General features: G+C 34.8%; 114 protein-coding genes and 1 tRNA gene (1 of these 115 running past the window's edge). 43 read left to right on the top strand and 72 right to left on the bottom strand.

Annotated elements, in window-relative coordinates; all coding sequences use genetic code 11:
- Window positions 1-384, top strand: the end of a protein-coding gene (locus ACFSJT_RS13520) for a TonB-dependent receptor plug domain-containing protein (protein ID WP_378320818.1). 2,136 nt of this gene lie to the left of the window's left edge; only the last 384 of its 2,520 coding nucleotides appear in the window; the start codon falls outside the window, past its left edge; it ends in the stop codon at window positions 382-384.
- Here the strand turns inward: ACFSJT_RS13520 and ACFSJT_RS13515 are convergent.
- Entirely contained in the window at window positions 381-848 is a 468-nt protein-coding gene (locus ACFSJT_RS13515; RefSeq protein WP_378320816.1) for a GNAT family N-acetyltransferase, read from the bottom strand. The genes ACFSJT_RS13520 and ACFSJT_RS13515 overlap by 4 nt on opposite strands.
- A 151-nt stretch (window positions 849-999) precedes the next feature.
- Complete coding sequence (gene argS / locus ACFSJT_RS13510) at window positions 1,000-2,778, bottom strand: arginine--tRNA ligase (RefSeq protein ID WP_378320815.1); 1,779 nt, start codon at window positions 2,776-2,778, stop codon at window positions 1,000-1,002.
- A gap of 191 nt (window positions 2,779-2,969) precedes the next feature.
- On the opposite strand from argS, the gene ACFSJT_RS13505 reads away from it, so the two are divergent.
- From ACFSJT_RS13505 to ACFSJT_RS13495, 3 genes are all read left to right on the top strand, one after another.
- Window positions 2,970-3,401 (top strand): hypothetical protein, encoded by a 432-nt coding sequence (locus tag ACFSJT_RS13505; protein ID WP_378320814.1) that lies wholly within the window; start codon window positions 2,970-2,972, stop codon window positions 3,399-3,401.
- Between the two features lie 59 nt (window positions 3,402-3,460).
- The gene (locus tag ACFSJT_RS13500; RefSeq protein WP_378320813.1) at window positions 3,461-4,882 is read left to right on the top strand and encodes an SDR family oxidoreductase; all 1,422 of its coding nucleotides are present in this window, start codon (window positions 3,461-3,463) and stop codon (window positions 4,880-4,882) included.
- Window positions 4,883-5,026: 144 nt separating this feature from the next.
- On the top strand, window positions 5,027-5,602 hold the full coding sequence (locus tag ACFSJT_RS13495) for a chromophore lyase CpcT/CpeT (protein WP_378320812.1): 576 nt from the start codon (window positions 5,027-5,029) through the stop codon (window positions 5,600-5,602).
- Here the strand turns inward: ACFSJT_RS13495 and ACFSJT_RS13490 are convergent.
- From ACFSJT_RS13490 to rpsL, 38 genes are all read right to left on the bottom strand, one after another.
- A complete protein-coding gene (locus tag ACFSJT_RS13490) occupies window positions 5,592-6,002 on the bottom strand; it encodes an RrF2 family transcriptional regulator (RefSeq protein ID WP_378320811.1) in 411 nt (136 codons plus the stop codon). The two genes, ACFSJT_RS13495 and ACFSJT_RS13490, sit on opposite strands and share 11 nt — an antisense overlap.
- Before the next feature lie 7 nt (window positions 6,003-6,009).
- Entirely contained in the window at window positions 6,010-6,936 is a 927-nt protein-coding gene (gene ctlX / locus ACFSJT_RS13485; protein ID WP_378320810.1) for a citrulline utilization hydrolase CtlX, read from the bottom strand.
- Between the two features lie 3 nt (window positions 6,937-6,939).
- Entirely contained in the window at window positions 6,940-7,854 is a 915-nt protein-coding gene (locus ACFSJT_RS13480; RefSeq protein WP_378320809.1) for a dimethylarginine dimethylaminohydrolase family protein, read from the bottom strand.
- A 210-nt stretch (window positions 7,855-8,064) separates the two neighbouring features.
- A complete protein-coding gene (locus tag ACFSJT_RS13475) occupies window positions 8,065-9,351 on the bottom strand; it encodes a citrate synthase (RefSeq protein ID WP_378320808.1) in 1,287 nt (428 codons plus the stop codon).
- A gap of 173 nt (window positions 9,352-9,524) precedes the next feature.
- Complete coding sequence (gene eno / locus ACFSJT_RS13470; RefSeq protein WP_378320807.1) at window positions 9,525-10,814, bottom strand: phosphopyruvate hydratase; 1,290 nt, start codon at window positions 10,812-10,814, stop codon at window positions 9,525-9,527.
- Between the two features lie 185 nt (window positions 10,815-10,999).
- Window positions 11,000-12,115, bottom strand: a complete 1,116-nt coding sequence (gene carA, locus ACFSJT_RS13465; RefSeq protein WP_378321138.1) for a glutamine-hydrolyzing carbamoyl-phosphate synthase small subunit — start codon at window positions 12,113-12,115, stop codon at window positions 11,000-11,002.
- Between the two features lie 131 nt (window positions 12,116-12,246).
- Window positions 12,247-12,726, bottom strand: coding sequence for a 50S ribosomal protein L17 (rplQ, locus tag ACFSJT_RS13460; RefSeq protein WP_378320806.1), 480 nt, complete (start codon window positions 12,724-12,726; stop codon window positions 12,247-12,249).
- A 63-nt stretch (window positions 12,727-12,789) separates the two neighbouring features.
- Entirely contained in the window at window positions 12,790-13,782 is a 993-nt protein-coding gene (locus ACFSJT_RS13455) for a DNA-directed RNA polymerase subunit alpha (RefSeq protein ID WP_378320805.1), read from the bottom strand.
- A gap of 23 nt (window positions 13,783-13,805) precedes the next feature.
- Entirely contained in the window at window positions 13,806-14,411 is a 606-nt protein-coding gene (gene rpsD / locus ACFSJT_RS13450) for a 30S ribosomal protein S4 (protein WP_378320804.1), read from the bottom strand.
- A gap of 149 nt (window positions 14,412-14,560) precedes the next feature.
- Window positions 14,561-14,944, bottom strand: coding sequence for a 30S ribosomal protein S11 (rpsK, locus tag ACFSJT_RS13445; RefSeq protein ID WP_073316875.1), 384 nt, complete (start codon window positions 14,942-14,944; stop codon window positions 14,561-14,563).
- Between the two features lie 8 nt (window positions 14,945-14,952).
- Window positions 14,953-15,327, bottom strand: a complete 375-nt coding sequence (gene rpsM, locus ACFSJT_RS13440) for a 30S ribosomal protein S13 (protein ID WP_378320803.1) — start codon at window positions 15,325-15,327, stop codon at window positions 14,953-14,955.
- Window positions 15,328-15,329: 2 nt separating this feature from the next.
- Window positions 15,330-15,446 (bottom strand): type B 50S ribosomal protein L36, encoded by a 117-nt coding sequence (ykgO, locus tag ACFSJT_RS13435; RefSeq protein ID WP_073370549.1) that lies wholly within the window; start codon window positions 15,444-15,446, stop codon window positions 15,330-15,332.
- A 177-nt stretch (window positions 15,447-15,623) separates the two neighbouring features.
- Window positions 15,624-15,839, bottom strand: a complete 216-nt coding sequence (gene infA / locus ACFSJT_RS13430; RefSeq protein WP_010181908.1) for a translation initiation factor IF-1 — start codon at window positions 15,837-15,839, stop codon at window positions 15,624-15,626.
- Window positions 15,839-17,176 (bottom strand): preprotein translocase subunit SecY, encoded by a 1,338-nt coding sequence (gene secY / locus ACFSJT_RS13425; protein WP_378320802.1) that lies wholly within the window; start codon window positions 17,174-17,176, stop codon window positions 15,839-15,841. Before secY ends, infA begins: the two co-directional genes overlap by 1 nt.
- 10 nt (window positions 17,177-17,186) lie before the next feature.
- Window positions 17,187-17,639, bottom strand: coding sequence for a 50S ribosomal protein L15 (rplO, locus tag ACFSJT_RS13420; protein WP_378320801.1), 453 nt, complete (start codon window positions 17,637-17,639; stop codon window positions 17,187-17,189).
- Window positions 17,640-17,648: 9 nt separating this feature from the next.
- Complete coding sequence (gene rpmD, locus ACFSJT_RS13415; RefSeq protein WP_103070990.1) at window positions 17,649-17,828, bottom strand: 50S ribosomal protein L30; 180 nt, start codon at window positions 17,826-17,828, stop codon at window positions 17,649-17,651.
- An 11-nt stretch (window positions 17,829-17,839) separates the two neighbouring features.
- On the bottom strand, window positions 17,840-18,364 hold the full coding sequence (gene rpsE / locus ACFSJT_RS13410) for a 30S ribosomal protein S5 (protein ID WP_378320800.1): 525 nt from the start codon (window positions 18,362-18,364) through the stop codon (window positions 17,840-17,842).
- Between the two features lie 6 nt (window positions 18,365-18,370).
- Entirely contained in the window at window positions 18,371-18,727 is a 357-nt protein-coding gene (gene rplR / locus ACFSJT_RS13405; RefSeq protein WP_378320799.1) for a 50S ribosomal protein L18, read from the bottom strand.
- An 11-nt stretch (window positions 18,728-18,738) separates the two neighbouring features.
- On the bottom strand, window positions 18,739-19,281 hold the full coding sequence (gene rplF / locus ACFSJT_RS13400; protein WP_378320798.1) for a 50S ribosomal protein L6: 543 nt from the start codon (window positions 19,279-19,281) through the stop codon (window positions 18,739-18,741).
- Window positions 19,282-19,301: 20 nt separating this feature from the next.
- Window positions 19,302-19,700 carry a 30S ribosomal protein S8 gene (gene rpsH, locus ACFSJT_RS13395; RefSeq protein ID WP_378320797.1) on the bottom strand — a complete coding sequence of 133 codons (399 nt, stop codon included), beginning with the start codon at window positions 19,698-19,700 and terminating at the stop codon, window positions 19,302-19,304.
- A 69-nt stretch (window positions 19,701-19,769) separates the two neighbouring features.
- Entirely contained in the window at window positions 19,770-20,039 is a 270-nt protein-coding gene (rpsN, locus tag ACFSJT_RS13390) for a 30S ribosomal protein S14 (RefSeq protein ID WP_210195893.1), read from the bottom strand.
- 2 nt (window positions 20,040-20,041) lie between these two features.
- Entirely contained in the window at window positions 20,042-20,593 is a 552-nt protein-coding gene (gene rplE / locus ACFSJT_RS13385) for a 50S ribosomal protein L5 (RefSeq protein WP_378320796.1), read from the bottom strand.
- Window positions 20,594-20,595: 2 nt separating this feature from the next.
- Window positions 20,596-20,907 (bottom strand): 50S ribosomal protein L24, encoded by a 312-nt coding sequence (gene rplX, locus ACFSJT_RS13380; RefSeq protein WP_378320795.1) that lies wholly within the window; start codon window positions 20,905-20,907, stop codon window positions 20,596-20,598.
- 13 nt (window positions 20,908-20,920) lie between these two features.
- Window positions 20,921-21,289, bottom strand: a complete 369-nt coding sequence (gene rplN, locus ACFSJT_RS13375) for a 50S ribosomal protein L14 (protein ID WP_027392543.1) — start codon at window positions 21,287-21,289, stop codon at window positions 20,921-20,923.
- Between the two features lie 2 nt (window positions 21,290-21,291).
- A complete protein-coding gene (gene rpsQ / locus ACFSJT_RS13370) occupies window positions 21,292-21,549 on the bottom strand; it encodes a 30S ribosomal protein S17 (protein WP_034243856.1) in 258 nt (85 codons plus the stop codon).
- A gap of 12 nt (window positions 21,550-21,561) precedes the next feature.
- Complete coding sequence (gene rpmC, locus ACFSJT_RS13365) at window positions 21,562-21,756, bottom strand: 50S ribosomal protein L29 (RefSeq protein ID WP_378320794.1); 195 nt, start codon at window positions 21,754-21,756, stop codon at window positions 21,562-21,564.
- Between the two features lie 11 nt (window positions 21,757-21,767).
- On the bottom strand, window positions 21,768-22,187 hold the full coding sequence (gene rplP, locus ACFSJT_RS13360) for a 50S ribosomal protein L16 (RefSeq protein ID WP_210195897.1): 420 nt from the start codon (window positions 22,185-22,187) through the stop codon (window positions 21,768-21,770).
- Window positions 22,188-22,207: 20 nt separating this feature from the next.
- A complete protein-coding gene (gene rpsC, locus ACFSJT_RS13355) occupies window positions 22,208-22,933 on the bottom strand; it encodes a 30S ribosomal protein S3 (RefSeq protein WP_201922868.1) in 726 nt (241 codons plus the stop codon).
- 8 nt (window positions 22,934-22,941) lie between these two features.
- Window positions 22,942-23,349: a 50S ribosomal protein L22 gene (gene rplV / locus ACFSJT_RS13350; RefSeq protein WP_378320793.1), complete on the bottom strand. Its 408-nt coding sequence runs from the start codon at window positions 23,347-23,349 to the stop codon at window positions 22,942-22,944.
- 8 nt (window positions 23,350-23,357) lie between these two features.
- A complete protein-coding gene (gene rpsS / locus ACFSJT_RS13345; protein WP_024770876.1) occupies window positions 23,358-23,636 on the bottom strand; it encodes a 30S ribosomal protein S19 in 279 nt (92 codons plus the stop codon).
- A 6-nt stretch (window positions 23,637-23,642) separates the two neighbouring features.
- Complete coding sequence (gene rplB / locus ACFSJT_RS13340; RefSeq protein WP_378320792.1) at window positions 23,643-24,467, bottom strand: 50S ribosomal protein L2; 825 nt, start codon at window positions 24,465-24,467, stop codon at window positions 23,643-23,645.
- Window positions 24,468-24,476: 9 nt separating this feature from the next.
- On the bottom strand, window positions 24,477-24,767 hold the full coding sequence (gene rplW, locus ACFSJT_RS13335) for a 50S ribosomal protein L23 (RefSeq protein WP_378320791.1): 291 nt from the start codon (window positions 24,765-24,767) through the stop codon (window positions 24,477-24,479).
- Between the two features lie 5 nt (window positions 24,768-24,772).
- On the bottom strand, window positions 24,773-25,402 hold the full coding sequence (rplD, locus tag ACFSJT_RS13330; protein WP_378320790.1) for a 50S ribosomal protein L4: 630 nt from the start codon (window positions 25,400-25,402) through the stop codon (window positions 24,773-24,775).
- Window positions 25,402-26,019, bottom strand: a complete 618-nt coding sequence (gene rplC, locus ACFSJT_RS13325; protein WP_378320789.1) for a 50S ribosomal protein L3 — start codon at window positions 26,017-26,019, stop codon at window positions 25,402-25,404. Before rplC ends, rplD begins: the two co-directional genes overlap by 1 nt.
- A gap of 230 nt (window positions 26,020-26,249) precedes the next feature.
- Entirely contained in the window at window positions 26,250-26,555 is a 306-nt protein-coding gene (gene rpsJ, locus ACFSJT_RS13320) for a 30S ribosomal protein S10 (RefSeq protein ID WP_010181931.1), read from the bottom strand.
- Window positions 26,556-26,566: 11 nt separating this feature from the next.
- Window positions 26,567-28,693, bottom strand: a complete 2,127-nt coding sequence (fusA, locus tag ACFSJT_RS13315) for an elongation factor G (RefSeq protein ID WP_378320788.1) — start codon at window positions 28,691-28,693, stop codon at window positions 26,567-26,569.
- 10 nt (window positions 28,694-28,703) lie between these two features.
- Entirely contained in the window at window positions 28,704-29,180 is a 477-nt protein-coding gene (gene rpsG / locus ACFSJT_RS13310; RefSeq protein ID WP_378320787.1) for a 30S ribosomal protein S7, read from the bottom strand.
- A gap of 23 nt (window positions 29,181-29,203) precedes the next feature.
- Complete coding sequence (gene rpsL / locus ACFSJT_RS13305; RefSeq protein ID WP_024770883.1) at window positions 29,204-29,578, bottom strand: 30S ribosomal protein S12; 375 nt, start codon at window positions 29,576-29,578, stop codon at window positions 29,204-29,206.
- A 692-nt stretch (window positions 29,579-30,270) separates the two neighbouring features.
- Here rpsL and ACFSJT_RS13300 point away from each other — a divergent pair.
- From ACFSJT_RS13300 to rlmB, 7 genes are all read left to right on the top strand, one after another.
- Entirely contained in the window at window positions 30,271-33,501 is a 3,231-nt protein-coding gene (locus ACFSJT_RS13300; RefSeq protein WP_378320786.1) for a SusC/RagA family TonB-linked outer membrane protein, read from the top strand.
- A 26-nt stretch (window positions 33,502-33,527) separates the two neighbouring features.
- Window positions 33,528-35,258: a SusD/RagB family nutrient-binding outer membrane lipoprotein gene (locus ACFSJT_RS13295; protein WP_378320785.1), complete on the top strand. Its 1,731-nt coding sequence runs from the start codon at window positions 33,528-33,530 to the stop codon at window positions 35,256-35,258.
- Window positions 35,259-35,275: 17 nt separating this feature from the next.
- A complete protein-coding gene (locus ACFSJT_RS13290) occupies window positions 35,276-36,187 on the top strand; it encodes a hypothetical protein (protein WP_378320784.1) in 912 nt (303 codons plus the stop codon).
- A gap of 330 nt (window positions 36,188-36,517) precedes the next feature.
- On the top strand, window positions 36,518-37,267 hold the full coding sequence (locus ACFSJT_RS13285) for a hypothetical protein (RefSeq protein WP_378320783.1): 750 nt from the start codon (window positions 36,518-36,520) through the stop codon (window positions 37,265-37,267).
- Between the two features lie 586 nt (window positions 37,268-37,853).
- Window positions 37,854-40,922: a SusC/RagA family TonB-linked outer membrane protein gene (locus ACFSJT_RS13280; protein WP_378320782.1), complete on the top strand. Its 3,069-nt coding sequence runs from the start codon at window positions 37,854-37,856 to the stop codon at window positions 40,920-40,922.
- 18 nt (window positions 40,923-40,940) lie between these two features.
- Window positions 40,941-42,401 carry a RagB/SusD family nutrient uptake outer membrane protein gene (locus ACFSJT_RS13275; RefSeq protein WP_378320781.1) on the top strand — a complete coding sequence of 487 codons (1,461 nt, stop codon included), beginning with the start codon at window positions 40,941-40,943 and terminating at the stop codon, window positions 42,399-42,401.
- A gap of 1,295 nt (window positions 42,402-43,696) precedes the next feature.
- Window positions 43,697-44,431, top strand: coding sequence for a 23S rRNA (guanosine(2251)-2'-O)-methyltransferase RlmB (rlmB, locus tag ACFSJT_RS13270; protein ID WP_378320779.1), 735 nt, complete (start codon window positions 43,697-43,699; stop codon window positions 44,429-44,431).
- 4 nt (window positions 44,432-44,435) lie between these two features.
- Here the strand turns inward: rlmB and ACFSJT_RS13265 are convergent, their stop codons facing one another.
- Window positions 44,436-45,188 carry a rhomboid family intramembrane serine protease gene (locus ACFSJT_RS13265; RefSeq protein WP_378320778.1) on the bottom strand — a complete coding sequence of 251 codons (753 nt, stop codon included), beginning with the start codon at window positions 45,186-45,188 and terminating at the stop codon, window positions 44,436-44,438.
- 144 nt (window positions 45,189-45,332) lie between these two features.
- Between ACFSJT_RS13265 and ACFSJT_RS13260 the strand changes: the two genes are divergently transcribed.
- Window positions 45,333-46,616 (top strand): replication-associated recombination protein A, encoded by a 1,284-nt coding sequence (locus tag ACFSJT_RS13260; protein ID WP_378320777.1) that lies wholly within the window; start codon window positions 45,333-45,335, stop codon window positions 46,614-46,616.
- 11 nt (window positions 46,617-46,627) lie between these two features.
- On the opposite strand, the gene ACFSJT_RS13255 is transcribed toward ACFSJT_RS13260, so the two are convergent.
- The 4 genes from ACFSJT_RS13255 to radC form a co-directional block, all read right to left on the bottom strand.
- On the bottom strand, window positions 46,628-47,455 hold the full coding sequence (locus tag ACFSJT_RS13255) for a hypothetical protein (protein ID WP_378320776.1): 828 nt from the start codon (window positions 47,453-47,455) through the stop codon (window positions 46,628-46,630).
- Between the two features lie 159 nt (window positions 47,456-47,614).
- Window positions 47,615-48,301 carry a YjjG family noncanonical pyrimidine nucleotidase gene (locus tag ACFSJT_RS13250; RefSeq protein ID WP_378320775.1) on the bottom strand — a complete coding sequence of 229 codons (687 nt, stop codon included), beginning with the start codon at window positions 48,299-48,301 and terminating at the stop codon, window positions 47,615-47,617.
- Window positions 48,294-49,598, bottom strand: a complete 1,305-nt coding sequence (locus ACFSJT_RS13245; protein ID WP_378320774.1) for a polysaccharide deacetylase family protein — start codon at window positions 49,596-49,598, stop codon at window positions 48,294-48,296. Before ACFSJT_RS13245 ends, ACFSJT_RS13250 begins: the two co-directional genes overlap by 8 nt.
- A 12-nt stretch (window positions 49,599-49,610) precedes the next feature.
- The gene (gene radC, locus ACFSJT_RS13240) at window positions 49,611-50,309 is read right to left on the bottom strand and encodes a RadC family protein (protein ID WP_378320773.1); all 699 of its coding nucleotides are present in this window, start codon (window positions 50,307-50,309) and stop codon (window positions 49,611-49,613) included.
- Between the two features lie 229 nt (window positions 50,310-50,538).
- Here radC and ACFSJT_RS13235 point away from each other — a divergent pair, with 229 nt between their 5' ends.
- The 3 genes from ACFSJT_RS13235 (at window position 50,539) to ACFSJT_RS13225 (ending at window position 52,142) form a co-directional block, all read left to right on the top strand.
- Entirely contained in the window at window positions 50,539-50,982 is a 444-nt protein-coding gene (locus ACFSJT_RS13235) for a hypothetical protein (RefSeq protein ID WP_378320771.1), read from the top strand.
- Window positions 50,983-51,095: 113 nt separating this feature from the next.
- Entirely contained in the window at window positions 51,096-51,539 is a 444-nt protein-coding gene (locus ACFSJT_RS13230) for a DUF1569 domain-containing protein (protein WP_378320770.1), read from the top strand.
- Window positions 51,540-51,542: 3 nt separating this feature from the next.
- Complete coding sequence (locus ACFSJT_RS13225; protein WP_378320769.1) at window positions 51,543-52,142, top strand: FMN-binding negative transcriptional regulator; 600 nt, start codon at window positions 51,543-51,545, stop codon at window positions 52,140-52,142.
- Window positions 52,143-52,157: 15 nt separating this feature from the next.
- On the opposite strand, the gene ACFSJT_RS13220 is transcribed toward ACFSJT_RS13225, so the two are convergent.
- The gene (locus tag ACFSJT_RS13220; RefSeq protein ID WP_378320768.1) at window positions 52,158-53,510 is read right to left on the bottom strand and encodes a UDP-N-acetylmuramate--L-alanine ligase; all 1,353 of its coding nucleotides are present in this window, start codon (window positions 53,508-53,510) and stop codon (window positions 52,158-52,160) included.
- Window positions 53,511-53,857: 347 nt separating this feature from the next.
- Between ACFSJT_RS13220 and ACFSJT_RS13215 the strand changes: the two genes are divergently transcribed.
- Both ACFSJT_RS13215 and ACFSJT_RS13210 read left to right on the top strand, forming a co-directional pair.
- Window positions 53,858-59,932: an alpha-2-macroglobulin family protein gene (locus ACFSJT_RS13215; protein ID WP_465252809.1), complete on the top strand. Its 6,075-nt coding sequence runs from the start codon at window positions 53,858-53,860 to the stop codon at window positions 59,930-59,932.
- Between the two features lie 49 nt (window positions 59,933-59,981).
- The gene (locus ACFSJT_RS13210) at window positions 59,982-60,632 is read left to right on the top strand and encodes a TIGR02117 family protein (protein WP_378320766.1); all 651 of its coding nucleotides are present in this window, start codon (window positions 59,982-59,984) and stop codon (window positions 60,630-60,632) included.
- Window positions 60,633-60,695: 63 nt separating this feature from the next.
- Here ACFSJT_RS13210 and ACFSJT_RS13205 read toward each other — a convergent pair whose 3' ends face one another.
- Entirely contained in the window at window positions 60,696-61,298 is a 603-nt protein-coding gene (locus ACFSJT_RS13205) for a fasciclin domain-containing protein (RefSeq protein WP_378320765.1), read from the bottom strand.
- Window positions 61,299-61,619: 321 nt separating this feature from the next.
- On the opposite strand from ACFSJT_RS13205, the gene ACFSJT_RS13200 reads away from it, so the two are divergent.
- From ACFSJT_RS13200 to ACFSJT_RS13185, 4 genes are all read left to right on the top strand, one after another.
- Window positions 61,620-62,666, top strand: coding sequence for an SMP-30/gluconolactonase/LRE family protein (locus tag ACFSJT_RS13200; RefSeq protein WP_378320764.1), 1,047 nt, complete (start codon window positions 61,620-61,622; stop codon window positions 62,664-62,666).
- Between the two features lie 39 nt (window positions 62,667-62,705).
- On the top strand, window positions 62,706-63,281 hold the full coding sequence (locus ACFSJT_RS13195; protein ID WP_378320763.1) for a Crp/Fnr family transcriptional regulator: 576 nt from the start codon (window positions 62,706-62,708) through the stop codon (window positions 63,279-63,281).
- A 76-nt stretch (window positions 63,282-63,357) separates the two neighbouring features.
- On the top strand, window positions 63,358-63,810 hold the full coding sequence (locus tag ACFSJT_RS13190) for a carboxymuconolactone decarboxylase family protein (protein WP_378320762.1): 453 nt from the start codon (window positions 63,358-63,360) through the stop codon (window positions 63,808-63,810).
- Window positions 63,811-64,371: 561 nt separating this feature from the next.
- Window positions 64,372-64,692 (top strand): GNAT family N-acetyltransferase, encoded by a 321-nt coding sequence (locus ACFSJT_RS13185; RefSeq protein WP_378320761.1) that lies wholly within the window; start codon window positions 64,372-64,374, stop codon window positions 64,690-64,692.
- Window position 64,693: 1 nt separating this feature from the next.
- Here ACFSJT_RS13185 and obgE read toward each other — a convergent pair whose 3' ends face one another.
- Window positions 64,694-65,692: a GTPase ObgE gene (gene obgE / locus ACFSJT_RS13180; protein ID WP_378320760.1), complete on the bottom strand. Its 999-nt coding sequence runs from the start codon at window positions 65,690-65,692 to the stop codon at window positions 64,694-64,696.
- Window positions 65,693-65,782: 90 nt separating this feature from the next.
- Entirely contained in the window at window positions 65,783-66,889 is a 1,107-nt protein-coding gene (locus ACFSJT_RS13175) for an adenylate kinase (RefSeq protein ID WP_378320759.1), read from the bottom strand.
- Window positions 66,890-67,045: 156 nt separating this feature from the next.
- Between ACFSJT_RS13175 and ACFSJT_RS13170 the strand changes: the two genes are divergently transcribed.
- The 3 genes from ACFSJT_RS13170 (at window position 67,046) to ACFSJT_RS13160 (ending at window position 71,358) form a co-directional block, all read left to right on the top strand.
- A complete protein-coding gene (locus ACFSJT_RS13170; protein ID WP_378320758.1) occupies window positions 67,046-68,203 on the top strand; it encodes a 5-(carboxyamino)imidazole ribonucleotide synthase in 1,158 nt (385 codons plus the stop codon).
- A 47-nt stretch (window positions 68,204-68,250) separates the two neighbouring features.
- On the top strand, window positions 68,251-68,736 hold the full coding sequence (gene purE / locus ACFSJT_RS13165) for a 5-(carboxyamino)imidazole ribonucleotide mutase (RefSeq protein WP_378320757.1): 486 nt from the start codon (window positions 68,251-68,253) through the stop codon (window positions 68,734-68,736).
- Between the two features lie 600 nt (window positions 68,737-69,336).
- A complete protein-coding gene (locus tag ACFSJT_RS13160) occupies window positions 69,337-71,358 on the top strand; it encodes a M3 family metallopeptidase (protein ID WP_378320756.1) in 2,022 nt (673 codons plus the stop codon).
- 79 nt (window positions 71,359-71,437) lie between these two features.
- Here ACFSJT_RS13160 and ACFSJT_RS13155 read toward each other — a convergent pair whose 3' ends face one another.
- Window positions 71,438-73,972 carry a M20/M25/M40 family metallo-hydrolase gene (locus ACFSJT_RS13155; protein ID WP_378320755.1) on the bottom strand — a complete coding sequence of 845 codons (2,535 nt, stop codon included), beginning with the start codon at window positions 73,970-73,972 and terminating at the stop codon, window positions 71,438-71,440.
- A 169-nt stretch (window positions 73,973-74,141) separates the two neighbouring features.
- Here ACFSJT_RS13155 and ACFSJT_RS13150 point away from each other — a divergent pair, with 169 nt between their 5' ends.
- The 7 genes from ACFSJT_RS13150 to ACFSJT_RS13120 all read left to right on the top strand — a co-directional run bounded on the left by ACFSJT_RS13150 (window position 74,142) and on the right by ACFSJT_RS13120 (window position 78,386).
- Complete coding sequence (locus ACFSJT_RS13150; protein ID WP_378320754.1) at window positions 74,142-74,645, top strand: GbsR/MarR family transcriptional regulator; 504 nt, start codon at window positions 74,142-74,144, stop codon at window positions 74,643-74,645.
- Between the two features lie 86 nt (window positions 74,646-74,731).
- Entirely contained in the window at window positions 74,732-75,175 is a 444-nt protein-coding gene (locus tag ACFSJT_RS13145) for a hypothetical protein (RefSeq protein WP_378320753.1), read from the top strand.
- Between the two features lie 7 nt (window positions 75,176-75,182).
- The gene (locus tag ACFSJT_RS13140) at window positions 75,183-76,064 is read left to right on the top strand and encodes a methyltransferase domain-containing protein (protein WP_378320752.1); all 882 of its coding nucleotides are present in this window, start codon (window positions 75,183-75,185) and stop codon (window positions 76,062-76,064) included.
- Complete coding sequence (locus tag ACFSJT_RS13135) at window positions 76,061-76,969, top strand: TIGR01777 family oxidoreductase (protein ID WP_378320751.1); 909 nt, start codon at window positions 76,061-76,063, stop codon at window positions 76,967-76,969. Before ACFSJT_RS13140 ends, ACFSJT_RS13135 begins: the two co-directional genes overlap by 4 nt.
- A 6-nt stretch (window positions 76,970-76,975) precedes the next feature.
- Window positions 76,976-77,434 (top strand): SRPBCC family protein, encoded by a 459-nt coding sequence (locus ACFSJT_RS13130; RefSeq protein WP_378320750.1) that lies wholly within the window; start codon window positions 76,976-76,978, stop codon window positions 77,432-77,434.
- 127 nt (window positions 77,435-77,561) lie between these two features.
- A complete protein-coding gene (locus ACFSJT_RS13125; RefSeq protein WP_378321137.1) occupies window positions 77,562-78,116 on the top strand; it encodes a sigma-70 family RNA polymerase sigma factor in 555 nt (184 codons plus the stop codon).
- 9 nt (window positions 78,117-78,125) lie between these two features.
- The gene (locus tag ACFSJT_RS13120) at window positions 78,126-78,386 is read left to right on the top strand and encodes a hypothetical protein (protein WP_378320749.1); all 261 of its coding nucleotides are present in this window, start codon (window positions 78,126-78,128) and stop codon (window positions 78,384-78,386) included.
- Window positions 78,387-78,689: 303 nt separating this feature from the next.
- Here the strand turns inward: ACFSJT_RS13120 and ACFSJT_RS13115 are convergent, their stop codons facing one another.
- Window positions 78,690-79,268, bottom strand: a complete 579-nt coding sequence (locus ACFSJT_RS13115) for a UbiA prenyltransferase family protein (protein ID WP_378320748.1) — start codon at window positions 79,266-79,268, stop codon at window positions 78,690-78,692.
- 384 nt (window positions 79,269-79,652) lie between these two features.
- Here ACFSJT_RS13115 and gcvP point away from each other — a divergent pair, with 384 nt between their 5' ends.
- The 6 genes from gcvP (at window position 79,653) to ACFSJT_RS13085 (ending at window position 86,293) form a co-directional block, all read left to right on the top strand.
- Window positions 79,653-82,508: an aminomethyl-transferring glycine dehydrogenase gene (gene gcvP, locus ACFSJT_RS13110; protein ID WP_378320747.1), complete on the top strand. Its 2,856-nt coding sequence runs from the start codon at window positions 79,653-79,655 to the stop codon at window positions 82,506-82,508.
- 75 nt (window positions 82,509-82,583) lie between these two features.
- Window positions 82,584-82,949, top strand: coding sequence for a group III truncated hemoglobin (locus ACFSJT_RS13105; protein WP_378320746.1), 366 nt, complete (start codon window positions 82,584-82,586; stop codon window positions 82,947-82,949).
- A 120-nt stretch (window positions 82,950-83,069) separates the two neighbouring features.
- Entirely contained in the window at window positions 83,070-84,128 is a 1,059-nt protein-coding gene (locus ACFSJT_RS13100) for a 3-oxoacyl-ACP synthase III family protein (protein ID WP_378320744.1), read from the top strand.
- Between the two features lie 249 nt (window positions 84,129-84,377).
- Window positions 84,378-84,902 carry a methyltransferase gene (locus ACFSJT_RS13095; RefSeq protein WP_378320743.1) on the top strand — a complete coding sequence of 175 codons (525 nt, stop codon included), beginning with the start codon at window positions 84,378-84,380 and terminating at the stop codon, window positions 84,900-84,902.
- Window positions 84,903-85,008: 106 nt separating this feature from the next.
- Window positions 85,009-85,383, top strand: a complete 375-nt coding sequence (locus ACFSJT_RS13090) for a four helix bundle protein (RefSeq protein ID WP_378320742.1) — start codon at window positions 85,009-85,011, stop codon at window positions 85,381-85,383.
- A gap of 61 nt (window positions 85,384-85,444) precedes the next feature.
- Entirely contained in the window at window positions 85,445-86,293 is an 849-nt protein-coding gene (locus ACFSJT_RS13085) for a glycosyltransferase family 2 protein (RefSeq protein ID WP_378320741.1), read from the top strand.
- Here ACFSJT_RS13085 and pafA read toward each other — a convergent pair.
- A complete protein-coding gene (pafA, locus tag ACFSJT_RS13080; RefSeq protein WP_378320740.1) occupies window positions 86,285-87,925 on the bottom strand; it encodes an alkaline phosphatase PafA in 1,641 nt (546 codons plus the stop codon). The two genes, ACFSJT_RS13085 and pafA, sit on opposite strands and share 9 nt — an antisense overlap.
- Window positions 87,926-88,038: 113 nt before the next feature.
- On the opposite strand from pafA, the gene ACFSJT_RS13075 reads away from it, so the two are divergent.
- Together ACFSJT_RS13075 and ACFSJT_RS13070 are read left to right on the top strand one after the other, a co-directional pair.
- Window positions 88,039-88,776, top strand: a complete 738-nt coding sequence (locus ACFSJT_RS13075) for an MlaE family ABC transporter permease (RefSeq protein WP_378320739.1) — start codon at window positions 88,039-88,041, stop codon at window positions 88,774-88,776.
- Window positions 88,776-89,540 (top strand): ABC transporter ATP-binding protein, encoded by a 765-nt coding sequence (locus tag ACFSJT_RS13070; protein WP_378320738.1) that lies wholly within the window; start codon window positions 88,776-88,778, stop codon window positions 89,538-89,540. The genes ACFSJT_RS13075 and ACFSJT_RS13070 overlap by 1 nt, the downstream gene beginning before the upstream one ends.
- Here ACFSJT_RS13070 and ACFSJT_RS13065 read toward each other — a convergent pair whose 3' ends face one another.
- The 5 genes from ACFSJT_RS13065 to ACFSJT_RS13045 all read right to left on the bottom strand — a co-directional run bounded on the left by ACFSJT_RS13065 (window position 89,541) and on the right by ACFSJT_RS13045 (window position 95,018).
- On the bottom strand, window positions 89,541-90,863 hold the full coding sequence (locus tag ACFSJT_RS13065) for a dicarboxylate/amino acid:cation symporter (protein WP_378320737.1): 1,323 nt from the start codon (window positions 90,861-90,863) through the stop codon (window positions 89,541-89,543). It lies immediately after the preceding gene.
- A gap of 364 nt (window positions 90,864-91,227) precedes the next feature.
- Window positions 91,228-91,824 carry a DinB family protein gene (locus ACFSJT_RS13060; RefSeq protein WP_378320736.1) on the bottom strand — a complete coding sequence of 199 codons (597 nt, stop codon included), beginning with the start codon at window positions 91,822-91,824 and terminating at the stop codon, window positions 91,228-91,230.
- Window positions 91,825-91,894: 70 nt separating this feature from the next.
- Window positions 91,895-93,337, bottom strand: coding sequence for a DUF389 domain-containing protein (locus ACFSJT_RS13055; RefSeq protein WP_378320734.1), 1,443 nt, complete (start codon window positions 93,335-93,337; stop codon window positions 91,895-91,897).
- A 5-nt stretch (window positions 93,338-93,342) separates the two neighbouring features.
- Window positions 93,343-94,419, bottom strand: coding sequence for a mannose-1-phosphate guanylyltransferase (locus ACFSJT_RS13050; RefSeq protein ID WP_378320733.1), 1,077 nt, complete (start codon window positions 94,417-94,419; stop codon window positions 93,343-93,345).
- A gap of 2 nt (window positions 94,420-94,421) precedes the next feature.
- On the bottom strand, window positions 94,422-95,018 hold the full coding sequence (locus ACFSJT_RS13045; RefSeq protein ID WP_378320732.1) for a SprT-like domain-containing protein: 597 nt from the start codon (window positions 95,016-95,018) through the stop codon (window positions 94,422-94,424).
- Window positions 95,019-95,362: 344 nt separating this feature from the next.
- On the opposite strand from ACFSJT_RS13045, the gene ACFSJT_RS13040 reads away from it, so the two are divergent.
- A complete protein-coding gene (locus ACFSJT_RS13040; protein ID WP_378320731.1) occupies window positions 95,363-95,722 on the top strand; it encodes a hypothetical protein in 360 nt (119 codons plus the stop codon).
- 22 nt (window positions 95,723-95,744) lie between these two features.
- On the opposite strand, the gene ACFSJT_RS13035 is transcribed toward ACFSJT_RS13040, so the two are convergent.
- The 6 genes from ACFSJT_RS13035 to porV all read right to left on the bottom strand — a co-directional run bounded on the left by ACFSJT_RS13035 (window position 95,745) and on the right by porV (window position 102,138).
- Entirely contained in the window at window positions 95,745-96,425 is a 681-nt protein-coding gene (locus ACFSJT_RS13035) for an SDR family NAD(P)-dependent oxidoreductase (protein WP_378320730.1), read from the bottom strand.
- Between the two features lie 157 nt (window positions 96,426-96,582).
- Window positions 96,583-97,554 (bottom strand): M20/M25/M40 family metallo-hydrolase, encoded by a 972-nt coding sequence (locus tag ACFSJT_RS13030; RefSeq protein ID WP_378320729.1) that lies wholly within the window; start codon window positions 97,552-97,554, stop codon window positions 96,583-96,585.
- Between the two features lie 78 nt (window positions 97,555-97,632).
- Window positions 97,633-99,243, bottom strand: a complete 1,611-nt coding sequence (locus ACFSJT_RS13025; RefSeq protein ID WP_378320728.1) for a pyruvate dehydrogenase complex dihydrolipoamide acetyltransferase — start codon at window positions 99,241-99,243, stop codon at window positions 97,633-97,635.
- Window positions 99,244-99,246: 3 nt separating this feature from the next.
- Window positions 99,247-100,248, bottom strand: coding sequence for a pyruvate dehydrogenase (acetyl-transferring) E1 component subunit alpha (pdhA, locus tag ACFSJT_RS13020; protein ID WP_378320727.1), 1,002 nt, complete (start codon window positions 100,246-100,248; stop codon window positions 99,247-99,249).
- A gap of 149 nt (window positions 100,249-100,397) precedes the next feature.
- A complete protein-coding gene (locus tag ACFSJT_RS13015) occupies window positions 100,398-100,880 on the bottom strand; it encodes a cytidine deaminase (protein WP_378320726.1) in 483 nt (160 codons plus the stop codon).
- A 103-nt stretch (window positions 100,881-100,983) separates the two neighbouring features.
- Window positions 100,984-102,138, bottom strand: a complete 1,155-nt coding sequence (porV, locus tag ACFSJT_RS13010) for a type IX secretion system outer membrane channel protein PorV (RefSeq protein ID WP_378320725.1) — start codon at window positions 102,136-102,138, stop codon at window positions 100,984-100,986.
- Between the two features lie 445 nt (window positions 102,139-102,583).
- On the opposite strand from porV, the gene gldJ reads away from it, so the two are divergent.
- Together gldJ and ACFSJT_RS13000 are read left to right on the top strand one after the other, a co-directional pair.
- Window positions 102,584-104,263, top strand: a complete 1,680-nt coding sequence (gene gldJ / locus ACFSJT_RS13005) for a gliding motility lipoprotein GldJ (protein ID WP_378320724.1) — start codon at window positions 102,584-102,586, stop codon at window positions 104,261-104,263.
- Window positions 104,264-104,342: 79 nt separating this feature from the next.
- Entirely contained in the window at window positions 104,343-105,629 is a 1,287-nt protein-coding gene (locus ACFSJT_RS13000) for a UDP-N-acetylmuramoyl-tripeptide--D-alanyl-D-alanine ligase (protein ID WP_378320723.1), read from the top strand.
- On the opposite strand, the gene ACFSJT_RS12995 is transcribed toward ACFSJT_RS13000, so the two are convergent.
- The 8 genes from ACFSJT_RS12995 to ACFSJT_RS12960 all read right to left on the bottom strand — a co-directional run bounded on the left by ACFSJT_RS12995 (window position 105,626) and on the right by ACFSJT_RS12960 (window position 112,994).
- The gene (locus ACFSJT_RS12995; RefSeq protein WP_378320722.1) at window positions 105,626-106,711 is read right to left on the bottom strand and encodes a DUF2652 domain-containing protein; all 1,086 of its coding nucleotides are present in this window, start codon (window positions 106,709-106,711) and stop codon (window positions 105,626-105,628) included. The two genes, ACFSJT_RS13000 and ACFSJT_RS12995, sit on opposite strands and share 4 nt — an antisense overlap.
- A 70-nt stretch (window positions 106,712-106,781) precedes the next feature.
- Window positions 106,782-106,856: transfer RNA gene (locus tag ACFSJT_RS12990), tRNA-Val, on the bottom strand.
- Window positions 106,857-106,925: 69 nt separating this feature from the next.
- Window positions 106,926-108,143 (bottom strand): bifunctional folylpolyglutamate synthase/dihydrofolate synthase, encoded by a 1,218-nt coding sequence (locus tag ACFSJT_RS12985; protein WP_378320721.1) that lies wholly within the window; start codon window positions 108,141-108,143, stop codon window positions 106,926-106,928.
- 8 nt (window positions 108,144-108,151) lie between these two features.
- Complete coding sequence (locus ACFSJT_RS12980) at window positions 108,152-109,048, bottom strand: energy transducer TonB (protein ID WP_378320720.1); 897 nt, start codon at window positions 109,046-109,048, stop codon at window positions 108,152-108,154.
- A gap of 2 nt (window positions 109,049-109,050) precedes the next feature.
- Window positions 109,051-109,443 carry an ExbD/TolR family protein gene (locus ACFSJT_RS12975; protein WP_378320719.1) on the bottom strand — a complete coding sequence of 131 codons (393 nt, stop codon included), beginning with the start codon at window positions 109,441-109,443 and terminating at the stop codon, window positions 109,051-109,053.
- 1 nt (window position 109,444) lies between these two features.
- Window positions 109,445-110,143: a MotA/TolQ/ExbB proton channel family protein gene (locus ACFSJT_RS12970; RefSeq protein WP_378321136.1), complete on the bottom strand. Its 699-nt coding sequence runs from the start codon at window positions 110,141-110,143 to the stop codon at window positions 109,445-109,447.
- A 70-nt stretch (window positions 110,144-110,213) separates the two neighbouring features.
- Complete coding sequence (gene nhaB, locus ACFSJT_RS12965; protein ID WP_378320718.1) at window positions 110,214-111,740, bottom strand: sodium/proton antiporter NhaB; 1,527 nt, start codon at window positions 111,738-111,740, stop codon at window positions 110,214-110,216.
- Between the two features lie 27 nt (window positions 111,741-111,767).
- Window positions 111,768-112,994, bottom strand: a complete 1,227-nt coding sequence (locus tag ACFSJT_RS12960; RefSeq protein ID WP_378320717.1) for a Glu/Leu/Phe/Val dehydrogenase dimerization domain-containing protein — start codon at window positions 112,992-112,994, stop codon at window positions 111,768-111,770.
- Between the two features lie 458 nt (window positions 112,995-113,452).
- On the opposite strand from ACFSJT_RS12960, the gene ACFSJT_RS12955 reads away from it, so the two are divergent.
- Entirely contained in the window at window positions 113,453-114,595 is a 1,143-nt protein-coding gene (locus tag ACFSJT_RS12955; RefSeq protein WP_378320716.1) for an acyl-CoA dehydrogenase, read from the top strand.
- Window positions 114,596-114,680: 85 nt separating this feature from the next.
- Here the strand turns inward: ACFSJT_RS12955 and ACFSJT_RS12950 are convergent, their stop codons facing one another.
- Window positions 114,681-115,181, bottom strand: coding sequence for a TlpA family protein disulfide reductase (locus ACFSJT_RS12950; RefSeq protein ID WP_378320715.1), 501 nt, complete (start codon window positions 115,179-115,181; stop codon window positions 114,681-114,683).
- Window positions 115,182-115,343: the final 162 nt, after the last annotated feature.

Below are 115,343 nucleotides of genomic sequence, written 5' to 3'. Positions count from 1 at the left end.
ATAGACATTCGACACAATATTAATTTTGCACTTACCTATTCCTTAGGAAACTTAAAATTTTCTAGTGGAATAAACTGGCATAGCGGTAAACCTACAACTCGTCCTATTTCAGGTAACGAGATAGACACAAACGGAAATATCAATTATTTGCATCCTAATAGCGATACTTTGGAGGATTACTTGAGATGGGATGCCTCTGCCACCTACAACTTTAAGTTATCTGATAAAATTACCGGTATGGCAGGAGCATCTATTTGGAATATCCTAGGTCAGGAAAATACAGTAAATAATTACTATAGAATAGCACCTAATAGCGCTGTTGAAGAAGTTCAAGAATTTGGTCTTGGATTTACTCCTAATGTAGTTTTTAGGATTAGCTTCTAGAGTTTCTTAACACCACTATAACTAGTAACCTCGTCACCACCGACTACTTTTACAGCATTTTTCACAATTTTAAAACCATTTTTTTCAAAAAAAGCTCTCGTTGCCAGATGTATTTGAGTGGTAAGCGTGCTGATTTGTGATTCTATAGCTACTTCTTCCAGTACTTGGTAGAGCCCTTTGGCGATACCTCTACCTTGATAATGCATATGCACAAAAAAGTATTCTATTGTACCATTGGTATCCATAGAAAAAGAACCTACGATTTCCCCATTCATTTTAGCATTATAAACATAGTCCTTTTTAAACTTCTTTTGCCAATATATTTTATTTGTAGCCAATCGTGAATAAATTTTTATCTCGGCTTTGGTAAATAACAAGGAGCCATACGTAGTTACTGTTTGATAAAATAAACGCTGCATTAAGGGTAAATCATTATCTGTGGCTCTTGTAATTTTATAATCCATGCCTTAAAATAAAAAAACTATTACGTATATCACAAATTAACCTTAATTTTTCATTGATTTTTTTAGATAAAATGAAGGAAAAATCGATATCCAACACGTTTAGTCATTGTATTGAAAGAATTTGTTACACAAAAGTGAATAAAGGATTGAACTACATACGTTCAGGAACATTAATTCCCAATAGACTAAAGGCTGATTTAATAGTATTTCCTACCGAACCAGAGAGTTGTACTCTAAATTGTTTTTCTTCTTCAGAATCGGCTCCGAATATAGAGACATTCTGAAAAAATGAATTATAGTTTTTCACCAGATCATACGTATAATTTGCTATAAGAGCAGGGCTTAGCTCACTTGCCGCATTTTGAATAATTTCGGGATAAAGTTCTAAGTGTTTGATTAACTCTTTTTCTTTTTGATGTAACTTAACGCTACTGATTGGTTCGCTTTTACTGAAATCTGCTTTACGTAAAATAGCTTGAATTCTTGCATAAGTATACTGAATAAACGGCCCTGTATTTCCTTGAAAATCTACAGATTCTTCAGGGTTAAATAATATTCTCTTTTTGGGATCTACTTTTAGAATATAATATTTTAAGGCTCCAAGACCTATTTTATTATATACTCCTGCTTTTTCTTCTTTGGTATATCCTTCTAATTTGCCTAAGTCTTGGGATATTTCTTCGGCAGTCCTGGTCATTTCATCAATTAAATCATCAGCATCAACTACTGTACCTTCTCTACTTTTCATTTTACCGCTTGGCAGATCGACCATCCCATAACTGAGGTGATGTAGGTTCTTCGCCCATTCATATCCTAATTTCTTAAGAATCAAAAATAAAACTTTAAAATGATAATCCTGCTCATTACCAACAGTGTATATCATTCCGCCGATATCAGGATTATCTTTAACTCGTTGTATAGCAGTCCCTATATCCTGTGTCATGTACACCGCGGTACCATCACTACGTAACACTAATTTTTCATCAAGGCCATCCTCGGTTAAGTCGCACCAAATTGATCCATCTTCCTTCTTAAAAAAGACACCTCTAGACAACCCTTCTTCGATATTATCTTTCCCAAGAAGGTACGTATTACTTTCATAATAATAACTATCAAAATCTACACCAAGTGCGTTATAGGTTTTATCAAAACCATCATATACCCAACCATTCATCATTTTCCAGAGTTTGACAACTTCAGTATCTCCTGACTCCCATTTACGCAGCATTTCCTGTGCTTCGATTAGAATTGGCGCTTCTTTTTTAGCATCTTCTTCAGACAAACCATCTTCTATCAATCCTGCGATTTGCTCCTTATAAACCTGATCAAACTTTACATAATAATTTCCCACTAATTTATCGCCCTTGAGACCAGTTGATTCTGGTGTTTCTCCTTCACCAAATTTATTCCAGGCAACCATTGATTTACAGATATGGATTCCTCGATCGTTTATAATTTGAGTCTTATACACCTTTTTACCGCTGGCTTTAATAATTTCGGCGACAGAATACCCTAAAAGAATATTTCTGATGTGCCCCAGATGTAAAGGTTTGTTAGTATTAGGAGAAGAGTATTCGACCATTACAGCCTTATTATCCTTTAAAGAGTCTGCAAAACCAAACCGTTCATTATCTTTTATACTTGTAAAAAAATCGAGATAATAGGTATCAGAAATCACGAGGTTCAAGAACCCTTTTACCACATTATAATCTTCAACTTCTGTGATATTTTCTGACAGATATTTACCTACAGCTTCACCTATTTGTACTGGATTTCCTTTAACTACTCGAAGCATTGGAAATACCACTACGGTTATATCTCCTTCAAATTCTTTACGGGTTGCCTGCAATTCAACAGATTCCAGAGTAGCATCATACAAGGCGTGTATGGCTATTTTCACATTTTCTGAAATGGTTCGTTGTAAACTCATCTTTATAAATAAAAGGTCATTAAAATAAGATCCCGCTATTCAGCGGGATAAGTTTAACTTATCATTTTTGAATACTCGGTTTTAATGGATTTTCAAAAACGGTTTCACTTAATTAAGCTGCAAAGATAATAGAAATTATAGTCTGACACTATGTCTTCAGACATCATTTGACTATCTTGCTATAAAAAAGAATGCTCATAAATAACTCATATAAAAATCCTGAGTTAATACGAAAAATAAATAATGAGGTTGGCCCACCATTTACGCTAATAGAGCGTATTAAACTGGGAGGTATTGGATCACCAAAACTTCATATCACCGCAAGCAGTATTGAAATTCATAACCTTCTAATTCTTGATAATAAAATCAAAACATGTACTATAGAATTAAGGCCAAAAGGAATTTTGGTTGGTTTTGGAGTAGGGTTAGCAACATATGTATTGGTTATTCCTTTTTATAAATTAAATCTGTATAAAGGAAAAGCAGAGGAATACTCTATTTATAAAGATCAGTATTTTATAAAGTTTAAAGCAAACAAAACTGATACAGCAATCCACAAGTACATTAAAAAGTTGCTCGATTATAAAGTAGATCATAAACCGACAGATATTCAAGATCTTTAGAAAGATAGCATTACTATTCTTTTGTTAAAATTAATTTCTTTGTAACTTATACAAAAAAAATGCGAATTCTTCTTACGGGGACCAATGGGTATATCGGTATGAGATTATTACCCTTGTTATTAGAAGCTGGCCATGAAGTCATATGTTGTGTGAGAGATAAAAACAGGCTTTCAATAGATCAAGAAACTAAGGAAAGAGTTTCGATCATAGAAATTGATTTTTTGGACACTCCTGATCCTTCCAAAATACCAAAGAATATTGATGCTGCCTATTATCTGATTCATTCAATGAGCACATCAACAACAGATTTCGACAAAAAAGAAGAAGTATCTGCTCAAAACTTCAATACTTATGTAAAAGACACCAATGTAAAACAAGTAATCTATTTAAGTGGTATTGTAAATGAAAAAAACCTATCTAAACATTTATGGTCAAGAAAAAATGTAGAAGAAACCTTATATAAGGGAAACTACAACCTTACCGTGTTACGATCAGGAATTATCGTTGGATCGGGCAGTTCTTCTTTTGAAATCATTCGTGATTTATGTGAAAAATTGCCATTAATGATTACTCCAAAATGGGTAAATACTAAAACCCAACCGATAGCTATCAGGGATGTACTTAATTTTATGATTGGAGTGTTAGGCAATTCTGCTTGCTATAATGAATCTTATGATATTAGTGGTCCAGATATAATGACTTATAAGCAAATGCTTAAACAATATGCTAAAGCAAGGGGAATACGATTATTTATTATTACACTTCCTATCATGACCCCAAAATTATCATCATACTGGTTGTATTTTGTAACCTCAACATCGTATAAACTGGCTCTTAACCTAGTTGATAGTATGACTGTTCCAGTAATTGCCAATGACAACCGCTTGCAAGAGCTATTGAACATTACTCCTATGAATTATAAGAAAGCTTTGGAATTAGCATTTATAAAAATAGAACAAAATCAAGTAGTCTCTAGTTGGAAGGACTCTATGGTAAGCGGCAGATTTAAAATGAACCTTCAAAAGTATATTACAGTCCCTAAACACGGATGTTTTAAGGATCATAAAAAAATAAAATTGAAAGATTCTAAAAAGGCTTTGGAACGTATTTGGATGATAGGCGGAGAAACTGGTTGGTATTATGGAAATTGGCTGTGGAAAATTAGAGGATATTTTGACAAGATTTTTGGTGGAGTTGGTTTACGACGGGGAAGAACCAATCCCGATGTCATATTCTCTGGTGATGCCCTCGATTTTTGGAGGGTTTTGGTTGCCGACAAAAAAAACAAACGTTTATTATTATTTGCAGAAATGAAAGTGCCTGGAGAAGCCTGGTTAGAATTTGATATAGATGAAAATGGTATTTTACATCAGACAGCCACATTTAGACCAAAAGGAATATGGGGTCGCATTTATTGGTATATTATGGTTCCATTTCATTATTTTATTTTTGGTGGTATGATTCGGAAAATTGCATCATAAAATAAATTTAATTAGGATAAAACGCTTAGTTTTATCGATAAATTACACTTTTTTTTGTTTATTTTCATATATTTAGTAAAAAACCGAATGAGGCAAGTTTTATTCCTTCTCGTCCTATTTACGTTATTTTCGAGTTGTGGCTCTGTGAAGAAAAAAGATGTAGAATTGGATAATCTGATCACTCTATTAGAAGGTAAGTTTTCTAATGAAGAACAAGTGGAAAAGGATTCAGGTTTTGCTCATTTAAGTTTAATCAATGTTAGAATCTGGAAAGATCGACCAGGGTATTGGATATATTCTCAAGTATCGGATGCAAATAAGGATGAGTATATTTATAGTCAACGTATTTTAACTTACCAAAGATTGGATTCCTCTAAAATTATAAGTACTGGTTATAAAATACCCAATTCTAAAGATTACCGAAATGGTTGGGAAAATATAGAAATATTCGAAAATCTTACCCCCGAAAGTTTAGAGATTCGAAATGGGTGTCAAGTATACTTCAAAAAAAAAACATCGACAATATATTCTGGAAAGACCAAGAAAGGGTCATGTAAGAGTAGCATCAAGGAAATCGACTACATTACTAGCTCTTTTGTAGTTAGTAAAGACAAAATATCTATCTGGACCAGAGGATATAATAAAAAAGGTAATCAAGTATGGGGTAAAATAAAAGGCCCTTATAAATACAGAAGAATATCAAAAAAATCTAATCGGTAAAATCAGCCAGGGTTTTATTCTCTAAGACTTTCAAGGTACTATCTCGTACTTCAATCATTAAACTATGTACTGCGCAACTATCCTCATCTGGACAATCATCGCATTTTTCATAAAAATTGAGACTAACGCAGGGCAACATTGCAATTGGCCCTTCTAAAACTCTAATTATTGCAGCCATAACAATATCTTTTGGCTCTTTAATGAGATAGTAACCCCCTCCCTTACCTTTCTTAGAACCCAAAAAACCATTCTTTCGTAAAGTCAATAAAATACTTTCCAAGAATTTCTGAGAAATATTTTCACTTTCTGCAATCTCTGATATCTGAACGGGATGTTCGCATTTCTTTCTCGCAATATAGGTAAGTGCTTTTAGTCCATATTTTGTTTTCTTTGAAAGCATAGTCTAATTATTTACGCGGCAGAAATACTTCAGCCATCATACATCTTGCACTTCCTCCTCCTAAGGTTTCGATCGTAGTGAGGTCACTATGAAGAATTGCACAATGTTGTTCAATCTTGGTTACTTGATCTTTGGTTAAACTATGATAAGCTGCCGATGACATTACAAGATAACGCTTATCTCCCGAACCTACAACTTGCAGCATATTGCCCGCAAAACTATTTACTTGATCTTCAGAAATTGCAATAATTTCTTTACCATCATTTTTTAAATGAGTCACTAAATTCTTTCTTTCCTTTTTGTCGTCTATACAATCCATGCATACTACAGCAAATGTTTCACCTACTCCCATCATAACATTGGTATGATATATCGGTAACCTTTTATCTTCGACAGTTTGATACGCAGTAAAGATTATGGGGGTATATTCAAAATCTTCACAAAACTCTATGAGCAAATCTTCATCAGCCCTGGGCGAAAGTGCGCAGTATGCCTTTCTATTTACTCTATCTAAAACCAAACTACCCGTTCCTTCAAGAAAGACCTCTTCGTCTTCGGCATTTGTATAATCAATAATGTTTTTTATCTCAAAACCAGATGATTCTATAATATCCAGAACTTCTGGCCTACGTTCTCTCCTTCTATTTACCGCAAACATAGGATACAACGCTACATCTCCATTTTCGTGAAAGGAGACCCAATTGTTTGGGAAAATTGAATCCGGAGTATTATGATCAGGGTCATCATCTATTACAATTACATTTATCCCTACTTTTTTTAACACTTTTACGAATTCATCAAACTCCTTTTGCGCTTTTGCATTGGCATCAGCTATACTCGTATCTTCCTGATAATAATTATTTACTGCTGTCTCTTCGTTCATCCTAAATCGTACCGGACGAATCATTACGATTGTATTTGTTATCTGTTGCATTACTTAATCTCTTATTAACGGCATTGTTGAACAACGTAATAAACCTTCTTGTTTAGCGATTTCAGCATAGGGTACTTCTTCTACTGTAATATTGAGACTTCGAAGCCATGTGTTTAATCTTTTAAAATTTCTTTCTGAAATAACCACATCTTCAGCAATAGAAAAAATATTCGAATTCATATGGTACATTTCATCCTTATCAATATGGAAAAGATTTTCTTTTCCGAAGAAATTGACCAAATACTCATAATCTGATAGATTCTTGAAACCTTCTTTATGAATGATCGCCTTGTTTTTGCCTACAGTCTGAAAACAACAATCTAAATGCAAAGCATTATCTTTTGGGTCTTTCATCGATTTATTAAGATCGAATTCTTTAACTGTTTTATTTGGAAAAAGTGATCTTATATAGGCTACTCCTTTCATGTTAGTACGAGCCACAATACAATCAGGATAATCTTCACCTTTATATGTCCCTATAAAAATATGATCATTATGAATTATGATATCTCCACCTTCAAAATGAATATTATCAGAGGGAGCTTTGTACACCTTATCTGGATCTATTTCATCTATAACATGCTGGATAGCTTTAATCTCTTTTTCACGATGAGGAAGTATATTTGATTTTATAAATTTATCCTCGATTACTAAAGCAATATCCCTGGCAAAGATCTGATTATAATCTGTGATCACTTCTGGCCGATATACTTTTACATCATATTTTTCAAAAACTTTGGCTACAGCTTCCATTTCTGCAATCATATCCTCTTCTTTAGGATAGGTCCCAGCTTTAATATGCTCTATGGACTTTGGATCATAGGCATCTTCTATTTTCGGAACAGGACCATTACTTTTGGCTGTACCCAAAACAACTGCCCTTAACCTAGACGTCTCGTTTTGTATGTTTAAGTTCAAAAATTGAGTTTTTAAGTGTAACTAATAATCTGAGTAGTTACGCAAATATATAAATAGACAATATTACAATACTAACTTTCTTTAAAAAAGTGGCTAGAATATTATTGAAAACAAAAAAAATGATTGATTTAATCTTTACTAATTAAGAATTCATAAAAAAAGCGTTGAATTTTTCAACGCTTTCCTTTAATACATATCACAAATCTGATTTTAGCGCTCAGAGATTGGTTTAAATACTCTATAATTTTCACCAATATAAATTTGCCTAGGTCTTCCTATAGGTTCTTTACGAAGACGCATCTCTCTCCATTGAGCAATCCATCCAGGTAATCTACCCAACGCAAACATTACGGTAAACATATCTGTTGGAATCCCAAGAGCTCTATAAATTATACCTGAATAGAAATCTACATTAGGATACAATTTTCTTTGCACAAAATATTCATCTTTCAAGGCTACTTCTGCTAATCCTTTAGCAATGTCGAGAACAGGATCCTCTATTCCAAGATCACCAAGTACTTCTTCCGCAGATTTTTTAATAATCTTAGCCCTAGGATCAAAATTCTTGTATACCCTATGACCAAATCCCATTAAACGGAAAGGATCGTTTTTATCTTTTGCTTTGGCAATATATTTGGCCGTATCCCCCCCATCTTCTCTAATCGCTTCGAGCATTTCTATTACTGCCTGGTTAGCACCTCCATGAAGTGGCCCCCATAATGCAGAAATACCTGCAGAAAGGGATGCGAACAATCCCGCATGCGAAGAACCAACTATTCTTACGGTAGATGTAGAACAGTTTTGCTCGTGATCGGCATGAAGGATCAATAATTTATCGAGAGCATCATTTACAATTTTATTCGCCTCATAGGTTTGATTAGGCCTAGAAAACATCATTTTATGCAGGTTCTCAACATATCCAAGCGAATTGTCACCATAATCTAACGGAAGACTTTTCTTCTTTCTCATGGTCCAAGCAGCAAGTACAGGGAATTTTGCTAATATTTTTACGATCGCCCCATACATAGCTTCTTCAGAATCTACATCTACAGATCCCGGATTAAAAGCAATCAAAGCACTTGTAAGAGAAGATAGCACTCCCATTGGATGAGCACTTTTAGGAAAACCATCTAAGATTTTCTTCATATCCTCATCTACCTGAGATTCTTCTTTGATATCTTTATCGAATTTTTCTAATTGTTCTGCGGTAGGTAATTCTCCAAAAATCAACAAGTAACAAACCTCTAAAAAATCTGCTTTATCAGCTAGTTCTTCAATAGAATATCCACGATATCTAAGAATTCCCTTTTCTCCATCTAAAAAGGTAATAGCACTCTCACAGCTTCCGGTATTTTTATAACCAGGATCAATTGTGGTAACACCTCCTGTGACTGCTCTTAGCGTTTTAATATCAATTCCTAATTCATTTTCTGTTCCTTCTATAATGGGAAACTCATATTTATTACCGTCGATTTCTAACGTAGCTATTTTTGACATATGATTATTTAGAATTTTGCTGTTACATTAAGGGCTGCTAAAATACGAAATATAGTGTTAATATATTATTAATCATTATATCATTTTTAACCTTACGAAGCATTTTCAAAAAGATTCTCCAAAAAAATAGGCCATCCAAAAAGACAGCCTATTTTCCTAATAAAAATATGATGTTATTTAACTTTAAAAGCTTTTTCTTTTGGATAATATGCCACACTTCCTAATTCTTCCTCTATTCTCAACAACTGGTTGTATTTTGCCATTCTATCACTACGAGATGCAGATCCAGTCTTAATTTGCCCTGTATTTAAGGCTACTGCCAAATCAGCAATTGTGTTATCTTCGGTTTCTCCTGACCTGTGTGACATGACAGAAGTATACCCTGCGTTATGAGCCATGTTCACAGCTGCGATAGTTTCGGTAAGGGTTCCTATTTGGTTAACCTTAATTAAGATCGAATTCGCAATACCGTTCTCGATTCCTCTTGAAAGTCTCTCTACATTGGTCACATACAAATCATCTCCTACCAATTGAACTTTATCTCCAATTTTTTCGGTTAAATATTTCCAGCCTTCCCAATCATTTTCATCCATACCATCTTCTATAGAAATAATCGGATATTTTGAAGCCAGTTCTGCAAGATAATCTGCTTGTTCTTCACTGGTTCGCACTACTCCTTTATCACCTTCAAACTTGGTGTAGTCATATGCCCCGTTCACGAAAAATTCAGCGGCTGCACAATCTAAAGCTATCATTACTTCATCACCAAATTTATATCCTGCCTTTTCAACTGCTAATTTAATACTATCCAATGCATCTTCTGTTCCATCCAGCGTTGGTGCAAAACCTCCTTCATCTCCTACAGCTGTGCTTAAACCTCTATCATGCAAGACTTTCTTTAGGTTATGAAAAATTTCAGTTCCCATCTGCATTGCCTGTGTAAAGTTATCTGCCTTAACAGGCATTACCATAAATTCCTGAAATGCAATGGGTGCATCACTATGAGAACCGCCGTTAATGATATTCATCATAGGAACAGGAAGTGTATTTGCGCTTACTCCTCCCACATAACGATATAGTGGCATATTAAGTTCATTTGCCGCCGCTTTGGCTACTGCCAGAGAAACCCCCAATATGGCATTCGCTCCTAATTTTGATTTATTTGCAGTTCCGTCCAGATCAATCATTGTTTGATCTAATAGATTTTGATCAAATACAGAATATCCTAAAAGCTCTTCAGCAATTATTGTATTTACATTTTCGACAGCTTTAAGAACACCTTTACCCATGTAATTTTCTCCACCATCCCTTAGCTCTACTGCTTCGTGTTCTCCGGTTGAAGCTCCTGAAGGAACCGCTGCTCTTCCTAAAACACCATTTTCAGTAATTACATCTACTTCTACAGTTGGGTTACCACGTGAATCTAATATCTGTCTAGCGTGAATATTAATAATTACACTCATTTTTTTATTTATTTTGTTGGATAATTTTACTTCTTCGCAAGATACAAAACGGGGATATCTTAACACCTCTATAAAAGCCTTAATTTATTACGGAAACCTCAATAATACTCTTAAGTTATCAACTATAACGTTTTAGATTAATGTATTACCAAAACATGCTGATCTAAACAGCTAAAATTTCAATTTTATGCTGTGATTTTTACTTTTTTGATATTTTCTATAAACTGATCAAATAGATATGTAGAATCGTTCGGTCCTGGGCTGGCTTCGGGGTGATACTGTACAGAAAAACAGTTTTTGCTTTTTAGTCTAATTCCAGCTACAGTATTGTCATTAAGATGTAAATGCGTAATCTCTACATCTGCGTGCTTTTCGGTTTCTTCTTTATTTATTGCAAAGCCATGATTCTGCGAAGTAATCTCACCTTTTCCAGTAAGCAAGTTTTTAACAGGATGATTGATTCCTCTATGCCCATGATGCATCTTGTAAGTACTTATCCCGTTGGCCAATGCAATTACTTGATGACCAAGACAGATACCAAACAATGGTAAATCTCTTTTGAGAATTTCTTTTGCACTTTGTATTGCTTCAGTCAAAGGTTCTGGATCTCCTGGGCCATTTGATAAAAAGTACCCGTCTGGCCCCCATTCACTCATTTCTTTAAATGAGGTATTATAAGGGAAAACTTTAATATAGGCATCTCTATTAGCAAGGTTACGCAGTATATTTTTCTTTATTCCAATATCAAGTGCAGAGATCTTGTACGTTGCATTAGGGGCTCCAAAAAAATATGGCTTAGTAGTTGAAACCTTAGAAGCCAATTCCAGCCCATTCATATCGGGTACGGCTGCTAACTGTTCTTTTAGTTTTTCGATATCATCAACCTCGGTAGAGATAACAGCATTCATAGCTCCATTATCTCTTATATAACTTACCAAAGCACGTGTGTCCACATCTGAAATCGCCAAAAGATTATTTTTTTCTAAAAACTCCTGTAGTGAACTATGAGCACGATCTCTAGAATATTCGTAACTAAAATTCTTCACAATAAGACCGGCAATTTTAATTGAGTCTGATTCTACCTCTTCATCATTTGCACCATAATTACCGATATGTGCATTAGTAGCGACCATCAATTGACCATAGTAGGAAGGATCGGTAAAAATTTCTTGATAACCTGTCATTCCAGTATTAAAACATACTTCACCAAAAGCACTACCTTCTCTTCCCACCGCTTTTCCGTGAAAAATTGTACCATCAGCTAATAAAATAATTGCTTTTTTTCGAGATTGATATTTCATCATTTTCTATTTTGTCTTTTTAGATAACAACACCTCAATTTAGAGGAAAAACTTTTTAAAATTATTCAAAAAAAAAGGATAAACGCCAAACGTTTATCCTTTTATTATTATGTGTTATTCACACTTTTCATTTACTCTTCTTCAGATTTTGAAGTTTCAGGAGCTGGAGTGACCGGAGCAGCTGCAGCTTTCTTTCCTTTACCTCCTCTTCTTCTAGCTTTCTTCTTAGCAGGTTTACCAGCGTTGTATAGCTCATTATAATCTACTAATTCGATCATTGCCATGTCAGCGTTATCCCCAAGACGATTTCCAAGTTTGATAATTCTTGTATATCCTCCTGGTCTGTCACCCACTTTTGTAGCTACTTCTCTAAATAATTCAGTCACTGCATATTTGTTGCGCAATTTACTGAATACGATACGACGATTATGAGTTGTATCTTCCTTAGACTTGGTTACTAATGGCTCTACAAATTGCTTAAGTGCCTTAGCTTTGGCCACAGTGGTATTGATTCTTTTGTGTTCTATTAGGGAACAAGCCATGTTCGCAAGCATAGCTTTACGATGCGCCGTCTTTCTTCCTAAATGATTTACTTTTTTTCCGTGTCTCATGACATTTAATTTTAATCATCATCTTGCTCAATCTGCCTCATGCAGAGAGCAAAATATGACAGATTAGTCTTTGTCTAATTTATATTTTGAAAGATCCATTCCAAAGTTAAGCCCTTTTACATTTACAAGCTCTTCGAGCTCTGTTAAAGATTTCTTACCAAAGTTACGGAATTTCATTAAGTCATTTTTATTGTATGATACCAAGTCACCCAAGGTATCCACTTCTGCAGCTTTCAAACAGTTGAGTGCACGTACAGAAAGATCCATATCGATCAACTTAGTTTTTAATAACTGTCTCATGTGAAGAGATTCTTCATCATAAGTTTCTGTTTGTGCAATCTCATCAGCTTCTAATGTAATACGCTCATCAGAGAATAACATAAAGTGATGAATCAGTATTTTTGCTGCTTCCGTTAGCGCATCCTTAGGATGAATAGATCCATCGGTTACGATTTCGAAAACTAACTTTTCGTAATCGGTTTTTTGCTCTACACGATAGTTCTCAATGCTATACTTTACATTTTTGATTGGAGTGTAAATTGAATCTGTAAAAATGGTTCCAATAGGAGCGTTTGCCTTTTTGTTTTCTTCAGCAGGAACATAACCTCTACCTTTTTCGATAGTAATTTCTAGGTTTAGTGCTACTTTCTTATCCATATTACAGATTAACAAATCAGGATTTAGCACTTGAAATCCAGAGATAAATTTCTGAAAATCACCAGCTACTAACTGCTCCTGACCCGAGATAGAGATAGTAACAGACTCGTTATCTATATCTTCGATCTGACGCTTAAAACGCACTTGTTTAAGATTTAAGATAATTTCTGTAACATCCTCTACCACCCCAGAAATAGTTGAGAATTCGTGATCCACACCTTCTATTCTAAGAGAAGTAATAGCGAATCCCTCTAAAGAAGATAGCAAAACTCTTCGTAAAGCATTACCAACTGTTAATCCGTACCCTGGTTCTAATGGTCTAAATTCAAATTTACCATCGAACTCGGTGGAGTCGATCATGATAACTTTATCGGGCTTCTGAAAATTTAATATTGCCATGTTATTGTTTCTTCTTAGAGTTATTACTTAGAGTATAATTCGACGATGAATTGTTCATTAATGTTTTCCGGAATTTGGATTCTAGCCGGAACCGATACAAAAGTACCTTGCTTAGTATCATTATTAAAAGTAATCCATTCGTACACCTTGCTATTATTAGCTAAAGCATTTTGAATTACTTCTAATGATTTCGATTTTTCTCTTACCCCAACAACATCACCTGCCTTTAATTGGTAAGATGGAATGTTTACTTGCTGTCCGTTTACAGTTATATGTCTATGAGAAACCAATTGTCTTGCTCCTCTTCTAGAGTTCGCCAATCCCATTCTAAATACAACATTATCTAAACGAGACTCACATAATTGAAGTAGCACCTCACCGGTAATACCTTGTGCGCGTGTTGCTTTTTCGAACATGTTTCTGAACTGACGTTCTAACACCCCGTAAGTGTATTTAGCTTTTTGCTTTTCCATTAACTGGATTGCATATTCACTTTTTTTACCTCTTCTTCTGTTATTTCCGTGTTGCCCAGGAGGGTAATTTCTTCTTTCGAAAGACTTGTCGTCTCCGAAAATCGCTTCTCCAAACTTACGAGCGATTTTTGTTTTTGGACCAGTATATCTTGCCATTATTAATAATTTAGTTATTGAGGTGATTATGAATTAAGGTCTCTTTCCTTCGATAATCATTTTTTCCCCATTTCGATTTACTTACTATCTTAAAAAGATCCTGAAACAACACTTGGACTCAACTCAATGTGACAGTTCAGGATTCTAATTTATACTCTACGTCTTTTAGGAGGACGACATCCATTATGCGGCATTGGAGTTACATCGATAATCTCTGAAACCTCGATACCTGAATTATGAATAGATCGTATTGCAGATTCTCTACCATTACCTGGACCTTTAACGTATACCTTTACTTTTTTAAGTCCAGCCTCGATAGCTACTTTTGCAGCATCTTCTGCTGCTAACTGAGCAGCATAAGGCGTATTCTTTTTAGATCCTCTGAATCCCATCTTACCAGCAGAAGACCATGAAATAACGTCTCCTTTTTTATTGGTCAACGAAATAATAATATTGTTAAAAGAAGCAGTTACGTGTGCTTCTCCTACAGATTCAACTATTACTTTACGTTTTTTTGAAGTTGACTTTGCCATACTACTTATTATTTAGTTGCTTTTTTCTTGTTAGCAACTGTTTTTCTTCTTCCTTTACGTGTTCTAGAATTATTCTTAGTACGTTGTCCTCTTAGTGGTAAACCAGCTCTATGACGTATACCTCTATAACATCCTATATCCATAAGACGTTTAATATTTAACTGTACTTCAGATCTTAATTCTCCTTCGATGGTATAGGCACCTACAGCTTCACGGATACGACCAATTTGATCATCATCCCAATCAGAAACCTTTATGTTTTCATCTACTTTGGCAGTATCTAGAATTTCTTTAGCTCTACTTCTACCAATTCCGAAGATATAGGTTAATGCTATAACTCCTCGCTTTTGTTTGGGTATATCAACCCCTGCAATTCTTGCCATAATTACCCTTGTCTTTGTTTAAATCTAGGATTCTTTTTATTAATCACATAAAGTCGGCCTTTTCTACGCACAATCTTGCACTCGGCACTTCTCTTTTTTACTGATGCTCTAACTTTCATCTGTTCTTTGTTAAAAGTTTTTTACAAACCAACAAATCGTTTTAATTCTGCTGGTTTTGTCTTTTTATTTAATTTTTGAAAAACGGTATTCACGTTTTTCAAAAGCATATACTAACAGGATTTTTTCAGCGTGCAAAATTACGGAAAAAATCTTAATAAACTAATATTACTAAACTATTAATATCTATATGTAATACGAGCCTTTGATAAATCATAAGGACTCATCTCTAACTTCACTTTGTCCCCTGGTAACAATTTAATATAATGCATACGCATTTTACCAGAGATATGAGCCGTTACAACATGACCATTTTCAAGCTCTACACGAAACATCGCATTTGACAACGCTTCTATAATACTTCCATCTTGTTCTATTGCCGGTTGTTTTGCCATTATGCTACTGCTTTACGGTTTTTACCAGATTTCATTAACCCATCATAATGTCTATTCAACAAATATGAATTTACTTGTTGCATTGTATCAATCGCGACACCTACCATAATAAGTAAAGATGTTCCACCGAAAAACAATGCCCAACCCTGCTGTACATTAAGAAGTTTCACTGCTATAGCAGGAAATATTGCTATTAATGCTAAAAATATTGATCCTGGTAATGTTATTTGTGACATAATCTTATCTAAATATTCAGAAGTTTCGCTTCCCGGGCGTATACCAGGAATGAAGCCACCACTACGCTTTAAATCATCAGCCATCTTATTTGTTGGCACTGTAATTGCCGTATAGAAATAGGTAAATACAATAATTAATAAAGCAAATACTACATTGTACCAAAATCCAAAGATATCACTAAATGCCGCTGCCACTCCTTGTGAAGCCTCTGAGTCTGAAAGACCTGCTACCGCGGCAGGAACAAACATAATCGCCTGTGCAAAAATAATAGGCATAACCCCAGAAGCATTTAATTTCAAGGGAATATATTGGCGCGATCCGAAAACATTTTTCTCATATCCACCTCCAGCAGTTCTTCTAGCATATTGTACAGGAATTTGACGAACAGCCATTACCAACAACACCGATGCTAATATGATCACAAACCAGATTACCAATTCAATTAGTACCATAATCATTCCACCTCCATCTCCAGAAACTCTTGAAGAGAAGTTCTGCACAAATGATTGAGGTAAAGTTGCTATGATACCCACCATAATTAATAATGATATACCGTTTCCGATTCCTTTATCAGTTATTTTTTCACCTAACCACATTGCAAAAATACATCCCGTAGTAAGGATAATTACAGAAGATACAACAAAAACGGTTTGATTTGGAAGTACAAACGCTTCTCCGGGGAGTGTGGCAAACAAATTATAAATATAACCTGGTCCCTGTACTAAAGTAATAGCAATAGTTAACCAGCGTGTAATTTGATTGATTTTCTTTCTACCACTTTCACCTTCTTTTTGAAGTTTTTGTAAATAAGGTATTGCAATACCCATCAACTGAACTACAATAGAAGCCGAGATGTAAGGCATGATACCCAATGCGAACACAGACGCGTTAGCAAAAGCTCCACCTGTAAATGCATTAAGCAACCCAAGTAAACCATCCTGAGTCTGAGTTCCTAAGTTTGCCAATTCTGCTGCATCTACTCCTGGCAGTACAACTTGCGCTCCAAAACGATATACTAAAAGTAACCCTAAAGTAACTAGGATTCTATTTTTTAGCTCTTCGATTTTCCAAATGTTCTTTATTGTATCAATAAATTTCATGAATTGTCTATTATAAGGTTACTGCTTCACCACCGGCTGCTTCAATAGCTGCTTTTGCTGTGGCTGTAAATTTGTGAGCTGAGACTTTCAGTTTTGCCTTCAATTCACCTCTCCCCAGTATCTTAACCAAATCATTTTTTCCAGCAAGACGAGTAGCCAAGATCACATCAAGATCTACAGTATCTTTGATTTTTCCTTCATCAACTAATTTTTGAAGTGTATCTAGATTAATCCCTTGATATTCTTTCCTGTTGATATTTTTGAAGCCAAATTTAGGAACCCTTCTTTGAAGTGGCATTTGCCCTCCTTCAAAACCAATTTTCTTAGAATACCCAGAACGTGATTTTGCTCCTTTATGGCCACGAGTAGACGTTCCTCCCTTACCAGAGCCTTGTCCACGACCAACTCGCTTACCGTTACTTTTTACCGAACCTGCAGCAGGTTTTAAGTTACTTAAATCCATGTGCTATTATTATTTTGTTTCTACCGAAACTAAATGTTTAACTTTATTTACCATCCCAAGGATATTAGGAGTATCTTCATGCTCCACAACCTGACCGATCTTTTTAAGACCTAAAGCCTCTAGAGTTCTTTTTTGTCTCTGAGTGCGGTTAATTGCACTTTTTACTTTAGTAATTTTAATCTTTGCCATCGTTCTTCTATTTATCCTTTAAACACTTTTTCAAGTGAAACACCACGTTGTACTGCTACTTGCTGTGCACTTCGCATTTGCAATAACGCATCAAATGTAGCTTTCACCACGTTGTGTGGGTTAGACGATCCTTGATTCTTCGACAGTACATCATGTACTCCTACCGCTTCTAGTACCGCACGTATAGCTCCACCAGCGATTACTCCGGTACCCGTTGCGGCGGGCATTAATAATACTCTAGCCCCACCATACTTACCTTTTTGTTCATGAGGTAAAGTACCTTTATGCAAAGGAATACGAACTAAATTCTTTTTTGCATCTTCTACTGCTTTAGCAATAGCTTCAGCTACTTCTTTAGATTTACCTAAACCGTGACCTACTACTCCGTTTTCATCACCTACAACCACGATAGCAGAGAATCCGAATGCTCTACCTCCTTTAGTTACTTTAGTCACACGTTGAACACCAACTAAACGGTCTTTAAGCTCAAGCCCACTTGGTTTTACTAATTCTGCGTTTTTATATTTTTGATACATAATTTCTTAGAATTTAAGTCCTGCTTCTCTAGCTCCTTCTGCTAATGATTTTACTCTTCCGTGATACAAATATCCTCCTCTGTCGAAAGATACCGTTTCAACTCCAGCTTTCTTAGCTTTTTCAGCAAGTGCTTTTCCAACCAAGTTTGCTTTTTCAACTTTATTTCCAGATGCCGAAGCAATGTCTTTATCTCTTGAAGAAGCAGCACTGATAGTTTTACCAGTAACATCATCTATGATTTGACCATAGATTTCTTTGTTACTTCTATAAACAGATAACCTAGGACGTTGTTCTGTTCCGCTCATGTTTCCGCGGATTCGCTTTCTTATTTTTAATCTTCTTGATTCTTTTGAGAATGCCATAACACTAGTTATTATGCAGATTTACCTGCTTTTCTTCTTAATTGTTCTCCTACGAATTTAATTCCTTTTCCTTTATAAGGTTCTGGTTTACGGAAGCTTCTAATTTTAGCAGCTATTTGACCAACCAATTGCTTATCATGAGAAGTTAATTTTACAATAGGATTCTTACCTTTTTCCGAAATAGTTTCAACCTTAACTTCTGGTGCCAGGTCCAAAACTATGTTGTGAGAGAATCCTAAAGCCAAATCTAATTTTTGACCTTGATTAGAAGCTCTATAACCAACTCCTACCAACTCTAATTCTTTGGTAAAACCTTCAGAAACACCTACAACCATGTTATTGATTAAAGCTCTGTACAAACCGTGCTTTGCTTTATGATCTTTGGCCTCAGTTGGTCTTTCTAGAACCACTTGACCTTCTTCAACTTTCACATCGATACTATCTATCTCCTGAGAAAGCTCTCCTAATTTTCCTTTAACAGTAACAACATTACCTGTCACTTCTACAGTGACACCAGACGGAATAGTTACTGGATTTTTTCCTATTCTTGACATTTCTTTTGTCTTTTATACTGTTAATATACGTAACAAAGTAATTCACCCCCTACATTCTCCTGTCTTGCCTGTTTACCAGTCATTACGCCATGAGAAGTGGATACAATTGCAACACCTAACCCGTTAAGAATTCTAGGAATATCAGAAGATCCTGCATACTTACGTAAACCAGGCTTACTAATTCTCTGCAATTCTTTTATTACAGGTTCTTTGGTCATTTTATCGTATTTAAGGGCTATCTTGATAGTACCTTGAGTTGTATTATCTTCAAACTTATAACTTAAAATATATCCTTGATCGAATAATATTTTAGTGATCTCTTTTTTAACCTTTGATGCAGGAATCTCGACTACTCTATGTTGAGCACTATTTGCATTACGGATTCGGGTTAAATAATCTGCTATAGGATCTGTATTCATTATTTATTATTTATGGTATTGGTTTTCGATAATATCACCGAACCTAACACCAATTAATTTATTTTATTATTACCAACTCGCTTTTGTTACACCGGGTATTAATCCTTGATTTGCCATTTCTCTAAAAGTAACACGAGAAATTCCAAATTGACGCATATACCCTTTTGGTCTACCAGTTAGTTTACAACGATTATGTTGACGAACCGGTGAAGCATTTTTTGGTAACTTTTGTAATGCCTCATAATCTCCAGCCTCTTTTAAAGCTTTTCTTTTTTCAGCATATTTAGCTACAGTCTTAGCTCTTTTCACCTCACGGGCTTTCATTGATTCTTTAGCCATAATTAATTCTTTTTAAAAGGTAATCCTAGTTCGGTTAACAATGATTTTGCTTCCTTATCGGTCTTAGCCGAAGTCTCGAATGTAATATTCATCCCTGAAATTTTATTCACCTTATCGATATCAATTTCCGGGAAAATAATCTGTTCAGTAATACCTAAAGAGTAATTGCCTCTACCATCAAAACCTGTAACTTTAATTCCGTTAAAATCTCTAACACGTGGAAGTGCAGAAGTAATTAAACGATCTAAAAATTCGTACATCCTTTCTCCTCTTAACGTAACTTTTGCTCCAATTGGCATTCCTTTACGTAATTTGAAAGATGCAACATCCTTTTTAGAAATCGTGGGTATAGCTTTCTGACCAGTGATTGTTGTTAATTCATCTACTGCATAGTCAATTAACTTCTTATCGGCTACTGCTGCACCAACACCTCTACTTAGAACGATTTTTTTAAGTTTAGGTACCTGCATTACATTATCATAGCTGAATTCTTCTGTAAGAGCAGACACTACTCTGTCTTTATACTCTTGTTTTAATCTTGGGATATAAGCCATAACTATATTACTTCATTAGATTTTTTAGAAAATCTCACTTTCTTATCTCCTTCTATCCTGTATCCAACTCTTGTAGTTTCTCCTTTAGAGGTTAACAATGATAAGTTAGAAATATGAATAGGTGCTTCTTGCTTTACAATACCACCTTGTGGATTAGCAGCACTAGGCTTCTGGTGCTTAGAAACTAAATTTACACCTTCTACGATTGCCTTATTATTATCTTTTAATACTTTTTGCACTGTGCCTTCCTGACCTTTATTGTCTCCGGCAATAACACGTACCGTATCTCCTGCTTTAATTTTTAGCTTTGTCATCTTTACAAATGTTTTAAAGCACTTCTGGCGCTAGTGAAACAATCTTCATGAATTGCTTATCACGAAGCTCTCTTGCAACAGGGCCAAAAACACGTGTCCCTCTCATTTCTCCTGCAGGGTTCAACAAAACACATGCATTATCATCGAAACGAATATAAGAACCATCTGGCCTGCGCACTTCTTTCTTGGTACGAACTACAACTGCAGTTGAAACCGCTCCTTTTTTGATATTTCCATTTGGAGTTGCTTCTTTTACACTGACAACGATTTTGTCTCCTACAGAGGCGTATCTTCTTTTTGTACCACCTAAAACACGGATAACTAAAACTTCTTTACCCCCTGTGTTGTCTGCTACTTTTAATCTAGACTCTTGTTGTACCATAATTACTTAGCTCTTTCAATTACTTCTACTAATCTCCAGCATTTGGTTTTACTCATAGGTCTTGTTTCCATGATCTTTACAGTATCACCAATATTGCAGTCGTTTTTCTCGTCGTGCGCAACGTACTTTTTCGTTTTTAACACGAACTTTCCGTACATAGGATGTTTTACTTTTTTAACTTCAGAAACCACGATTGATTTCTGCATTTTGTTACTAGTAACAACTCCTATACGTTCTTTTCTTAAATTTCTTTTTTCCATCTTTCAGCAGAATTAACCGTTTAATTCTCTTTTTGTAAGCTCTGTAGCCATTCTTGCAATAGATCTTCTTACCTTACGTAATTGTAGAGGATTCTCTAATGGAGACATAGCATGAGCCATTCTTAAATCTGAATATGCTTTTTGCGATTTACTAAGTTCTTCTTGTAATTCAGCTGTAGATAATTCTTTAACTTCTGATTGCTTCATAATTCTCAATTTTAAGCTTGATAATCTCTAGCTACGATAAACTTAGTTCTTACAGGAAGCTTTTGTGCTGCCAAACGTAAAGCCTCTTTAGCTACGTCAAGTGGTACACCTCCTATTTCGAATAATATTCTTCCTGGTTTTACTACTGCCGCCCAATATTCTACAGCACCTTTACCTTTACCCATACGTACTTCAAGAGGCTTTTTAGTAATTGGCTTGTCTGGGAAAATTTTTATCCACATCGAACCCTCTCTTTTCATATAACGAGTTGCTGCGATACGTGCTGCTTCAATTTGTCTAGCTGTAACAAAACTTGAATCTAATGATTTAATTCCGAAAGTACCGTTTGAAAGGGTATGTCCTCTTTGAGAAAGACCCTTCATACGTCCTTTTTGTTGTTTACGGAATTTTGTTCTTTTAGGCTGTAACATTGTTAATTTACTTTAAAAAATTACTTTCTACGACGTGATTTGTTATTTCCACCACTTCGTCCACCTCTGTCACCTTTTCCTTGTTTTTTGGATAAACCAACTAAAGGAGAAAGCTCTCTTTTACCATATACTTCGCCTTTCATGATCCATACTTTCACACCCAATCTACCATAAGTAGTATGAGCTTCTACCAAAGCATAATCTATGTCAGCTCTAAATGTTGATAAAGGAATACGACCTTCTTTATAGGATTCTGAACGCGCCATTTCTGCACCGTTCAAACGTCCTGAAATCTGAATTTTGATACCTTCAGCATTCATTCTCATTGCAGCCGCAATAGCCATCTTGATAGCACGACGATACGAAATACGACTTTCGATTTGTCTTGCTACGCTGGATCCGACTAAAAATGCATCAAGTTCTGGTCTTTTAATTTCAAAAATATTGATCTGAACTTCCTTTTCGGTAATTTTCTTAAGCTCTTCTTTCAACTTGTCTACCTCTTGACCACCTTTACCGATAATAATACCAGGTCTGGCAGTAGTGATAGTAACGGTTACAAGTTTAAGCGTACGCTCAATAATCACCCTTGATACACTAGCTTTTGATAAACGTGCGTGTACATACTTTCTAATCTTATCGTCTTCGGCAAGTTTATCACCGTAGTCATTACCTCCGTACCAGTTGGATTCCCATCCTCTGATAATACCAAGGCGATTTCCGATTGGATTTGTTTTCTGTCCCATAGTTTATATTAGCTTTGTGTATTATTGTTTGCTGCAACCACGATCGTAACGTGATTAGAGCGTTTTCTTATTCTGTGTGCGCGACCCTGTGGAGCAGGACGTAGTCTTTTCAACATGCTTCCTCCATCTACACGAATCTCTTTTACAAAAAGATCTGCATCTTCGATGCTTGCGTCTTCATTTTTCGCCTGCCAATTTGCTATTGCAGAAAGCAATAATTTCTCTAAACGACGTGATGCTTCTTTAGGACTAAATCTAAGAATCTGAAGCGCCTTTTCAACTTTTTCACCACGAACCAAATCCGCCACTAAACGCATCTTGCGAGGTGATGTCGGGCAGTTATTAAGTTTAGCAAAAGCAAGTTGCTTTTTCTCTTCCTTAATTCTTTCTGCCATTTCTCTTTTACGAACTCCCATGACTTAAATTATTTTTTACCTTTATTTTTAGCACCAGCGTGTCCCCTAAATGAACGTGTTGGCGAAAATTCTCCTAATTTATGACCTACCATATTCTCTGTGATATACACAGGAACAAATTGTCGACCATTATGAACTGCAATTGTTTGCCCTACAAAGTCAGGAGTAATCATAGATGCTCTTGACCAAGTCTTAATAACAGACTTTTTATTAGCTTCTACATTTGCAGCTACTTTTTTCTCTAACTTATAGTGAACGTAAGGTCCTTTTTTTAATGAACGTGCCATATCTTATTATTTCTTTCTACGTTCTACAATATACTTATTACTCGCTTTCGTCTTAGAACGGGTTCTAAATCCTTTTGCAGGAAGACCTTTTCTAGAACGAGGATGCCCTCCAGAAGAACGCCCTTCACCACCACCCATTGGGTGATCAACAGGGTTCATTGCAACTGGTCTTGTACGCGGACGACGTCCTAACCATCTTGTTCTACCAGCTTTACCTCCAACAATTAATTGGTGATCACTATTTGAGATAGCACCAACTGTTGCCATACAATTAGCAAGGATCATTCTCACCTCACCAGAAGGTAATTTTACCGTGGCAAATTTACCATCTCTAGCCATAAGCTGAGCAAATGATCCTGCACTACGTGCCATAACAGCACCTTGACCAGGACGTAATTCTATACAAGAAATGATTGTACCTAATGGGATATCGTTTAATGGCATAGCGTTTCCAATCTCTGGAGCAACATTATTACCTGATACGATATTCTGACCAACTTGCAAACCGTTCTGTGCAATCACATAACGTTTTTCACCATCTTGGTAATTCACAAGAGCAATGAATGCAGTTCTGTTTGGATCATATTCTATTGTAGCAACGGTAGCGGGAACACCCTGCTTATCGCGTTTAAAATCAATAATACGATACCTTCTTTTATGACCACCACCCTTGTAGCGCATAGTCATTTTTCCTTGACTGTTTCTACCACCAGTTCTTTTTTTCGGAGCTAATAAACTTTTCTCCGGCTTATCAGTAGTAATTGCGTCAAATCCATTTACTACTCTAAAACGCTGACCTGGGGTAATTGGCTTTAATTTTCTTACTGACATTTTCTAGTCTTAAAGATTACTATATAAATCAATTACTTCACCTTCCGCCACCTGTACAATTGCCTTTTTATAAGCACCTGTTTTACCAGTGACCATTCCCGTTTTTGTATAACGAGTTTTACGATCTGGGCGAACATTTATTGTGCGAACTTTAGTAACAGAAACACCATAAGCAGACTCTACTGCTTTTTTGATCTCTACCTTATTCGCTTTCTTATCTACTACAAAACCATAGCGGTTAAACACCTCACTATCAGCAGTAGCCTTTTCCGTAATAATAGGTTTTATTAAGATACTCATGGCTTCTATTTACTTAAATTCATTTCAATTCCTTTCAAAGAACCTTCTAAAAGTATAACACTATTTGCATTAAGTATTTTATAAGTACTTAATTCTGAAGCAGTTACAACTTCTGAACCCTTCAAATTGCGTGACGACAAATATACATTTTTATTTGACTCATCCAACACAAACAAAGATTTTTTATTTTCAAGCCCTAAAGACTTCAAAATAGCCGTAAAATTCTTTGTTTTTGGCGCATCAAAACTAAAGTCTTCAATAACTTGTATTGCCTTATCATTTGCCTTGATACTTAACGCCGATTTACGTGCTAATCTCTTCAAGTTCTTGTTTAATTTAAAAGAGTAGTTACGTGGTCTTGGACCAAAAATTCTACCTCCACCTTTAAAAATAGGAGACTTAATACTACCTGCTCTGGCTGTACCAGTTCCTTTTTGCTTCTTTATTTTTCTTGTACTACCAACAATCTCAGCTCGCTCTTTCGCTTTGTGAGTACCTTGACGCTGATTAGCCAAATACTGTTTCACATCAAGATATACAGCGTGATTGTTTGGTTCAATACTATAAACAGCATCAGAAAGGTCTACCTTTCTTCCTGTTTCTTTTCCGTTAATATCAATTACCGCTACTTTCATTACTTCTGAATCGTTACATAAGCGTTTTTGTGTCCAGGAACACATCCTTTTACCACAAGTAAATTCTTTTCAGGAACTACTTTTAACACTCTTAAGTTTTGAACTTTAATTTGATCTCCACCCATTCTTCCTGCCATTTTCATTCCTTTGAATACTCTTGCAGGATAAGATGCAGCACCTATAGAACCAGGAGCTCTTAAACGGTTATGTTGACCATGAGTTGCTTGTCCAACACCGCCAAAGTTATGTCTCTTAACAACTCCTTGAAAACCTTTTCCTTTAGAAGTTGCAGAAACATCAACGAATTCACCTTCTACAAAATGCTCTACTGTGACAGTATCACCTAATTTGTACTCCTCCTCAAAACCTTTAAATTCGACAACTTTACGTTTAGCAACAGTTCCTGCTTTTTTAAAGTGACCTAAAGCCGCCTTAGTAGCATTTTTGTCTGCTTTGTCATCGAAACCTAGCTGAACAGCTTCATAACCATCAACCTCTTCGGTTCTGACTTGGGTAACCACGCATGGCCCAGCTTCGATCACAGTACATGGAATATTTTTTCCATTCTCATCGAAAATGCTGGTCATACCGATCTTTTTTCCTATTAACCCAGACATATTTAAATTATTTATTAATTACTTGTTTATTAATTGAAGATCGACCTTCAATATTTTCTTTTATCATTTTGCAAAAAAACAGGGTCAAAATACTTCAACCCTGAATGTATTTTTTTGCCGCTTTTCCCTTGCACTAAGCTTGGGACATGTCACTTTATGGATCCCGAAACAAGTTCGGGATGGATACTTCTAAACTTTCAATTCGTTTTACTCTTGAAAGCTAAGAATTATCACACCTTGATTTCAACCTCTACTCCGCTAGGTAATTCCAACTTCATCAACGCATCAATAGTTTTTGAAGAAGAGCTGTAAATATCCAATAGTCTTTTGTAAGAACTTAATTGAAACTGCTCTCTGGATTTTTTGTTTACGTGCGGAGAACGAAGCACTGTAAAAATCTTCTTATGTGTTGGTAAAGGAATTGGCCCAGTTACTACAGCTCCTGTGCTCTTTACCGTCTTTACGATTTTCTCAGCAGACTTATCTACTAAATTGTGATCGTAAGATTTTAGTTTTATTCTAATTTTTTGACTCATTTCTGTAATAATTAAGCGTTAACTCCTTTTGCAGCTGCAATTACTTCTTCTGAAATATTAGAAGGAGTCTCGGCATAGTGAGAAAATTCCATGGTTGACGTTGCTCTACCAGAAGATAATGTTCTTAATGTTGTTACATATCCAAACATTTCAGAAAGTGGCACGGTAGCTTTTACAGTTTTTGCACCTGCACGATCTCCCATATCACTTACCTGTCCTCTACGACGGTTAAGGTCACCTACGATATCACCCATGTTTTCTTCAGGAGTAATAACTTCTAGTTTCATAATTGGCTCCAGAATTACAGCTTTAGCAGCTTTAGCAGCAGCTTTAAAACCTAATTTGGCAGCTAATTCGAATGACAATTGATCAGAATCCACATCGTGGTAAGATCCATCAGTAAGTGTAACCTTCATTGCATCTACCTCGTATCCGGCCAAAGGACCATTTACCATAGCCATTTTAAATCCTTTCTCAACCGAAGGAACAAATTCTTTAGGAACGTTACCCCCTTTAATGGTAGATTCAAACTGAAGCCCAACCTGACCTTCGTCAGCAGGTTCAAGTGTAAATACAATATCAGCAAATTTACCACGACCACCAGATTGTTTCTTATACACTTCTCTGTGTTCAGCTCTTTGGGTAATAGCCTCTTTATACTCCACTTGAGGCTGACCTTGATTAACTTCTACTTTAAACTCTCGCCTTAAACGATCTACAATAATATCCAAGTGAAGTTCTCCCATTCCAGAAATTATAGTCTGTCCTGAAGCTTCATCCGTTCTTACAGTAAATGTTGGATCTTCTTCAGCTAACTTCGCTAAAGCCATACCTAATTTATCGACATCAGCCTTGGTTTTTGGCTCAACCGCAATACCAATTACCGGATCAGGGAAGTCCATTGACTCTAAAACAATAGGATGTTTTTCATCAGACATTGTATCTCCGGTCTTAATATCTTTAAAACCTACGGCAGCTCCAATATCTCCTGCTTCGATATAGTCAATAGCGTTTTGCTTATTGGAATGCATTTGATAGATACGTGAAATACGCTCTTTTTTACCCGAACGGTTGTTCAAGATATAAGAACCAGCATCCAAACGCCCAGAATATGCTCTAAAGAATGCTAAACGACCTACAAAAGGATCAGTAGCAATTTTAAATGCTAACGCTGAAAACGGCTCCTTAACATCTGGTTTACGCATTTCCTCTTTATCTGTATTAGGATTCACCCCTACAATACCTTCTTTATCAGTTGGAGAAGGCAAATAACGGCAAACAGCATCCAACAAGAACTGAACACCTTTATTTTTAAATGCAGATCCACAAATCATAGGAATGATAGACATATCCATCACAGCAGCTCTGAGTGCAGCATGCACTTCTTCTTCTGTGATTGAATCTTCATCCTCCATAAATTTCTCTAACAGATTTTCATCATAAGCAGCAACCTCTTCAATAAGCTTACCTCTTAATTCTGCAGCTTCAGCCTTCAACTCCTCAGGAATATCGACAACATCAAATGTAGAACCCTGTGTTTCATCATGCCATATAATCGCACGGTTTTTCACTAAGTCTACAATACCTTTAAAATCTGCTTCATCACCAATATTCATAACGATTGGCACCGCATTAGATCCTAACATATCTTTAACTTGCTGACATACCGCCATAAAGTTAGATCCTTGACGATCCATTTTGTTAACAAAACCTATGCGTGGCACTTTATAATTATCAGCAAGTCTCCAGTTAGTTTCTGATTGTGGCTCTACGCCATCAACTGCACTAAATAAGAACACTAACCCATCAAGGACACGCAAAGAACGATTTACCTCTACGGTAAAATCTACGTGACCTGGTGTATCAATAATATTGAAATGATATGCTTTTGTATCCGCTATTGGTTGTCCATTTTCTGTTGGGAATTTCCATTCACACGTCGTTGCAGCAGAAGTAATCGTGATACCACGTTCTTGCTCTTGCTCCATCCAGTCCATAGTAGCTGCACCATCATGCACCTCCCCAATTTTATGACTTACCCCCGTATAATAAAGGATACGCTCGGTAGTTGTAGTTTTTCCTGCGTCAATATGCGCAGCAATCCCTATATTTCTTGTATATTTTAAATCTCTAGCCATTTCTTAAGGATTAAAATCTAAAGTGTGAGAATGCTTTATTTGCTTCAGCCATTTTATGAGTATCTACTCTTTTCTTTACAGCGGCTCCTTCTTCTTTTTCTGCAGCTATAATCTCTGCAGCAAGTTTTTGAGCCATAGATTTCTCATTTCTTTTTCGCGAAAACTGTATCAACCACTTCATAGCAGTTGAAATCTTGCGATCTGGCCTGATTGGATTAGGGATCTGAAAAGTAGCTCCACCTACTCTACGGCTTCGTACTTCAACGTGAGGCATTACATTAGACAATGCATCTTTCCACATTTCTAGTGCTGTCTTCTCATCGTTTTGTTTTTTCTCATCTACGATATCAATTGCATCGTAAAAAATTCTAAAAGCAGTCGACTTCTTTCCGTCCCACATCATCATATTTACAAAACGTGTCACTAACTGATCGTTAAAACGTGGATCCGGGAGGATTGGTCTTTTTTTAGCCTTTCTTTTTCTCATGTCTTCTTCTTAAAGTTTTTTGATTACTTCTTAGGGCGTTTTGCACCGTACTTAGATCTACGTTGCGTTCTGCCTTCGACACCTGCGGTGTCTAAAGCTCCACGAACAATGTGATATCTAACTCCTGGTAAATCTTTTACCCTTCCACCTCTAACTAATACTATCGAGTGCTCTTGGAGGTTATGACCTTCACCACCGATGTATGCGTTTACCTCTTTACCATTAGTTAACCTAACACGAGCTACTTTACGCATAGCTGAATTTGGTTTTTTTGGTGTAGTAGTATAAACACGCGTACAAACACCGCGGCGTTGCGGGCACGAATCCAAAGCAGCCGATTTACTCTTCTTAGTTATTTTGGCTCTACCTTTTCTTACTAATTGTGAAATTGTTGGCATAATTTGCTTTACACTATTATTAAAATTTTTCTAATATCCCTTTTTAAAGGGCTGCAAAGGTAGAAATATTTTTCAGTAAATCAAATCCTACCATATTAATTTTTAAATATTTAAAAATTAACTATTTTGAGTCTTAAAAGAATAAGTGACCTCATCATAGAAACTTTATTTACCCTAAATTTGAGAAGAGATCGGATTTTTAAAAATAATGTGCTAAATTTCTATTAAATCGCCCATAAAAGAATTAAACAACCAGTAAGTGTTTATGCTATCAAAAAAATCATCTTTAATAAAAGGTTCAGAAACGACGGCAATATTATAACATTTTGGCACTGTCTTGAAAATCAAAGATAATTTAAACAAAACGTTTTTAACAAACAGAACAGATCAAAAAAAATGGTTTTGGCACAACAATATACCGATAGGGTTACTGAAAGAAATAAAGTAACATTCAGCCAAACATCAATACCTAGTGCATAAATGAATGACACTGACCCTAATAACAAATTAATCGCAAGGAAACAACAATTTTAAATTGCGTTATTAGCTGTTTTTTAGCTGAATACAATCTTAAACAAAGTGTGATATTTTTATTAAATTATATTAAATTAACAAATTATCTTCTCTTAAAGTTGTTTAAGTTAAATCTTTTATAGATTTTTGGAATTGGCTAATTCTAATAATTAAAATAAATGAAATCACCAACAAAGCAAATTCTAATGCTATTTCTAGCATTAGTTGTGCAAGTCTCATTTGCACAAGAACAAACCATAACTGGTAAAATTACAGACGATCAAGGGTTACCTCTTCCAGGGGTAAACATCTTAGTCAAAGGAACAAATACAGGTACACAATCAGATTTCGATGGGCTTTATAGCATACAAGCTACCAGAGGAAATGTACTGGTATATAGTTATCTAGGGTTTACTAATAAAGAAGTAACAGTGGGCTCTAATTCAGTTATCAATGTACAACTTGATCCTTCAGCTTCTGAACTAGAAGAAGTAGTGGTTACCGCACAAGGTATTAAAAGAGAAAAAAAATCACTTGGTTATGCAGTAAGTACTATTGAATCTGAAGAAATTCAAAATCAAGCCCAAGGAGATATCGGGCGAATTTTACAAGGCAAAGCTGCAGGTATCAATATCACTGCTACTAATGGTGTCTCTGGTTCTGGAACAAATTTCATAATTAGAGGATACACCTCAATATCTGGTAGTAACCAACCTCTATTTATCGTAAACGGGGTGCCTTTTGATGGAGGGGCAAATGAGCAAACAGCATTCTTTGATGGAGTTACGGAGTCCAGTAGATTTTTGGATTTAGATCCAAAATCTATTCAGGATGTAAAAATTCTAAAGGGATTAAGTGCGACGGTACTCTATGGAGAGCGCGGAAGAAACGGTGTTGTATTAATTACAACTATTGGAGGTAGTTCCAAATCGGTTTCTAAAAAATTAGAGGTATCCGTATCTTCTTCTTACTTCATAAGCGAAGCTATTTTACCAAAATTTCAAACACAATATGGTGGAGGTTTTCACCAAGCATTTGGATTCTTCTTTAGTAATTGGGGACCAGATTTTGCCGAACAAAACCCTGCTATATATGGTAGTTCATTTAGAGGAATTGCATCAGATGGAACAGTTTTAGTAGAACACCCATTTAATAGACTAGCTGATGAATCACTAAAAGTTGGATTTGACGAATTAATTAACGGCACTTATAGATATCAAAATTATAATAGTGTAGAAAATTTCTTCAGAACGGGTAGTGTTTCTGATAATTCAATAAACCTAAGAGGATCAACAGATAACTTAACTTACAACGTTGGACTGGGTCATTTAGAGGATGAAGGATTCACTCCCGGAAATAAACTTGTGAGAAATAACATAAGTGTAGGTGGGTCTGCAATTTTAAATAATAAAATCACTGTGTCTGGTACACTTAATTATTCAAATACCGATTATAAAACTCCACCTATTGCGGCATCTACAGGAAGTGGTACAGTAGGAGGTGGGTCGTCTGTTTTTGGAGACGTTTTATACACCCCTCGAAGTGTTGATTTAATTGGACTTCCCTTTCAAGCAGCCGATGGTAGAAGTATCTATTATCGTTCAGGAAACGATATACAGAATCCTTTATGGACAGTTAACAATTCTAGAACAGGACAGAATACAGAAAGGGTATTTGGAAGTATGACTTTTAATTATGAATTTAATGATAATTTCGGCCTATCCTATTTATTAGGTTTAGATACTTATACTGAATTCAATTTTTATGGTCAAAATAGAGGTGGTGTAGATGGAAATCCAATAGGAATTTTCAGAACTACACAAGCCAAAAGTAAAATTTGGAACCATACTTTAAATTTCAATTACAACAAAGACCTTTCTGATGATTTTAATCTTCAATTGGTTTTAGGTGGACAAACCAGGAACGATACTTTCGAGCGTGATGGTGTTGAAAGTACCCAACAATTGGCTTTTGGTGTTTTAGAACATTTCAATTTTGTCAATCACGGTACTGTAAATAGTTTTTCTGGATTGAATTTGGCTTTTCGCTCAGAGGAAAATCAAGTAGGTGTTTATGCAGATGCAACTTTAGGTTTTCGCCAAGGACTTTATCTTAACCTAGCTGCAAGAAATGATTGGACTTCAACTCTTGAAACTGATAATTTTAGCATATTTTATCCTGCAGCTAGTTTATCATTTATACCCACTCAATTCTTTGACGGTTTGGTAAGTGATAAAGGACTCGGTTATATGAAATTAAGAATTGGATATGGTACTTCAGCCGGATTTCCAGCAGCATACGGTACAAGAAATAGTCTAAGCGTAGCATCCAGATCTTTTGTTGATGCTGGCGGAAACGTTGTTTCCGGTAATTCTGTAGCTAATCGTATAGGGAATCCAGACCTAGAACCAGAAACAGTTTCTGAAATTGAAGCTGGTATCGAGGCGCAGTTTTTCAGAAATAGGTTATCATTAAATGTAAGTGTCTATAAGAAGGAGGCCGATGATCTAATCACTGATCAAACACTGGATCCAGCAACGGGCTTTGAAGTTGTACGTGTAAATGCCGGATCTCTTGAAACAGAAGGTATAGAAGTTGATTTTAATGTAGTACCCATTAAAACCGAAAACTTTACATGGAACCTTAGTGGAAACTTTTTTGCCGATCAAAACGAAATTACCCAGCTACCAGAAGGTACTGATCAAATCGTATTAACTGACTTCATTGTTGGAAGTGCAGCAAATTATGCTATAGTTGGACAGCCTTATGGGGTACTTCAAGGTACTGCTATACAGAGAGATGATCAAGGCAACAGAATTGTTGGAGGTAATGGACAATATTTGGAGACTCAAGATATTGAAATAATAGGTGATCCTAATCCAGATTGGACTGCGGGACTTACTAGCACCTTCAAAATCTTTAAAGATTTTACATTTTCTGCAAATATCCTTTATAGACATGGAGGTGACATTTACTCTCAAACAGCTAGTACATTGCTTGGTAGAGGAACAGTCGCTAACGGTCTTGATAGAGAAGCTTCGTATGTGTTGCCAGGTGTAAAACAAGATGGCACACCAAATGACATACAAGTTACTTCTACTGTTCTAGGATTTAACACCATAGGTTTTGGTCCAAATGAATTACAGATTTATGATGGAACGACAATTCGCCTAAATGAAGTAAACCTTTCTTATTCATTACCAAAACGATTTCTTGAGAAAACACCCTTTGGCACATTAACAATGTCACTACGAGGCAACAATTTATGGTACAAAGCTGTGAACTTCCCAGATGATGTAAATTTCGACACCAATACCTTAAGTACTGGTGTAGGAAATGGTCAAGGTATAGATTTTATTACTGGTCCTAGTTCAAGACGATATGGTATCAGTGTCAATGCCACTTTTTAATTTTGAAACATTTAAATTTAACAATAATGTTAAGACATCATAAAAATATTCTTAGTAGTAAAATTATTGCAGTAATATGCTTGATTTTTAGCTTCAGTTCTTGTGAAACTTTCGAACTGGAGATTTTAGACGATCCTAATGCTTTAACTAATGATCAAGCAGATGCTGATCTTTTTTTAAATGCTATAGAAATTAGCTTAGCTGGCTTTTTTGACGGTAATCAGTTAGATGATAATCTGGCCGTATCCGAAATGGGTATGGAGGTGACCAGAATACTTCACATGTTTGGCCCCCTTTATGACAATGCTTATCAACCAGGGGACTACGATATTTGTTACGAGGATGCCTATGCTGGTCTATTGGCTGATGTACAAGCTTTAGAACCAATAGCAGAAGAAGCAGGGCTTTATACTCATATTGGTATTTCGAAAATTATAGAAGCTTACGTAATAATGACTTTGGTAGATTATTTTGGAGATTTACCTTACAGCGAAGCATTCCAAGGACTAGATAATACTAATCCAGTAGCAGATGATGATGCCAATATTTACAACGACGTTGAAGATTTACTTAATGAAGGATTAAGACAACTAGATCGCATTGAGAGATTTAAAGCGAATACTGATCTTTTTTATGGCGGAAATGAAGCTAGCTGGGCTAAACTGGCCAATACTTTAAAACTAAAACTTTATCTTCAAACTAGGCTCGTGGATGCAAATGCAGGAGCTAAAATTAATAATTTGCTTGCAAATGAAGATCTTATACTTGATTTGGAAGATGATTTTCAGTTTCAATATTCGAATGTTGATGCTAATCCAGACAGTCGTCACCCTTACTTCGGAAGAAACTTTGATGTAGCAGCTGATGTTAATGATTACATGTCTAACTATTATATGACATTAATAAAAGATGATTTCGCTACTGGTGACCCTAGAAGAAGATATTATTTTTATAGACAATCTCTAGACTTTACCGAAGACCCTAATGAGAATGAATGTATTTTAGTTGCAAGACCAACTCATTATTCATCTAACGATGTTTTTTGTAATCCAGGTGATGGTTATTGGGGTAGAGATCATGGTGACGACGACGGAATACCACCAGATGGCGGTCTTCGAACAACATTCGGAGTATACCCTATTGGTGGACCATTTGATGCCAGTGTGGGTGACGCAATATCAGGAAGACGCGTTGGTTTGCAAGGTGCCGGAATTTCTCCAATAATGCTTTCTTCATACACGAACTTTATGCTAGCAGAAGCAGCTTTAACTGCGGGAGTTACAGGTGATCCTCGTTTTTATCTTGAACAAGGGGTTAGACAATCAATTCAAAAAGTTTTAGCTTTTGGAGAAAGATTACCCTTAGACGAACCCGTAAAAGACGATGATCCTGATACTCCAGAAGACGAAACAGTTATACCAAGACCTTTTGTTCCTTCTAATAGTGATATAGAGCTATATGTTAACAATGTTTTAGATAGATATGATGCTGCTTCAGGAGAAGACCGAGTAGAGATTGTTGTCATTGAATATTTCAAGGCTTTATTCGGGAATGGAGTTGAAGCATATAACACGTATAGAAGAACTGGTTTTCCATCAGATCTTCAACCTACGTTGACTTTAAATTCGGGAGAATTCATTAATTCATTCCCCTATCCATCAGAACTATTTCAACAAAACTCAAATGTAAGTCAAAAACCTGCACCTAGCCAAAGCTTAAGAGTTTTTTGGGCAGAAGGTGGACCTGTAGTTGACTAATTAAAAAAATAAAAGAAATGAAAAATATAAGTAAATTTTTATTATTCTTATTCGTTTTCTCAATTTTCGTAGGTTGTGAAGATGAAGACAAGAACCCTGTTCCACTGGATGAAATAGAATCTGCAGCAGTACTTAGAACCGTAGAGGTGATCAATCTAGAGGTTAACTTAAAGGATATAGCTGGATCAACCATTGCTGTCGAAGTAGAAGCGGATGATTTTGCGAATAGCTCAAGGTTCGAATCGGTAGATGTATACGTATCCTATGTAGATAATTTCGTTGACGAAGATAATGAAACTCCAACGCCTAACGATGATGAGGATATCAGTAAACCAGATGTTTTTGTTCGAAATGTTGCTGCATCAGAATTTACCACTGGACCTAACGGAAAACCTACCGCTGTGATCAGTCTAAATGCACAAGATGCCATAGACTTGCTTGACTTGCAGTCAGAGTTTGATTCAGAACAAGCAGATGGAGGTGATATTTTCAGATTGCGTTTGGCATTAAATTTAAATTCTGGTGAAGTCTATACAAGCACAAATATCGGAAACAATATTTCGGGGGTGTTTTTTAATTCTCCATTTCGTTATGATGCAAAAACCCTTTGTGTACTACCAGAACCTCCAACAGGTGAATGGAATATAAATATGCAAGACACTTTTGGAGACGGATGGAATGGAGCTAAATTAGTTGCAGATCTTGATGGAATCGAAACTGAGTTTTTAGTCACTGAAGCTGAAGGATTTAGTTCCTCAGCTACACTTACGGTACCCGATGGATCACAAGAACTAACATTTACCTTCGAATCAGGCGATTTTGATAATGAAGTTACATTTCAAATATTTGCTCCTAGCGGTAATTTGGTTGCTGATGAAGGCCCTTCCCCTACAGCGGGAGTGGTCATCTTGAATTTGTGCTCAGAATAAGCAATTATTTGTCAAGTTAAAATTAAAAAGGATCGTCTTAAATTTAAGACGATCCTTTTTAATTAACATAAAAATTATATGGAGAACCTATTCTTATTCATTTTTCATAACCATATTAAAATCTTATATCTACTGAAAGTATTATAGTTGATAGACTTCAATGATCTCCTCTTTACTGACTCAATTTACAATGTTAACAACATGTCTTAAAAAGTCTCTAAATAGATATCCTAAAAATAGAAGAATTTATTATCAGGTGAGCTTGATGTTGAACGAGAACATTTACGTTCAATTCATTATATTTAGTTATATTGTAGAAACTTTTTTAACATGAAATCTATCAGACTAATTATCCAAGTCTTTACTTTCTTATATTGTACCATCTTATTTTCTCAAAATCCCAGTCCGGCAACACCTGCTAGATTATCAAGTTTTTCATTCGAAGGAAATCTCGCTGCTAATAGTATGATGAGAGGAAGAGACATTTTACAAGAAGTACTCAATATAGGTAATAAAAACCTCACACTCGAAGATATAAAAGGAAATCCCTATCTCATAGAAAAATTTGAAATAGGCTTATTAAAATATACTGATTCTACAGAAATAGGAAAATTACCTATGCGATATAATGCTTATAATGATGAGATTGAAGTTGATTATCAAGACGGAGCAAAACTTTTAAGTAAGTCTATTCCAATATCGGTTATTGTAAATAATAAAGAATTTAGAATTCTAGATTATATGGATAATTCTTCAACTAAGAAAGGTTTTTTTATCGAAAAATTACGCAACACCAACTGTAGCCTATATGTACGATACGAAAAAACGCTCAAACTTCCAGAAGAAGCAAAGACTAGTTTCCATAAATCAGAATCACCGAAATTTATAGAAAAAAAACATTATTATATTCAATTCGGAAACCAAACCCCGATAAGGTTAAAATTGAAAAAAAGTAAAATTTTACAGCACTTTAAATTACATCAGAAAAAATTGAAAGAATTTTGTGGTGAAAAAAAATTAGATCTAAAAAATGAGAATGATTTGATTATTCTTATCAATTATTATAATTCATTACAATAAATAGAATTGTCAATTTTGTTTCAAAAACATTATCTACTCACAAGGATTGAAGAAAAGAATACAGAGCTTTACGCTATAAATATTTATTATTTATTAATCTTACCACAACTGTGTGCACTTTTCAAATAATACGAGAGACAAAATCCAGAATAGTATTAAAAATAAACCCTTAAAAACTTATTTAGAAAAACATATAATTCGACTTTGAAAATTTAATCCTTAGAAATTATTGGATGGTTTAAAGTTTCACAAACTTACGGTTAAATAGATATTGAACCATTTTTAAGCATATTTGCGGTACTACGAAAAAATAATAAAATGAAATTAAAATCACATATATCAAAAAACAAAAATTGAAAACAAAAACTTTCCATAAGAAATATCAACAAGTAATCAATCTAAAATTCAAACCTTTACAAAAAGAAAAATTGTTATCAATGTCAAGAACATTGACAAAAATTGAGCAGAAAGTCTGTAAATATTTGGTATAACAATGAATTTTATTTTCAATTTTTAATATTAAAAAGTTGTTTTATAAATATATTATTATGATTTTTGGAACTGGCTAATTCAAATAAATTGTAAAATGAGAACAAAGTTTAGTGGAATTTTAACGCTATTTCTAGCGTTTGTTGTGCAATTAACTTTTGCACAAGTAAAAACAGTCTCAGGTACAGTAACAGACGATAAAGGTCTGCCGCTACCTGGGGTTAATGTTGTTATTCAAAACTCATCGACAGGTACCCAAACGGATTTTGATGGTAATTACACCATTCAAGCTAACCGAGGAGCTGTACTTTCATTCAGTTATGTTGGTTTTGAAACAAAAACTGCGGTTGTTGGAGATAACGATACGGTAAATGTTCAATTAGTTGCTTCTGCATCAGAACTAGAAGAGGTGGTTGTAACTGCTTATGGGGTTGGTAGAAGATCAACCGTAACTGCAGCAATATCAACTGTTGCAAACGAAGATATTGAGGATTTTGTACCTACCACAAGTATTGACAATATTCTTCAAGGTCAGGCAGCCGGTGTACAGGTAACTGCTGCCAATGGTAGGCCAGGTAACACTGCATTTGTACAAATTCGTGGAGTTGGTTCACTTAATGCAAGTACTACTCCCTTGTACGTTATTGATGGAGTTCCTATACCTATCAACGAAGATGAACAGTTCAACCCTTTGAATAATTTAAACCCAAATGACATTGAGTCATTATCTATACTTAAGGATGCAGCATCTGCTTCAAAGTACGGATCAAGGGGTGCTAACGGAGTTGTTTTGATAACAACTAAGAAGGGTAGAGCTGGAGAAGCTAGAATTACTTTCAATTCGTCTTATGGTTTCGGAGAGCGTATTCCAGATCCTTTCGACTTAATGAATGCTGAGCAAAAACTTGAAATAGAAAGACAATATGCAGCATTAGGAGTTGGAGCTGCAACAGCTCTACCTGGTGCAACTGCTAGCCCAGAAGAAAGAGCTAGATTGATTTCATTCGATACTAATTGGGAAGAAGAACTTCTTAGAACATCGGTAATTCAAAATAACACGCTATCTATTTCTGGTGGATCAGAAGATTTGACATACTTCCTGTCATTAGCTTATAATTTAGATACTGGTATCATTGATCGCATTGATGGTTTCGAAAGAGTATCTGCGAGATTAAATACAACTTATCAAGCAAAAGAGTGGTTAAATATCGGCGCTAATATTTCTGCGGCAAGAAGTACTACAGATTTACCACGGGATAGGAATAATGTTCAGAATCCATTCAGAGGCCTTTATGATTATAATCCTTATGCTCCTTTATTTGCTAGAGATGCAAATGGGAATGTTGTTACAGATGCCAACGGAGAACCTATTTTTAATCGTGGAGGTGGTATTTTCTTTCCTATTGCAGAGGCTCTACAAACGGAACCAGAAGATAATAGAAATCTTTTGTTTATTGCAAATCTATCTGCAGACATAACTATATCTGATAAATTTTCTAACCGTTTTGCTATAGGTTTAGTTAATAATAGATTTAACAGAACGAACAGATCTCTACCGGGTGGTGTACTGCAAGGTTTTATTGGAGATGCTCGTTTTCCTGGTACTCAAACTAACAATGTAAATATTGATTTTGAATATAATGTAAATAACTTATTTACATATAGCGATACGTTTAGTGATGCTCACAATTTATCGGCAAGTTTCTTACTAGAATATAATGAAAACATTCGTAATGAGCAGTTTGTGACTGCGAGAGGTTTTCCTTCTCCTAACATTCCTTTTCTTGATGTAGCTGCTGAAGCAACTGCTGCGGGATCAAATGAAGCAAGGAGAGTTTTATGGTCTCAAGCTATTTTTGCAGATTACGACTATGATGAAAAATATATTGTTTCAGCATCTGTAAGACGTGATGGTTCTTCTAGATTTGGACCTGACAACAAATTTGGTATTTTTTATAGTGGAAGTGTTGCATGGAATTTAGCTCAGGAATCTTTCCTTGAAGGATCTGTTTTTAACAATCTTAAGTTAAGAGCTTCATACGGTACTTCTGGAAATCAAAATATTCCAGATTTTGAATTTATTGATGCAGCAGATTTCTCTACATATAATGGTAATACTACTCTAAGACCATTGCGAGTGGGTAATCCTGAAATTCAATGGGAAGCGCAAGCTATTTTGGATATAGGTTTAGAGTTTGGTCTATTTAACAACAGAGTAAATGGTGTTATAGACTACTTTCAAAAGAACTCTGAAGACTTATTGTTAAACAGACCAATTTCTCAAACAGTTGGTGATGAGGATAATGGTATTTTCTCAAATATTGGAGAAGTACAAAACTCTGGTTTTGAATTTAGTCTGAATGCAGATATAATAAGAACAGATGATCTTTTAGTTTCTGTTGGAGGTAATCTTACTTTAATCGACAATGAAATCAAAAAATTAGTTGATGGTCAAGATATTATCACTGGTACATTCGGTAACATTATTTTGAGAGAAGGTGAGGAAATAAACTCTTTTTTCTTAGTAGAATATGCAGGTGTAAACCCTGACAATGGAGCACCGTTATATGTTGATTTAGATGGTAACGTTACTGAAACTTACAGTGATGCTTTCCAAAAAATCCAAGAAGGAAAATCTCCAATTGCAGATGTTCAAGGTGGTTTTTACGGATCTTTTAAATACAAAGGTTTTGGAGTAAGAACGGACTTTGTTTTTAGAGGGGGTAACTATATTCTTAATAACCAAAGAGCACAAGGTGAATTTATTGGAAACATTGATGCCAATCTTCGTACAGATGTATTTAACTACTGGAGACAGCCGGGAGACACAAATGTTCTACCAAGTCCAACATTCCAAGCCACAGCTGATCAAGCAGGTACTACTAGGTTTTTAGAGAAAGGTGACTTTATTAGATTAAGAACTTTAACCGTTGATTATTCACTACCTAGAAAATTCTTAGACGCTTTACCTATTGATAAACTGAGAATTTATGCTACAGGACAAAACATACTAACCTTTACTGACTATGAAGGTGATCCAGAAATTGGTCTTGGATCTGCTGAATCCGGAGAGCCGGGAGACGTTGGTTTCGTGCCAGGAGAGTTCTCATTATTCAGCTATCCTCAGGTTAGATCTTATATTTTTGGTGTAGAAATAGGTTTTTAAAAATTAAAAAAAGAAGAAATGAAAAATAAAATTTCAAAACTAATAATTTTGTTCACCGTATTCGGCTTTTTTGCCTGTGACGATGAATTGGATGATCTTCAGCCTTTTGTTGAAGTTAATCCAGAGGCGTTTTTGAATAACGTTGATGCTTTTCAAAACGGTGTTGATGGAATCTATCAGCAACTATTTAATTACTATTCGTCTCCTGGTTCGGGACTACAAGGTATTCCTGATATAATATCTGATAATGTAATTCAAGTTCAAAGCGGAAGACGATCCAATGATGATTATCATGATTTTAGATATGTTCCAACTACCGCAGGTGCTATACCCTTATACTGGAGTGAAGCTTACGAAGCGATAAATGCTGCAAATATTGTAATTAGCCAAATAGACAATTTGGTTGATGGTGCTGACAAAAACAATATTCTTGGTCAGGCTTTAGCAGCAAGAGCATGGGCTCATTTTGATCTAGCTCGAATTTATGGTCAAATCCCTACTCAAAGTGCAGATGCTAACGGTTCTTTAGGAATTGTTTATGTAAAAGTAGAAGATGGTGACACAGGGGATCCATTCGCAACTCCTGCAAGAGAAACAGTAGCATCTAATTATGCTGAGATAATTGGTGACTTAGAACGAGCAAGTTCATTAATTAGTGATGGCAATAATGGTGAAGGAAGATTAAACAGAGATGGTGTCTTTGGTTTATTATCTAGAGTTTATTTATATAATGGTGAGTACCAGAAGGCCGTTGATGCCGCTAATGAAGTATCTGTCGACCTTGCTGCCGCAGATGAATTACCGGGAGTTTACACAGATTCTAACAATGCGGGAATAGTGATAGAATTAGGTATCAATACAACTTCTGAGGCTAATTTTAATAATGTTGGTGTACTGTATAGCCAATCAAATGCAGATAACGACATCTTAGAGTTTGCGATTGAGTTCGAATTTTTCAATAGCATATCAAACGACGATATAAGAAAGGATATCATGCAGTACGTTGGTGTTAATACTGGTGTAAGTTATAATGCGATTAAAAAATTCTTAGGAGAAGAAGGACAAGTAAATGGTCGTGTTGATATTAAGGTATTGCGATCTGCAGAAGTCCTTTTAAATAAAGCTGAAGCTCAATTTGAATTAGGACAACAAGTCGCAGCGCTTGCAACACTAAATCAATTAAGAGCAACGAGATACGATCCTTTTGTTCCAGGAACTGAAACAGGTCAAGCACTTGAGGATGCAATTCAATTTGAAAGAAGAGTTGAATTGTCCTTTGAAGGACATAGATTTTTTGATCTTAAAAGAAGAGGAGAAGATATTTCTCGATCCAGCAACGGTGATGTGATCGATGGTAGTGGAACTGAGCCTGAAGCGCTTGTAATACCTGCTGGCAACTTTAGATTCCAGTTTCCAATCCCTCAAGGGGAAATCAACGCCAATCCAGTAATAGCGGATCAACAAAACCCTGGTTACTAAATTAATTGATTTAATAATAAAATGACAGGTTATAAATAATCGATACAGATTATTACTAGATTAAATTTATCATTTAATTCCCAATGAAGCTAGCTTCATTGGGAATTTTGGTTTTATGCAGTTTCTTTTAAATTTATTTTGTTTGTGTATTTGCACTGGGGTAAGCATTTCATTAGATAGGTGCGGTCTTATATTGCTATATACTTTTACAGTATCTGTTATAGTTTTTTCTTTATGTTGATCGATTTCATTTCTTTTGACACGTTGAATTCTTGTTTTAAGATACCATTTGTTGATCCTGCAATGGGCAAGAGTATCAGATACATTATACCCTATAATCATTTTAGAATAGGCGTCTGTTATTAATCCTAAAACAGGATGGATTTGCCCTAGTTCCTACGTAGGTAATATCGCTAACCCATAATTGTTCTGGTCTAGTAATCTCCAAATTACAAACCCTTTTCTTATGTTTTCTAAATCGATGATGAGAATCTGTTGTTATATGAAAAAACCTTTAAGGTTTAATCAACATATGATTTGATTTAAAAATTATAAAGAGCTTATCTCTACCAACTTTTAAAGCAGAAAATTTATTCTTTAGTATACGATACAGTACCGAGTTTTGGCATTATATTACGTACCCCTTTTACAAATCAGATAGCCTGCCATGTTGTAGCCTATTTGCATTTTCTATAGGTAATAGATTGATAATATACCTCTCTACCAAACATAAGTAACTTACAAGTAGAAACTATCGTTTCTTCATGCTCTTTTTTGAAGCATTCAATAAATCAGGTATGTGATTTTTTATAATATCAACACCATTTTCCTTCTCAACAAGATCAACAGGCATATCAAAAATGATCACTTTCTCATTATTGGAACGCTCAGCCAAATGCTCAGCTCTTGCCTTTTGTTTTTCAAGAAGTTTTACTTTAGTTTCTAATTCTAGAATCTTTTGTTCGGGTATCTTCCACGATTACCAGAGATAGATTATCCCAATCAAAGATACCCTATTTCTTAGCCATTAAATAATTGTAAAACTAGTTCGAATGCTATATTTATGGTAAGCATTTAGTCTATCGAAGCCTGCTAGGCTCAATTTCTTTAATTACTTGAAGTTTAAAACAAAGCGAATAGTCTTTTTGGATTCGCTTTACATAACCCATGTTTACTGATTTTCTCATTACACTAAATTTTAGTGTATCGCTATTTTAGGACGGAACAAATAATAATTTAACAACAACCCTTTGGTATACCAAAGGGTTGTTATTTTATACATATCTTTGTTGCTCATGAAACAAGAGTCTTTAATTTTTGGTATCAGAGCCATAATAGAAGCCATTAGCTCAGGTAAAACTATTGATAAACTTTTTATTCAAAAAGGATTACAGGGAGAGTTAGCGAGAGAACTGCTGGCTATGGTACGTCAACAAAATATAAGTGTTACTTATGTACCTTTAGAAAAACTTAATCGACTTGCACGTAAAAATCATCAGGGTGTGGTTGCCTATATCTCCCCTATTGACTTCTATGTTTTAGAAAATCTGGTTCTTGAAGTAATCGAATCTGGTAAAACACCTTTGTTTCTTATTTTAGACCAACTTTCTGATGTACGCAATTTTGGAGCAATTATTAGAACCGCCGAGTGCACTGGTGTTCACGGAATCATCATACAAAAAAAAGGTGGTGCTCCTGTAAATGCCGATACCATTAAAACTTCTGCTGGCGCAGTATTTAATATACCGATATGTAAAGTAGATCATATAAAAGATGCCATGTATTATTTACAAGGTTCAGGGATTCAGGTAATAGCCGCATCAGAAAAAGCAGCTGAAACAATATACGAAGTGAATTTAGCTGTACCAACAGCCATAATTATGGGAAGTGAAGGTAAAGGCATATCAAATTCTGTACTTAAATTGGTAGATAAACAAGCCAAATTACCCATGTATGGTGAAATAGGCTCTCTCAATGTTTCTGTAGCCTGTGGAGTATTTTTGTATGAAACTATAAGACAAAGACAATGATAAATCACTCAGTTTTTCTAGATTCATCTGTCTTATCTTTATATTCATAAATTACCTGTATTGCATCAGGTTTTTGCTCGTTCTCTTCTACTATTTTTTCTATAAAATTACCATTTTCATCAAAATGTTTCAGGAATTCATCCTCCTCGGGGTTATAATCCGAAGATTGCCAATAATATTTCTTAGGCCTCACCACTCCCCTTTTAATAAAAAAGGCCAACAACGTTCCTACAAACAAGCCGGATAGATGCCCTTCCCACGAAATTTTGGGATCTATAGGTAGAATGTACCACACCATACTTCCGTAAATAAAAACAACAACGAAAGATAGAGCAGTTAACCTAAAGTGTTTAGCAATAATACCTTTGAAAAACAAAAAACCAAACAACATATATACTACCCCACTGGCACCAATATGATTTGCTGTGCGCCCTAATAGCCAAGTAGCTATTCCAGTAAATAGAGTTCCAATTATTAGAACCTTCCAAGCATTGGATTGATAAAAATAAAACAGTGCCAAGGATAAAATAAGTAATGGCAATGTGTTGTGCCATAAGTGCGTAATATCAGAATGAATAAACGGGGAAAATAATACTCCTCTTAAACCTTTAACTGTCCTTGGCAGCACTCCAAAACTACTAAAATCTAGTCTAAAACGCACTTCAAACCAAAAAATGATCCAAATAATCAATACAAATAATAAAGGAAACCCTATTACACCAATATTAAATTTAAACTCATCTTGTTCTCTTCTCATAACACCAAAAATATATCAAAAAAAAGTCCAAAATCAATTTATCAGTTAAAATGGCAGACTTTATTACTTTCAGGGAATGCTATAGTTATTTTGAAATGACTTTTCCATCTTCATAATCTTATAAAGCTTTGTAACTTTGTATTTATGAATACAAATAAACCTCTTGCCGAAAGAATACGTCCGAAATCTTTAACATCCTACCTTAGTCAGGAACATTTGATAGGAAATGACGGTTCACTTACCCAGCAAATAAAAAATGGGGTCATTCCATCATTAATCTTATGGGGACCACCTGGAGTTGGCAAAACAACTTTGGCAAATATAATTGCTCAAGAATCACAAAGACCATTTTATACATTAAGTGCTATAAATAGTGGAGTAAAAGAAGTAAGAGATGTGATTGATAAAGCAAAACAAAGTGGTGGCTTGTTTACTTCAAAAAATCCGATTTTATTTATTGATGAAATTCATCGTTTTAGCAAATCTCAACAAGATTCTTTATTGGGTGCAGTAGAAAAAGGCTGGATCACCCTTATCGGAGCAACTACAGAAAATCCAAGTTTTGAAGTCATCCCCGCACTCTTGTCAAGGTGTCAAGTATATGTTTTAAACCCATTTGACAAAGAAGAGTTAGAAGCTTTATTGGATCGTGCTATGCACGAAGACGAGTATTTAAAATCAAAAGATATTACTCTGAAAGAAACCGAGGCCCTATTAAGATTAAGCGGAGGAGATGCAAGAAAACTACTTAATATTTTCGAACTTATCGTTTCAAGTCAGAACCATGGAAGTATAATCATAACTAATGATCTCGTATTAAAACTAGTTCAACAAAATACAGTGCGATACGACAAAACAGGAGATCAGCATTATGATATTATCTCGGCATTCATTAAATCCATACGGGGCAGTGACCCCAATGCTGCAGTATATTGGTTGGCACGTATGATTGAAGGAGGAGAAGATCTTAAATTTATAGCCAGACGAATGATTATTTTAGCATCTGAAGATATAGGAAATGCAAATCCAACCGCTTTGATCATGGCAAACAATACGTTTCAGGCAGTAAATACGATAGGATATCCAGAAGCAAGAATCATTTTAAGCCAATGTGCGGTTTACCTTGCTACCTCCCAAAAAAGTAATGCGTCATATATGGCGATAAATAAAGCGCAACAACTGGTCAAACAAACAGGTGATTTATCGGTACCATTACATATTAGAAATGCTCCCACGAAATTAATGAAAGAACTTGGGTATGGCGAAGATTATAAATATGCTCATAACCACGAAAAAAACTTTGCAGACCAAGAATTTTTACCCGATGAGATTAAGAATACCAAACTTTATGAGCCTGGTGACAACCAGCGTGAAAATTCATTTAGAGCTTTTCTCAAATCGAGATGGGGAAAGAAATATGGGTATTGATAAATCCAGCATTACTGCCTTGCGAACGTATCCAGAATTATTTTATCAGTAACCGGGTTAACTCTTTCCAGAATGAAATTTCCAAAGCTATCAAAATATCCACTGCCACTTAAATCTCCTCCATTAATCAAGTAAGAATTGTCTTTTCTAAGCTTATAAATTTTTCCGGAAAAAATTAACTTTTCACCTTCCTTTTTTGAAAGCTCATATCCATATTCTTTCTTTTTAAATACGAATACTTTGTTATTTAAAACGTATGACCTGGAGACTTGGTTAGCGTAATCTCCCGAGCTAGTTGATACTTCGTTTTTTATTTCTACAGCTTTTTCTTTTTCTGCCGAAATGATTTGTTTCTCTGTAACCGGAACTGGAGTTATTTGTACTATTTTTTTATCCTCTTCTTGTGATTCGTTATACTTATAGTTCAATTTTTGTACATCCTTAAATGCATCACGTAAGGCTTCATGATATGCTTTTTTAAATTCTTTTTCCCTACTTGTACCTTCAGCAGAGACAAAAACCACTTGGTCTTCACAGTTTTTTAATTCTATATTCAACTTGGTAATAAAAAGTGAGGAAGACTTCTTTACGTGAACCAATAACCCCCTACAACTATTTTCTTTTAGTTCCTTAGGCATTTCTTTTCCCTGAACATAGGCATTGAAGCCGTATTTATTAAATAAAAACCTGGTTAACGAATTTAATTGATATGCATCTTCTTTTTTAAGAAACTCGAAAGTTCTGGGAACAATAATGTACTCATAATCATTCACACTTTTCTGACTAAATATGTTCAGACTTGAAACCAAAATAATTCCCAAAAAAAGAAAACGTATCATATTAATTACATTATAACATTAAAACCAAACTGTAAAGATGCTCCTTTTGCTTTAGCAAGATCAGTATATTCTATCAAATTATTAGTAGAAATATAAAAATTAATTTTCTCTATATGACCTGATCATAAAAACCCTATATTAAAATACAAATACTAACGACTAAAGATAATTTTTGACCTGTTTTAAATTAAAAACCTGAAGGTTTTTTTCTGGAAGTTTTTCCCGATGGTAATTGAAACATATCGTCTTCAATCCAATTGCTTCGGCTCCTAAAATATCAGCTTCATAATTATCCCCTATCATAATACTATTATTTGTGGCTGCACCTGAAATTTTTATGGCATATTCAAAAATAAACGGATTAGGTTTTTTTACTCCTGCTTCTTCACTATTAGTAACCGTTTTAAAAAAGTGTTTTATTCCTGAATTTGACAACTTATTATTTTGAACTTCTTTAAATCCATTTGTTATGATATGCATATTATATTTTGGATTTAGATATTCCAACAATTCTTTAGCACCACCAATTAAATGATTATTAAGCGGTAAAAAGGCTATATAATCATGAGCCATCTCGTCTATAATTTCTAAAGAAAATTTCTGACCTAAAATATCAAACGCCTCTATAAGTCTTCTTCTTCTCAATTCTTCTTTGGTAACTTCTTCATCTCTGTAAAGTTTCCAGTATTTCATATTAATAGGTTGGTATATGTATAAAAAAGAATCGAGTTCGAGATGTATTTTAAACTTATCGAATATCATCCCAAATGCTAATGACGAATTTTTATCAAAATCCCATAAAGTATGGTCGAGATCAAAAAAAATATGTTTAATTATATTATTCATCTTCTGTATTCCACATAAATTCAAAAATTGATTTCCAAAATGTCTGGCTATGAAGCTCACTAAATAAAATATTACTAAAAATGGGTATGAATACCCCATCTACCTTCTTAACTTTTTCGATATAAGTAGTAATTTCATTTCTCGTAGCTGTCTCGCTTTCAAAATCCTCTCGCTTCCCTAAGTTGGCAATGCAAAAAGAATATATTACCAAAGGTGTTTGTACTTCATAATCCAAATCGTAAAACATAAAAGGAGTACAAGTACCTGCCCTAAATCCAGAATATCTCGAATATCCCATAGAATAATCTTCTTGTATCTCTAATTCAATAAAATTTCGATAAGCTTCGGGTAATTTAATTTTAAAAAATGAACATAAAGCATATTTAAGTCTCCTGTTAAGAATACCTTCTATTCTTTGTTTCTCTTTGTTTAATGTAAGTAAATCACTTATGGCTTCATAAGAAACTTTAAGCCCTACATCAATATAATCTGATATATGTTTTATAACAATACGATGTTGAGGATTATTGTACCCTATATTTTTCTCATAATTTGAGTAATCTCCTAATCCAAATAACACTTTACATTTTCTTTTTTTTTGTTTTTGTAGATCTATAATAAAATCAAAAGTATCAAATGGATCTTTTTTAAATCCAAGTATAACTCGTATTCTATCGGAGAGTTCATCTAATTTCAGCCTCCACAAATCTCGCAAACTCCCTCCCAACGATCTTAAAACACCTTTATCTTTATAAGCAAATGTTTCACTTACAGAGATAATAGGAGTAATTGTAAATTTCTTTTTATCGAATTCTAAGTTAGAATATTTATCAACAAGAACTTTTTTAAATTTCAAAGCCCATATATCAACGACGGGATCTTGTAAAAATCCGTTATCATATCCAATACTTTCTATTGCAGGAAAACGTCCTAAATTATCTTTTACGTGGGGTAAATATTCTTCATACCTGGTTAATAAATAAAATGATGCGGCAAAGATATCAAAGGGCAAAGCTGTATTTGGATGTTTAACTTCGAAAAAACATTTGGTCTCTTCCCAATCCAATACATGAATGTCTATAGCATTTAGTCCATGTTCAAAAAGTAACTCGACGCTTTGAAAATACAGTTCTTTACCCAAAGGTTGCTTACCATAAGAAAATTTAGGACCATCATGAGCAATAAAGACCTCTATCTTTGATGTTAAATCAACCTCGATTCCTAATATTCTTCTACAAATATGTTTAAAAATGTAAGAAACTCTTGGAGTGATCTTTTGTACATATATCAATAACATCGAAATCGTGGGTTATAATATGGATTCATCGGCAAAGCTAAAATAACTTTTTTCTGTTACAATAAGATGATCTAGTACATTGATATCTAAACTGGCCCCGGCTTGTTTCAATTTTTGCGTTAAATCTTTATCCGATTTACTAGGCAATAAAGAACCGCTTGGATGGTTATGTGCAATGATTATTCCAGTTGCTCCGTATTCCAGGGCAGATCGATACACTATTCTGGCATCTACCAACGTACCAGTTTTCCCCCCTACACTAACTTGTTTCTTTTGTAAAACTTTATTTGCATTATTTAAATACAATACCCAAAACTCTTCGTGATCTAAATCACCTATAACCGGACGAAGAAGATCAAATACATCTTTGCTACATGTAATTTTTGGAACAATCTCTACTCCCTCCTCTCTTCTTCTACGTCCTAATTCTAATCCTGCTATAATGGCAATTGCTTTTGCTTCTCCTATTCCTTTGAACTTCATCAATTGTTTAATTGACAATTTTCCCAAGGCATCAATCTTGTGATTAACACTAGATAAGATTCGTTTGCTCAATGCGACAGCGCTCTCTTCACGATTCCCAGAACCTATTAATATGGCTATTATTTCTGCATCGGTCAACGTATTTTTCCCTTTAGCGATTAATTTTTCCCTTGGACGATCATTTTCGCTCCATTCCTTGATAGAAAAAGAGGAGTTTAACTCTTTCATTTATTACTTTTATTTGTTAAAATAATACAATTATTTCTATTTGTAAGTATAAACTATTTAGCTCAAAAACAAGACATTATTAGATTTTTAATACTTTAAAAGAAGCGATATAAAATTAAATATTCCCCAATATTTAATCTATATATTTGTTTGAAAATGAAAGTTTTACTATATTTGGACACCCAAAATCCAAAAATGAATAATTTAACAACTTCAAATTAACCTATTTATGAAGAATATTTTTACCCTCGTTTTATTTCTTGTTACTTTGAGCTTTTACGGTCAGGATAAGAAAGTTTCCTTTTTAAATTTAGTAGGAAATAACATACAAGTTCCTAGAGGATGTGAAGCTCAATCGGAATATGAGTTGCAAGCCTGTGATGGTACATCGATAAAATGGGATTACTATACTGATGATATGTTATCTGCTGTTTTTGATGCTACCATAAGCGCATTTGCAGAGAGTAATAGTTCTAAAACTGAAGTAACTTTTACTTCTTTTGGTTCTCAACTTAAGGGTTATAAATTCAAAATGGGAACTACTTTTCAATATTTTCTACATGGTAAAATTAAAGATCAGCCATTAATGATCAATTTAGGCACACCTAAAGACATAGCAGGTACTGATGATCTGGACGGGTTCTTAAGTTTATTCTTCGATGAAGCAAGTTAATTAAGAAATTATATACTTATATAGATGAAGGTGAATCACATGATTCGCCTTTATTATTTTATAATCTTAAAATATACTATTTTTGAGTATCATTGATCTCAAAATTCGTAATCATGAAATCATTATTCGAAGAATCTGCCCTGCAAGAAATTGAAAATAGAATTAACAAACTATCTAATGAAAGTTCTTCTTTATGGGGTAAAATGAATATAGCCCAGATGTTCAATCATTGTCAGTTTCCTTTAAAAATTGCTTTAAAAAAAGAACATCCCAAGTTAAAACCTAACGTACTGGCAAAGTTATTCTTCAAAAAATCACTATATAATAATAAACCATGGAGAAAAAATCTACCCACGCATTCAAAACTAAAAGTTGTAGAACAAAAAGAATTTGATAAAGAAAAACAAGAGCTTCTAAAACTGGTTGCAGAGTTTTCTAATCAAAGAGAAAAAAAAGAATGGGATCCTCATCCTATGTTTGGAAAATTTACCAATGAACAATGGGGGCAAATGCAGTACAAACATTTAGATCATCATCTTCAACAATTTAACGTATAGACAGTGTATCCACCAAAACATCACCAGGACTATAATCCAGAAAATATAAAGGAAGTAGCCAAAGCGTATCCCCTTGCTGCCATAATATCAGCAAAAAACAGTACTCCTTTTATTACTCATGCTCCCTTGATTTTTCATGGTCAGAAACTCATAGGTCATATTGACGCAAATAACCCCCATGTTAATTTATTAAAAAATGACTATCCTGTTTGTACAATCTTTCAAGGACCACAGACCTATATTTCTCCATCGATATACACCAGAAAACAATTACCCACCTGGAATTATATTATCGCCCATGCGACTGGTATTGTAAAAGAAATCGTAGATACAGAAATCATAAAAAATTCGATAGTGACCATGACAGAATTCCTTGAGTCACCGGATCAAAAATTTGTTTTAGATCATGAAGATGTAAGAATGGATCGCTTGGTGCCCTATATTCATTGTTTCGAAATAGAAATACATAATTGGGAAGGAAAATTTAAATTAAGTCAGGATAAAGTCCCAAAAGATATAGAAAATGCAAAGCGAGAACTAATTAAGAACAATCAAAAAAGTGTTTCCAATTTTGTAAACAAATTGTTTGAAAAGCATTTTTAAGTATCTATAAATACCTCAAAACCATTCTTTTATTTCATCAAAATTAAGTCCCCCATAATTCCCACTGCTCATAAGAACTAAGGCAGTATTAGAAAAATCTTTGTTTTTTAAATAATGTTGAAACTCTTCTGGATTAGTGTAGATAATTAAATCTTCCCGGCTAAACGCTTCTTCAATTTGATCAGCAGATACCTCTTCCAATTGTTTAATCTTTACTGCTTTAGGGGAATAAAACACAACAGCTTCGTCTGCTGCATCTAAAGCTCCTTTATATTCTTTTAAAAACTCTGCATTTAAGCTACTATAGGTGTGTAATTCTAAACACGCGATTACTGTTCTATTATGATATTGATCTTTTACAGCTTTTGTAGTGGCGCTTACTTTAGAAGGGCTATGTGCAAAATCCTTGTAGGCAACCGATGTAGAATTTTCTGCAATTTTTTCGAGTCTTTTGGATGCTCCTTTAAAAGAGGCTATCGCTTCATAAAAATCATCCTCATCAATTCCCATATGTTGACAAATCCATTTTGCACCTGCCAAATTACTCAAATTATGGGCTCCAAAAACTTCAATTGGCATTTCTCCTTCGGGAGTAAAAAGCAATGTCTCTCCATCTTCAACACTATACCCGGGTGTTGAATAGGGAAATTTACGAATCGGGTTTTCAGTAGTTTCGGCTAGTCTTTTTACCTCCTCATCTTCTTCATTATAAACTAAAGCACCTCCATTTACAATAGAATTCATGAATATTCTAAATTGATCAACATAATTATCAAAAGTTGGAAACACATTAATGTGATCCCATGCAATTCCACTTACTAGGGCTATATTAGGCTGATATAAATGAAATTTTGGTCTTCTATCTATGGGAGATGACAAGTATTCATCCCCTTCTAACACTATAAAATCATTCTCTTCAGTAAGGTGAACCATGGTATCAAAACCCTCTAGTTGTGCTCCTACCATATAATCTACTTCTTTCTCGTGATAATGTAATACATGTAAAATCATTGAGGTAATTGTTGTTTTACCATGTGATCCACCGATGACTACACGGGTTTTATTTTTGGACTGCTCGTATAAAAACTCTGGATAAGAATAGATGGTCAATTGTAATTCCTGGGCTCTAAGAAGTTCTGCGTTATCTTCTTTTGCATGCATTCCCAAAATAATTGCATCAAGATCTTTTGTTATCTTTTCGGGAAACCAGCCAAACTCATTAGGTAATAACCCATGTCGGTCTAGTCTAGATTTTGAGGGTTCAAAAATGGTATCATCACTTCCTGTTACCTGATATCCTTTTTGATGCAATGCAATAGCTAGATTGTGCATGGCACTGCCCCCTATTGCTATAAAATGTACACGCATAATTTATTGTTAAATCTGATCGTAAAGATACAATCTACAATGAATAATAAAAGAACTAGAAATAAAAATCAAATGTGGATCAATGTCTATATTTACAAACAATTGTCTATTCTTATACCAATACACACTCAACCAAACCTCTCTTTCCCTAATTCATAGTTTAATTTGCTGATTTTTACTTTTTTCTTTGAAGCAAGTATTGAATTTGAATTAGATCTTAATTTGTAATCACAAAATTGTTAAGGCTCATTTCAAATACGTAGCTTTATAATGTTATTTACAAATAAATAAAAATTCATGAATACATTTGGTATGGCTATTGTTTGTATAAAAAATCTAAAACCTAAATGATGAAAAAATATATCATCCTTATTATAATCTGTATAGCAAATCTAAACGATATGAAAGGTCAAAATGAGTATTCGACCGATTGGAAAAAAGTGAAGGCTTTTGAAGAGCAAGGATTGCCAAAATCTGCTCTAGAACTTGTTGAAAATATTTACAGTACCTCTAAAGCCGAGAATAATGACAATCAGCTTATCAAATCATTATTGTACAAAGCAAAATATTTGCTTACTCTCGAGGAAAATGCACAACTAACCATCATCAAGGATTTTAAAGATGAAATTCGCCAAAGTGAATTCCCCAAAAGAAATATCTTAGAAAGCATTTTGGCCAACCTGTACTGGCAATATTTCCAACAAAACAGGTGGAAATTTTACAATCGAACACAAACATCAGCAAAAGTAGACCAAGAAGATTTTAGAACATGGGATCTCGAGACTTTGTTTGCCGAAATTCATTTGTACTACCAAAAATCTATCAAAAACGGAGTGTTGGCGCAGCAAACGGATCTTAAAAAATTTGATGATATCTTGAACACTTATTCAGATTCTAAAAAATATAGGCCGACTCTCTATGACTTCTTGCTACATAATGCTCTGGAGTTTTATAAAACTTCAGAAACTAATATCACAAAACCAGCTTTCGCTTTTACTATTAATGATAGTAAATATCTCAAAGAGCATATTTCTTTTATTTCTCTAAACATAGCACCAGAAGATTCTTTGTCGCTTCAAGGTAACGCATTAACGCTATACCAGAATTTAATACGATTTCATAGTAGAGACAATACTCCTGAAGCTTTAACCGAAGTGAATATAGAACGTTTAAAATTTGTTTATGATAATGCAGTATTTAATGACAAACAAGCTGTTTTTCTGGAAACTTTATCATTAGAAAAAGAAAGGTTTGCTACCAAAAGTATTTCTGCTTTATACGATTTCGAAATTGCAAATTTATATAAAGAACAAGTTGTAACCTTTATTCCAAAAGAAAATGAAAAATATCGTTGGAAACTTAAAGAAGCTTTAGAAATATGTAATACAGCGATTAAAAAGTTTCCCGATTCGAGAGGAGCAAATAAGTGCAAATCACTTAAAGAACAAATACTTCATCCAGAACTTACTATCACAACTGAAAAATATGTGCCCATTCAACAACCGGCACGATTATTAGTAACCTACAAGAATCTTGACAAACTCTATTTAAGAGCTTTAAAAATTAACCAAAAGCAACTAAAATCTTTGAATCGATTGTATAAAACCAATGAAAAGATTAAGTTTCTAAACAATTTGAAGATTAGTAAAACATGGGAATCTGAAATAAAGAATGAGAAAGATTTTCAAACCCATACCACCGAAGTTTTGTTACCAGAGCTTGACCAAGGAGGATATCTAATTGTAGCCACTATTACAAAAGAGCTATCGCAGGAAAGTCTATTTTCCTATGGAGATGTACAAATAAGTAACCTGGCATTGGTTGAAAATCGTACTCCAGAAAAATCAATATTTCAGGTAATCGATCGCAATACAGGAAAACCTATTGTTAATGCCAAATTACACCTGAAAACTGATAGTGAACGAGGTTACAGAAATAAACTAGATAAAACCATTTCTACAGATCAAAAAGGTCAGGCGTATTTGACATTAAATAACTATTTCTATGATGTCACAATTACAGTAACTCATGAAAAAGACACAGCATATTTTGAAGGATATTATTTAAATCAATCCTACAAACCCAATAACGATGATAACGCAACTCGACAAAATACTTTTCTTTTTACAGATCGTAGTATCTATAGACCTGGCCAGATAGTCTATTTTAAAGGCATAATGATGTCGGCTACTGGCAAAGAAGATTTTAAAGTACTGCCCAATCAGTCGACTTTTGTAATCTTAAGAGATGTTAATGGTCAAGAGGTAAAAACCTTATCTTTTAAAACCAATGAATATGGATCATTTACAGGTGAATTTATTTTACCGTCTACAGGTTTAACAGGTATATACACTCTACAAACTAATAATTATCAAAGTATTTCTATTTCTGTTGAAGAATATAAACGCCCCAAGTTTGAAACCAAATTCAATCCTGTTAGCCAAACTTACAAGATCAACGATACTATAAAACTTACTGCTACGGCTACTGCCTATGCTGGAAGTAACATTACCGATGCCACGGTAGTATATAGAGTTCACCGAAAAGTACAATATCCAAGATGGTGTTATTGGTACCCTAGATACACTTCAGAACCACAAGAGATCACCCATGGTGAGACAAAAACTAATGAAAAAGGCGAATATATGATTGATTTTGTCGCACTTCCTGACCCCAGTGTTGACAAAGAAAATCTACCTATTTTTAATTACGAAGTCATTGCAGATGTTACCGATATTAATGGTGAAACCAGAAGCACAACCACAATAGTAAATGTTGGCTATCATACGATGACAGCTACAGTTGCTGTCGAAAACGAAATTGATAAAACACAAAAAGATCACAAACTTACCATAACAACAAAAAACCTAAATAATGAGGCAATTGCAGCTACAGGAAGTATAAAAATCTTCAAGTTAAAAGCACCAGACAAACCATTACGTCAGCGCCCTTGGAAAGCTCCTGACTACCCTGGTTTTTTAGAAGAAGAATTTGATAAACTGTTTCCGCACGACGCTTTTAACAATGAATCCGATTACAGAACCTGGGAAAAGGGAGCATTAGTATTTGATACATCATTTAACACAGCTTCTGCCAAAAGAAACGAATTAGGAACTCATGAAATAGCTCTGGGAGTTACTAAGAAATGGGAATCCGGAAAATACGTTATAGAATTAAATACCGAAGATCGATTTGGTCAAGAGGTGAAAGATATGCATTATATTTCGGTTTTTGGTCAAGACGATAAAACCATTAGTGATCAACAATTATTTGAGATCACAACCAACAAAACAACATATAAAATTGGCGAAGAAGCGATTATCAAACTAAGTTCTGCATCTAAAGACATAACTATAACCGTTGATATCGAAAAGAACCACAAGATCATAGAAACACAGCTTATTCAACTTTCCAGAAGTAGTAAAACGATCAAAATACCAGTTAAAAAAGAAGACTTAGGTGGTTTCACAGTGAGTTATAGTTTTGCTAATTATAATGATTATCAAAATGGGATCATCCCAATTGCAGTGCCCTACGAGCCAACCGAGCTTAGCATAGAAACCAAAACCTTTAGAGATAAACTAAAACCTGGTCAGCAAGAAACCTGGAGCTTTATCATTAAAGGACCAAAAGGTGATAAAGTAACTGCAGAACTTTTGGCAAGTATGTATGATGCTTCCTTAGATCAATTTAAGCCCCATCAATGGTATTTTAATCCAATCTATCGCCCAGTCTATCATTCGCAAAGCAGTAGGCAAGCATCACGCAGTTTTAGTCTTACTGCATTTAAACTTAATAATCATAGCGGTCCTGAATATTACTATAGTGATCAGGGTTATGATCAACTTAATTGGTTTGGATTGTATTTTGGTCAGCAATATTATGCAGAAAGAAGCAGAATGATGAATAAATCAGCCGCTCCAATGGCTGCTACGGAAATGGTTGAGGAAGAGTCTGCCGCATTAGACGAAGTAGCTGTAGCCAGTCAGGTAAACGGTGTTAGTACAGATAAAACAAAAGAGAAGGATGAAAGTATAGAAAAAGACAAAAAAGATACTTCTCTTGAGGGGGTGAAAATTAGAAAAAACTTTCAGGAAACTGCCTTTTTCTTTCCACAATTGACCACAGATCCCGATGGCAATGTAAGTTTTAGTTTTACAGCACCCGAAGCTCTAACCAAATGGAAGTTGCAATTACTAGCACATACAAAAGAGTTAAACGCGGCAACGACTGCTTTAGAAACTGTAACACAAAAAGAATTAATGGTTCTTCCTAACCCTCCAAGGTTCCTTAGAGAAGGTGATAAAATTGTTTTAAGTTCGAAAATATCAAACCTAGCAAACAAAGATTTAGAAGGAGTTGTAGAGCTACAATTGTTTGATGCATTAACTAATACATCCATCGATGCAGCATTACAAAATAGCAGTGCTCGCCAGAATTTTGAAGTGAAAACCAAAGGAAACACCAGTATTTCTTGGGAATTAAAAATTCCTGATAATGTACAGACTGTACAATACAAAATTGTCGCCAAGGCTGGTGATTTTGCAGATGGAGAACAAAATGTACTTCCGGTACTTTCTAACAGAATGTTGGTGACCGAGACCTTACCCATGTGGATTCGTTCTAATGAGACTAAGACATTTACCCTTGATAAATTAAAAAACAACACCTCCACTACGCTTAAGCATCATAAGCTTACACTCGAGATCACCTCTAACCCTGCCTGGTATGCTGTACAAGCATTACCTTATTTGATGGAGTATCCCTATGAATGCTCTGAGCAGACATTCTCCAGATACTATGCTAATGCTTTGGCCAGCCATATAGCAAATTCTAACCCGAGAATTCAGGAAGTATTTAATCAATGGAAATCTACTGATGCATTACTTAGCGATTTAGAAAAAAATCAGGAGCTTAAATCTTTAATTATTCAAGAAACCCCATGGTTGCGTGATGCACAGAGTGAAACTGAACAAAAGAAGCGAATTGCTTTGCTTTTTGACCTAAATAAGATGAACAATGAGTTACAATCGGCTTTAAACAAACTTAGACAAATGCAGTATGGCTCTGGTGGATTCCCATGGTTTAAAGGTGGTCATGAAAATCGATTTATCACACAACACATAGCAACTGGCTTCGGGCATCTTAAAAAGTTAGGAGTTACCCAATTTGATAGCAATACGGCAAATATGTTACAGAATGCTGTTCGTTTTCTTGATAAGGAATTTGTAAAAGAATATGAAGCATTAAAAAGATACTGCAAAAAAAATGATATTGACATCAACAAAAACCACCTTAGTTATACTCAGGTTCATTACCTGTATATGCGTAGTTTCTTTGTCGATATCAAAAGGCCAAAAAGCACCAATGAAGCATGGGATTATTACTTAGATCAATCCAATAAATATTGGTTGAAGCAAGGTTTGTATGTCCAAGGAATGATAGCCTTGATCTTAAACCGAAATGAAAATGCATCTACTGCTGCAAAAATCATAAGATCTTTGGATGAAAGAAGTATTACCAGCGAGGAACTGGGAATGTATTGGAAATCTAACACTGCAAGTTGGTATTGGTATCAAGCTCCTATAGAAACGCAATCGTTAATGATAGAAGTATTTTCTGAAATTGAAACCGAAACAAAGAGAACAGAAATCGTTGATAATCTTAAAGTTTGGTTATTAAAACACAAGCAAACCAATCGCTGGCAAACTACCAAAGCTACTTCTGATGCAGTCTACGCATTATTATTGCAAGGTAGTGACTGGTTATCTGTTACCGATATGGTAGAAATCGTTTTGGGAGATCAAAAAATTGATCCAAGCAAAATGGATGATGTAAAAGTTGAAGCTGGTACGGGATATTTTAAAACCTCTTGGAATAGCAATGAGATAGAGCCCAATATGGCCACTGCCAAAATCACCAAAAAAGAAAAAGGTGTTGCCTGGGGTGCCTTATACTGGCAGTATTTTGAAAACCTTGATAAAATCACCTCAGCCAAAACCCCATTATCTCTTAAGAAAAAACTATTCTTGAAAAAGAATACAGATACCGGTGAAGTGATTACAGAAATAACTAGTGAAACCAATTTGAAGCTGGGTGATTTAGTGCGAGTACGTATTGAGTTGAGATCAGATCGGGCGATGGAGTTTGTACATATGAAAGATATGAGGGCTTCTGGTTTAGAACCTATCAATGTAATTTCTCAATACAAGTGGCAAGATGGTTTAGGGTATTATGAAAGCACAAAAGACGCTGCCACAAACTTTTTCTTTGATTATTTACCAAAAGGAGTATATATTTTTGAATACGATTTAAGAGTAAATAATAAAGGGGATTTCTCTAATGGCATTACCACCATTCAAAGTATGTATGCACCAGAGTTTTCTAGTCATTCTAAAGGAGTACGAATTAAAATTGATTAAAAAAAGTAACTTTTTCGATCATTTTTAGACCTATCAGGTATGTAAGAAGATGAAAAGTCGCATCACTAAAATACTACGATATATTGGATTCATTTTAATGATACCAATTACATATTTTCTTGTGTCTTTGATCTTAACTTATATTCCTGTAAACAATGATAATGACATAACCAAAAATGATCATAGTATCTATTTGAGCTCTAATGGCGTACATTTAGAAATAATCATTCCCAAGAAAAATCTGGATCCATTAATTCTTGATGGATTAAAATTTGAAGATCAGGAACAGTTTTTTTCGTTTGGCTGGGGAGACAGAATCTTTTATGTCGAAACACCAACCTGGGGAGATTTGACCTTTGTAAATGGATTTAGAGCCTTGTTTGTAAATACCTCAACATTAATACATGTAACTAGATATTCAAAGACTCAAAAAGATTGGGCCGAAATAAAAATAAATAGCGTACAGCTTGAAAAGATGAACTCATATATTAGTAAGACCTTCCAATTAGATTCATATGGCAATAAGGTTTTACTCCCAGGACTGGGTTATTTTAAAAATGATGATTTTTATGAAGCTACCGGAAATTATAATTGTTTTAGAACATGCAATAGCTGGGTAAATACCGGATTAAAACAAAGCGATATCAAAGCCTGTTTATGGACACCCTACGATTTTAGATTATTAAAAATGCATCAATAAAAAACGAAAGCTTTTTAGTGAAGTTTCCGCTTTTTAGTTATGTAAAATGTAAGAAGAATGTGGCTATTTTTTAGGCTGCATTACACCATCTATCGTATTAATGAATCCATTTGCCGCCTCTACATCAGTAGTGATCAATTTACCCCCATTACCCATTTCATCAATTAAAAATATACTATTACCTTTTAGGGAAGCTGTTAGTTTTTTTCCTCCTAAAGTTCTCAAAGGCACGCTTCCTCTACCTTCATTTATGGCAGTAATGATATCCTCTTTGGTAATCACACTCGGAATAATATGATATTTTATGATTTCAGCAAGTTGATCTTTATTTTCTGGCTTTAAAAGCTTTTCAACAACACCCTCAGAGAAGCCATCGAAAGCTGTATTTATAGGTGCAAAAACCGTATATCCTTTTTCTTCATTCAATATTTTATCCAATTCTGTAACTTTTAACGCAGCAACAAACCTAGAAAATCCTTTATCTACAGATACAAATTCGGTTATCGTTGGTAGTTTTTCTTCTACTTTTTCTATATCGGTTATATTCTGTGCTATTAATTTGTCGTCCCCGTCCTGTTGAGAAACGTTCATTTTTATCATATCACATGATGTAGTAAATACTAATGCAGACAAGGCTAAAACAGTTGAAATATTTTGAATTTTCATTTTGAAAAATTGAGGTTGATAATTACACATAAAGATTAAACTGATTTGGACACGCGGTATTATTTTTTACCGTGTTAAAAATATTTTAAATCGAGTTAATATATGTTAACGAATGAGTATCCGTTGGATTTGGATTAGTAAGCGTTTTCAATTTAAGTAGTCAACCAACCAATACATTAAATATCTTATTTTATAATTATATAAAGAGTAGTTTTCAACGGAGTATTGTATTGCCTATTCCAGTAGAATTTATTTGGTATATTTATACTTGTCAATTCTATACCAGGGGATAAGCCAAAAAAAATTAAAGCTCATCATTTTATGCGTCGTCTTATCAAAAGAATTTCCTTAGTAATTTTAGTTCTTATCACAGGTTTTATTTCCCATACTCTTATCTCAACAGGATTTTTCAGAACGATTAAAAATCAATTTCAAGGCACTATTTTAAAAAAAGTTCCACTACCAGGCGCAGAGGATATTACTATAAGCAACACAGACCATTTTGCATTGATCTCATCCACCAATAGGGCTGTTTACCCTCCTACCGAACAAGAGCAAGGAGGATTGTATCTTATGGATCTAAAGAACAAAAAATTCTCTATTAAACTTCTCACCGCTTCTTTTGACAAACCTTTTGCTCCCCATGGCATCTCAATGATCAAAAAAGATAGTACATATACAATAATGGCGGTTAATCATACTACCAATGAACACTCGGTTGAAGTCTTCACTTTTGACGGTCAAAATATCAATCATCTAAGATCTCTGACCGATGCCTCTATGATCAGTCCGAATGACTTGGTTATGATCGATGAAAATCGCTTCTACTTTACCAACGATCATGGTTACTCCAAAGGCATTGGTAAACTTTTAGAAGAATATGGTGGACTTTCAGTTGCTAATGTTGTGTATTATGATGGTAATTCATTTAAAGAAGTCGCTGATGGTATCGCTTATGCAAACGGAATAAATTTTGATCTCAAACGTAACCTAATTTATGTAGCCTCTCCCCGAGGCTTCCTGATAAAAGTATACCTCAAAAAAAATGATGGCTCTTTAGACTTTATTGAAGATATCCCTTGCGGCACTGGAGTAGATAACATAGAAATCGATGGCAAGGGAAACTTATGGAGTGGCGGACATCCAAATCTATTAAGGTTTAAAGCTTACGCAAAAGGAAAAAAAGAAACTGCACCTTCAGAAATCATCAAAATAGAATATAGAGGTAAAGGCGATTATACAGTAGAGAAAATATATGTAGAGGACGGAAAAATTATGTCGGGCTCTAGCGTTGCCGCACCATTTGAAGACCTAATTTTAGTCGGAAATGTAATGGATGACGAGTTTTTGATTCTAAAAAAAGAATAACAATACAAACGATTATTAAGACCTCTATTTTCTTGAAATATGAAAGATCAACTCAAAAATCACATACTAAAATTTGTATCCCCACCAGAAAGTGACCTTCAAACTTTTCTTGATGCTATGACGTTTGAAACCTTGAAAAATAAAGAATCCCTTATAAAGCAAGGACAATATTGCAAACACCAGTATTTTATCCTTAAAGGTTGTCTTCGGTCATTTTTTGTCAATGAAAAGGGAGTAGAAAAGATCGTTAACTTCGGAATTGAAAACTGGTGGCTTACAAATATTGACAGTTTTATTAACCAAACCCCTTCAAAACTGAACATTCAGGCTGCAGAGGATTCGATTGTATTAAAAATAAACAAGCAAAAACTGGATACTATTCTAAAAGATTCTCTAGAATTGAACAGATACTTTAGAATTATCCTGGAGAAAGTTAGAATTGCCGATCAACGTAGAATTCAATTCATCTACAACCTATCTGGCGAAGAACTTTATAGCATTTTCTGCAAACACAATCCTGATTTCGTACAGAGAGTTCCCCAATATATGCTTGCATCATATTTGGGATTTACTCCAGAATTTTTAAGTAAAATAAGAGGTCGTAAAAAGATTTAATTTGTTTCTTAATCTAGATTAATTTTTTCCTCATTCTTTATCTTGAATTTTGTCTTTTAACCCTTAAAACAAAGACATGAAAACAAAAAGAATTGACATTAATGAGGTGAAGCCAACAGCTTACAAGCCAATATTTGATCTCTACAATGATCTTAAGAAAAGTACCTTGTCGACCTTAGCGTTTTTATTAATCCAGATAAGAGCCTCTCAAATTAATGGGTGCGCATATTGTGTACAATCTCATATCAAAGAAGCTGTGCAACAGGGAGAAAAGCAATATCGTATTCATGCGCTATCAACTTGGAGAGAGTCTCCTTTTTTTACTGAAGAAGAACAGATAATTCTAGAAATGACCGAGGAAATAACCAATATTTCTACACATGGATTAAGCGAGAAACTTTATCAAAAAGCCATTAAATTGTTTGAAGAAGAAGAAATAGCAGACATCATTATGGGTATTTGCTGTATCAATGTATGGAACAGAATTGGCCGTGCTACTTTAATGGAACCAATACCTTCTCAAGATTAATCTATAAGTAACATGAAAATATAAACAATTTGTATCAAACTCTTACTAAGGGTTATTTTAACTATTGGGTTTTTATCGGCTGCAGCAGATAGGTTAGGTTTATGGCCAGAAGAGAAATCTGCTTGGGATGAATAGGATAGTTTTTCAGCATATACAAACTACGTAATCCCTGGGCTCTCGTTAACCTTATTAATATCATTGGTAGTATTGCCTAGCTTATTGAGATCTAGTTAGCTCTATGTTTAATTATTGGCTTCAAAACATCGCTCTCTGCCAAATTTAGTGATTTTCTATAATTGATTTTTGGTTGGGCAATGATCTTAACTATAGGAATCAAAGCTCCTTCGGATTATTTGGTTTTCCCTGAAGCGTTAGCTGGGTTTAACCTAAGTCTGATTGAGGAACAATATCTTGAAATTCATATCCTTATTTCTATAAAGTTGATAATACTATTTGTATTAGAATATATGATGCGCTTGCTCCATGAACTTTAACCTATTATTAAGTCCTGCACCATCCTAAATCTTTTAAATTTGAAAGTATCTTAAAAACATTGGTACTATGGAAAAGAAAAACTGGTCACAATTAACGCTCATTAACAATACTGATCATCCAAAAAAACGTTTTGAATTACATGTAGAAGATAAGATTGCGTTTATTGAGTATATTTTGGCCAAAGGAGAATCAATATACCTAACGCACACAGAAGTTCCCAGGTCATTAGAAGGTAACGGATTAGGGAGTGCGATTATAAAGAAAACTTTAGCTTACATTCGTAAAAATGGATATCAACTTGTTCCGCTATGCCCTTTTGTAGCTGCTTATCTTAAAAAACATCCAGAAGCAGCAAACGGAATTCTAAAACAGGGCTATTCCGTTTAGGTTAATTATTCAGCATTTGCCACAACTTATCTTTTAATTCTTGTAGTCCTTGTTGGGCAACCGAGGAGATAAATAAATAAGGAACATTAAATTGCCCGTCTAATTCTGTTTTCAATTCTTCTTTCAACTCATCATCCAGCATATCACATTTTGAAATGGCAATAAGTCTGTCTTTATCCAAAAGATCAGGATTATAGCGCCGCAACTCATCCAGAAGAATCTCATATTGTTCTACAATATCTGGTGCATCTGCCGGAATCAGAAAAAGTAATGTAGAGTTACGCTCAATGTGTCGTAAAAAACGATGTCCGATCCCTTTACCCTCTGCTGCACCTTCAATTATACCAGGGATATCAGCCATTACAAAAGTTTGAAAATCACGATATTCTACAATACCCAAATTAGGTTTTAAGGTAGTAAATTCGTAATCGGCAATCTTTGGTTTTGCAGCGGTAATTACAGATAACAGCGTTGATTTTCCAGCGTTAGGAAATCCAACCAGCCCTACATCTGCCAGCACTTTTAGCTCTAAGGTAATATCACGCTGTTGTCCTTCTATACCAGGTTGGGCATACCGTGGTGTTTGATTGGTTGGGCTTTTAAAGTGCCAGTTACCACGTCCTCCCATTCCCCCTTCGACGACGATATATTCTTGTCCCTCTTCGGTAATCTCTTTAATAATACTTTGTGTTTCAGTATCTCGAATTACAGTTCCCAGGGGTACATCAACATAAATATCTTCCCCATCTGCTCCTGTACTTCGGTTTTTACTACCATGTCCACCATGACCGGCTTTAAAATGACGCTTAAACTTAAGATGGTACAAGGTCCACATATTTGGATTAGCACGTATGATTATATGCCCTCCACGGCCTCCGTCTCCACCATCAGGACCTCCTTTGGATATATACTTTTCACGATGTAGGTGCGCAGATCCCTTACCTCCGTTTCCGGAAGCAATATGCAACTTTACATAATCTACAAAATTCCCTTCTGTCATAATTCGTTTCCTATAATTACAGTATATACTAAAGCCATTTTAATGAAATACGATAACAAAGATGTCCTCGTAAACTACATCGAGACAACGTTAAAGCTTATCAATTACCTGACTTAATCTTTCTGTAATTTCATTAATCGCTCCTACTCCATCAACTCCAAAATATTTATTTTGCTTCTGGTAGTAATTTTTTAAGATTGCAGTCTCATCATAATACACTTTAATTCGATTACGAATTACTGTCTCATCTGCATCATCAGGACGCCCTGAAGTCTTACCTCTTTCTAATAATCTTTGTACCAATACCTCATCATCAACCTCTAATGCCACCATGGCGCTTACTTCTGATCCCTTTGAAACCAATAATTCTGATAATGAATCTGCCTGAGCCTCGGTTCGGGGAAAGCCATCGAAAATAAAACCATTGGCATTTGGATTCTTGTCAACTTCGGCATTAAGCATATTTATAGTAACCTCATCAGGAACTAATTGTCCTTTATCAATATATGATTTTGCCAATGTGCCAAGTTTAGTCGCATTTTTTATATTATACCTAAACACGTCTCCGGTAGAGATATGTATTAGATCATATTTTTGTTTTAAAACTTCTGCTTGTGTTCCCTTTCCTGCTCCTGGAGGGCCAAACAACACCAAATTTGTCATGTTACTTGATTTTAGTTGATAAACATCTGTGAGATTACGGCCAAGACCATCATAATCTAATCCGTATCCCACTATAAATTTATTAGGGATCTCGATCCCATAATAGTCTATTTTAATTTGCTTAGTATATGCTTCAGGTTTAAAAAATAATGTTGCAACTTTAACCTCTTTACAATCTTTATCTTTAAGCATTTTATCCAACAAAGCTATCGTATTTCCAGTATCCACAATATCTTCGAGAACCACGACGGTCCGTCCAGATATATTATCTTCTAAGCCTATTAATTCTTGAATCTCATTGGTTGTTTTGGTTCCCTTATATGAAGCCAATTTCACAAAGCTAATTTCACAATCAAATTGAAATCGTTTTAGTACTTCTGAAACAAACATAAAAGCACCATTCAATACACCAATAAATAAAGGGTTTTTATCTGAAAGATCTTTATTTAATCTATCAGACATCTTATCAATTGCCGCTACTATTTCATTCTCCGTAATAAATGGGATAAATTGTAAATCGTGCAGTTTTATCATAAAATACTATACTAACTACTACTAGGTTTTTCAATTAAAGCGGCAAAGATAGTGATTATAAAAGTTTGACTCTAGCATTTACTTCCTATTATTATGGTTATTCTTTCTGAAAAAATTATTTTTGTCTTCATTAAGGTAAACATGAATCCCCCGGTAATGGAAAATTTTTTCTCGTCAAATTTTAAGTTAGGAATTTTAGGAGGTGGTCAATTAGGTAAAATGATGTTATATGATACAAGAAAGTATGACATTCAAACTTGTGTTCTTGATCCTAGTCCTGATGCACCATGTAAAATAGCCTGTGATCATTTTCAACAAGGCAATTTAATGGATTATGAAACCGTTTATGATTTTGGAAAAAAGGTTGATGTACTCACCTTCGAAATTGAAACTGTTAATACTAAAGCTCTTGCAAAACTAGAAAGAGAAGGCAAAAAAGTATATCCGAGTTCAAAAACATTGGAAATTATTCAAAACAAAGGGAGGCAAAAACTCTTCTATGAAGAAAAGAATATTCCAACAGCAAAATTTAGACGATTTTCGAATAAAGCTCATCTTACCGAAGGAATAACTGATAATCGTGTTAAACTTCCTTTTGTGTGGAAAAGTACTCAAGGAGGATATGATGGCAAAGGCGTTTCTGTCATAAAGTCTGGAGCAGATGTTGCAAAACTACCAGATGTAGAGTGCATTGCTGAAGAAATGATTAATTTCAAAAATGAATTAGCAGTAATTGTTGTGCGCAGTGTAAGTGGTGAAATCAAAACGTATCCTGTAGTAGAGATGGAGTTTCACCCCGAAGCAAATCAAGTAGAATATGTGATATGCCCTGCAAGAATAAGTGATGCTATTACCTTAAAAGCTATTAAAGTTGCAGAAAAAGTGTCCAAAGCATTCGAACATGTTGGTGTATTGGCCGTAGAAATGTTTCAAACACAGAGTGATGAAATTTTGGTTAATGAAGTAGCTCCGAGACCACATAACAGTGGTCATTATAGTATAGAAGCGAGTTATACTAATCAATTTGAGCAGCATATTAGAGCAATATTAGACTTACCTTTGGGAGCTACCCAGAGTAAAGTAGGCGGAATTATGGTAAATTTGGTTGGTGCTGAAGGTCATGCGGGAGATGTAGTCTACAAAAACATTGAAAAAATCATGAAAATGCCTGGTGTAACCCCACATATTTATGGCAAGAAGCAAACACGACCATTTAGAAAGATGGGCCATGTAACTATTGTGCATGAAAATATAGATGAAGCTAGAAAAATTGCTGAAAAGGTAAAAAACACAATAAAAGTAGTAAGTAAATAAAACTTTCTAATTTAAGAAAACAATAATAATCATAACAAAATAGTATCATGAGCAAGGTCGGAATAATAATGGGTAGTGCTAGCGATATGCCCGTAATGGAAAAGGCTATAGAAGTATTACAAGGGTTTGATATTGAAGTTGAAGTTGATATCGTATCTGCACATCGCACTCCCGAAAAATTGTTTGATTATGCTAAAAATGCTCATACACGAGGAATCAATGTTATAATAGCGGGAGCTGGAGGTGCCGCTCACCTACCTGGAATGGTAGCATCTTTAACTCCTTTACCAGTAATAGGTGTTCCTGTTAAATCAAGAAATTCTATTGATGGTTGGGACTCTGTACTTTCTATTCTACAGATGCCTGGTGGAGTTCCTGTGGCAACTGTCGCGCTAGATGGAGCTTTAAATGCTGGTATATTAGCTGCACAGATTGTTGGGGCTAGCGACACTTGTACTCTGGACAAAATATTGATGTATAAAGAAGGGCTCAAACAAAAAGTAATCGAGGGCGCAAAAAAGATTAATCAATAACGCAGATACTATATAAACATAAAAACAAAAAAGAGTCACCTTTCGGTGACTCTTTAAATATCAGGTCTTACAGAAGAATATAACAATATTTATTAACCAACTTAAATATATTACACAAAAAATTCATTGTAAGACCATACTCTTAAAACCTGTAACAAAGGTAAAACCTTACTTTAATTACACAATAAAAGTAACGAATATTTATTAACAATTTTCGACAAAATGCATTTTTTTTCGACAAACCGCATTCTTGTTGAGTTTCAAGAGTTTTTTTTAATAGAAAACACATCCACTAACCAACTTATTAACTAAATTTTAAAGGTTTTTAACAACAAAAAGAGCTGCATTAATTGCAGCCCTTTCCATATATTTGGCCTTTGCTTAGAAAATATAGTGTTATCACTCATACCCTAAACAAGAATAATATTTATATTTTCTGCATCAGGCCTTTTACTAATAAACCGTTTCAAATGTACACGTCTAATTATTAGAATAATGAAAAAAGGGCATCATGAGATATCCATTTTTCGACAAAAGACGAATTTTATCGACACAAAAAAACAATACAAAAAGTAATTAAAAAAATATCGTTTATATAATATGAGCAACCCACTACTAACATTATTTGATACTGCTCCGTTTTCCAAAATAAAATCAGAGCATTTTTTACCTGCCATTAAAAACGGTATATCCGTAGCCAAAAAAGAAATAGATCAAATAGTATCTAATTCAGATACTCCTACTTTTTCCAATACCATCGAAGCTTTGGAGTATAGTGGAGAATTACTCGACCGTGTTACCAGCGTGTTTTTTAATCTTAATAGTGCAGAAACTAATGAAGAAATTCAAAAAATAGCCCAGGAAGCATCTCCATTACTTTCAGAATTTAGCAATGACATTGCTCTCAATTTAGATTTATTTAAAAAAATTGAGACAGTTTATCACCAAAGAGAAGAACTCGATCTTGATCCAGAACAATATACATTACTTACAAAAAGATATAAGTCATTCTCAAGAAATGGAGCAAATCTTCCTGAAGATAAAAAGAAAAAGTTAAGAGAGATTGACAAAAAGCTTTCGATACTGAGCTTGAATTTTGGCGAAAACATATTGGCAGAAACTAATAAGTTCGAAATGCTGCTTACTAATGAATCAGATCTAGAAGGTCTTCCAGAAGGAGCAAAAGAAGCAGCAAAAGCGATGGCCGAAGCCAAAAATAAAAAAGGATGGTTAATTACCCTGGACTACCCTAGCTATATACCTTTTATTACCTATGCCAAAAACAGAGAGTTAAGAAAAAAATTAGTCCTTGCATTTGGTGCTAGGGGTTTTCACAATGACGATCTTGATAATCAAGAAAATGTTTTAAAGATTGCTAACCTGCGACATAAACGTGCCTTGGTTCTGGGATATACATCTCATGCCCATTATATTCTTGAAGAGAGAATGGCAGAAACACCAGATAAGGTATTTGCGTTTCTCAATGAAATTTTGGAAAAAGCAAAACCTGCTGCAGAAAGAGAATTTAAACAGCTTGAAGGGTTTGCTAAAGAACTAGATGGAATCGATCACCTGGAAAAATGGGACGGGGCGTACTACACCGAAAAACTAAAACAGAAGCTTTTTAACCTTGATGATGAAAAGCTGAAACCATATTTTAAACTTGAAAATGTAATCAACGGGGTATTTGCTGTAGCCAACAAACTATTTGGACTTCAATTTAAAGAAACAAACGAGGTTGACACCTATCATGAGGAGGTAAAAACTTATAATGTTACAAATGCTGAAGGAAATTTTATATCCTTGTTTTATGCAGATTTTCATCCCAGACCGGGAAAACGTAACGGTGCCTGGATGACATCTTATAAATCTCAGATGAGAAAAGATAACAAGAACATTAGGCCTCACGTGTCTATTGTTTGCAACTTTACGAAGCCAACTCCCAGCAAGCCCTCGCTGTTAACGTTTAACGAAGTCACTACATTGTTTCATGAGTTTGGCCATGCCTTACACGGTATGCTGGCTAATACTACCTATCCCGGTTTATCCGGAACAAGTGTATATTGGGATTTTGTTGAGTTACCGAGTCAAATTCTTGAAAACTGGTGCTATGAAAAAGAAGCTTTAGAGCTTTTTGCAAAACACTATGAAACCGGGGAAACAATTCCAATGGAACTAGTGGAAAAAATTAAAGAATCGTCAACCTTTATGGAGGGTATGGCCACGCTACGGCAATTAAGTTTTGGATTGCTAGATATGTCCTGGCATGCACAAGATCCTAGTAGTATTACAAACGTTAAAGAGCACGAAAAAAAGACATTTGCAGAAACCTCTTTATATCCAAATGTTGAAGAAAATTGCATGAGTACGGCATTTTCCCATATTTTTCAAGGTGGATATTCTGCGGGATATTATTCATACAAGTGGGCAGAGGTATTAGATGCCGATGCATTTGAATACTTTAAAGAAAATGGAATTTTTGATAAGGAAGTAGCCTCTAAGTTCATGGATAATATCTTATCCAAAGGTGGTACCGAAAATCCAATGAAACTTTATAAACGTTTTCGTGGGCAAGAACCAAAACCAGAAGCTTTATTAAAACGTGCCGGACTAATCAAGTAATTCTTGATCGTTAAACTTTAGAGATAAAAAAGGTGCTTCAGTCGTTCTGAAGCACCTTTATGTTTTTTGACTTAAATATCTATCTGATTATTATTTTTTGCACTACTGATTCTTCCCCTGAAGTTTCAATTTCTATTAGGTATATTCCTGCTTTTAGCCTTAATTTTTTAGCAGAGAAATTATTTATGCCAGGACGTAAAGGTAGCTGACTTATTTTTGCTCCCGAAATCGTATACAGAGTAGCTTCAATATCGTTTGTACTATCATTTCCAAAGTTTATCATGAAACTATCCTTTGTAGGGTTAGGGTTTATTTTTAATGAAGATAATATTCCTTCGTCCTGATCTCCTAATACAGGAGCAATAGATCCAAAATCTGTAATACTGCTTCTCAAAGACCCCGTACAAGAACCTTCATATATCTTTACATTAGAAAAAACAGAGGTATTTCCGGTTCCTGCATCATTGTCATTAACAAATACCAGGCGATCCATAGCACCTGTGTAAAAACTTCCGATAGGAATGACATAACGTATTGTTCCAATTGAATAGTTATCATAGTTGGTCACTCCATAATTCTGAGTACCATGAACTTTAAAATATCTATCGGCGGTTAGGGTATTATCATTTTCAAAACCTATACCGTGAATTTCTCCTTGCGAAGTACTGCTAAAATCAAATTCTATAACGGTTGCAGAGGTTACTGTATAATCCAGTGCGATGTATTTCCATGAATTATTTTGTAAGGATAATCCAGAACCGCCATTTGTTACCGTGTAATCCCCGGCTGAATCTTGGTTAGAAAAAGCTGTAATTGCAAAATCATTGAAGTTCAAAGCTTCACAAGTGCTTGGTCCCGGATCAACAACCGACTCTCCAACATTAATATCATCAATGGAAATGTCGCCTTGCCAACTATTACCGGTTACGGCGTTAAATCGAAATTGAATCACAGATCCAATATAGGATCCTAGATCTATACTTTCTTCATTCCAGTTACTGCCTTGAGTACCCGATTTGCTAAAGACCGTGGTCCACGAAGAACCATTATCTGTACTTGCTTCAACAGACAAAGTACCTACAGCATCACCTTGCATATGATATTTAAAGCTAAAACTTGCTGTGGATAATCCCGTCAAATCAAAGCAAGGGGAATTTAGTATGGCTCTCTTGCCAGGAAAACCACTTCCGTTACCAGAAGCTTCAACATAAATATATGATGATCCCTCGATAGCGCTGCCAGGTCCCGTACCGTTAGAAGGAGTTGCGTTAGAATTGATAGTCCAATTCAAGTCATCTGTTGTTGATTGATCCCACGATCCAATAGATCCTTCGAACCCTTGCCCATAAGGAAAAGAATTGACAGTCGTAGTACATGCACCTCCTCCACCGGGACCTCCAGTAGTTACTCCGTTAGAAATTTCTATTAAATACTCCAAAGCCAACTTTGCAAATTTTGCCGCATGAGTAGCATTAGGAGTAGGAGAACGATCAAAAGTATCTCGGGTAGTATGAATATTTGGATTGTGTTCTCCGAATTTTGCTTCAAAAGGAAATGTAACAGCATACCCTTCTTGGGCCCAGCTGTAATGATCAGAACAACCATAGTTACATTGCGAAGTACCATACGTAATGCTATGAACTCCTGAAGCATTATAATAGTTCAATAATGCGATCATGAAATTATTCAATGTATCATCATTATAAGAATCTGTAGACACATATACATCGTTGGTAGAACCTTTATAATTGGTCATATCCAATTGCATATAACTTACTACGTTTACATTACGGTTTCTATAATCCTCTGCGATCTCTTTTGATCCTCTAAGTCCAACTTCTTCTGCCGCAAAAGCCATAAATTCTATCGTTCTTTTGGGTCTGAAGTTCATAGAGAATAACACCCTGGCTGCTTCTGTGATAGTAGCAATCCCCGAAGCATTATCATCGGCTCCTGGTGCATTCGAATTATTGCCCCCGGCAGTTGAATCTGCATGTCCTCCAAGAATCACAAATTCATCCGGCTTCTCAGTACCCGTGATGGTCATGATAACAGAAGGCATCGCAGTACTGGTATGTTCAACAATTCTTACCGATACATCGTTTCTTCCTGCAGCAATACCTTCCCACTTATCTTTCAAATCCAATATTGCTTGTCTGGCAAAGTTTGTGGTATGGTATCTGGTTCCATAACTTTCCAACTCCTGAATCTGGTTTGCGATATTAATATTATTTACCAAATCAAGGCTTTGCCGTACCAAAGCCTCCTGAGTGATCGAAAATGCCACTTTCTGATGTACCCTACTTGACATTTTTGCAATATTCTCTATCGCAGACATAGCATTTTTTGCCGAGTTCTCATAAATAAATCCAGGTCCATGAACCAGCACTTTGTGATGTAATTCTTCGGCAGCTTTATCACTTAACATCACTGCGCTATAACCATTTGCAGATTTAAGAATTTTAATATCATTAGGATGATTAAGCTGAAGACCTTTGGCATCATCGCTTTGCATGGTAGCAAAAAACATGTCATGAGTCTGTTCTTGCGCGTAGCTAAAGGTAAAGAATAAGCATAGCCATGCCATTGAAATAATTAGATTGAATTTTTTCATTTTTATGTGAGTTTGTGTTAGAGGTATAACTTACACAAAATCAACTTTTAACAAAAATGGGTTCCCCGCAAAATATCAACTGTATAAACTTTTTTTGCTTAACTAAGACCCTATTATTTTAAACTTTCAAAATATTTTGAAAGTTTAAAATAATTTGTATATTTGTTATATGAATTACAATGAAGCGAAAAATAAATTTATATCTACCTGGGGAGCACTAGGTACGCTGTGGGGCATAAATAAGGCAATGGCTCAAATACATGCACTTCTTTTAATATCTCCAGAACCGCTGTCTATGGAAGATATTATGGAAGAATTACAAATATCAAGAGGAAATACCAGTATGAACCTTCGCCAGTTGATGGACTGGGGGATTGTTTTTAAGGAAAATAAGATGGGAGAGCGAAAAGAGTATTTTACCTCTGAAAAAGATGTTCAAGAACTGGCCAGGCAAATTGCCAAAGAAAGAAGTCGTAGAGAATTACAACCTACCATCAAAGTTTTGAATGATGTTTCAAACATTCAAGAAGACGGCACTGCCAAAACCAAAGAACTGATCAGACAGACTAAAGCATTGCATGAAATGGCAAATAATTTGGACATTATGGTGAATAAAGTTATTGGACAAGAAAGTAACTGGATTACCAAAGCATTGCTAAAGTTAATTAAGTAGGAAAACCAAAGAGTGGATAAAGAGATATCCGCTTTTTATTTCAACATATCTTTCAATTTTTTCTGAAAATTTAAAATAATCAAAACATGACACTCAACATCCCAAATTGGCTGATTATTACCGGAGGAATCGGTCAAATATTTACCGCTTTAATATATCCTTATATAAGACACCAAGTTTTCGATTGGTACAATGATGTAAAGCAACTTAAGCCTTTAAATCAAGAAATAGCCAAAACTTACGGAAGATATATTCAAGGACTCAACTTTTCATTTGGTTTAATTGCAATTGTTCTCACATCTAACTTAAAAGAACAATCAGAATTAGCCATAGCACTCACCGGATTAATTGCTGCATACTGGGTGGGTAAAGTCCTCACTCAGATTGCATATTATCCTATGTATGACATACCAAAGAAAAAAATATTCAAAATAGGCAGCTACTTCATGAATTGCCTCTTCGTCCTCTTTGCAGTGGTGTATAGCTTATTATTGATTTACAATTGTATTGGTTTCTTTAATCTAAATTAAAATAACCATGAGCACGCTGACACTATTAGAAAAATTAAGAATTAAACGTTCTGCAACAAAAGAAAAAATAATTCAGTTTTATGACGAAGCTACTGAAGATTATGAGTTTTGGAGTAAAGATCTTAATATGCATTTCGGGTATTATATTCCCTTTAAAACAAATCTTTTCAAAAGAGATTCGATGCTTAATGAAATGAATAACCAAGTTTTTGATCGTCTTGACGTTCCTAAAAAGAATTCACTGATTGCAGATTTGGGTTGCGGAATAGGAGGCACAATGCGATACGGTTTAAGAAAATATCCCTTACTTAATATTATTGGAGTAACACTTTCTTCCTTTCAAATGAGGGAAGGAAATAAAAGGTTAAAAAATAGTAATGGACTAATATTAGCAGAAAATTATGAAAATACTTCATTCAAAACTAATAGTATAGATGGCGCATACGCGATAGAAAGTTTCTGTCATTCTGGCCACAGTGAACATGCTCTACAAGAAACTTGTAGGATATTAAAACCTGGCGCCAAACTAGTAATCGCAGACGCATTCTTAAAAAAAGAAGAAGAACAATTATGCCTGGGTAGTAATTACTGCTACGCACAACTATGCAAAGGATGGAGTCTTGAGGGATTAGCAAGTATTACTACTGTCAAAAACACGCTTAGGCAAATAGGTTTTAAAAATGTACAAGTTGAAGATATTTCTTTTAGAGTAGCTCCATCTGTATTGCATGTTCCTTTTGCCGTCATCGGATTTATTCTTAAAAAATTATTCAAAAAAGAAATATTGAAACCTCAAAGCTGGAAAAATCTTAAGGGATCTCTATTCGCATTACTCTCTGGACTGCATCTAAAAAGTTTTGGATATTACCTAATTACGGCAGAAAAATGAAAAAAATTGTTATCGCAGCAGGAACAGGTTTCCTAGGAGAAACACTTTCCGATTATTTTAAAGATAAAGTCGAAAAAATTGTAATTCTTACACGAGGAAAAAACCGAATAGAAAATGGCATACACTATGTGAATTGGGATGGAAAAACTCTAGGGGATTGGAAAAATGAAATAAATAATGCAGATGTACTCATTAATATGACAGGTAAGTCTGTCGATTGCAGATACAATCAAAAAAACAAAGAGTTAATTCTGTCTTCAAGAGTACAGGCTACGCGTGTTTTAGGAGAGGCTATTGCAGCATGCAAAGTTCCTCCAAAAACTTGGCTCAATTCATCTACTGCAACTATTTATCGTCATTCTCTAGATAAAGAAATGGATGAAATACATGGAGAAATAGGAACCGGGTTTTCTGTAAATGTTGCGACCCAATGGGAAAAAACATTTTTTGAACAGCAAACACCCAACACCAGAAAAGTTGCGTTAAGGACTTCGATAGTACTAGGCAAAAACGGAGGTGCTCTGCCCCCGATCTTAAACTTGTCCAAAATAGGATTAGGAGGAAAACAAGGTAATGGAAATCAAAAGTTAAGCTGGATACACCAAATAGATTTTGCGCGAAGTGTTGAATTTGTAATAAGCAAGACAAATATTGATGGCGTTATTAATATTGTTGCTCCCAAACCGTCAACAAATTCAGATTTTATGAAAACACTCCAAAAAGTTCTAAAGATCCCAATCGCAATACCCATACCAAAAACTCTTCTAGAATTTGGGGCTAGAATTATTCGAACAGAAACAGAACTTATCCTTAAAAGTAGAAATGTGATCCCTTCAAAACTTATACATCATGGTTTTGAATTTTCATACCCCGATCTTGAATCTGCGTTACGTTCCCTAACCTAATATGTTATGATGACAATACAGCTAAAAACCATCATACATGCTTCAATTGAAGATGTATTTAATCTAGCCAGAGATATTGATTTTCACACAGAATCTGCCAAAGAGACAAAAGAAAAAGCTATTGCTGGACGAACTTCTGGATGGATAGCGTTAAATGAAACCGTGACTTGGAAAGGAAAGCATCTTGGGGTATACCTGACACATCAAAGCAAAATTACCTCATTCAAGTTTCCGGAAAGCTTTACAGATGAAATGGTTAAAGGAAACTTTAAATCATTTAAACATCAACATATCTTCAAAACAACTTCTTCTGGAACAGAAATGACAGATGTATTACGATTTCAATCTCCATTTGGTATTTTAGGAAAAATTTTCGACCATCTAGTATTAAAGCAATACCTGACTCAATTTTTGACTTCAAGAAATCTTCACATCAAAAAGTATCTTGAAACGAACATACCCTAAATTGTCTGTTTCTAAAGTATTTCATGTAGGAAACCTAGATTAATTTCTACCTATTATACATTTGTTAAAGCATCCTAAGATTCAACTTTTTATTCTATTTTTGATGAATACAACAATAGAAACAACAATGTCAGCAAATACCATAGATCCCAACGCATGGGTTGATAAGTACAGTGACTACTTATTTAATTATACCATTGTAAGAGTTGATGATAAAGAAATTGCACAGGATCTTGTACAGGAAACCTTCTTTGCCGGCCTTAAATCAATGAAGAATTTTAAAGGAGAAGCGAGTGAACGTACCTGGCTTATTTCAATTCTGAAAAGAAAAATAATTGATCATTATCGTAAAATAAACAGCAATAAAGGTAAGGCCGAGGTAAGAATGAGCTATTCAACAGATACCGAAACTGAAGGTGATTGGTTAGAAGAACGGGTGGCAGATCCTTTTGATAGAAATGCAGAAGGCGATATAGAAAATGAAGAGTTAGGATTGGCCATACATAACTGCATGGGCAAACTACCTGAAAAGCAAGCCACTATTTTTAAAATGAAAACAATTCAAGGTTTTGAGACAGAAGCTATTTGTAATGAATTTGATATAACTGCGTCTAACCTTTGGGTTATTATACACAGAGCGCGAACAGCGATGGCTGAGTGCTTAGAAAAAAATTGGTTTTAGAAGGAAAACATGAGCAATAGTACTAAAAAAGGAATTTTTGTAAGTTGTTCTGATGCAAATCACTTTTGTGATAAAAATCAGTACAAAGAAGCTACTTTTTGGGAGAAAGTAAAATTGAATATACATCTTTTGTATTGTAGAGCTTGTAGAAAATATTCTGCGAATAACACAAAACTAACGAAGCTTGTTAAAGATCCTAAAGTTATTAGTATAAATGAATATGAAAAGAAGGCCATGAAGGAGCGACTAAAACAAAAAATGACTGAATAGGATTAATAATATTACATTTTTATTGCATCCCAAATAAAAAGGAGTACCCAGAATTGTAATGAAAACAGCCAATTCAGTTATTTGTATCCTGCGAAGAGGCAAAACACATCTGTAACAAAAATCAGTATGGCGAGGCTTCACTTATTGAAATAATCAAAGTAAACGTTCGTTTAATCTACTGCAAAATTGCCCGTGCGTACTCAAAAAGAAATACAAAACTTAACAAGACCATAAAAAATCCAATATTCAAACCACAAGCGCTTCTAAAAAAAGAAAGTAATGAAGCAAAGACTTCAAAAAGAGTTAACCAAATGAGTATTCTAACAAAATTATTGTGATCAACCACATTATTGGTACACTTTCTACCCAAAAAGAACAATAATATCTTGATTGTTCCTTTTTTGTTCCCCATAAGAACAATAAACTTATTGTCGACACCGCAATAGTACTTAGAATTTCTGTGGAAGAAAGTACATTCTTAGTTGCTGTTAATAATAAGAATACTACCAATAAAATACTACCAAAAACTTTAGTTCGTGTAACTCCTATTTGCTGCGGAACTGTTTCTAAATCATAAGAATCATATTGAAGATCTCTAATTTCAAAAGGAAGCATCATCACAATGATAAATAAAAATCGTTGAATAGTTTCGATCAGAAAATCAAAATTTAAATTTCCGTCAACATGAACCATGGGTACAAGTACAGTTATTCCGGCCCAAACTACAGCGATGATAAAGATTTTTATTCCCGCTAAACTTCTCAGATTATTTTTATTAGGAAAGACAGGCACCACATACAAAACGGTTAACACTATAAAAGGTATGATATAGAGTAGTGTCTTTAATGATAGCTTAAAAGCGAAATACACAAAGAGAATCATACAAACCCAAGTTAAAAAACGAATACTCTTCATTGACTTGGTTAGTTTTTTATGATATAGTTTAGAGGTATTCGAGTATTTAACAAAATTATACGCAACGATAGTACCTAAAAAACTAATAAAAAGAAAGGTATAGCCATTTGTTACCTCAAACTTTATAAGGGTAACACTTACCAAAGCACAAATTGCTAAAGCCACATGAATACTACTGTTTATATAAAATCTGAATATACTTTTTAGGATTTTCACGGGGTAAATTTGGGGTTATCTGTTAATAACCTTCGAAGTTGGTTAAAAACTTGACATCTTCTCGTTAATTAATTGTGAAATTTTTAAGTATTTAATATGTATTTTTGCAATCTCAATTTCAACTGATTTTTTGCTATGAAAACTGACTCTTTTAAACTGCGTCATATCGGTCCATCTAAAAAGGATCTAAGCAGCATGTTAGGAACCATCAAAGCTGATTCTATTGATCAACTTATCTTTGAAACTGTTCCAAATGATATCTTGTTAAAAAAACCACTTAATCTTGCAACGGCGATGAGTGAGCAAGAATATTCGGCACATATACAGAAACTATCTGCCAAGAATAAAGTGTTTAAGACTTATATTGGTTTGGGATATCATGAAGCCTGCCTGCCTGCGGTGATTCAAAGAAATATTTTAGAAAATCCGGGTTGGTATACAGCGTACACTCCGTATCAAGCCGAAATTGCCCAAGGTCGACTAGAAGCTTTGTTAAATTATCAAACTATGATCTGTGACCTTACCGGCATGGAACTGGCAAATGCATCGCTCCTTGATGAAAGTACAGCAGCAGCAGAGGCAATGACTATGTTATTTGCGGTACGATCAAGAGATCAGAAAAAAAATGAAGTCAATAAATTTTTTGTTTCTGAAGAGATGCTACCTCAAACACTTGATCTATTAAAAACACGAGCAATTCCTCTTGATATTGAACTTGTAGTTGGAGATCACCAAAAGTTTGATTTCTCATCAGAATTTTATGGTGCTATTCTGCAATATCCTGGAAAATCAGGACAAGTATATGATTATGCTGATTTTGTAGAAAAAGCCCATCAAGCAGAAATAAAAGTAGCGGTAGCTGCAGATATACTAAGCTTAGTTTCTCTGAAATCGCCTGGAAGTTTTGATGCCGATGTAGTCGTTGGTACAACACAACGTTTCGGAATACCTCTAGGGTATGGAGGTCCTCATGCAGCATATTTTGCCACTCGAGAAGCTTATAAGAGAAATATACCTGGTAGAATAATCGGCGTTACACAAGACATGAACGGCAATCGAGCCTTAAGAATGGCACTTCAAACCAGGGAGCAGCACATAAAACGAGATAAAGCCACTTCAAATATATGTACGGCACAAGTATTACTTGCTGTCATGGCAGGAATGTATGGTGTTTATCATGGCCCTGAGGGCTTGAAATATATCGCATCAAAAGTGAATGTTTTGGCGTGCACATTATCAGATGCTTTAAAAAATCTTGGATACAAGCAAATCAATTCATCATATTTTGACACCATTAGTATACAAGCTAATACTATCAAAATAAAAGAAGTTGCCGAAGCTCATGAAGTAAACTTCTTTTATCCCGATACAGAAACGGTTTCAATTTCGTTGAACGAAGCAACAACGATCGAAGACCTGAATACTATTGTTGCAATATTTGCTAAAGTTGCCGGAAAAGGAGCTGTTCAAATTAAAGAAATCGTGAATTCTTCTAGTATACCTAAAAATCTAGAACGTACGACAGAATTTCTAACTAATGAGGTATTCAATTCTTATCATTCTGAGACAGAACTTATGCGCTACATCAAAAAACTAGAGCGTAAAGATCTTTCTTTGAATCACTCAATGATTGCACTAGGGTCTTGCACTATGAAACTTAATGCAGCTTCAGAAATGTTACCTCTTAGTGATCCTCAATGGGGCAATATTCATCCATTCGTACCTGTAGATCAGGCTCAGGGATATCACGAGGTATTGAAAACATTAGAAGATCAACTTACGGAAATCACTGGTTTTTCAGGTACATCTTTGCAACCAAATTCTGGTGCACAAGGAGAATTTGCAGGGCTAATGGTAATACGTGCTTATCATGAATCCAGAGGAGATCATCATCGCAATATCTGCCTGATTCCATCATCTGCTCACGGTACTAATCCTGCTTCTGCGGTAATGGCTGGAATGAAAGTAGTCGTTACCAAAGCTACAGAAGAAGGAAATATTGATGTTGAAGATTTAAGAGAAAAAGCAGTTAAACATAAAGATAATCTGGCAGCTTTAATGGTCACCTACCCTTCTACTCATGGGGTATATGAATCAGCTATTAAAGAAATTACACAAATCATCCATGATAATGGCGGACAAGTATATATGGATGGTGCCAATATGAATGCTCAGGTTGGATTAACTAATCCTGGAGCTATTGGAGCAGATGTGTGTCATCTTAATCTACATAAAACATTCGCTATCCCACATGGTGGCGGTGGACCAGGTGTTGGACCCATTTGTGTAGCAAAACAATTAGTGCCTTTCTTGCCGGGTAATCCGATTATCGCTACTGGTGGAGAAAAAGCAATTACAGCGATCTCTGCGGCTCCCTGGGGATCATCACTTGCATGTTTAATATCGTACGGATATATCACTATGCTTGGTGCAAAAGGTCTGAAGGAAGCTACAGAATATGCCATCTTAAATGCTAATTATATTAAAGAACGTTTAGATGGACATTATAATGTACTTTATGTAGGAGAAAGAGGAAGAGCAGCTCACGAAATGATCATCGATTGCAGACCTTTTAAAGAGAATGGTATAGAAGTTACCGATATTGCCAAACGATTAATGGATTATGGTTTCCATGCTCCTACTGTATCGTTTCCCGTAGCTGGAACCATGATGATCGAACCTACAGAAAGCGAAAGCAAAGAAGAGTTAGATAGATTTTGTGATGCTATGATATCGATTCGCCAGGAAATTAAAGAAGTTACCGCAGACAATCCAAATAATGTGTTGAAGAATGCACCGCATACGATGGCGATGCTTACTGCAGATACCTGGGATTTTCCTTACTCAAGAGAGCGGGCGGCATATCCTTTATCCTATATTGTTGAAAACAAATTTTGGCCAACTGTACGCCGTGTAGATGATGCCTACGGAGATAGAAATTTAATTTGTACTTGTGCTCCCATTGAAGAATATATGGAGGCAGAAGCTTAATGTATTAAAAAATAACGTAATAAGAGGTAAGAGGGGTAATCGAAATGTTACCTCTCTTTTTAAAATATACATCCCGTGAAAGATATCACTTCAAGAGAAGACATAGAATTTTTAATGAAGTCTTTCTACAGTGATGCTTTGAAGGATCCTGTAATTGGAGAATTCTTCACAAAAATTGCAAAGTTAGATCTTAATAACCATTTACCACAGATTACAGATCTCTGGGAACTTCAGCTATTTAGAAAAGGAGGATATAAAAATAATGTGCTTCAGATCCATAAAAATTTAAGTGATAAAAAAAGATTTGAGGAAATTCATTTTGAAATCTGGTTATCATTGTTTAACAGAGCAGTGGATAAAAATTTCAAAGGAGAAAAAGCAAATCTTATCAAGACCAGAGCCTTATCTATAGCAACAGTCATGCGATTAAAAGTAAAATAGACTTCAAACCTCAATTTAATACTACTATACGATGCGTTAGGCATCGTAAATTATATTATGCATGCATAATACAAAAGATGTTAAATGTCTATCTTGCATTTCAATCTATAATTTAGTGTGATGAATATTAAAATAACCGGTACGGGAAGCTATATCCCAAATGAAATTCAGAAAAATGAAGATTTTAACAATCATCAATTCTTTAATGAAAACGGATCAAAAATTGAATACTCAAACGATGTAATAATAAATAAATTTAAAAAAATTACAGGTATTGAAGAGCGTAGATATGCTTCAGCTCAACAAAACACTTCAGATTTGGCATTTCTTTCTGCCCAAAAGGCAATCGACAATGCAAATATTGATCCCGAAACACTAGATTATATTATTGTCGCACATAATTTTGGGGATGTAGATATGAATACATCTCAAGCCGACACTGTGCCTAGCCTGGCGGCAAGAGTAAAACATAAGCTAAAAATAGAAAATCCATACTGCGTTGCCTACGACCTACTCTTTGGATGCCCCGGTTGGATCGAAGGGGTAATACACGCTCAATCATTTATCAAAAGTAATATGGCAAAAAGATGTCTAGTAATAGGTGCCGAAACCTTATCGCGGGTTGTAGATAAACACGATAGAGATTCAATGATTTATTCAGATGGTGCAGGAGCCTCAATAATTGAGACTACAAAAGATACCGGAGGCATTATCTCTACCATAAGCGCATCGTATACCCTTGATGAAAGTAACTTTCTGTTCTTTGGTAAAACATATAACAAAGCTTCTAATGATGAGAAAAAATACATTAAAATGCATGGCAGAAAAATATATGAATTTGCTTTAAACTACGTTCCCAAAGCTATGAAAGCTTGTCTAGACAGGACTCGTTTTGATATTTCTGATGTAAAGAAAATCCTGATTCACCAAGCCAATGAAAAAATGGACGAAGCCATTGTAAATAGATTCTATGGTTTATACAATGAAGAAGTACCCGAAGGGATCATGCCAATGAGCATTCAAAAACTAGGAAATAGTAGTGTAGCGACCATTCCAACACTCTATGACCTTATTCTTAAACAAAAAATAGACAATCATCAAATTCACAAAGGTGATATTTTATTGTTTGCTAGTGTTGGAGCAGGGATGAATATTAATGCATTTCTTTATCAATTCTAAGTATTTTACTTAAAGAACTTATCTTGACTTTTTTTATTTCATAAAAAAAGGCCAAAATGTGTTCATATTTCATTACTTTACTTACGTTTATTGGTGCTATGCATTTCAAAAGTGCCTCATCTGAATAGATATTATCTCATTTTCGGTTAAAAATGAAAAATCAAGATAAGTTCAAATTATAACCGTTTCTAAGATTAGTAATCTTGGTAATTTTCTATTTTTACAGCTTTAATTATTCAGCCAGCTATTATGTACGAAGGAAGTTTCCCTCATAAACGTTATCAAAAAACATTAGAATTTCTTAGAGCTCATACTCCTGCACCTGCAGATATTTTGGATTTGGGTGTACGAAATCCTTTTGTAGCATTTATGGAGAAAGAAGGCTATACCGTTTTAAATACTGCTGGTGAAGATCTGGACTTGCATACAGAGGCTGTAAAAAATAGCGATGCCCAAATCGTGACAGCGTTTGAAATTTTTGAACATCTAATAGCTCCTTTTAACGTACTAAAAGATATTAAAGCCAACAAATTAGTAGCTTCAATACCATTAAAATTATGGTTTTCTCCCGCTTATCGAAGTAAAAGCGATCCCTGGGACCGACATTATCACGAGTTTGAGGATTGGCAATTTGATTGGTTGTTAGAAAAGGCTGGTTGGAAAATCAAAGCTAGAGACAAATGGACACACCCTGTTAAAAAGCTAGGATTTAGACCTTTGCTTCGTCTTTTTACACCTAGATATTATATCGTGTATGCAGAGAGAATTAGTTAGTGGTTAGTGGTTAGTGGTTAGTGGTTAGTGGTTAGTGGTTAGTGGTTAGTGGTTAGTGGTTAGTGGTTAGTGGTTAGTGGTTAGTAAAGTAATTTATCTAAAATTGATGCAAGAAATAAAATTTAGCTTTGAAGACTTAATTGTATATCAAAAATCCTTGGACTTTGTAGACTTCGTTTACAATGTCTGTGAATCTTTCCGCAAAGAAGAAATATACAGACTTTCATCGCAATACATTAGAGCAGCTAATTCTATTGCTCTTAATATTTCGGAAGGTTCAGGAAATACTGATGCTCAATTTAACAGATACCTTCAAATCGCCTTAGATTCTACAAGAGAATGTGTGGTTTGCTCAACTATTGCTACTAGAAGAAATTATATTTCAAAAGAAATAGATGACGATGCCAGGGTAAAATTGGCAGAACTTTCAAAAATGATAACTAGCCTACAAAAATATCTTAAAAAGAAAAATACAGAATAGATAAAAAAGTGTTTTAAATTGGCTTGTCAATTTAAGAAACACTAACCTCTAAGTACTAAAATTGAATATTTATATTGTCATACCTGCACATAACGAAGAGTGTTTTATATCCAAAACACTAGATTCGTTAGTTTCACAAACACTTCTTCCTAAAAAAATCGTTGTGGTTAATGATAATTCAACAGACAGTACTGAAAATATCCTCAACGAGTTTACAAAGAACTATAATTTTGTGTCCCAGGTAAATACTGTGTCCTCAAAAGACCATATGCCGGGGAGTAAAGTCATCAATGCTTTTTATCAAGGATTTAAAACTTTGGATACCCACTACGATATTATTTGTAAGTTTGATGCAGATCTTATTTTCCCTTCAAATTACCTAGAGAGAATAGCCTGGCATTTTACACAAGATCCTAGAATAGGAATGGCTGGTGGTTTTTGTTATATCGAAAGTAATGATACATGGGTATTAGAAAATTTAACCAATAAAGATCACATTCGGGGAGCATTAAAAGCCTACCGTGCAGCATGTTTTAAAGATATCAATGGGCTCAAACCCGCCATGGGATGGGATACCATAGATGAGTTACTTGCTCAATATCATCGATGGGAAATCAAAACCGATAAATCGCTTCATGTAAAGCATCTAAAACCAACAGGATACACTTATAATCCGAAAGCCAAATACAACCAAGGCGAAGCCTTCTACCGTATGCGTTATGGTTTTTGGATCACTCTTATTGCGTCATTAAAACTAGCTTTACTCAAAAGAAGATCGCGACTTCTTTTCGATTATCTAATGGGCTTCTTTAAAGCCAAAAAAACAAAACAACCCTTTCTCGTATCAAAAGACGAAGGAAAATTTATTCGTAAACTTAGATGGAGAGGCATCTTTAAAAAATTATTCTAATACAAAAGTCAATACATCTCCCGTTGCTCCATTAGGAAAAGCAATTCCTAACAAAGCAGAGATGGTAGGTGCAATATCTGTAATTTGTGTCTTACGCGTCGTGCTTCCTTTATTTATACCTTGTCCAAAAAATAGCAAAGGTGCATGGGTATCATATGTCAATCCGGTACCATGTGTAGAACCGGTTTTTGAATATGCTATTGTGGCAGGATCTAACACAATAATCACGTCTCCGCTTCTTTTTTGATTATACCCTTTTTGAATTAAAGCGGCAATTCCATTAGTATAATTGGCAGATTCTAATTGTGCTCTGGTAAATACCTTATCCACTTGATCTTCCTGAAGTACAAAATGCGCAATTAATTTCTGCAAATCTTGCGCATTTATTTTATTTTTTTCTAGTATGTTATAATCAAAGAATATCTGATAATTAGAGATATTCTTGATCAAACCATCTATGTTAAATTTGGATTTTACAAAGTTTTCGACCTTAGCTTTAAATGCATTTGCATCATAATAGCCAGCCGGAATCTTCACCGATTTCAAATAAGAGGGTACGTGAACCGCTCCATGATCTGCAGTTAAGAACACTGTATATTGCCCCTCGCCTACTTTCTTATCCAACGCAGTAAATAATCTTTCTAAATCCTTATCTAATCGCAAATAAGTATCCTGAATTTCTTTGGAATTCACTCCAAAATTATGCCCAACATAATCTGTACTAGAAAAACTAACTGTAAGAAAATCTGTGATTTGATCTGCTCCTAATTGTTCACCATCAATGGCGTCTATTGCAAAATCGGCCGTTAAACTATTACCGTATGCAGAAAATTTTATAATATCATATCCCATATTTTGATCTTTTAACTTTGCTAAATCATATGGAAATGTTGCTGTTTCTTTTCCCTTATATCCGCCTTCAAATGTATTTTTATCATCACCACTTTCTGTATATGTATTCATGTCATATAAGGTATTCCAGACTTTGAGATAAGATTTCGCTTTGCCAGATTCATTAAATGTTTTCACCCATTGCGGCAATTCATTCCTATAGTATGTACTGGTAATCCATTTTCCTTCATCCTTTCCCCTAAACCAATATGCCCCATTCGCCGCATGCCCTGCGGGCAGTATCGCCCCTCTATCCTTTATTGCTATTCCTATTGTTTTTCCTTCTAATTGTGTATGTAGTCTATTTTGGTCTGCAACTGTAGTCGTTTTCATACGATGTGGGGACATTCTTTCTAATTCGCTATCAGAACCAACTGCTTTTACTGAAGGGTCCCCAGCACAATACACTTTCTCATCACTGAATTTGTCATACCAATAGTTAGAGATGACACCATGATTTTGAGGTGTAGTCCCTGTATATACCGAGGCATGTCCCGGACCTGTATACGTTGGCACATAATTAAAATGATTATTTTTACAATTGTACCCCTCATTTATCATACGCTTAAAACCACCCTCACCAAAACGATGATAAAAGCGAGTGAGATAATCATATCGCATTTGATCCACTACAATACCAACCACAAGTTTTGGAGCATGATTAATCTTCTTTGCTTTCTGTGCGTTACCATAAATAAACGTTACCAATAACAATACAGTCAAGAATATTTTCTTTGTCATTACTTTTTGAATTTAGATAGCGAAAATAGTATTTATACAAATGTAAAACTTTAATAGAAGGTTAAATGCTGTCCCTGTTTTTTTTTCTATTTTAGCCCTTCTAATTGTAAAGAATGTTTTATCTAGACGATATTGGACGATATTTTTTAATGCTTAAAGGAGTTTTTAGTCGAATGACGAAAGGCTCGGTATTAAGAAACCTCATATTTAAAGAAATAGATGATCTTATTATTGGTTCGCTTGGGATTACGGTTTTTCTAGCCTTCTTTATCGGTGGTGTGGTAGCCATACAAACTGCTTTGAATTTAAATAATCCGATATTACCGAAAAAATTGATTGCTTTTGCCTCCAGACAATCTGTTATTCTTGAATTTGCACCAACTTTTATTTCTGTAATCATGGCTGGTAAGGTAGGATCATTTATAACATCCAGTATTGGTAGTATGCGGGTTACAGAACAAATCGATGCACTGGAAGTAATGGGGATTAACTCTCTTAATTATTTGGTTTTCCCAAAGATTGTGGCCATGTGTATGTATCCTTTTGTCATTGCCATCGCTATGTTTGCTGGTATTCTTGGAGCGTATGTTGCCGGTGTATACGGCGGATTTGTGCCTAGTACTGATTTCATAACAGGTTTGCGAGAGGAATTTGTCCCATATCATCTTACATATGCATTTATAAAAACATTTATTTTTGCATTTTTGTTGGCTACAATTCCTTCTTTTCATGGATTTTACATGAAAGGAGGAGCATTAGAAGTAGGCAAGGCTAGTACATCTGCTTTCGTTTGGACAACAGTGGTCATTATTATTTCGAATTATATACTCACTCAATTATTACTTAGTTAATGATAGAAGTTAAAGATCTACATAAAGGTTTTAATGGAGAAGAGATCCTGAAAGGAATTACCACAACATTTGATCGTGGCAAGACCAATCTTATCATCGGCACCAGTGGTAGTGGTAAAACAGTATTTCTAAAATGCCTACTGGGGCTTTTTACTCCAGAAAAAGGCTCTATCTGTTATGATGGGAACACTTATTCTGAGCTGAGTGAAGAAGAACAAAGGGATCTTAAAGAACAGATGGGAATGGTTTTTCAAGGCAGTGCTTTGTTTGATTCTATGACCGTTGAAGAAAATGTAATGTTCCCCCTCATGATGTTTACAAAGCAGAAGAAGGATGAAATGCTGGATAGAGTTCATGAAGTACTAAATCGTGTAAATCTTGAAAATGCTGAGAAAAAATTACCTTCAGAAATTAGTGGAGGGATGCAAAAACGTGTAGCAATAGCAAGGGCAATTGTGACTCGTCCTAAATACCTCTTTTGTGATGAACCTAACTCTGGTCTTGATCCAAGAACCGCTATAGTAATTGATAACCTTATCAAAGAAATCACTGAGGAATACGATATTACTACGGTAATCAATACCCACGATATGAACTCTGTAATGGAAATTGGAGAGAAAATAGTTTTCCTTAAAAATGGATACTTAGAATGGGAAGGCGATAAAACACAAATATTCAAAACTGATAATAAGGCTGTGACTGATTTTGTATATTCTTCAAATTTATTTAAGAAGGTTCGTGATGCACAATTAAAAGGGTTATAATTACTGATTATTCATATTGTCTTCAGTTTTTCCGAACCATTTATTAAAAACCACACATGCTACCAAATCGCCAGTTACATTTACTGTAGTTCTAAACATTCCCAGAATTCGGTCAATTCCAATGATAACAATAAGACCATCTGTTGGTATCCCTGTACTTTGTAGCACAGATGCCAGAATAACGACTCCACCACCCGGAATCGCTGGAGTACCTATAGAAGCCCCAACTATGGTAATTGTAATTAACAGTAGATTTAATATCGATAACTCAATACCATATGCCTGAGCAATAAACAAAGCCGAAGTACATTGAAAAAGTGCAGTTCCGTCCATATTGATAGACGCCCCAACAGGGATGACGAAATCACTAATATTCGAGGAAACATTTAACCGCTCATCTGCCACTTTCATTGACATGGGCATCACCGCAGCAGAACTAGCAGTAGAAAACGCAAGAAGTTGAGGTTCTCTAGCCGCTTTTAAGAAATGTATGGGGTTCCTTCTACCAATCACCACCAATATCGCCATATAAAAAACCAAAAGTAAAGCTAGTCCTAAAAGCACTACTATCATGTAGTATCCAAGCCCTAGCAATACCTCAACGCCCAAATCGGACAACAACGCAGCAATAAGGCCAAAAACGGCTACAGGCACTAATAACATTGCCCAGGACACTACAATCATACATATTTTTTGAATAGCTTCAATCATCCTTATGATAGGTAACGCAATACTTTCCTCAAGTTGTGTAATGGCAACACCTATTATTATTGTAAAAATGACTACTCCCAACATTTCTCCTAACAATATAGATTCTAAGGGATTATCAGGAATTAGGTTTGAAATCGTCTGAGGTATATTTTGAAAATCCGGCAGGTTTCCATTAGTAACTATTTTTTCTCCTTCAACACCAGGCAGTCCACCGAGTTCGTTTACCAAAACCCCGGGTTTCATGAGTAGGGTTAAAGCTGCTCCAATCATAATTGCGACAGCTGTAGTAAAAACAAAATAAATTAATAACCGCAATCCCATGGTTTTTAATTGCTCTGGATTATTACTTACGATACCCGAAATAATAGAGGCAAATATTAGCGGGATCATTACCATCTGGACCAATCGTAAAAAAACCTTACCAGGAAGATCTAACCAATTCGATAACCAATCACTAAAAGATTCAGCTACGATACCTAAAGACGGGTTTAATATAATACCCACACCAATCCCTAATAAAAGAGCCAAGATTACTTGCAGCCACAATTTCCCTTTGGTAAGTCTCCTTAAATGTGATGTTAAATCATTGAGTGGTGTAATTTCTATCATCATATGTCAACTATCAAATTACAATGTATAGCGAACCTAGATAAAAATTGCATCGAAAACAAGGACGTGGTTGTTAATGGTTTTTTAATTAACATAAACCCTTTATTGATTTATATTAGAACTTGATACATTGTTTTGTTGCAGATTATAATTTTATCGCATTAAATTACAAATCATTAGTAACACATCATATAACAGATTTCTATTGATTTGTAACCAATTGCAAATGCTTTGTAGTCATTAACACCTTTACCCAAACACTTAGAAACTACATCCAACCAGTTGAATATTATTAAAGTAATTGAATGCTTGGACAGACCAACAGAGATTAGATCGATATTGAATCATAGTGGTTTGGCTATGATTTTTAATTGCCTGTTTTACCTATAAATACATTTACTTTTGGATTCACAGGATTACCAGATGATCTTCTAAAAGAGACAACTTGCCCAACATGATAAAGAGCATCAGATATTTGTCCGTTGATCATGTTCCAAAAGGGGAACTCTCTTCGATTTTCTCCAGATTGAAAAATCACTGTGTAGGCAGCTACGTCTTTTGCTGACTTCTCTGAGAGTAATTCACTTACCTTTTTGAAGTTAAATAAGGTTTCTTTTCTAAGTTCCTCAAAATTAGCTTCTGGCTGATTATTAGTTCTAATATTAGGTAAGTTTTGTATAGCATTTAATATTCCTTTTGATAACTGATTGATATGCCTCAAGGTTTGTAACATTGTTCTTCCTTCTTTAGATGGAGCGAATTTTAGATCTCTTGCGCTAAGTCCTTCTGTAGCCCAATAATACCGATATCCTAACCCGTCAATAAATCGTGAAAGAATGTTCCCGGGAGTATACGTTGAAGGATACTCTGGGATTTGCTCGTAGGGAAGTTTCATGACATCTGAATTTTGACTAAAACCAATTTGTGTACAACTAAATAAAACTAAAAGAATTTTACTGTTCATAAGATTTTTCGATTTTAGACCTACACTTTACAGAAACACGTATTTGCATATCTAGTATACGCTTTAGAGGCTACTCAACATATAACGTATCAGCCTTCAACTCTTTAGTAATCCATTCGCGAAGTGCTTTTGTACGTACTGTATTTAAGCTATCAGATACCTGGAATTTCCATTTAGGAAAGATTACTTGTATCGTATCCATTTTTAAGAAATTAGATTGTAAAACCTCACCATACCCTAACGTTTCGAGATCAGGAAAACGTATTTTGGCATCTTTAGAAATATTAAAATAAGGTAATATCTCTACAGACGCTACTTTATTAGCCTCATTTAGACTAGTTTCTAACCCTGCAATTTGGATCTTGAGATCTTCAATTTGATCAAGAAGTTTACCATTTTCTTTTTCAATACGGTCCAGCTCAACAATGGCGCGATCATAAGCCTTAGACACCTGATCTAATCCGCGCGCTTTGTTACCATTTATGGTAAGTTCAAAATCACCTATATGATCGTACTTTTTAATCTCATTTTTAAGATCACTCATTACAGCTTCGGGCATTTCACCATCAAAATATAACTTTATGGTTTTATCATTATAATTATAAAAGTCTTTTCTCAAATACAAGTTTTCATTGCTATTGATATCATTTTCAAGAAAAAGCTTATAATCATGTGCTGCGTTACTTTCTAACAGGGTGGTATAAAATGTATAACTCGCCGGAATCATTACAAGGATTGCTAATAAAGAGGCAAATTGAGCGGTACGTCTTCGCTTTGCAGAATTAGCATATCGTAGCATTGGGAAACGCAATAACTTTGCTACAATAAAAGTTGCTAGGGCGATAAAAATTGCATTTATAGAAAACAGATACAATGCTCCTAATGCATATTTGGGACCTCCTTCTGCGATTCCGTATCCAACGGTACATAACGGTGGCATAAGGGCCGTAGCGATTGCTACTCCGGCAATAGCATTGGGCATGGTTCCTTTTTTAGATTTGGCCACGATAAGTGCCAAACCTCCAAAAATTGCTACAAGCACATCCAGAATGGTTGGTGCCGTTCGGGCCTCTAATTCAGGAGTCAATTCAGTCAAAGGAGAAACCCAGAAATATAAGGTAGCCGCAAGGACACTTAGTCCCACCATCACGCCCAAATTAACCAAAGATCTTCGTAAAGTATCAATATCATTAATTGCAATAGATAGTCCAACTCCCACAATCGGACCCATTAATGGAGAGATTAACATGGCTCCTATAACAACTGCAGTAGAACTCACATTAAGACCAATCGATGCGACAAAAATGGAAAAGATCAAAATCCATGCATTGTGTCCTTTAAAAGGAATATCCTTTTTGACATCTTCAATAGTTTGATCCTTATCAGTTTCTGATTTAATATTTAATAATTCTCCAAGAAATTTAGAAATACTTGCAAAAAGCCCTTTCGCATCTCTTTTTACAGATTCACTTGCTTCATCTTGATGTGACGGTTGATTTGTGTTTTCTTCCATAAGTATTAACCGTATTGTTCTCCGTAGGTGTCTTTTACTTTTTTAAGAACCTGCTTAATGTCCTGCTCTTTCTTTTTAGGATAAATTAAAAGTACATCATCTTTATCAACAATAATATAATTTTCTAATCCATCTACTACAACAATTTTATCATTTGAGGCCATAATCATATTACCTGAAGCTTCTTGTGATAACACACGAGCATTTACTACAGCATTTTTGGCATCATTTTTATCTAATTTATCATATAATGATCCCCAGGTACCTAAATCATTCCAATCAAAAGTAGCAGGTAATACGTAAACATTTTCGGCTTTTTCTAAAATTGCATAATCTATAGAGATATTTTCAGCTTGGGGATAATGAGTACATATAAAATCATTCTCTTGATCAGTATTATATACATCATTACCTTGCTCAAACAAAGAAGTCATTTGTTTTTGAAATTTTTCAAAAGCATTTATGATACTTGTAGCGCTCCAAATAAAAATTCCAGCATTCCAAAGATAATTCCCTTCTTCTAAAAATCTCTTCGCAGTATCATAATCGGGTTTTTCGGTGAATTGAGCTACTTTTTTTATTGCTTTATCTTCTTTTTTATATTGGATATAACCATATCCAGTATTTGGAAATGTAGGTTGAATCCCCAAAGTCATCAAAACATCTTTTTTAGTGCATGAGTCAAAACATTGCTTTAAATTTGACACAAAAGCATCTTCATCTTCTATCCAATGATCACTGGGGGCAACCACCATAACGGCATTGGGATTTTCCTTTTGTATCTTCATTGATGCATATAAAATACATGGGGCCGTATTACGCATTGCAGGTTCTGTAACAACTTGTCGTTGTTCTATCTCTGGTAATTGTTCAAGAACCAAATCATTATACCGCTCATTGGTGAGGATAAATATATTCTGAGATGGGACAATTTTGGACAATCTTGAAAAGGTACGTTGAATTAGCGTCTCTCCGGTTCCTAACATATCGTGAAATTGCTTTGGAAACTCTGTGGTACTTACAGGCCAAAACCTAGATCCTATTCCTCCAGCCATTAATACGGCGTAATAATTTTTATTCATAATTAATGTAATAATTCTACTTCTGCATTAGGATTAAAAAGGTAGATTCTACCTGTACTTATTTCGACACATTCGTATCTTTTTACTTTTTTATTACCTCTCTTAAAGATTCTTCCGTTGTATAATCTAAAAGTACTCCCCAGGGGGATTTCAAAGATATAATTTTTATCACTTTCTGGGTCATATTGTTTTAATGCTAAAGATAATATTTCATCGGTATCACTACTTGCTTTAGGGTTTCTAAAATGATTAGCGATAACCGGTAATAGTTTTGGTGGAAAAACTTCTGGATTAATGTAAGGTAACATCAATTGCTGAAAAACTCGTTTCCATTCTATCCCATGAGGTTTGATGAACCTTCCATATTTCTCAAAAGCTATCAGGTGTGCTATCTCATGAATTAAAGTAATGAGAAAGCGATATCTGTTAAGCGAAGTATTCACAGTGATTTGATGTCTGCCATCTGGCATTTTTCGATAATCACCATGTCTTGTCACTCTATTATTGACTATTTTGAGATGCACATTACATTTGACTATCAAGTCAAATGCCATATCTACTGCTCTTTCTGGGATATATCTGGCAAGTATTTCCTTCACGGGTACAAAATACAAAATTAACCTTATGAGAGTAACATCCGGTTTTATTATTTCGAGATCGATTAAAGTCGTACAAAATGCATGTACGATATTTTTAGATTTTATTCAATTTTTACTTAAAAGATGCCGTCTAAACCAAGGTTACGCTGAATTATAAATCATAATAATTAATTGATACGGTTTTATCATCAAAAAACTACTGTAAAACTTCAAAATTATGTTCTTGACCGATTAAATATTAACATTTATCGAGTATTCATCATATTTAACTTGTTGTTAATCAAATATTAATATTTTTAAAATCGATAATTAACATATAACACAAACCACAAATACTCAACGACATGAGAACACTAGCCATCCTTCTTGTTCTGTTTACTTACACCTTTAGCTCTGCGCAAACTCAAATAGAGAACCAAAAAAATGACAAACAAATTCTTAAGCAATTAGCAATAGAAAAAACACTTGAATTACAAAAAGAACTAAATCTTACCATTCAAACAAGCAAAATTTTAGAGAAAAACATCTTTAAATATTCACTTAAGGCAAACAAAATATTACAATCCAATTTATCTACTACAGAAAAATCAAAAAGCATTAGTAACCTGATTTACTTTCAAAATGAAGAGTTGAAAGAAATCTTTAATGTAACTCAATTTTATAAATATTTAAGTTTACAGAATACTTATGTTGCAGGCTTCTAAAGAGTATGTTTATCTCAATATTTTAAGGAGTACTACTTGATACCTGTAATACTTTTCCGTTATAATATCTATTACCGGTTAGCGCAAAATCTTTAACATATGTTGCCATTTCTAATGCGGTTAGAGGTGCTTGATACCCGGGGAAAGCTTCTTCAAGCATTTCGGTCTGTACCGCCCCTAAAGCAAGCACATTAAAAGCAATGCCACTTTCTTTGTATTCTTCTGCCCATAATTCGCTTAATGTAATCACGGCTCCTTTACTAGAGCTATATGCCGCCAATCCAGGAAACTTCATGCTTCCTTGTATCCCACCCATACTACTTATAGTCACTACGTGACTTTCTGCTTTCATAAAAGGGATCAGCATTCGGGTAATCTCGGCAACGCCAAAAACATTCACTTTATATACAGCTTCAAAATCCTGAGGCGTACTCTCTTTGAAAGGTTTATTAAGTAACTTTCCTGCATTATTGATTAGAATATCTACTGTTTCCCACTCTTCTTTTACATAATTAACCATTTTATTGATATCATCAGACTTACAAATGTCAAATGAGAAGGTATTTATGTTTTTATGTTGTAGTGAAGAAATGGGTACAGAATTACGAGAAAGAGCTAAAACTTGGTGTCCTTCGTTTGCAAAAAGCTGTGCCAATTCAAAACCAATTCCTCTACTTGCTCCCGTGATGATAATATTTTTCATCTGTTTGTTTTTATTGTTTTTTATTTGTCACACTTCGACTTTGCTCAGTGCAAGTATGAAATTCGCTAACAATCATGTCGGTTGGTATTTACCTAATCATTATGGCTCATTTCATAAGATATCTAAAAAAAGTTCTATCTTAAAAACAAGGATTTTTTTAGTTTAATTTAATTTCCTTGCTTTGGGTATTTGCCATTTTTGCAATTGCAGGAACACAATTATTAATTAATTCTGCCATGAATTCAAAATTCATTTCAGACACTTCGTCGTCTACATGGTGATAGTAATCATAATTTGTAAAATCGAACGTAGAAATTGTTTGACAAGGCACATTAAATTGCTCATAAAAAGGGTAATTATCACTTCTACGAAACAATTGATATTCTTTTGCTTTTGGAAGATATCCAATTAATTCTGATCCCACATACTCGTTAATTTTCACAGCCATATTAGATATTTCATACCCAGTGATATAGGCTTTATAGGCCTTTTCATTTAATGGAACCCCAATCATTTCAAAATTTACCATTGTATATAGATCAATGTTATCCTCTTTCAAAACTTTAGCAAGATGTGCAGATCCCAATAAACCTCTTTCTTCAGCTCCAAATAATACAAAAAGAATACTTCTCTTATTGTTTTTTAGTTTAGCAAATTGTTTTGCTAACGAAATTACAGCTGTACTTCCTGCTGCATTATCATTGGCACCATTTGCAATCGTATCGCCATTGACATCTTTTCCCGCACCAATATGGTCAAAATGAGCTCCAACGACAATAAATTCATTTGCCAGGGATTTATCTTGGCCTTCTAAATAGCCTACCACATTATATGTTGCTGTTCCTTTGGCGTCAAAAGCATCCCTATAGGTATCAAAATAAGGTTGTACACCATACTTTTTAAATTCTTTTTCTATAAACTGTGCGGCTTTCTCCAAACCTTGGCTTCCAGTATCCCTTCCCTGCAGTTCATCACTAGCAAGGAAATTCATGATAGCTTTTACATCTGAAGTTTTAGTAGTCACTAAAGCCTCAGTTTCTGAGTCTTTAATTTGCGGTTGTGCAGAAGTAATTTGTTTACAATTAATAAATAAAATAGAAATACATAGTATGTACATATATCTTTTCATGAGCATCTAGTTTTGGTTAAAGGTAAAAAAATCCCACATTGAATGAAGTGGGATTTTGATAAATATTTAATCTCGAGATTACGCCAGCATCGTCACTGGATTTTCAAGATATTGTCGTAATGTTTGTAAGAATTGAGCACCTGTTGCACCATCTACTGTTCTGTGATCGCAAGCCAAGGTAACTTTCATTGTATTGCCAACAACGATTTGTCCATCCTTAACCACTGGCTTTTCTATAATAGCACCAACCGATAAAATTGCCGAGTTGGGTTGGTTAATGATCGAAGTAAATTCTTGAATACCAAACATTCCCAAATTAGATACTGTAAAAGTACTCCCACTCATTTCTTGCGGAGTAAGTTTTTTATTTCGAGCTCTTCCAGCCAAATCTTTAACTTTAGCGCCTATTTGGGTCAGAGACATTTGATCAGTAAAAGGTAACACAGGAACAACCAATCCATCTGGTACAGCAACTGCAACGCCAATACTTATATGTTTCGCATATTGAGTAGCGGCATCTGTCCATTGTGTATTTACCTGGGGATGTTTGCGAAGTGCCATGGCACAAGCTTTAACTACCATATCATTAAAAGACACTTTGGTATCAGGTAGTTCATTAATATTTTTGCGTGATACCATTGCATTTTGCATATCGACCTCGATAGTAAGATAGTAATGAGGAGCTGTGAATTTGGAAGCAGAAAGGCTTTTGGCAATCGCCTTGCGCATTTGCGAATTCTTTACTTCTTCAAAACTTACTTCACCAGCAGGCACAAAAGCTTGTACCACCGGAGCGGAAGTTTCTTCTTTAGCCGGAGCTGAAGTTTCTACTGCTGTGGCGCTTGGAGTGAATGACTCAACGTCTTTTTTTACAATGCGTCCGTTCTCCCCTGTTCCTTTTACTTGTGAAAGATCAATCCCTTTATCTGCTGCAATTTTCTTAGCTAGTGGCGATGCAAATATTCTACCTCCTTCGGTAGTGGTATTTGTTGTAGTTGGTTCAGATTTAGTCTCGCTTTTTGTTTCTTTTGTAGCCTCTTTGTTTGCAGAAGGAGTAGAAACCGGGGCTCCATCTTTAATCCCCGAAACATCAGTCCCTGCTGGCCCAATAATGGCAAGAAGAACATCAACAGGAGCTGTCTGGCCTTCTTCAATCCCGATATGCAGTAAGGTACCGTTATAGAAAGATTCGAATTCCATCGTCGCTTTATCGGTTTCTATTTCTGCCAGAATATCGCCTTCTTCTACGGTATCACCCACTTTTTTCAACCAGGTCGCAACTGTACCTTCTTCCATAGTATCGCTAAGGCGTGGCATCGTAATTATTTCAACTCCTTCTGGAATTGCATTACTTTTGCCTGACTCAGAAACTACCGCCTCTGTCTTTTCTTCTTTCGGTGCTTCAGCTTCTGAAGAAACATCTCCCTTTAGTAAACCTGAAATATCTTCGCCCTCATCTCCGATTATTGCCAACAATTTGTCCACAGGAGCCGTTTCACCCTCTTCTATACCAATATGAAGCAGTGTACCTTCATAGAAAGATTCAAACTCCATAGTTGCCTTATCGGTTTCTATCTCTGCCAGGATATCACCTTCGCTAATTTTATCTCCTTTTTTAACAAGCCACTTTGCAACAACACCTTCTTCCATTGTGTCACTTAACCGTGGCATATTTATTACTGTAGCCATATTTTATTGTAATTTGTGTGGTAAAAACGGGTAATCATCTTGCTCGTATACAACATCATACATCACACTTTTTTCTGGGAACGGTGATTCTTCTGCAAATTTTTGACACTCTGCAACCCTTTCTTTTACTCTCTTATCAATAGTAGCTATTTCCTCATCGGTTGCATATTTTTTCTCTTTAATGATATCCAATACTTGTGTAATTGGATCTATTTTCTGGTACTCTGCAACTTCTTCTTTGGTTCTATACTTTTGAGCATCACTCATTGAGTGTCCTCTATATCTATATGTCTTTAACTCTAAGAATGTAGGCCCGCCTCCTGTTCTGGCCCTGGTAATGGCTTCATCCATTGCTTCAGCTACCTTAACGGGATTCATAGCATCTACCGGGCCGCAAGGCATTTCGTAACCCAATCCTAATTTCCATATATCAGGATGATTCGCCGTTCTTTCAACAGAAGTACCCATGGCATATCCATTATTTTCTACACAAAATACTACTGGTAAATTCCAAAGCATCGCCAAATTAAAGGTTTCATGTAATGATCCCTGACGTGTAGCTCCATCCCCCATAAAAGTTAAAGTGACTGAATCTCTCTTACTATATTTATCAGCAAACGCGAGACCAGCTCCTAGAGGAATTTGCCCTCCAACTATTCCATGACCACCATAAAACCGATGTTCTTTTGAGAAAATATGCATGGATCCTCCTAAACCTTGTGAGGTACCCGTGCCTTTACCGAAGAGTTCGGCCATAACACGTTTAGGATCGACTCCCATCCCTATAGGTTGTACATGATTACGATAGGCAGTAATCATTCGATCCTTGGTGAGGTCCATCGCATGCAAAGCTCCAGCTAATATGGCCTCTTGACCATTATATAAGTGTAAAAAACCTCTTACTTTCTGCTGAATATATACTTGAGCAAGCTTGTCTTCAAACTTTCTCCAGAAAAGCATTTCTTCATACCAATTAAGGTAAACTTCTTTGGTTACTTTTTTCATTTACAATTGTAGTGATATATGAATAACAAACTGGTTATAAAACCAGTAATTCTTTAGTTTATTCCCTATTTTATTAAAAGAACGAAAAACAAAAATAACATATTCGAAATTAAGGGAAAAGGAGTTTTATAATTAAATCGACGAAAACGTTATAGATACGAATTATCAAAAGTAAGTGGCAATAAATTTACCAGCGATTTAGATTTAACAACTTTTCCTGTTTCTCCCATGAAATAGATCTCTATAGGCTTTTTCTGTTTTAACTCATATTCTCCTATAGCTTGTCTACATGCACCACAGGGAGGTGTTGGAGTTAGCAATTGATATTTTAAAGATTTAGCACAAAGTGCCATTTTCAAAACAGGAACTTCAGGAAAATTTGCTCCGGCGTAATAAATCGCCGTTCGTTCTGCACATAGACCTGATGGATAACATGCATTTTCCTGATTATTTCCTAAAATTACCTCTCCGTTTTCTAATAACAACGCGGCTCCCACCAAAAACTCTGAATAAGGAGCATATGCTTTGTCCCTAACAATCATTGATTGATGCATAAGTTTTTGAATATCTTCTGGCAATTCGTCAAAAGAGTCGAACACCTCTAATACCGATTTAATCTCTATTTCCTTCATAGCCCTTACTTAAAATAGCACCACAATGTACTACAAACAAAAAAAGTATCAAACTCTGGAGTTTGATACTTTCTGTAATATTTATACTATTTTTGTTTGAACTCTAGTCGATATATTCATCCCCAAAGTTAAAAGTAAGACCAAAACGCAATGTTCCTTCAAGCGGACTTCTAACTGAAGATGTTGAAAATAAATAAGATACATCCAGGTTAACGATATTGTATCTAAATCCACTTCCTAGAGATAGAAATTGACGAGCTCCTTTTTCATCACTTTCATGAAAGAATCCGGTTCTAAAAGCGAATACATCGCGATACATATACTCTGCACCTAATGACCAGGTAATTTCTTTCAATTCTTCACTAAAACCTCCATCTGCATCTCCCCACGAAGAGAAAATAGCACTAAACTCGCTAATATCTTGATATTCTCGATTATCTTCTGCGTCGATATCACCATCTCCATCAAAATCTTGGGGACTAGGCACTAATAACTTACTAAATTCTAAAGAAGGTGATATTCTATTATCTTCATTAAAAATAAAATCAAAAGCTCCACCTATTCTGAAGTTTGTTGGAATAAAGTTTTCATTATTGTCAGTGTTATCATAGCTAATCTTTGGACCAATATTAGAAATATTAAACCCTCCTCTCCATCGACCATTAAACGAATTAAAAGCAATTTCGTTACTTCTAAAGAAACCGGCAATATCTACACCAAAACTTCCTGCAGCACTAGCATCATCGGCGTTCTCTGTTTGTAATCTTAAATCTGATCTTAGATAACGCCCTGCTACCGCCATAGAAAAATGATCACTAAGCTTTAACGCATAAGAAACATCTACGGTAAATTCATTAGGTCTTTGAGTATTGGCTGCACCATCTGCTGTTTGTCTAAACTCAATATCTCCCAAACTAAAATATCTAAAACTAGCCGCTACCGCACTTCTCTCATTAATCCTATTATGATAATTAAGGCTACCCAAAAATATGTCATTAACCAGATTACTAAGATAAGGAGTGTAATTTACACCTACTCCTTGTTTACTTTTAATAAACGCATATTTGGCTGGATTCCATTGTTGCGAAAATGCGTCTGGTGAAGTAGCGACTCCCTGATCTCCCAAACCAGCAGCTCTGGCATCAGCAGCAATTAATAAAAAAGGTGTGGCTGTTGTAATTGCCCTGTTCTCTTGTGCCTGAACATTAAACTTTAGAAAAGTTAATACTAATAGCCCAAGTATTTGTGTTTTTTTCATACCTGCAAAAATTGAGTTTGACAAATATATAGTTATTTAGTGATTAAAGAATAGTGAGCTGTTTAAATTTTTGCGCACTCTTTTGTTAACGCGCAATTTACAAATATCTTGTATATACAGCTCTTTTTTAATTATCTACATGGAAAAAAATACTTTTAAGTTGATAAAAGCACACAAAATAGAAAATAAGCATTTCATTTTAAACACTTTAACTCTAAACACAGAAGAAATAGGCTAAAGCAGCAGAAAAGTATTTTTTTTGACCGCCGAAATTTTGTAGTTTTTATTTGGCGATAAATAATATTTTTAGAAATATTGCGTTAAACCAAAGTCGTTGGAAATTCATATAAAACTATGAATTGATAATATTTTAAAAAATTTGGGGTAAATTTAACGTTTATTATTATATTGCAAGCCCTAATTCTACTTTAACGAACTTAAGATTATGAAAAACGCGTTTATTTTTAGGTCGCTGATGGCACTTTCCGTTAGTGTATTACTGTTTAGTTGTACCAAAAACGACTATGGGAGCAGTTCTAGGGCCACAGGTTGGAAATACAATTCCAAAGATGGTGGTTTTCAAGTAGCTACAAATTATAAAGAGCAAGAAACAGGACCAGGTTTAGTATTTATTGAAGGAGGTACTTTTACTATGGGTCGTGTACAAGATGATGTGATGCATGATTGGAATAACACCCCTACCCAACAACATGTACAATCATTTTATATGGATGAAACTGAGGTGACCAATATTATGTATTTGGAATACCTTGACTGGTTGAAAGGCGTGTATCCTCCTACTGAACCAAAATATAGAAATATTTATTATGGTGCTCTTCCTGATACCCTTGTATGGAGAAATCGTTTAGGGTTCAATGAAATGATGACCAACAACTATCTGCGTCATCCTGCTTACGCTAACTACCCGGTTGTTGGGGTTAATTGGATTCAAGCAGTAGAATTTAGTAATTGGAGAACTAATCGCGTTAACGAAAGAATTCTTGAAGAAGAGCAAGTAATAAAACAAAATGCACCATTTGAAGACGTTTCGGCAGAAAGTACTTTTGACACTGAAACATATTTAAATGCTCCTTCACAAACTTATGGGGGTAATGATGAAGCTATTCGAGGAGGTAGAAAATCAGAGCAGTATGAAAAACGTAATGATTCTACTGGTTTATACATACAACGTAAGGATGGATTACTTCTTCCAAAATATAGACTCCCAACCGAAGCAGAATGGGAATATGCAGCTTTAGGTCTTGTAGAAATAAGAAGTTACAATATATATAGAGGTAGAAAAAAATACCCTTGGAGCGGAAAATATACACGTTCCGGAAAAAGAAGAACACGAGGAGATCAATTGGCCAACTTTAAGCAAGGTGATGGTGATTATGGTGGAATTGCCGGATGGAGTGATGACGGTGCAGATATCACCGCCCCTGTAAAATCTTATGATCCTAATGATTATGGGTTATATGATATGGCAGGAAACGTTGCAGAATGGGTTGCCGATGTATACAGACCTATCGTAGATGATGAATACAATGATTTTAACTACTATAGAGGTAATGTTTATACCAAAAACGCTATTAATCCTGATGGAACTGTAAAAGTAGTAATGACCGATTCTATAGTATACGACACACTTAGTAATGGTAAGATTATTGCTCGTGTATTACCTGGTGGAATTTTACAGGTTCCTATTACAGATGAGGATACATACATGAGAACTAACTTTACTGATAGTGACAACAGAAATTATAGAGATGGTGATAAAAGTTCTTCAAGATATTTTGAAGGATACCAAGATGAGAATCTACCTAATAGAAGAATGTACAACGCTCCTATTCATTACGTAGGTCCAGATGCAGAAGATAGCACAAAATTAGATAGAAGATATGATGAGTCTAGTAAAAGAACTACTATTGTAGATGATAACGTTCGTGTTTACAAAGGTGGATCATGGAAAGACAGAGCGTATTGGTTAGATCCTGCACAAAGAAGATTCTTACCCCAGGATATGGCTACCGATTATATCGGTTTCAGAAACGCAATGTCTAGAGTTGGTACTAAAGCGAGAAAGAAGAAAACACCAAGACACCAAAAACCAAGAGGTCAATAATTATAGAATATTAAAGTTCGTTATAAATAAAAAACCCTGAACAATAATTGTTCAGGGTTTTTTAATTTATTTTTGCCAAATGGATATTAGTAGAATACATCAAATATTTTTAGAGAGTAATGGCATTTGCACAGATACAAGAAAAATTGAATCTAATACTATATTTTTTGCATTAAAGGGAGAAAACTTTAATGGGAACACCTACGCAAGTCAAGCCCTGGAACTTGGTGCAGCATATTCAATAATTGATGAAGCAGTATATAAAACGTCTGAAAAGCACATTTTGGTCAAGAATGTTATTCAAACTTTACAAGAACTGGCTACCTATCACAGAGAGTACCTAAAGGTACCTATTATTGCACTTACAGGAAGTAATGGAAAGACAACAACCAAAGAATTAATCAATAATGTTCTTTCTACTAAATTTAGAACTACGGCTACAATAGGTAATCTAAATAATCATATCGGAGTACCCATTACCTTATTATCAATGACCAAAAAAACCGAAATAGGAATTGTTGAAATGGGAGCAAATCACCAAAGAGAAATTGATTTCTTATGTTCTATTGCTAGACCTGATTATGGCTACATCACAAACATAGGTAAAGCACATTTAGAAGGTTTTGGGGGGATAGAAGGTGTCTTAAAAGGAAAGACAGAGCTTTACCGACATCTAAAACAAAATAACAAATTAGCATTTATTAATGCAGAAGATCCAAAGCTGGTAAAAGCAGCCAAAGATCTAAAAATCTATAGTTTTTCCCAGGGTGATGAAAATGATGTCAAAATCAAATTCCTCGACACTAATCCTAATGTGGTTGTATCGTATCAAAATCAAATCATTGAAAGTAATTTAATTGGTGCATATAACTTTACCAACATAGCTGCTGCCATTGCCATAGGTAATTATTTCAAAATTGATGCAGATTATATTAAACAAGCTATTGAGTCCTATATCCCTTTGAATAATCGATCTCAGATAATTGAAAAAGATAATTGCACTATTCTTTTAGATGCCTACAATGCCAATCCAACAAGTATGGAGGCAGCAATAAAGAATTTTGATATTTTAAAAAATCTTGACCATAAGATTGCTTTCCTTGGTGATATGTTCGAATTAGGAGATGAAGCTAAAGCCGAACATCAAAAAATAGCAGATTTTATAGTGAGTACAGCGGTTCATGAAATTCATCTAATCGGAAGTAATTTTTATAGTACAGAAAATAATGATCCACGTATTAAAAAATATAAATCCTTTGATGACCTTAAAGATAATTGGTCGTTAGCGTTAAAAAACAAAGAAAGTATACTCCTTATTAAGGGATCTCGTGGAATGAAACTTGAACGCATATTAGATTTGCTTTAACAGGAGACACTATCTTGTTTAATGAATGTCTCAAGATTGTCTAAAGATGTTTTCAGAGATTTTCTAATTGCTCTTTTCATCAAAAGTGTCAATAATAACTTGGTGAATATTGATTTTGCCTTCGGATATATCTCCACTGTCAGTTGACAAGTATTTTCTGATTTAGGTTTTATTATAAAAAATTGATATAAAGCTTCTATTGGAACATCTGTAGTAAGTTCGCCGTAGATAAGTGAATCAGGATCTACTTCTTTTGTCACTGTTGTAAAATTCAACCGCTTTCCATCGACAATACATACATGTTCAGTTCCTAACCTAGTAACTTCCTCAGGGTTATATTCAAACTTTTCGACTCCCTTTACCCAATAATGTCGATAACTATAGTTGGTAATATATTCTAACAACTGGTTAGCAGATATTTCAAGATTTCTAATAAAAATGATACTTGGAGGCCATTTAAAATCTACAACCTCGGGAACCGCAAATGGATTAAGTTTTAAGTTGTTCTTATCTATTTTAGAAAATAAATATCCAATTTCAGAACTGTCGTAACTATCAGCACCTTGATTGAAATGATACAATTTACTTTTATAATCAACGGGGAGACCTATTATTTTTGCAACACTATCACTTACCAGGGCATAGTTATCACTTTGAATCGAATTCTTAAGTAATCGATGAGCTTCTATAACTATTTGTCCAAAGGGTTTTCGTTTTTCCTGAACTGTAATAAATTGCAACTCTCCGCAATGAACAATAATTTTTAATTGCAAATTAGGTGCAGTTGCACAGGCATTACAAGGACAAATACGATTTTTTTCTAACAGCTTCAGATGACTATAGAATACTGTAAACATGGTTTCGATTTGAGCAAGAAGCTTTTCTTGTGAAGGAATTTCATTTTCCTTATAAAAAAACAACGCATCTCCCTCTACTTCGGCGAGTTTAAGATTTTGAGTATTCGCAGTTATCAGGATTTCTAACAACTCTGAAATTACATGTTGACTATGCTCTATTTCTGTATTTTGAACAAAATGTGTAAAGCCTGAAATATCGGGAATAAAGAGTAATGAATCCACCATTTAATAAATGTAATGAATTAAAACAAATCTTACATAAAGTAAAAAAGGCTTCCATTTCTGGAAGCCTTCGTGGGCGCGAAGGGATTCGAACCCCTGACCCCTTGGGTGTAAACCAAGTGCTCTGAACCAACTGAGCTACGCGCCCGCTATCTTGCGATTGCGGATGCAAATATAAGACAGTTTTATAGTCTACCAAAAGAATTTTAAAGAAAAATTAAATTATTTCTGCCACTACAAACGTACTTCCTCCAACGTATATCAAATCTTCACTTGTAGCTTCTTGTAATGCAGCATTATATGCTTCTTTTACAGAATTATAATCCTTACCTTTTAAATTATAATTTTCTGCTTTCTCTCTCAGTTTTTTTTCATCTAACCCCCTAGGAATATCTGGTTTTGCAAAATAATATGCCGCCGTATTAGGAAAAAGTGATAAAATAGAATCCAAATCTTTATCATTTACTACTCCCAAGATAATATGAAGCTTCTCGTATGATTCTTCTGATAATTGATTTAAAACCATTTTCAATCCATCTGTATTATGAGCTGTATCACAAATCACCTTAGGTTTATTTTGTAAAATTTGCCACCTACCTAATATACCTGTATTTGTAATTACGTTATTAAGACCGTTTCGAATAGCCTTTTCGCCTATATTCCATCCTTTACTCCTTAAAACTGTAATTGTTTGTAAAACCGTTCTTATATTCTCTTTCTGATAGGTTCCCTTTAAATCTGAAGTACACAATGCCCCTTCATATGCTGCAGCAAAGTATAGATCGCTATTACAAGCTTTGGCTTTTTTAGTAAATACTTTTTTCGTCTCGGGAGTTGTTCTTCCAATTATTACAGGTATATTATTTTTAATAATACCTGCTTTTTCAGTCGCTATTTTAGATAAAGTATCCCCCAAAAATTCTGTATGATCTAGGCCTATATTGGTAATTACTGAAAGCTCGGGCCTTATAATATTAGTTGAATCCAACCTGCCCCCTAAACCAACTTCTATTACAGCAATATCAACCTTAAATTCTGAAAAATATTGAAATGCCATTCCTACCGTCATCTCAAAAAAAGATAAATGATTCTCCTCAAAATATGATTGGTGATCACTTATAAAATTAACAACGTACTTCTTTGATATTTCTTTACCATTAATTCGAATACGTTCTCTAAAATCTTTTAAATGGGGAGAAGTATATAACCCTACTTGATAACCTGCTTCTTGAAGAATAGAGGCAAGCATGTGACTTGTAGAACCTTTTCCATTAGTTCCTCCAATATGAATACTTTTAAAATCATCCTGAGGATCTCCAAGATATTTTGCGAATTGAATCGTATTGTTCAAGTCAATTTTATAAGCACTCGCTCCTTGACGTTGATACATTGGTAGTTGTGTAAACATCCAATCCAAGGTTTCCCTATAATTCATGTTCTTTATTATTCCGAAAGTTTAAATTGATAAATTATAGTTCCTATTTGTTTCACTGGAGCTTTAGAATCACTATTAAATTTGGTTGCTAATGCTGCTCTTTTTGCCGGCTCCATTAAACATGAAGCACTATTGGTAGTTCCTTTCACTCCGGGAGTAGCCTTTACCACTTTACCACCTTGATTTACTTCTATTTTTACCACCACGATACCAGACTCATTGCAATCCTGAACGAATTTTTCTTTATTAAGCGCTTTGCGACCTCCTAATCGATAATTTCCATCTCCATCTAATCCTTTACCGTTTCCATAATATGATTTGGCATTAAGGTCTCCGTTGGGACTTCCTTTATCGCCTGGTGACCTATCATTACCTTCTCCACCATTAGCCTTACCATCATTTTTGGGGCCATTTGAAAAACTATTTAAGATATCCAACGTAGATTTATCCGGTTTTGGGTCAGGCTTCTTTTCTTCGACCTTCTTTTTAGGTTTTTCTTCTACGGGGTTTTTTACCGGTTTTTTTACTGTAGTATTTTCTGGCTTCTTTTTAGGTTTCTCTACCTTTTTTTTCAGTTCCTTCTTTGGCTTTTTATCAATTACTGGTGCATCTTCTGTATCCTGGGTAACTACCTCTTCTTTAATCTCGGTAGACTCTTCCTGAGTTTCAGGAGGCACTTGAGCAGATTCTGGAGTAGTATTTTTGGGAGATGTTTTGATCGGTTTATTAGGTTGAACCTTACCTGACCCTGTAGCTGTAGTTCCAAAGTTTACTGCAATTCCGCTTTCTTCCTCCGGAACGATATAGCTTAGACTTAGATAGAATAATAATAAGATAATCCCTATATGCAAAAATATCGTTAGCACAAATGATTTTCTCTTATGTTTCGTATCTAATTTAAGCATAATCAATCTGGTTTCACAGCTAGTATAACTTTATATTTATTTCGATTTGCAATATCCATTACCCCTACGGCTTTTTCGATGGGCACTCCTTCTTCTGCTCTCAAAATAATAGTAGGCTCATTTTGCCCCTGTAATCTAGACACTAATGTCGACTCTAGTCTACTTTGACTAATCCGTTCATCATCTATATAATATTGGAGCTTATTGGTAATACTTACTGATATATTTTGCACGTTTGAACTTTTACCTTTGGCTTTTGGCAGTATTAAATCCAACGCTTCCGGCGTAATTGCAGGAGAAGTAAGTAAAAAGAATACCAATAACAGAAATACAATATCTGTCATAGATGACATACTAAATTCTGGACTAACTTTATTTCTTCCTCTTAGATTCATATCAAGCGGGTTCGTTTAACAAATCAAGGAAATCAACAGCATTGGCTTCCATGCTATGAATTACCTTATCAGTACGTACAACTAAATGGTTATATCCTATATACGCTACAATACCTACAACTAATCCTCCAACGGTTGTTGTCATCGCAGTATAAATTCCTTCAGCCAAAACTCCCATATCTGCGGTTCCCGAACTGGATGCCAGATTATGAAATGCTATAATCATTCCAATCACCGTTCCTAAGAAACCAATCATAGGAGCAGCACCAGCAACAGTAGCCAAAATACTTACATTTTTTTCAAGTTTATAAACCTCAAGTCTACCAGCATTCTCTATTGCTTTATTAATATCTTCTAATGAATGTCCGATTCTTGAAATTCCTTTTTCGGTTAATCTGGCTACTGGATTATTGGTTTGTGCACACAAGATTTTTGCTGCTTCAATTTTTCCACTTGCCACATTATCTCTTATTTTACTCATAAAGCTTTCGTCGTATTTTGATGCTGCTTTTATGGCAAAAAGCCTTTCAAAATAAATATAAACAGCTACAAAAAGCAATACGAAAAGAATAGAAATAATAACTACTGCACCTGTTCCTCCGCTAAACAACAGATCCATTATGGATAGTGACTTCTGTTCAACTTCTGGGTCAATTTCTTTGGTGTTTTGGGCTATAGCACCAAGCATAGATAAATACATCATTTTGATTTTGTTAATTTAGTGTTAGTATACTAACGTTATTTCTGTAGGTTAAGTATATAATTTCTTCTTATAGGACATATATAATTCCCAATAAACCTGCTCCTCCTAGCACGATTGTATAAGGCAATGCCATTTTAACCATCTTGGTATATGACAACCCTATAAGCGGTGCCAAAGAAGAGGTTAGTAAAAATAAGAACGCTGCCTGACCATTAGGTGTTGCAACACTTGGTAAATTTGTTCCGGTATTAATTGCTATTGCTAATTTTTCAAACTGTTCCCTTGATATTGCACCGCTATCAAATGCTTGTTTAACTTCTCCTATATACACTGTAGCGACAAAAACATTGTCACTTATCATGGATAATACTCCATTCGCTGCATAAAACATTGCTGGCTGGTCTTCGGGCTTTAACGTTAGTGCCCAATCGATAATAGGAGTAAAAAGATGTTGATCATGAATCATCGCAACGATCACAAAAAATACAACCAGCAAACCGGTAAATGGCAGCGCCTCTTCAAAAGCAGGTCCTAATTGATGCTCATCGGTAATTCCCATAAATGCAGTTTGAACTATAATTAAGGCCAATCCTATAAATCCAACCGGAGCAAGGTGCATCGCCAGACCAACGATAAGAAGTATTGCCGATACTGCCTGTATGATTAATCCATATTTTGATTGATCAGATCTATTTGCATCTTCTTCTTCGGTATAACTTTCTATAATTCTACGTGCTACTTCTGGTAATTTTGCTCCAAATCCAAAAGTTCCTGTGGCCTCTAAAATTACAGTAGTCACTAATCCCGCTGCTAAAACCGGCAGTGTGATTGGTGCCATATTCAAAAAGAATTGAATAAAATCCCATCCCATTCTCTCTCCGATCAATAGGTTTTGTGGTTCTCCTACCAAAGTACAAACACCGCCAAGCGCTGTACCTACCACACCGTGCATAACCAAGCTACGTAGAAAACTTCTAAATTGCTCCAGAGTTTCTCCACTTAATTCTTTCCTGTCAAGTACTCCACTCTCATCATAGTCCCCAGAACCCGAATGAATTTTATGGTAAACTCCATAGAATCCTACAGCTACGCTTATTAGAACAGCAGTTACCGTTAGTGCGTCCAAAAATGCCGAAAGTACAGCTGACAAAAACACAAACAGTAAAGATAAAACCATTTTAGATTTGATTTTAGTGAATACTTTACTAAAAATGTACATCAATAAAGGTTTCATAAAATAAATACCTGCTACCATGAAGACTAACAACAATATTACTTCTAAGTTTTGTTCGACTTCGAGCAACACCCCTCCTTTAATTCCTTTTCCTGATTCATCGTACACAATTTTTCCATGATCTAATTTATACATAGGATGAGTCAACCCTAATGCCAAAGCTTGTATAGCCAATATCCCTCCTGACTGCAAGGGATAACACTTTAAAGCCATTGCCAGCGTAAAAATAAACTCCCCGATAAATAACCACGCTGTTACTGTTGGTCCTAAAATATATAAAGAAAATACATTGAAAATTAAAAATCCGATCATCACGGTTTTGAACCATTTCGGACTACTACCTAGAAAATACTTGAACATAGTTTGTACTTGGTTATACGATTAATATTACAACAACTGTTTAAGAGCAATCTCAAATGCTGTCTTACTTATATTAGTTTTTGTTTGATTGTTATTATAAGTGTTTTGAATCGCTTTTTTTATTGTTTCTGAAGTATCCATAAAAATGGCTTCATCTGTCATTTGCACTCTTCGTTCCATAAAATACGAAAAAACTCTTGCCATTCCACAATTAGAAATGAAATCGGGAATCAGACTTACTCTTTCATCAGTATACTCCATTATAGGACCAAAAAATATTTCTTCATCTGCAAAAGGAACATTAGCCCCACTAGATATAACTTCTAAACCAGCATTGATCATCTGAGTAATCTGATCTTTGGTTATCAATCGAGATGCTGCACAAGGAACAAAGATTTCAGTAGGTAGAGACCAAATCTTTTCATTCAATTCTTTAAACGGAATTAATGTTTCACTGTAGAGTTTGTTTCCTTTTTTATTTAAATATAAATTTTTTATTTCGTTAAATGAAAATCCATCTTCTTTAATTAGTCCTCCGACGTGATCAATAATTCCAACAACTTTTACTCCCATTTCAGAAAGATAATATGCTGCTGCTGAGCCAACATTGCCAAAACCCTGTATCACAGCTCTTTTTCCCTTTATACTACCATCATATATATCATAATAATGCCGAACAGCTTCAGCAACTCCATATCCAGTAATCATATCGGCTACGGTATACTTTCGGGAAACATCTGGCGAGAACGTGGTATTCTCTAAAACCTTGATAACCCCTTGTCTTAATTGCCCTATTCTATTGATCTTATCTGCCTCTGTTGGCTGAAAATGACCATTAAATACACCTTCTTGAGGATGCCAAACTCCGCATTCTTCAGTGATCGGAATAACTTCATTAATTTCATCTACATTAAGATCTCCTCCCGTTCCGTAATAACTTTTTAATAATGGAGACACGGCTTTATACCAACGTCTAAGAACATCTTTCTTTCTTGGGTCATTGGGATCAAAATTAATCCCCGATTTAGCTCCTCCTATTTCCGGACCTGACACTGTAAATTTAACCTCCATTGTTTTAGCTAGAGAAAGAACCTCGTTCATATCCAATCCCAACCGCATTCTTGTACCGCCCCCTGCTGCACCACCTCTTAAGGAATTAATCACTGTCCAGCCTTCTGCTTCAGTTTCAGAATCTTTCCAATTAAAAATTATCTCTGGTGCTTTATTTTCGTATTTTTTTAATAAATCTTTCATTTATAAAATTTCAACTCATTTAATAAATAATTCTCTGTTTTAAACAATTATAAAAATTGTTTCCATATGTCCTAATTAAAAAATAATCCTCCCAAAAGGAGGTTAGAATTGAGTCATATGACAGTGGTATTACAATACATCAAAATAATAGTCAAAAAGTATTCTCACAAATATAAAAAACTAAATATGGCAAAAGCCTAAATAAAATAAAATTATTACAATTAAAATTGTCTTCTTTTTGTTAGTTATCTAAGAGATTTAATTGTTGTTCTGAAATAAAAAGATTTATGTCCTCGACCTGTAAAAAATGATTGTGTCAAAAAATAAAAAAAACATTAAAACTATCATATTATCACTTATATTTGTAAGATTATTAAAAATACCTGGGTTATCCCGATTTATTTTCATCAAAAAGTACGAATTGCGTGTTATGCACGCACAGTAAATAATAGTAAAATATGGACTTTAAATTATCCGAAGAACAATTAATGATACGAGATGCTGCTCGTGATTTTGCAAAAGCTGAATTATTACCTGGTGTAATCGAGCGTGACAACAAACAAGAATTTCCCAAAGAACAAGTAAAAAGAATGGGGGAATTAGGTTTTTTAGGAATGATGGCATCTCCAGAGTATGGTGGTGGTGGAATGGACACTCTTTCCTATGTTTTAGTAATGGAAGAGTTATCCAAAATAGATGCTTCTTCTTCAGTTATTGTATCTGTAAATAATTCTTTGGTATGTTGGGGGCTTGACACCTATGGTACTCCTGAGCAAAAAGAAAAATATCTTTCAAAATTAACTACTGGAGAATCAATAGGAGCGTTTTGTTTATCTGAGCCAGAAGCTGGTAGTGATGCAACCTCTCAAAAAACAACTGCAGTCGACAAAGGTGATCACTATATTCTTAATGGAACCAAAAACTGGATCACGAATGGAAGTAGTTCGGATTATTATTTGGTAATAGCTCAAACAGATAAAGAAAAAAAACATCGTGGTATCAATGCCTTTATTGTTGAAAAAGGGTGGGAAGGATTTGAAGTTGGCCCTAAAGAGGACAAATTAGGAATCAGAGGTAGTGACACGCATTCTCTTATTTTTAATGATGTAAAAGTCCCTAAAGAAAATCGAATCGGTGAAGATGGTTTTGGATTTAAATTTGCGATGAAAACATTAGCAGGAGGTCGTATTGGAATTGCAGCCCAAGCATTGGGTATTGCAGCTGGCGCCTATGAACTTGCAAAAGAGTATTCTAAAGTTCGCAAAGCTTTTGGCACCGAAATTATGAATCACCAGGCTATCGCTTTTAAATTAGCCGATATGCATACACAAATAGAAGCTGCCAGAATGCTTGTATATAAAGCAGCAATGGATAAAGACAATCATGAAAATTATGATTTATCCGGAGCTATGGCAAAATTATATGCTTCTCAAGTAGCTATGGAAGTTACTGTAGAAGCCGTACAGGTTCATGGAGGCAATGGTTTTGTAAAGGAATATCATGTAGAGCGATTAATGAGAGATGCAAAAATTACTCAGATTTATGAAGGAACCAGTGAAATACAAAAAATTGTAATTTCAAGAAGTATTCTTAGAGATTAATTAGTTAAAAACTCTTAGATCAAAAGCCCACATTGAAGTTTCAATGTGGGCTTTTTAACTCTTTAAAATACCTAGTTTTTAAATACTATTTTTTTGAAGAAAACAAACTATCAATCTTCTTTAAAGAGTACCTTCCCATTAATTCGCCATTGGGGGAAATTAAAAACTTTGCAGGAATTTCGGTAACTCCATATTTTCTAGCAATAGAAGACATCAACACAAATTGATTTTCTTCTACAATTTGGTGCTTCCAAACAAAACCAAACTTATCTGCCGCTTTCCTCCAGGTTTTATCATTTTTTTCTAAAGCAATAGTTACTATAACAAGATTATTTGCATAACTATCATAAATACTAACTAACTGAGGACTTTCTCTCAAGCAAGGAGCACACCATGAACCCCAAAAATCTAATAAAACATATTGCCCATGAAGATCTGACAATCTAAATGGCGTACCGTCTACTAACGTAGTTTCAAAATCAGGAGCTTGCTCTCCATCCTCTATAGTGAAATATTTAAGATACAAATAGGATAATCCTATCAATAGAAATATACCCAATAACAGATATTGCAATATTTTTTTCATATTGATCATTAGACGACAGATAATCTGTAAGCTTACTTATTCAAATTTATTAATTTTAAAACGAAGCATAAAAAAACCCTTCATAGTTTTATGAAGGGTTTTAAGGAAGGCGGTGACCTACTCTCCCACGGATTGCAGTACCATTGGCGCTAACGGGCTTAA

The sequence above is a fragment of the Aquimarina celericrescens genome, from assembly GCF_042682765.1.
GTDB lineage: Bacteria > Bacteroidota > Bacteroidia > Flavobacteriales > Flavobacteriaceae > Aquimarina > Aquimarina celericrescens.
This window is presented reverse-complemented; position numbering and strand designations above follow the sequence as displayed.

Excerpts from the sequence above, each read along its gene's own strand:
- ACFSJT_RS13515 (WP_378320816.1), bottom strand. The coding sequence starts at position 848 with ATGGATTATAAAATTACAAGAGCCACAGATAATGATTTACCCTTAATG.
- argS (WP_378320815.1), bottom strand. The coding sequence starts at position 2,778 with ATGAGTTTACAACGAACCATTTCAGAAAATGTGAAAATAGCCATACAC.
- ACFSJT_RS13505 (WP_378320814.1), top strand. The coding sequence starts at position 2,970 with ATGCTCATAAATAACTCATATAAAAATCCTGAGTTAATACGAAAAATA.
- ACFSJT_RS13500 (WP_378320813.1), top strand. The coding sequence starts at position 3,461 with ATGCGAATTCTTCTTACGGGGACCAATGGGTATATCGGTATGAGATTA.
- ACFSJT_RS13490 (WP_378320811.1), bottom strand. The coding sequence starts at position 6,002 with ATGCTTTCAAAGAAAACAAAATATGGACTAAAAGCACTTACCTATATT.
- ctlX (WP_378320810.1), bottom strand. The coding sequence starts at position 6,936 with ATGCAACAGATAACAAATACAATCGTAATGATTCGTCCGGTACGATTT.
- ACFSJT_RS13475 (WP_378320808.1), bottom strand. The coding sequence starts at position 9,351 with ATGTCAAAAATAGCTACGTTAGAAATCGACGGTAATAAATATGAGTTT.
- eno (WP_378320807.1), bottom strand. The coding sequence starts at position 10,814 with ATGAGTGTAATTATTAATATTCACGCTAGACAGATATTAGATTCACGT.
- carA (WP_378321138.1), bottom strand. The coding sequence starts at position 12,115 with ATGAAATATCAATCTCGAAAAAAAGCAATTATTTTATTAGCTGATGGT.
- rplQ (WP_378320806.1), bottom strand. The coding sequence starts at position 12,726 with ATGAGACACGGAAAAAAAGTAAATCATTTAGGAAGAAAGACGGCGCAT.
- ACFSJT_RS13455 (WP_378320805.1), bottom strand. The coding sequence starts at position 13,782 with ATGGCAATATTAAATTTTCAGAAGCCCGATAAAGTTATCATGATCGAC.
- rpsD (WP_378320804.1), bottom strand. The coding sequence starts at position 14,411 with ATGGCAAGATATACTGGTCCAAAAACAAAAATCGCTCGTAAGTTTGGA.
- rpsK (WP_073316875.1), bottom strand. The coding sequence starts at position 14,944 with ATGGCAAAGTCAACTTCAAAAAAACGTAAAGTAATAGTTGAATCTGTA.
- rpsM (WP_378320803.1), bottom strand. The coding sequence starts at position 15,327 with ATGGCAAGAATTGCAGGGGTTGATATACCCAAACAAAAGCGAGGAGTT.
- ykgO (WP_073370549.1), bottom strand. The coding sequence starts at position 15,446 with ATGAAAGTTAGAGCATCAGTAAAAAAGAGAAGTGCCGAGTGCAAGATT.
- infA (WP_010181908.1), bottom strand. The coding sequence starts at position 15,839 with ATGGCAAAACAACCGGCAATAGAACAAGATGGAAGTATTATAGAAGCG.
- secY (WP_378320802.1), bottom strand. The coding sequence starts at position 17,176 with ATGAAATTTATTGATACAATAAAGAACATTTGGAAAATCGAAGAGCTA.
- rplO (WP_378320801.1), bottom strand. The coding sequence starts at position 17,639 with ATGGATTTAAGTAACTTAAAACCTGCTGCAGGTTCGGTAAAAAGTAAC.
- rpmD (WP_103070990.1), bottom strand. The coding sequence starts at position 17,828 with ATGGCAAAGATTAAAATTACTAAAGTAAAAAGTGCAATTAACCGCACT.
- rpsE (WP_378320800.1), bottom strand. The coding sequence starts at position 18,364 with ATGTATCAAAAATATAAAAACGCAGAATTAGTAAAACCAAGTGGGCTT.
- rplR (WP_378320799.1), bottom strand. The coding sequence starts at position 18,727 with ATGGCATTCTCAAAAGAATCAAGAAGATTAAAAATAAGAAAGCGAATC.
- rplF (WP_378320798.1), bottom strand. The coding sequence starts at position 19,281 with ATGTCAAGAATAGGAAAAAATCCAGTAACTATTCCGTCTGGTGTCACT.
- rpsH (WP_378320797.1), bottom strand. The coding sequence starts at position 19,700 with ATGAATACAGATCCTATAGCAGATTATTTAACCCGAATCCGTAATGCA.
- rpsN (WP_210195893.1), bottom strand. The coding sequence starts at position 20,039 with ATGGCTAAAGAATCAATGAAAGCCCGTGAGGTGAAAAGAGCTAAGACT.
- rplE (WP_378320796.1), bottom strand. The coding sequence starts at position 20,593 with ATGGCTTATATCCCAAGATTAAAACAAGAGTATAAAGACAGAGTAGTG.
- rplX (WP_378320795.1), bottom strand. The coding sequence starts at position 20,907 with ATGACAAAGCTAAAAATTAAAGCAGGAGATACGGTACGTGTTATTGCC.
- rplN (WP_027392543.1), bottom strand. The coding sequence starts at position 21,289 with ATGGTACAACAAGAGTCTAGATTAAAAGTAGCAGACAACACAGGGGGT.
- rpsQ (WP_034243856.1), bottom strand. The coding sequence starts at position 21,549 with ATGGAAAAAAGAAATTTAAGAAAAGAACGTATAGGAGTTGTTACTAGT.
- rpmC (WP_378320794.1), bottom strand. The coding sequence starts at position 21,756 with ATGAAGCAATCAGAAGTTAAAGAATTATCTACAGCTGAATTACAAGAA.
- rplP (WP_210195897.1), bottom strand. The coding sequence starts at position 22,187 with ATGTTACAGCCTAAAAGAACAAAATTCCGTAAACAACAAAAAGGACGT.
- rpsC (WP_201922868.1), bottom strand. The coding sequence starts at position 22,933 with ATGGGACAGAAAACAAATCCAATCGGAAATCGCCTTGGTATTATCAGA.
- rplV (WP_378320793.1), bottom strand. The coding sequence starts at position 23,349 with ATGGGAGTTCGTAAAAGAGAAATGGCAGAAAGAATTAAGGAAGAGAAA.
- rpsS (WP_024770876.1), bottom strand. The coding sequence starts at position 23,636 with ATGGCACGTTCATTAAAAAAAGGACCTTACGTTCACTATAAGTTAGAG.
- rplB (WP_378320792.1), bottom strand. The coding sequence starts at position 24,467 with ATGTCAGTAAGAAAATTAAAGCCAATTACCCCAGGTCAGCGTTTTAGA.
- rplW (WP_378320791.1), bottom strand. The coding sequence starts at position 24,767 with ATGAGTATCTTAATAAAACCTATTATTACGGAAAAGGCTACTGCTGAT.
- rplD (WP_378320790.1), bottom strand. The coding sequence starts at position 25,402 with ATGAAAGTAGCGGTAATTGATATTAACGGAAAAGAAACAGGAAGAAAG.
- rplC (WP_378320789.1), bottom strand. The coding sequence starts at position 26,019 with ATGTCTGGGTTAATAGGAAAAAAGATCGGTATGACCAGCATTTTCGAT.
- rpsJ (WP_010181931.1), bottom strand. The coding sequence starts at position 26,555 with ATGAGTCAAAAAATTAGAATAAAACTAAAATCTTACGATCACAATTTA.
- fusA (WP_378320788.1), bottom strand. The coding sequence starts at position 28,693 with ATGGCTAGAGATTTAAAATATACAAGAAATATAGGGATTGCTGCGCAT.
- rpsG (WP_378320787.1), bottom strand. The coding sequence starts at position 29,180 with ATGAGAAAAAGAAAGGCTAAAAAAAGACCAATCCTCCCGGATCCACGT.
- rpsL (WP_024770883.1), bottom strand. The coding sequence starts at position 29,578 with ATGCCAACAATTTCACAATTAGTAAGAAAAGGTAGAGCCAAAATAACT.
- ACFSJT_RS13300 (WP_378320786.1), top strand. The coding sequence starts at position 30,271 with ATGAAATCACCAACAAAGCAAATTCTAATGCTATTTCTAGCATTAGTT.
- ACFSJT_RS13295 (WP_378320785.1), top strand. The coding sequence starts at position 33,528 with ATGTTAAGACATCATAAAAATATTCTTAGTAGTAAAATTATTGCAGTA.
- ACFSJT_RS13290 (WP_378320784.1), top strand. The coding sequence starts at position 35,276 with ATGAAAAATATAAGTAAATTTTTATTATTCTTATTCGTTTTCTCAATT.
- ACFSJT_RS13285 (WP_378320783.1), top strand. The coding sequence starts at position 36,518 with ATGAAATCTATCAGACTAATTATCCAAGTCTTTACTTTCTTATATTGT.
- ACFSJT_RS13280 (WP_378320782.1), top strand. The coding sequence starts at position 37,854 with ATGAGAACAAAGTTTAGTGGAATTTTAACGCTATTTCTAGCGTTTGTT.
- ACFSJT_RS13275 (WP_378320781.1), top strand. The coding sequence starts at position 40,941 with ATGAAAAATAAAATTTCAAAACTAATAATTTTGTTCACCGTATTCGGC.
- rlmB (WP_378320779.1), top strand. The coding sequence starts at position 43,697 with ATGAAACAAGAGTCTTTAATTTTTGGTATCAGAGCCATAATAGAAGCC.
- ACFSJT_RS13265 (WP_378320778.1), bottom strand. The coding sequence starts at position 45,188 with ATGAGAAGAGAACAAGATGAGTTTAAATTTAATATTGGTGTAATAGGG.
- ACFSJT_RS13260 (WP_378320777.1), top strand. The coding sequence starts at position 45,333 with ATGAATACAAATAAACCTCTTGCCGAAAGAATACGTCCGAAATCTTTA.
- ACFSJT_RS13255 (WP_378320776.1), bottom strand. The coding sequence starts at position 47,455 with ATGATACGTTTTCTTTTTTTGGGAATTATTTTGGTTTCAAGTCTGAAC.
- ACFSJT_RS13250 (WP_378320775.1), bottom strand. The coding sequence starts at position 48,301 with ATGAATAATATAATTAAACATATTTTTTTTGATCTCGACCATACTTTA.
- ACFSJT_RS13245 (WP_378320774.1), bottom strand. The coding sequence starts at position 49,598 with ATGTTATTGATATATGTACAAAAGATCACTCCAAGAGTTTCTTACATT.
- radC (WP_378320773.1), bottom strand. The coding sequence starts at position 50,309 with ATGAAAGAGTTAAACTCCTCTTTTTCTATCAAGGAATGGAGCGAAAAT.
- ACFSJT_RS13235 (WP_378320771.1), top strand. The coding sequence starts at position 50,539 with ATGAAGAATATTTTTACCCTCGTTTTATTTCTTGTTACTTTGAGCTTT.
- ACFSJT_RS13230 (WP_378320770.1), top strand. The coding sequence starts at position 51,096 with ATGAAATCATTATTCGAAGAATCTGCCCTGCAAGAAATTGAAAATAGA.
- ACFSJT_RS13220 (WP_378320768.1), bottom strand. The coding sequence starts at position 53,510 with ATGCGTGTACATTTTATAGCAATAGGGGGCAGTGCCATGCACAATCTA.
- ACFSJT_RS13215 (WP_465252809.1), top strand. The coding sequence starts at position 53,858 with ATGATGAAAAAATATATCATCCTTATTATAATCTGTATAGCAAATCTA.
- ACFSJT_RS13210 (WP_378320766.1), top strand. The coding sequence starts at position 59,982 with ATGAAAAGTCGCATCACTAAAATACTACGATATATTGGATTCATTTTA.
- ACFSJT_RS13205 (WP_378320765.1), bottom strand. The coding sequence starts at position 61,298 with ATGAAAATTCAAAATATTTCAACTGTTTTAGCCTTGTCTGCATTAGTA.
- ACFSJT_RS13200 (WP_378320764.1), top strand. The coding sequence starts at position 61,620 with ATGCGTCGTCTTATCAAAAGAATTTCCTTAGTAATTTTAGTTCTTATC.
- ACFSJT_RS13195 (WP_378320763.1), top strand. The coding sequence starts at position 62,706 with ATGAAAGATCAACTCAAAAATCACATACTAAAATTTGTATCCCCACCA.
- ACFSJT_RS13190 (WP_378320762.1), top strand. The coding sequence starts at position 63,358 with ATGAAAACAAAAAGAATTGACATTAATGAGGTGAAGCCAACAGCTTAC.
- ACFSJT_RS13185 (WP_378320761.1), top strand. The coding sequence starts at position 64,372 with ATGGAAAAGAAAAACTGGTCACAATTAACGCTCATTAACAATACTGAT.
- obgE (WP_378320760.1), bottom strand. The coding sequence starts at position 65,692 with ATGACAGAAGGGAATTTTGTAGATTATGTAAAGTTGCATATTGCTTCC.
- ACFSJT_RS13175 (WP_378320759.1), bottom strand. The coding sequence starts at position 66,889 with ATGATAAAACTGCACGATTTACAATTTATCCCATTTATTACGGAGAAT.
- ACFSJT_RS13170 (WP_378320758.1), top strand. The coding sequence starts at position 67,046 with ATGGAAAATTTTTTCTCGTCAAATTTTAAGTTAGGAATTTTAGGAGGT.
- purE (WP_378320757.1), top strand. The coding sequence starts at position 68,251 with ATGAGCAAGGTCGGAATAATAATGGGTAGTGCTAGCGATATGCCCGTA.
- ACFSJT_RS13160 (WP_378320756.1), top strand. The coding sequence starts at position 69,337 with ATGAGCAACCCACTACTAACATTATTTGATACTGCTCCGTTTTCCAAA.
- ACFSJT_RS13155 (WP_378320755.1), bottom strand. The coding sequence starts at position 73,972 with ATGAAAAAATTCAATCTAATTATTTCAATGGCATGGCTATGCTTATTC.
- ACFSJT_RS13150 (WP_378320754.1), top strand. The coding sequence starts at position 74,142 with ATGAATTACAATGAAGCGAAAAATAAATTTATATCTACCTGGGGAGCA.
- ACFSJT_RS13145 (WP_378320753.1), top strand. The coding sequence starts at position 74,732 with ATGACACTCAACATCCCAAATTGGCTGATTATTACCGGAGGAATCGGT.
- ACFSJT_RS13140 (WP_378320752.1), top strand. The coding sequence starts at position 75,183 with ATGAGCACGCTGACACTATTAGAAAAATTAAGAATTAAACGTTCTGCA.
- ACFSJT_RS13135 (WP_378320751.1), top strand. The coding sequence starts at position 76,061 with ATGAAAAAAATTGTTATCGCAGCAGGAACAGGTTTCCTAGGAGAAACA.
- ACFSJT_RS13130 (WP_378320750.1), top strand. The coding sequence starts at position 76,976 with ATGATGACAATACAGCTAAAAACCATCATACATGCTTCAATTGAAGAT.
- ACFSJT_RS13125 (WP_378321137.1), top strand. The coding sequence starts at position 77,562 with ATGTCAGCAAATACCATAGATCCCAACGCATGGGTTGATAAGTACAGT.
- ACFSJT_RS13120 (WP_378320749.1), top strand. The coding sequence starts at position 78,126 with ATGAGCAATAGTACTAAAAAAGGAATTTTTGTAAGTTGTTCTGATGCA.
- ACFSJT_RS13115 (WP_378320748.1), bottom strand. The coding sequence starts at position 79,268 with ATGATTCTCTTTGTGTATTTCGCTTTTAAGCTATCATTAAAGACACTA.
- gcvP (WP_378320747.1), top strand. The coding sequence starts at position 79,653 with ATGAAAACTGACTCTTTTAAACTGCGTCATATCGGTCCATCTAAAAAG.
- ACFSJT_RS13100 (WP_378320744.1), top strand. The coding sequence starts at position 83,070 with ATGAATATTAAAATAACCGGTACGGGAAGCTATATCCCAAATGAAATT.
- ACFSJT_RS13095 (WP_378320743.1), top strand. The coding sequence starts at position 84,378 with ATGTACGAAGGAAGTTTCCCTCATAAACGTTATCAAAAAACATTAGAA.
- ACFSJT_RS13090 (WP_378320742.1), top strand. The coding sequence starts at position 85,009 with ATGCAAGAAATAAAATTTAGCTTTGAAGACTTAATTGTATATCAAAAA.
- pafA (WP_378320740.1), bottom strand. The coding sequence starts at position 87,925 with ATGACAAAGAAAATATTCTTGACTGTATTGTTATTGGTAACGTTTATT.
- ACFSJT_RS13075 (WP_378320739.1), top strand. The coding sequence starts at position 88,039 with ATGTTTTATCTAGACGATATTGGACGATATTTTTTAATGCTTAAAGGA.
- ACFSJT_RS13070 (WP_378320738.1), top strand. The coding sequence starts at position 88,776 with ATGATAGAAGTTAAAGATCTACATAAAGGTTTTAATGGAGAAGAGATC.
- ACFSJT_RS13065 (WP_378320737.1), bottom strand. The coding sequence starts at position 90,863 with ATGATGATAGAAATTACACCACTCAATGATTTAACATCACATTTAAGG.
- ACFSJT_RS13060 (WP_378320736.1), bottom strand. The coding sequence starts at position 91,824 with ATGAACAGTAAAATTCTTTTAGTTTTATTTAGTTGTACACAAATTGGT.
- ACFSJT_RS13055 (WP_378320734.1), bottom strand. The coding sequence starts at position 93,337 with ATGGAAGAAAACACAAATCAACCGTCACATCAAGATGAAGCAAGTGAA.
- ACFSJT_RS13050 (WP_378320733.1), bottom strand. The coding sequence starts at position 94,419 with ATGAATAAAAATTATTACGCCGTATTAATGGCTGGAGGAATAGGATCT.
- ACFSJT_RS13040 (WP_378320731.1), top strand. The coding sequence starts at position 95,363 with ATGAGAACACTAGCCATCCTTCTTGTTCTGTTTACTTACACCTTTAGC.
- ACFSJT_RS13035 (WP_378320730.1), bottom strand. The coding sequence starts at position 96,425 with ATGAAAAATATTATCATCACGGGAGCAAGTAGAGGAATTGGTTTTGAA.
- ACFSJT_RS13030 (WP_378320729.1), bottom strand. The coding sequence starts at position 97,554 with ATGAAAAGATATATGTACATACTATGTATTTCTATTTTATTTATTAAT.
- ACFSJT_RS13025 (WP_378320728.1), bottom strand. The coding sequence starts at position 99,243 with ATGGCTACAGTAATAAATATGCCACGGTTAAGTGACACAATGGAAGAA.
- pdhA (WP_378320727.1), bottom strand. The coding sequence starts at position 100,248 with ATGAAAAAAGTAACCAAAGAAGTTTACCTTAATTGGTATGAAGAAATG.
- ACFSJT_RS13015 (WP_378320726.1), bottom strand. The coding sequence starts at position 100,880 with ATGAAGGAAATAGAGATTAAATCGGTATTAGAGGTGTTCGACTCTTTT.
- porV (WP_378320725.1), bottom strand. The coding sequence starts at position 102,138 with ATGAAAAAAACACAAATACTTGGGCTATTAGTATTAACTTTTCTAAAG.
- gldJ (WP_378320724.1), top strand. The coding sequence starts at position 102,584 with ATGAAAAACGCGTTTATTTTTAGGTCGCTGATGGCACTTTCCGTTAGT.
- ACFSJT_RS13000 (WP_378320723.1), top strand. The coding sequence starts at position 104,343 with ATGGATATTAGTAGAATACATCAAATATTTTTAGAGAGTAATGGCATT.
- ACFSJT_RS12995 (WP_378320722.1), bottom strand. The coding sequence starts at position 106,711 with ATGGTGGATTCATTACTCTTTATTCCCGATATTTCAGGCTTTACACAT.
- ACFSJT_RS12985 (WP_378320721.1), bottom strand. The coding sequence starts at position 108,143 with ATGAATTATAGGGAAACCTTGGATTGGATGTTTACACAACTACCAATG.
- ACFSJT_RS12980 (WP_378320720.1), bottom strand. The coding sequence starts at position 109,048 with ATGCTTAAATTAGATACGAAACATAAGAGAAAATCATTTGTGCTAACG.
- ACFSJT_RS12975 (WP_378320719.1), bottom strand. The coding sequence starts at position 109,443 with ATGAATCTAAGAGGAAGAAATAAAGTTAGTCCAGAATTTAGTATGTCA.
- ACFSJT_RS12970 (WP_378321136.1), bottom strand. The coding sequence starts at position 110,143 with ATGTATTTATCTATGCTTGGTGCTATAGCCCAAAACACCAAAGAAATT.
- nhaB (WP_378320718.1), bottom strand. The coding sequence starts at position 111,740 with ATGTTCAAGTATTTTCTAGGTAGTAGTCCGAAATGGTTCAAAACCGTG.
- ACFSJT_RS12960 (WP_378320717.1), bottom strand. The coding sequence starts at position 112,994 with ATGAAAGATTTATTAAAAAAATACGAAAATAAAGCACCAGAGATAATT.
- ACFSJT_RS12955 (WP_378320716.1), top strand. The coding sequence starts at position 113,453 with ATGGACTTTAAATTATCCGAAGAACAATTAATGATACGAGATGCTGCT.
- ACFSJT_RS12950 (WP_378320715.1), bottom strand. The coding sequence starts at position 115,181 with ATGAAAAAAATATTGCAATATCTGTTATTGGGTATATTTCTATTGATA.